The sequence below is a fragment of the Mucilaginibacter terrigena genome, from assembly GCF_004168255.1.
Taxonomy (GTDB): Bacteria; Bacteroidota; Bacteroidia; order Sphingobacteriales; family Sphingobacteriaceae; genus Mucilaginibacter; species Mucilaginibacter terrigena.
Window position 1 is genome coordinate 576,715 of sequence record NZ_SEWG01000001.1, and the last position, 115,343, is coordinate 692,057.

General features: G+C 44.6%; 107 protein-coding genes and 2 riboswitches (1 of these 109 running past the window's edge). Of the genes, 52 read left to right on the forward strand and 55 right to left on the reverse strand.

Features of this window, described 5'->3' with window-relative positions:
* Positions 1-174 precede the first annotated feature (174 nt).
* The 4 genes from EWM62_RS02515 to EWM62_RS02530 all read right to left on the reverse strand — a co-directional run bounded on the left by EWM62_RS02515 (position 175) and on the right by EWM62_RS02530 (position 3,499).
* A complete protein-coding gene (locus EWM62_RS02515) occupies positions 175-918 on the reverse strand; it encodes a menaquinone biosynthetic enzyme MqnA/MqnD family protein (protein ID WP_129875056.1) in 744 nt (247 codons plus the stop codon).
* A 12-nt stretch (positions 919-930) separates the two neighbouring features.
* Positions 931-1,551, reverse strand: coding sequence for a histidine phosphatase family protein (locus tag EWM62_RS02520; protein ID WP_203234965.1), 621 nt, complete (start codon positions 1,549-1,551; stop codon positions 931-933).
* A 90-nt stretch (positions 1,552-1,641) separates the two neighbouring features.
* Complete coding sequence (gene mqnE, locus EWM62_RS02525; protein WP_129875057.1) at positions 1,642-2,835, reverse strand: aminofutalosine synthase MqnE; 1,194 nt, start codon at positions 2,833-2,835, stop codon at positions 1,642-1,644.
* A 118-nt stretch (positions 2,836-2,953) separates the two neighbouring features.
* Complete coding sequence (locus tag EWM62_RS02530; RefSeq protein WP_129875058.1) at positions 2,954-3,499, reverse strand: hypothetical protein; 546 nt, start codon at positions 3,497-3,499, stop codon at positions 2,954-2,956.
* A gap of 163 nt (positions 3,500-3,662) precedes the next feature.
* Here EWM62_RS02530 and EWM62_RS02535 point away from each other — a divergent pair, with 163 nt between their 5' ends.
* The 7 genes from EWM62_RS02535 (at position 3,663) to EWM62_RS02560 (ending at position 10,952) form a co-directional block, all read left to right on the forward strand.
* Positions 3,663-4,781, forward strand: coding sequence for a trans-sulfuration enzyme family protein (locus EWM62_RS02535; RefSeq protein ID WP_129875059.1), 1,119 nt, complete (start codon positions 3,663-3,665; stop codon positions 4,779-4,781).
* 105 nt (positions 4,782-4,886) lie between these two features.
* Positions 4,887-5,021 carry a transposase gene (locus tag EWM62_RS19770; protein ID WP_394342842.1) on the forward strand — a complete coding sequence of 45 codons (135 nt, stop codon included), beginning with the start codon at positions 4,887-4,889 and terminating at the stop codon, positions 5,019-5,021.
* Between the two features lies 1 nt (position 5,022).
* Positions 5,023-5,349, forward strand: coding sequence for a transposase (locus EWM62_RS02540; protein WP_238989262.1), 327 nt, complete (start codon positions 5,023-5,025; stop codon positions 5,347-5,349).
* Positions 5,350-5,585: 236 nt separating this feature from the next.
* Positions 5,586-5,697, forward strand: a riboswitch (SAM riboswitch).
* 234 nt (positions 5,698-5,931) lie between these two features.
* A complete protein-coding gene (locus EWM62_RS02545) occupies positions 5,932-7,242 on the forward strand; it encodes an O-acetylhomoserine aminocarboxypropyltransferase/cysteine synthase family protein (RefSeq protein WP_129875060.1) in 1,311 nt (436 codons plus the stop codon).
* A 90-nt stretch (positions 7,243-7,332) separates the two neighbouring features.
* Positions 7,333-8,388 (forward strand): homoserine O-acetyltransferase family protein, encoded by a 1,056-nt coding sequence (locus EWM62_RS02550; RefSeq protein WP_129875061.1) that lies wholly within the window; start codon positions 7,333-7,335, stop codon positions 8,386-8,388.
* Positions 8,388-9,620 carry a homoserine dehydrogenase gene (locus EWM62_RS02555; RefSeq protein ID WP_129875062.1) on the forward strand — a complete coding sequence of 411 codons (1,233 nt, stop codon included), beginning with the start codon at positions 8,388-8,390 and terminating at the stop codon, positions 9,618-9,620. Before EWM62_RS02550 ends, EWM62_RS02555 begins: the two co-directional genes overlap by 1 nt.
* Positions 9,621-9,746: 126 nt before the next feature.
* Complete coding sequence (locus tag EWM62_RS02560; RefSeq protein WP_129875063.1) at positions 9,747-10,952, forward strand: glycosyltransferase family 87 protein; 1,206 nt, start codon at positions 9,747-9,749, stop codon at positions 10,950-10,952.
* A gap of 74 nt (positions 10,953-11,026) precedes the next feature.
* On the opposite strand, the gene EWM62_RS02565 is transcribed toward EWM62_RS02560, so the two are convergent.
* Genes EWM62_RS02565 through EWM62_RS02575 form a run of 3 tightly spaced genes read right to left on the reverse strand, consistent with a single transcriptional unit; the run spans position 11,027 to position 16,570 of the window.
* Positions 11,027-12,589 carry a dihydrolipoamide acetyltransferase family protein gene (locus EWM62_RS02565; protein WP_129875064.1) on the reverse strand — a complete coding sequence of 521 codons (1,563 nt, stop codon included), beginning with the start codon at positions 12,587-12,589 and terminating at the stop codon, positions 11,027-11,029.
* 44 nt (positions 12,590-12,633) lie between these two features.
* Positions 12,634-13,881 (reverse strand): competence/damage-inducible protein A, encoded by a 1,248-nt coding sequence (locus tag EWM62_RS02570; protein ID WP_129875065.1) that lies wholly within the window; start codon positions 13,879-13,881, stop codon positions 12,634-12,636.
* Between the two features lies 1 nt (position 13,882).
* A complete protein-coding gene (locus EWM62_RS02575; RefSeq protein WP_129875066.1) occupies positions 13,883-16,570 on the reverse strand; it encodes a putative LPS assembly protein LptD in 2,688 nt (895 codons plus the stop codon).
* A 103-nt stretch (positions 16,571-16,673) separates the two neighbouring features.
* Here EWM62_RS02575 and EWM62_RS02580 point away from each other — a divergent pair, with 103 nt between their 5' ends.
* The 3 genes from EWM62_RS02580 to EWM62_RS02590 all read left to right on the forward strand — a co-directional run bounded on the left by EWM62_RS02580 (position 16,674) and on the right by EWM62_RS02590 (position 19,338).
* Positions 16,674-17,594, forward strand: a complete 921-nt coding sequence (locus EWM62_RS02580; protein WP_129875067.1) for an N-acetylmuramoyl-L-alanine amidase family protein — start codon at positions 16,674-16,676, stop codon at positions 17,592-17,594.
* A 33-nt stretch (positions 17,595-17,627) separates the two neighbouring features.
* Positions 17,628-18,572 (forward strand): MlaD family protein, encoded by a 945-nt coding sequence (locus EWM62_RS02585; protein WP_129875068.1) that lies wholly within the window; start codon positions 17,628-17,630, stop codon positions 18,570-18,572.
* A 94-nt stretch (positions 18,573-18,666) separates the two neighbouring features.
* The gene (locus EWM62_RS02590; protein ID WP_129875069.1) at positions 18,667-19,338 is read left to right on the forward strand and encodes a MarC family protein; all 672 of its coding nucleotides are present in this window, start codon (positions 18,667-18,669) and stop codon (positions 19,336-19,338) included.
* 86 nt (positions 19,339-19,424) lie between these two features.
* On the opposite strand, the gene EWM62_RS02595 is transcribed toward EWM62_RS02590, so the two are convergent.
* From EWM62_RS02595 to EWM62_RS02610, 4 genes are all read right to left on the reverse strand, one after another.
* Complete coding sequence (locus tag EWM62_RS02595; protein ID WP_129875070.1) at positions 19,425-20,342, reverse strand: ribonuclease Z; 918 nt, start codon at positions 20,340-20,342, stop codon at positions 19,425-19,427.
* An 18-nt stretch (positions 20,343-20,360) separates the two neighbouring features.
* On the reverse strand, positions 20,361-20,738 hold the full coding sequence (locus tag EWM62_RS02600) for an STAS domain-containing protein (RefSeq protein ID WP_129875071.1): 378 nt from the start codon (positions 20,736-20,738) through the stop codon (positions 20,361-20,363).
* A gap of 52 nt (positions 20,739-20,790) precedes the next feature.
* Entirely contained in the window at positions 20,791-21,735 is a 945-nt protein-coding gene (locus EWM62_RS02605) for a phosphoribosylaminoimidazolesuccinocarboxamide synthase (protein WP_129875072.1), read from the reverse strand.
* Between the two features lie 80 nt (positions 21,736-21,815).
* Positions 21,816-22,781, reverse strand: a complete 966-nt coding sequence (locus EWM62_RS02610; protein WP_129875073.1) for a PhoH family protein — start codon at positions 22,779-22,781, stop codon at positions 21,816-21,818.
* Positions 22,782-22,883: 102 nt separating this feature from the next.
* Here EWM62_RS02610 and EWM62_RS02615 point away from each other — a divergent pair, with 102 nt between their 5' ends.
* The 4 genes from EWM62_RS02615 to EWM62_RS02630 all read left to right on the forward strand — a co-directional run bounded on the left by EWM62_RS02615 (position 22,884) and on the right by EWM62_RS02630 (position 27,885).
* Positions 22,884-23,660, forward strand: a complete 777-nt coding sequence (locus EWM62_RS02615) for an SAM hydrolase/SAM-dependent halogenase family protein (RefSeq protein ID WP_129875074.1) — start codon at positions 22,884-22,886, stop codon at positions 23,658-23,660.
* A 13-nt stretch (positions 23,661-23,673) separates the two neighbouring features.
* Positions 23,674-24,213, forward strand: coding sequence for a hypothetical protein (locus EWM62_RS02620; protein WP_129875075.1), 540 nt, complete (start codon positions 23,674-23,676; stop codon positions 24,211-24,213).
* 39 nt (positions 24,214-24,252) lie between these two features.
* Positions 24,253-26,085: an ABC transporter ATP-binding protein gene (locus tag EWM62_RS02625; protein WP_129875076.1), complete on the forward strand. Its 1,833-nt coding sequence runs from the start codon at positions 24,253-24,255 to the stop codon at positions 26,083-26,085.
* Between the two features lie 399 nt (positions 26,086-26,484).
* The gene (locus tag EWM62_RS02630) at positions 26,485-27,885 is read left to right on the forward strand and encodes an MBL fold metallo-hydrolase (protein WP_129875077.1); all 1,401 of its coding nucleotides are present in this window, start codon (positions 26,485-26,487) and stop codon (positions 27,883-27,885) included.
* A gap of 814 nt (positions 27,886-28,699) precedes the next feature.
* On the opposite strand, the gene EWM62_RS02635 is transcribed toward EWM62_RS02630, so the two are convergent.
* The 5 genes from EWM62_RS02635 to EWM62_RS02655 all read right to left on the reverse strand — a co-directional run bounded on the left by EWM62_RS02635 (position 28,700) and on the right by EWM62_RS02655 (position 32,813).
* Positions 28,700-29,011 carry a hypothetical protein gene (locus tag EWM62_RS02635; protein ID WP_129875078.1) on the reverse strand — a complete coding sequence of 104 codons (312 nt, stop codon included), beginning with the start codon at positions 29,009-29,011 and terminating at the stop codon, positions 28,700-28,702.
* Between the two features lie 164 nt (positions 29,012-29,175).
* The gene (locus EWM62_RS02640) at positions 29,176-29,760 is read right to left on the reverse strand and encodes a hypothetical protein (protein ID WP_129875079.1); all 585 of its coding nucleotides are present in this window, start codon (positions 29,758-29,760) and stop codon (positions 29,176-29,178) included.
* A 232-nt stretch (positions 29,761-29,992) separates the two neighbouring features.
* The gene (locus tag EWM62_RS02645; RefSeq protein WP_129875080.1) at positions 29,993-30,721 is read right to left on the reverse strand and encodes a (Fe-S)-binding protein; all 729 of its coding nucleotides are present in this window, start codon (positions 30,719-30,721) and stop codon (positions 29,993-29,995) included.
* A 15-nt stretch (positions 30,722-30,736) separates the two neighbouring features.
* Positions 30,737-32,059: an MFS transporter gene (locus tag EWM62_RS02650; protein WP_129875081.1), complete on the reverse strand. Its 1,323-nt coding sequence runs from the start codon at positions 32,057-32,059 to the stop codon at positions 30,737-30,739.
* A gap of 64 nt (positions 32,060-32,123) precedes the next feature.
* Positions 32,124-32,813 (reverse strand): aspartate/glutamate racemase family protein, encoded by a 690-nt coding sequence (locus EWM62_RS02655; protein ID WP_129875082.1) that lies wholly within the window; start codon positions 32,811-32,813, stop codon positions 32,124-32,126.
* A 162-nt stretch (positions 32,814-32,975) separates the two neighbouring features.
* On the opposite strand from EWM62_RS02655, the gene rnr reads away from it, so the two are divergent.
* The 4 genes from rnr (at position 32,976) to EWM62_RS02675 (ending at position 38,438) form a co-directional block, all read left to right on the forward strand.
* The gene (gene rnr, locus EWM62_RS02660) at positions 32,976-35,114 is read left to right on the forward strand and encodes a ribonuclease R (protein ID WP_129875083.1); all 2,139 of its coding nucleotides are present in this window, start codon (positions 32,976-32,978) and stop codon (positions 35,112-35,114) included.
* Positions 35,115-35,191: 77 nt separating this feature from the next.
* Positions 35,192-36,166 (forward strand): polyprenyl synthetase family protein, encoded by a 975-nt coding sequence (locus EWM62_RS02665; RefSeq protein WP_129875084.1) that lies wholly within the window; start codon positions 35,192-35,194, stop codon positions 36,164-36,166.
* Positions 36,167-36,395: 229 nt separating this feature from the next.
* Entirely contained in the window at positions 36,396-37,994 is a 1,599-nt protein-coding gene (locus EWM62_RS02670) for a M1 family metallopeptidase (protein ID WP_129875085.1), read from the forward strand.
* A 3-nt stretch (positions 37,995-37,997) separates the two neighbouring features.
* A complete protein-coding gene (locus EWM62_RS02675; RefSeq protein WP_129875086.1) occupies positions 37,998-38,438 on the forward strand; it encodes an energy transducer TonB in 441 nt (146 codons plus the stop codon).
* Between the two features lie 247 nt (positions 38,439-38,685).
* Here EWM62_RS02675 and rpmA read toward each other — a convergent pair whose 3' ends face one another.
* The 5 genes from rpmA to EWM62_RS02700 form a co-directional block, all read right to left on the reverse strand.
* The gene (rpmA, locus tag EWM62_RS02680; RefSeq protein WP_129875087.1) at positions 38,686-39,129 is read right to left on the reverse strand and encodes a 50S ribosomal protein L27; all 444 of its coding nucleotides are present in this window, start codon (positions 39,127-39,129) and stop codon (positions 38,686-38,688) included.
* Positions 39,130-39,178: 49 nt separating this feature from the next.
* Complete coding sequence (gene rplU, locus EWM62_RS02685) at positions 39,179-39,487, reverse strand: 50S ribosomal protein L21 (protein WP_129875088.1); 309 nt, start codon at positions 39,485-39,487, stop codon at positions 39,179-39,181.
* A 75-nt stretch (positions 39,488-39,562) separates the two neighbouring features.
* The gene (locus tag EWM62_RS02690; RefSeq protein WP_129875089.1) at positions 39,563-40,060 is read right to left on the reverse strand and encodes a hypothetical protein; all 498 of its coding nucleotides are present in this window, start codon (positions 40,058-40,060) and stop codon (positions 39,563-39,565) included.
* 18 nt (positions 40,061-40,078) lie between these two features.
* Positions 40,079-40,483 (reverse strand): four helix bundle protein, encoded by a 405-nt coding sequence (locus EWM62_RS02695; protein ID WP_129875090.1) that lies wholly within the window; start codon positions 40,481-40,483, stop codon positions 40,079-40,081.
* An 88-nt stretch (positions 40,484-40,571) separates the two neighbouring features.
* On the reverse strand, positions 40,572-41,954 hold the full coding sequence (locus EWM62_RS02700) for a dicarboxylate/amino acid:cation symporter (protein WP_129875091.1): 1,383 nt from the start codon (positions 41,952-41,954) through the stop codon (positions 40,572-40,574).
* A gap of 50 nt (positions 41,955-42,004) precedes the next feature.
* Between EWM62_RS02700 and EWM62_RS02705 the strand changes: the two genes are divergently transcribed.
* From EWM62_RS02705 to EWM62_RS02720, 4 genes are read left to right on the forward strand one after another with little or no spacing between them, the layout of a single operon-like run.
* Positions 42,005-42,532 (forward strand): hypothetical protein, encoded by a 528-nt coding sequence (locus tag EWM62_RS02705; RefSeq protein ID WP_129875092.1) that lies wholly within the window; start codon positions 42,005-42,007, stop codon positions 42,530-42,532.
* A 43-nt stretch (positions 42,533-42,575) separates the two neighbouring features.
* Positions 42,576-43,073 (forward strand): RNA polymerase sigma factor, encoded by a 498-nt coding sequence (locus tag EWM62_RS02710; protein ID WP_129875093.1) that lies wholly within the window; start codon positions 42,576-42,578, stop codon positions 43,071-43,073.
* Complete coding sequence (locus EWM62_RS02715) at positions 43,060-43,650, forward strand: hypothetical protein (RefSeq protein ID WP_129875094.1); 591 nt, start codon at positions 43,060-43,062, stop codon at positions 43,648-43,650. The genes EWM62_RS02710 and EWM62_RS02715 overlap by 14 nt, the downstream gene beginning before the upstream one ends.
* A gap of 3 nt (positions 43,651-43,653) precedes the next feature.
* The gene (locus EWM62_RS02720) at positions 43,654-44,184 is read left to right on the forward strand and encodes a GNAT family N-acetyltransferase (RefSeq protein WP_129875095.1); all 531 of its coding nucleotides are present in this window, start codon (positions 43,654-43,656) and stop codon (positions 44,182-44,184) included.
* 156 nt (positions 44,185-44,340) lie between these two features.
* Here EWM62_RS02720 and dinB read toward each other — a convergent pair whose 3' ends face one another.
* Positions 44,341-45,525: a DNA polymerase IV gene (dinB, locus tag EWM62_RS02725; protein ID WP_129875096.1), complete on the reverse strand. Its 1,185-nt coding sequence runs from the start codon at positions 45,523-45,525 to the stop codon at positions 44,341-44,343.
* A 72-nt stretch (positions 45,526-45,597) separates the two neighbouring features.
* On the opposite strand from dinB, the gene EWM62_RS02730 reads away from it, so the two are divergent.
* Positions 45,598-46,212 (forward strand): 2'-5' RNA ligase family protein, encoded by a 615-nt coding sequence (locus EWM62_RS02730; RefSeq protein WP_129875097.1) that lies wholly within the window; start codon positions 45,598-45,600, stop codon positions 46,210-46,212.
* A gap of 19 nt (positions 46,213-46,231) precedes the next feature.
* Here the strand turns inward: EWM62_RS02730 and xerD are convergent, their stop codons facing one another.
* Positions 46,232-47,131 carry a site-specific tyrosine recombinase XerD gene (xerD, locus tag EWM62_RS02735; RefSeq protein ID WP_129875098.1) on the reverse strand — a complete coding sequence of 300 codons (900 nt, stop codon included), beginning with the start codon at positions 47,129-47,131 and terminating at the stop codon, positions 46,232-46,234.
* 40 nt (positions 47,132-47,171) lie between these two features.
* Here xerD and aroQ point away from each other — a divergent pair, with 40 nt between their 5' ends.
* Positions 47,172-47,594, forward strand: a complete 423-nt coding sequence (gene aroQ / locus EWM62_RS02740) for a type II 3-dehydroquinate dehydratase (RefSeq protein ID WP_129875099.1) — start codon at positions 47,172-47,174, stop codon at positions 47,592-47,594.
* 111 nt (positions 47,595-47,705) lie between these two features.
* Positions 47,706-50,270, forward strand: coding sequence for a mechanosensitive ion channel family protein (locus tag EWM62_RS02745; protein ID WP_129875100.1), 2,565 nt, complete (start codon positions 47,706-47,708; stop codon positions 50,268-50,270).
* An 83-nt stretch (positions 50,271-50,353) separates the two neighbouring features.
* Here EWM62_RS02745 and EWM62_RS02750 read toward each other — a convergent pair whose 3' ends face one another.
* Together EWM62_RS02750 and EWM62_RS02755 are read right to left on the reverse strand one after the other, a co-directional pair.
* Complete coding sequence (locus EWM62_RS02750) at positions 50,354-51,424, reverse strand: glycosyltransferase family 2 protein (protein WP_129875305.1); 1,071 nt, start codon at positions 51,422-51,424, stop codon at positions 50,354-50,356.
* On the reverse strand, positions 51,424-52,308 hold the full coding sequence (locus tag EWM62_RS02755) for a lysophospholipid acyltransferase family protein (protein ID WP_129875101.1): 885 nt from the start codon (positions 52,306-52,308) through the stop codon (positions 51,424-51,426). The genes EWM62_RS02750 and EWM62_RS02755 overlap by 1 nt, the downstream gene beginning before the upstream one ends.
* 35 nt (positions 52,309-52,343) lie before the next feature.
* Here EWM62_RS02755 and EWM62_RS02760 point away from each other — a divergent pair, with 35 nt between their 5' ends.
* Both EWM62_RS02760 and corA read left to right on the forward strand, forming a co-directional pair.
* Entirely contained in the window at positions 52,344-52,955 is a 612-nt protein-coding gene (locus EWM62_RS02760) for a WbqC family protein (protein ID WP_129875102.1), read from the forward strand.
* On the forward strand, positions 52,955-54,076 hold the full coding sequence (gene corA, locus EWM62_RS02765) for a magnesium/cobalt transporter CorA (RefSeq protein ID WP_129875103.1): 1,122 nt from the start codon (positions 52,955-52,957) through the stop codon (positions 54,074-54,076). The genes EWM62_RS02760 and corA overlap by 1 nt, the downstream gene beginning before the upstream one ends.
* Before the next feature lies 1 nt (position 54,077).
* Here corA and EWM62_RS02770 read toward each other — a convergent pair whose 3' ends face one another.
* Positions 54,078-54,356: a helix-turn-helix domain-containing protein gene (locus EWM62_RS02770; protein WP_129875104.1), complete on the reverse strand. Its 279-nt coding sequence runs from the start codon at positions 54,354-54,356 to the stop codon at positions 54,078-54,080.
* A 119-nt stretch (positions 54,357-54,475) separates the two neighbouring features.
* Positions 54,476-55,600, reverse strand: a complete 1,125-nt coding sequence (locus EWM62_RS02775; RefSeq protein WP_129875105.1) for an acyltransferase family protein — start codon at positions 55,598-55,600, stop codon at positions 54,476-54,478.
* A gap of 505 nt (positions 55,601-56,105) precedes the next feature.
* Between EWM62_RS02775 and EWM62_RS02780 the strand changes: the two genes are divergently transcribed.
* From EWM62_RS02780 to EWM62_RS02820, 9 genes are all read left to right on the forward strand, one after another.
* On the forward strand, positions 56,106-56,759 hold the full coding sequence (locus EWM62_RS02780) for a GNAT family N-acetyltransferase (RefSeq protein WP_129875106.1): 654 nt from the start codon (positions 56,106-56,108) through the stop codon (positions 56,757-56,759).
* Between the two features lie 26 nt (positions 56,760-56,785).
* Entirely contained in the window at positions 56,786-57,148 is a 363-nt protein-coding gene (locus tag EWM62_RS02785) for a four helix bundle protein (RefSeq protein WP_129875107.1), read from the forward strand.
* A 30-nt stretch (positions 57,149-57,178) separates the two neighbouring features.
* Positions 57,179-58,396 carry an argininosuccinate synthase gene (gene argG, locus EWM62_RS02790; RefSeq protein ID WP_129875108.1) on the forward strand — a complete coding sequence of 406 codons (1,218 nt, stop codon included), beginning with the start codon at positions 57,179-57,181 and terminating at the stop codon, positions 58,394-58,396.
* A gap of 44 nt (positions 58,397-58,440) precedes the next feature.
* Complete coding sequence (locus EWM62_RS02795; RefSeq protein WP_129875109.1) at positions 58,441-58,848, forward strand: cupin domain-containing protein; 408 nt, start codon at positions 58,441-58,443, stop codon at positions 58,846-58,848.
* A 174-nt stretch (positions 58,849-59,022) separates the two neighbouring features.
* Entirely contained in the window at positions 59,023-59,970 is a 948-nt protein-coding gene (argC, locus tag EWM62_RS02800; RefSeq protein WP_238989263.1) for an N-acetyl-gamma-glutamyl-phosphate reductase, read from the forward strand.
* A 42-nt stretch (positions 59,971-60,012) separates the two neighbouring features.
* Entirely contained in the window at positions 60,013-60,366 is a 354-nt protein-coding gene (locus EWM62_RS02805; protein WP_129875111.1) for a four helix bundle protein, read from the forward strand.
* Positions 60,367-60,411: 45 nt separating this feature from the next.
* A complete protein-coding gene (locus EWM62_RS02810; RefSeq protein ID WP_129875112.1) occupies positions 60,412-61,542 on the forward strand; it encodes an aspartate aminotransferase family protein in 1,131 nt (376 codons plus the stop codon).
* A 124-nt stretch (positions 61,543-61,666) separates the two neighbouring features.
* The gene (locus EWM62_RS02815) at positions 61,667-62,617 is read left to right on the forward strand and encodes a Rossmann-fold NAD(P)-binding domain-containing protein (RefSeq protein ID WP_129875113.1); all 951 of its coding nucleotides are present in this window, start codon (positions 61,667-61,669) and stop codon (positions 62,615-62,617) included.
* Between the two features lie 51 nt (positions 62,618-62,668).
* Positions 62,669-63,286, forward strand: a complete 618-nt coding sequence (locus EWM62_RS02820; RefSeq protein ID WP_129875114.1) for an FMN-binding negative transcriptional regulator — start codon at positions 62,669-62,671, stop codon at positions 63,284-63,286.
* A gap of 61 nt (positions 63,287-63,347) precedes the next feature.
* Here the strand turns inward: EWM62_RS02820 and EWM62_RS02825 are convergent, their stop codons facing one another.
* Entirely contained in the window at positions 63,348-64,598 is a 1,251-nt protein-coding gene (locus EWM62_RS02825) for a cation:proton antiporter (RefSeq protein ID WP_129875115.1), read from the reverse strand.
* 36 nt (positions 64,599-64,634) lie between these two features.
* Positions 64,635-65,933, reverse strand: coding sequence for an NAD(P)/FAD-dependent oxidoreductase (locus tag EWM62_RS02830; RefSeq protein ID WP_129875116.1), 1,299 nt, complete (start codon positions 65,931-65,933; stop codon positions 64,635-64,637).
* Between the two features lie 237 nt (positions 65,934-66,170).
* On the opposite strand from EWM62_RS02830, the gene argB reads away from it, so the two are divergent.
* The 3 genes from argB to EWM62_RS02845 are packed head-to-tail and all read left to right on the forward strand — an operon-like array spanning position 66,171 to position 68,608.
* Positions 66,171-66,962 carry an acetylglutamate kinase gene (gene argB / locus EWM62_RS02835; protein WP_129875117.1) on the forward strand — a complete coding sequence of 264 codons (792 nt, stop codon included), beginning with the start codon at positions 66,171-66,173 and terminating at the stop codon, positions 66,960-66,962.
* 3 nt (positions 66,963-66,965) lie between these two features.
* Entirely contained in the window at positions 66,966-67,781 is an 816-nt protein-coding gene (gene proC / locus EWM62_RS02840) for a pyrroline-5-carboxylate reductase (protein ID WP_129875118.1), read from the forward strand.
* A gap of 53 nt (positions 67,782-67,834) precedes the next feature.
* A complete protein-coding gene (locus EWM62_RS02845; RefSeq protein ID WP_238989264.1) occupies positions 67,835-68,608 on the forward strand; it encodes a GDSL-type esterase/lipase family protein in 774 nt (257 codons plus the stop codon).
* 5 nt (positions 68,609-68,613) lie between these two features.
* Here the strand turns inward: EWM62_RS02845 and EWM62_RS02850 are convergent, their stop codons facing one another.
* Complete coding sequence (locus EWM62_RS02850; RefSeq protein WP_129875119.1) at positions 68,614-68,814, reverse strand: hypothetical protein; 201 nt, start codon at positions 68,812-68,814, stop codon at positions 68,614-68,616.
* A 349-nt stretch (positions 68,815-69,163) separates the two neighbouring features.
* Between EWM62_RS02850 and EWM62_RS19655 the strand changes: the two genes are divergently transcribed.
* Together EWM62_RS19655 and EWM62_RS02855 are read left to right on the forward strand one after the other, a co-directional pair.
* A complete protein-coding gene (locus EWM62_RS19655) occupies positions 69,164-69,286 on the forward strand; it encodes a hypothetical protein (RefSeq protein WP_256474428.1) in 123 nt (40 codons plus the stop codon).
* 8 nt (positions 69,287-69,294) lie between these two features.
* Positions 69,295-69,618, forward strand: coding sequence for a hypothetical protein (locus EWM62_RS02855; RefSeq protein WP_129875120.1), 324 nt, complete (start codon positions 69,295-69,297; stop codon positions 69,616-69,618).
* A 129-nt stretch (positions 69,619-69,747) separates the two neighbouring features.
* Here the strand turns inward: EWM62_RS02855 and EWM62_RS02860 are convergent, their stop codons facing one another.
* Together EWM62_RS02860 and EWM62_RS02865 are read right to left on the reverse strand one after the other, a co-directional pair.
* Positions 69,748-71,118: a PhoH family protein gene (locus tag EWM62_RS02860; RefSeq protein ID WP_238989265.1), complete on the reverse strand. Its 1,371-nt coding sequence runs from the start codon at positions 71,116-71,118 to the stop codon at positions 69,748-69,750.
* Positions 71,119-71,240: 122 nt separating this feature from the next.
* Positions 71,241-72,875: an ABC-F family ATP-binding cassette domain-containing protein gene (locus tag EWM62_RS02865; protein ID WP_129875121.1), complete on the reverse strand. Its 1,635-nt coding sequence runs from the start codon at positions 72,873-72,875 to the stop codon at positions 71,241-71,243.
* A gap of 186 nt (positions 72,876-73,061) precedes the next feature.
* Between EWM62_RS02865 and EWM62_RS02870 the strand changes: the two genes are divergently transcribed.
* Positions 73,062-73,655: a dihydrofolate reductase family protein gene (locus tag EWM62_RS02870; RefSeq protein WP_129875122.1), complete on the forward strand. Its 594-nt coding sequence runs from the start codon at positions 73,062-73,064 to the stop codon at positions 73,653-73,655.
* 74 nt (positions 73,656-73,729) lie between these two features.
* Here EWM62_RS02870 and EWM62_RS19435 read toward each other — a convergent pair whose 3' ends face one another.
* From EWM62_RS19435 to EWM62_RS02885, 3 genes are all read right to left on the reverse strand, one after another.
* A complete protein-coding gene (locus EWM62_RS19435) occupies positions 73,730-75,151 on the reverse strand; it encodes a TlpA family protein disulfide reductase (RefSeq protein ID WP_203234966.1) in 1,422 nt (473 codons plus the stop codon).
* Between the two features lie 903 nt (positions 75,152-76,054).
* The gene (locus EWM62_RS02880; protein ID WP_129875123.1) at positions 76,055-76,813 is read right to left on the reverse strand and encodes a TIGR03915 family putative DNA repair protein; all 759 of its coding nucleotides are present in this window, start codon (positions 76,811-76,813) and stop codon (positions 76,055-76,057) included.
* A 3-nt stretch (positions 76,814-76,816) separates the two neighbouring features.
* Complete coding sequence (locus tag EWM62_RS02885) at positions 76,817-78,073, reverse strand: putative DNA modification/repair radical SAM protein (RefSeq protein ID WP_129875124.1); 1,257 nt, start codon at positions 78,071-78,073, stop codon at positions 76,817-76,819.
* A gap of 107 nt (positions 78,074-78,180) precedes the next feature.
* Between EWM62_RS02885 and EWM62_RS02890 the strand changes: the two genes are divergently transcribed.
* Complete coding sequence (locus tag EWM62_RS02890; RefSeq protein ID WP_129875125.1) at positions 78,181-78,459, forward strand: UBP-type zinc finger domain-containing protein; 279 nt, start codon at positions 78,181-78,183, stop codon at positions 78,457-78,459.
* Here EWM62_RS02890 and EWM62_RS02895 read toward each other — a convergent pair.
* The 4 genes from EWM62_RS02895 to EWM62_RS02910 form a co-directional block, all read right to left on the reverse strand.
* Positions 78,456-79,136: an SIR2 family NAD-dependent protein deacylase gene (locus tag EWM62_RS02895; protein WP_129875126.1), complete on the reverse strand. Its 681-nt coding sequence runs from the start codon at positions 79,134-79,136 to the stop codon at positions 78,456-78,458. The two genes, EWM62_RS02890 and EWM62_RS02895, sit on opposite strands and share 4 nt — an antisense overlap.
* A gap of 121 nt (positions 79,137-79,257) precedes the next feature.
* The gene (locus tag EWM62_RS02900; protein ID WP_129875127.1) at positions 79,258-79,836 is read right to left on the reverse strand and encodes a DUF6580 family putative transport protein; all 579 of its coding nucleotides are present in this window, start codon (positions 79,834-79,836) and stop codon (positions 79,258-79,260) included.
* A gap of 50 nt (positions 79,837-79,886) precedes the next feature.
* The gene (locus EWM62_RS02905; protein ID WP_129875128.1) at positions 79,887-80,972 is read right to left on the reverse strand and encodes a DUF5074 domain-containing protein; all 1,086 of its coding nucleotides are present in this window, start codon (positions 80,970-80,972) and stop codon (positions 79,887-79,889) included.
* A gap of 11 nt (positions 80,973-80,983) precedes the next feature.
* Entirely contained in the window at positions 80,984-83,017 is a 2,034-nt protein-coding gene (locus EWM62_RS02910) for a TonB-dependent receptor plug domain-containing protein (RefSeq protein WP_129875129.1), read from the reverse strand.
* Between the two features lie 97 nt (positions 83,018-83,114).
* A riboswitch (cobalamin riboswitch) is annotated at positions 83,115-83,317 on the reverse strand.
* Between the two features lie 111 nt (positions 83,318-83,428).
* On the opposite strand from EWM62_RS02910, the gene EWM62_RS02915 reads away from it, so the two are divergent.
* Positions 83,429-84,331: an SRPBCC family protein gene (locus EWM62_RS02915; RefSeq protein WP_129875130.1), complete on the forward strand. Its 903-nt coding sequence runs from the start codon at positions 83,429-83,431 to the stop codon at positions 84,329-84,331.
* Positions 84,332-84,430: 99 nt separating this feature from the next.
* Here the strand turns inward: EWM62_RS02915 and EWM62_RS02920 are convergent, their stop codons facing one another.
* Positions 84,431-84,817 carry a hypothetical protein gene (locus tag EWM62_RS02920; RefSeq protein WP_129875131.1) on the reverse strand — a complete coding sequence of 129 codons (387 nt, stop codon included), beginning with the start codon at positions 84,815-84,817 and terminating at the stop codon, positions 84,431-84,433.
* A gap of 91 nt (positions 84,818-84,908) precedes the next feature.
* Positions 84,909-87,101, reverse strand: coding sequence for a DNA helicase RecQ (gene recQ, locus EWM62_RS02925; RefSeq protein WP_129875309.1), 2,193 nt, complete (start codon positions 87,099-87,101; stop codon positions 84,909-84,911).
* 242 nt (positions 87,102-87,343) lie between these two features.
* Here recQ and EWM62_RS02930 point away from each other — a divergent pair, with 242 nt between their 5' ends.
* On the forward strand, positions 87,344-88,429 hold the full coding sequence (locus tag EWM62_RS02930) for a mannose-1-phosphate guanylyltransferase (RefSeq protein ID WP_129875132.1): 1,086 nt from the start codon (positions 87,344-87,346) through the stop codon (positions 88,427-88,429).
* A gap of 63 nt (positions 88,430-88,492) precedes the next feature.
* On the opposite strand, the gene rlmB is transcribed toward EWM62_RS02930, so the two are convergent.
* Entirely contained in the window at positions 88,493-89,269 is a 777-nt protein-coding gene (gene rlmB / locus EWM62_RS02935) for a 23S rRNA (guanosine(2251)-2'-O)-methyltransferase RlmB (protein WP_238989266.1), read from the reverse strand.
* A gap of 282 nt (positions 89,270-89,551) precedes the next feature.
* Between rlmB and dnaB the strand changes: the two genes are divergently transcribed.
* Entirely contained in the window at positions 89,552-91,114 is a 1,563-nt protein-coding gene (gene dnaB / locus EWM62_RS02940) for a replicative DNA helicase (RefSeq protein WP_129875133.1), read from the forward strand.
* A 118-nt stretch (positions 91,115-91,232) separates the two neighbouring features.
* Here dnaB and EWM62_RS02945 read toward each other — a convergent pair whose 3' ends face one another.
* The gene (locus EWM62_RS02945) at positions 91,233-91,577 is read right to left on the reverse strand and encodes a tetratricopeptide repeat protein (RefSeq protein ID WP_129875134.1); all 345 of its coding nucleotides are present in this window, start codon (positions 91,575-91,577) and stop codon (positions 91,233-91,235) included.
* Between the two features lie 75 nt (positions 91,578-91,652).
* Between EWM62_RS02945 and EWM62_RS02950 the strand changes: the two genes are divergently transcribed.
* From EWM62_RS02950 to EWM62_RS02975, 6 genes are all read left to right on the forward strand, one after another.
* Positions 91,653-92,393, forward strand: coding sequence for an electron transfer flavoprotein subunit beta/FixA family protein (locus tag EWM62_RS02950; protein WP_129875135.1), 741 nt, complete (start codon positions 91,653-91,655; stop codon positions 92,391-92,393).
* Between the two features lie 120 nt (positions 92,394-92,513).
* Positions 92,514-93,491, forward strand: a complete 978-nt coding sequence (locus EWM62_RS02955) for an electron transfer flavoprotein subunit alpha/FixB family protein (RefSeq protein WP_129875136.1) — start codon at positions 92,514-92,516, stop codon at positions 93,489-93,491.
* A gap of 28 nt (positions 93,492-93,519) precedes the next feature.
* Positions 93,520-94,119 carry a bifunctional nuclease family protein gene (locus EWM62_RS02960; RefSeq protein WP_129875137.1) on the forward strand — a complete coding sequence of 200 codons (600 nt, stop codon included), beginning with the start codon at positions 93,520-93,522 and terminating at the stop codon, positions 94,117-94,119.
* A 182-nt stretch (positions 94,120-94,301) separates the two neighbouring features.
* Positions 94,302-94,673 carry a hypothetical protein gene (locus tag EWM62_RS02965; protein WP_129875138.1) on the forward strand — a complete coding sequence of 124 codons (372 nt, stop codon included), beginning with the start codon at positions 94,302-94,304 and terminating at the stop codon, positions 94,671-94,673.
* A gap of 242 nt (positions 94,674-94,915) precedes the next feature.
* Positions 94,916-96,175 (forward strand): nucleoside permease, encoded by a 1,260-nt coding sequence (locus EWM62_RS02970; RefSeq protein ID WP_129875139.1) that lies wholly within the window; start codon positions 94,916-94,918, stop codon positions 96,173-96,175.
* 3 nt (positions 96,176-96,178) lie between these two features.
* Entirely contained in the window at positions 96,179-97,249 is a 1,071-nt protein-coding gene (locus EWM62_RS02975; protein WP_129875140.1) for a DUF3667 domain-containing protein, read from the forward strand.
* Between the two features lie 55 nt (positions 97,250-97,304).
* Here the strand turns inward: EWM62_RS02975 and EWM62_RS02980 are convergent, their stop codons facing one another.
* From EWM62_RS02980 to trpD, 12 genes are all read right to left on the reverse strand, one after another.
* Entirely contained in the window at positions 97,305-97,907 is a 603-nt protein-coding gene (locus tag EWM62_RS02980; protein WP_129875141.1) for an outer membrane beta-barrel protein, read from the reverse strand.
* A gap of 111 nt (positions 97,908-98,018) precedes the next feature.
* A complete protein-coding gene (locus EWM62_RS02985) occupies positions 98,019-99,356 on the reverse strand; it encodes a TolC family protein (protein ID WP_129875142.1) in 1,338 nt (445 codons plus the stop codon).
* Positions 99,357-99,369: 13 nt separating this feature from the next.
* Positions 99,370-100,047 carry an ABC transporter ATP-binding protein gene (locus EWM62_RS02990; protein ID WP_129875143.1) on the reverse strand — a complete coding sequence of 226 codons (678 nt, stop codon included), beginning with the start codon at positions 100,045-100,047 and terminating at the stop codon, positions 99,370-99,372.
* 284 nt (positions 100,048-100,331) lie between these two features.
* The gene (locus EWM62_RS02995) at positions 100,332-102,746 is read right to left on the reverse strand and encodes an ABC transporter permease (RefSeq protein ID WP_129875144.1); all 2,415 of its coding nucleotides are present in this window, start codon (positions 102,744-102,746) and stop codon (positions 100,332-100,334) included.
* Positions 102,747-102,828: 82 nt separating this feature from the next.
* Entirely contained in the window at positions 102,829-105,243 is a 2,415-nt protein-coding gene (locus EWM62_RS03000) for an ABC transporter permease (protein ID WP_238989267.1), read from the reverse strand.
* 129 nt (positions 105,244-105,372) lie between these two features.
* Complete coding sequence (locus EWM62_RS19440; RefSeq protein WP_203234967.1) at positions 105,373-106,767, reverse strand: ABC transporter permease; 1,395 nt, start codon at positions 106,765-106,767, stop codon at positions 105,373-105,375.
* Positions 106,710-107,768 (reverse strand): ABC transporter permease, encoded by a 1,059-nt coding sequence (locus EWM62_RS19445; RefSeq protein ID WP_203234968.1) that lies wholly within the window; start codon positions 107,766-107,768, stop codon positions 106,710-106,712. The genes EWM62_RS19440 and EWM62_RS19445 overlap by 58 nt, the downstream gene beginning before the upstream one ends.
* Positions 107,769-107,847: 79 nt before the next feature.
* On the reverse strand, positions 107,848-110,262 hold the full coding sequence (locus EWM62_RS03010) for an ABC transporter permease (protein ID WP_129875146.1): 2,415 nt from the start codon (positions 110,260-110,262) through the stop codon (positions 107,848-107,850).
* A gap of 81 nt (positions 110,263-110,343) precedes the next feature.
* Complete coding sequence (locus tag EWM62_RS03015) at positions 110,344-112,770, reverse strand: ABC transporter permease (RefSeq protein WP_129875147.1); 2,427 nt, start codon at positions 112,768-112,770, stop codon at positions 110,344-110,346.
* A gap of 218 nt (positions 112,771-112,988) precedes the next feature.
* A complete protein-coding gene (trpB, locus tag EWM62_RS03020) occupies positions 112,989-114,170 on the reverse strand; it encodes a tryptophan synthase subunit beta (RefSeq protein ID WP_203234969.1) in 1,182 nt (393 codons plus the stop codon).
* 69 nt (positions 114,171-114,239) lie between these two features.
* Complete coding sequence (locus tag EWM62_RS03025; RefSeq protein WP_129875148.1) at positions 114,240-114,863, reverse strand: phosphoribosylanthranilate isomerase; 624 nt, start codon at positions 114,861-114,863, stop codon at positions 114,240-114,242.
* 1 nt (position 114,864) lies between these two features.
* Positions 114,865-115,343, reverse strand: partial view of an anthranilate phosphoribosyltransferase gene (gene trpD / locus EWM62_RS03030; protein WP_129875149.1) — the 3' portion only. Its footprint extends 511 nt past the window's final position; 479 of the gene's 990 nt are visible here — the last part of the coding sequence; its start codon lies off the right edge, out of view — the gene reads right to left on this strand; its stop codon occupies positions 114,865-114,867.

A 115,343-nucleotide genomic window follows, 5' to 3' on the forward strand; every position in this document is an offset into this window, starting at 1 on the left:
AAAAAAATAGACCGATAGATAGTGTACTTTTAACAATATGTCAATAAAGATTGTATACATTTATTGTAAAAAGTACACTAAGTTAATTTAGTGTTAAGCCGGGCCTTGTTTGTGACGTTTTAATGACATTTGAAAGGTTTTTGGCGGTGTATGTGTAGATAAGCTACATGGCTTCTACAACGCTTTTATATAATCCAAAAATAAATACAATGCTTTCCTCTTATCCTCTGTGAGGTCAAAATCAAGGCGGTGCATCAGGTAATCTTCCAGGTCGAAATCGGCGCGCTGGGGCAACTCTTTTAAAAGTTCGGCGCGGTGCGCCAGGCCATAACGTAAGGCCTTGTCAAAATCCTTTATAAAATTGGCGGGGATGGGTTTGTTGGCTATCCAGGCGGCAAATACAAAGGGCAGCCCGGTAAATTTTTGCCATTCTTCGGCCAGGTCGTAAACGTACCTGTATTGTTCGGTTTTGCCAAAGGTACGATCGCCAATTTGTACAAAGGCGGTATTGATATCTGCAGATGCCGCATAAGCGGGCGCATTTTCAATTAATTCGGGCTGTACCTTCCAATAGTTTTTGAGCAGTACACGCGCAAGATTGTTTGAGCTGCGCGACTCGGGATCCAACTGTACCCGCTTTACGTCCTTTATATCGCAATTGCTGAAGATGAAAACCGAATTTACCGCACCCGAAGCACCGATGCAGTAAGCAGATACTATTTCCCAATGCGGCAAATTTAAGGCAGCTGCTACGGGTATCAGGCCGATATCAACAACGTTATCTATCAGTTTTTGGGCACAGTCTGATGGCATATCAAGGCTAAGGTCTATTCTATCCTTAATTGCTGAATGTTGCAGGCCGTATAAAAATGGTTTGGTGTTAGTGTAGCTAACTGCAGAAATTTTTATCTTATTCACGTATCGTTCGCTCTAATCGTTTTTTAAATGTTTGGCGTTGTTGGCTTCAACAATTTTAAACCGGCTGCCATCGTAAGTTACTTTATAAAGCACCAGGTTTTGGTGCGGAAAGGTGTCCATTTGCGTAAGCGGCTGGTTGGTTAGTATACACATCAGCAAACGCAGGGCGCGGCCATGCATGCATACCAATACCGTTTTTTCTTCGGGATGGGACATAATAGTTTCCATGGCCTGCAGCTGCCGTTCTTTTACCTCGTTGGGGCTTTCGCCGCCTTCAAATTTTTCATCAAGCTTACCGTCGAGCCAGTCGCGCATTAATTGCAGGAACGCGGCCTTGGTTCCGGGTGTAGCGGGCTGCCCCTCGTGCACTCCCCATGCCAGCTCGTCAAGCCCGGCCAGTTTCTGGTAAGGGATGCCCAGGTCAATAAACGGCTGGATGCTTTGCTGCGTACGCTTTAATTCGGATATATAGATCTTATCAAATGGAACATCTTTGTAAGCCTGGTAAAACTGGCTGGCCTGGCGGCGGCCTTCATCGTTCAGGTCGGTATCGCGGCCGCGGCCCTGCACAATGCCTTGTTTATTAAGGTCTGTCTGGCCGTGGCGTACTATATATAGTGTCTTTTGTATCATGAGTCATTGGGTCATTGAGTCATTGGGTCATTTGCCATTAGTCATTGATAACGAAATGACTCAATGACAGCGAAGCGAATGACTCAATGACTAATTAATAACCGGCAGCTTATAAAAGCGCGGTTTTTCTTCGTCTGCAAACTGGTATTCGTTATAATCGGTAACTACATTATAAAGGGTATCGCGCTCTATAGGGTAGCGTCCCGCGTGTTTTATCAGGTCAACCAGTTCTTTGGTGCTCATGGCCGGTTTTTGCTCCTCTGCACCTGCCATCGAATAAATTTTGGTGGTATCGTCAAGCGTACCATCTATATCATCCACCCCAAAGTTTAGGGATAGCTGCGCTGTGGTGCGGCTTATCATTGCCCAGTATGCTTTTATGTGGTCGAAGTTATCCAGGTAGATGCGTGCTATGGCATAGTTCCGTAAATCCTCAACCACGGTAGATTCGGGCACATCGCTCATCTGGTTATCGCGGTTACGGAATTTTAGGGGGATAAACGTTTGGAATCCGCCCGTCCTGTCCTGCAGTTCGCGCAGGCGTTCCATATGATCAACCCGGTGATGAAATTTTTCGATATGGCCGTAAAGCATGGTAGCGTTTGATCGCATGCCCAGTTTATGCCATTCCTCGTGGATGGCCAGCCACTGTTCGCCGGTACATTTATCTTTAGCTATCAGGTCGCGCACCTCGGGATGGAAGATCTCCGCCCCTCCTCCGGGTATCGATTCAAGGCCTGCTTCTTTCATCAACCGCATGCCGGTGGCATAATCTATCTTGGCTTTCTTAAAGATGTAGTGATATTCAACAGGTGTCAATGCTTTTACATGCAGATGGGGCCGGTGTGCCTTTATCCTGCTGAACAATTCGCTGTAAAAAGCAACATCGTATTGCGGTAAAACGCCGCCTACAATGTGCACTTCGGTAACGGGCTGGCCGTCGTATTTTTTTACAATGTCCAGCATCTCTTCCATGGTGTACTCCCACCCGTCGGCACGTTGTTTTAACAGGCGCGAGTACGAACAAAACTTGCAATCGTAAACGCAAAGGTTGGTTGGCTCGATATGAAAATTACGGTTAAAATAGGTTTTGTCACCGTGTTTTTGTTCGCGTATGTAGTTGGCAAGTACTCCCAGGTAGCCTAATTCAGCTTTTTCGTAAAGCAGAACGCCCTCATCAAAAGTGATGCGCTGGTTATGGAGTACCTTCTCAGCAATGTCTTTTAGTTCGGGTAAAAGCCGGGGGTTATCCAGCAAAACCCTGAAATTATCTGATACTTCCATTTAGAAAAATATTTGAGCAAATGTAGCAATTTGCATTAGTTTTAAAACCAAAGCATCAACTTACTATGTGTTTAAACACACAAGTATGACAAAGGACTTACAGAGCGAAACGGGAAAGCTACAATGCGGTAACCGAAGTAATGTTTATACCAAAGAAACAATCGTCGGCGCAGCCTTTAAGCGTGTACCCGGCGGTAGATAAGATGCCATTATTTTTAGCCTCAAAAAAGATATCGTTGGTTTTTGTATCGGCTTTTAGCCATACGTTTTTGGCTTTGTCGTAAACCTCATCAAGGGTAAGTATGGCCGCTCCTTCGTCTGTATGCGATCCCAGGTTGGCAGGGGTTTCGTGCCATTCTTTTAATATTATCCGGTCGTGGGTACTGCTTGCCCCGTCGTATTGGAAGTTAACGTAATCGCGCTTAGTTACTTCGCCGTTTATAACAGTTAACTGTGTTTCGGAATTATTGCTGCTGAAAGATTGCCTTAGCGTTGTGTAGGTATATGAATTATTAACGCTTGTTTTATACGCCGCCCATACCTTAAGGCTTTTATCAAAATCTTTGGCGCTATAGGTGCCGGTGGTTGTTATATCGTCTTTACTGCAGGAATTTAGGCTCCCTGCAACAAGTAACACAAGCAAAATTGTGTAAAGCTTTTTCATGAATGGTGAAGGTTATAACTAAACAAGCATATAACTCCTGCTTCGCAAAAAAATTGTATCTCTTGTTACCAGCTGCAGGGTTTTACATTTAATTACGCTGCTAATAAATAAAATGCGACAAAATTATGCTTTAAAAAGTATCAATTTATAATTTAGCGGCATCATGAAAATAGAGACCATAGCCATACACGCCGGTAACCATACCGACGCCTCGTCAAAAGCAGTTGTACAGCCCATAGTGATGTCGACCACGTTTGAGCGCGACGAGGATGGCGGTTTTTCATCGGGATACTCTTATAGCCGCGCGGCCAACCCAAACCGCACATCATTAGAAAATGTATTGGCAAAGTTAGAGGGCGGAGCCGAAGCGGCGGCCTTTTCATCGGGTAATGCCGCCGGGATGTCGGTATTTCAATCGCTTGCCCCCGGTACACATATAATTTGCCCCGATGATATGTACCATGGCCTGCGCAACCAGCTTAAAATGCTTTTTGAGGGTATTTTAGAGTTCGATTTTATTGATGTGAACAATAGCGATGTTTTAACGGAACATATTAAACCTAATACCGGCGTAATATGGATAGAAACACCATCGAACCCTTTACTGAAAATTACGGATATCAAAAAAGTAGTAAGTGTTGCCCGCCAACATCATATTAAAGTAGTTTGCGATAATACCTTTGCCACTCCCCTTTGCCAGCAGCCATTGGCTTTGGGTGCTGATATGGTGATGCACTCCTCCACAAAATACTTTGGCGGCCACAGCGACCTGATGGGCGGCGCTTTAATTACCACCGAAAAAAGCGACTGGTGGGAAAAGATCCGCAATGTGCAAACCATGGGCGGCGCGGTGCCCTCCCCTATGGACTGCTACTACCTTGTCCGCAGTATAAAAACGCTGCCCTATCGTGTACGTGGCCACGTTAGCAACGCGCAGCTGTTAGCGCAGTTCCTGGAAAGCCACCCGCGTGTAGAGAGCGTGATGTACCCCGGCTTATCATCGCACCCGCAGCATGCCATAGCAAGGGCGCAAATGAGCGGTTTCGGGGCCATGCTATCCTTCACCCTAAAAGGCGGCGAAGACGAGGCCAAAAAAGTGGTTAACGCCATTAGGGTTTTTGCCCGAGCCACCAGCCTGGGCGGCGTAGAAAGCCTGATGGAACACCGCGCAACTGTTGAAGGCCCGGATACCAAAACACCGTTTAACCTGCTAAGGGTGTCTGTTGGGTTAGAGCATATCGATGATTTGATAGCTGATCTGGAACAGGCGATGGCTAAATAGACTTATAAATTAGTTTTGTTCCGTAGGAACATTTGGTTGGTAGGAATAATAGCAAGTATTTCGTTCCGTAGGAACGATTGATGTAAGCTTATGCAAAAGTGAATTATGGCAAATACATATACTCAACTTCATATCCAATTTGTTTTTGCGGTGAAATACCGAGGTACACTTATTGGCAGTGAGTGGAAAGAACGTTTGCATCAATATATTACCGGGATATTTCAAAAAGAATGGTCATAAAATGCTTCAGATAAACAGCATGCCCGATCACATCCATATTTTCATTGGTATGAGACCGGAGCAATCGGTATCATCCTTAGTTCAAAATGTAAAAACTGAAAGCAGTAAATGGATAAAAGAACAAAAGTTTTGTCCATCTCCATTTGCATGGCAGGAAGGTTATGGTGCTTTTTCTTATTCAAAAAGTCAGGTACCGAACGTGGTTAATTATATTAAAAATCAAGAGGCACATCATAAAAAAGAATCATTTTTGGATGAGTACCGAAAATCCCTGACGGCTTTTGATGTTGATTGGGAGGAAAATTATATTTTTAAGGAGCTTGAATAGCACCAGGCGTTCCGATGGAACGCTTAATTTTCATTTTGTTTTTCTACCAACCAAATGTTCCTACGGAACAAATTGCATACTTAACAGGCATTCAAAAGTGAATGCAGTATTGTCGATTGAAACTCATAAATGATAATAAATTGAAAATTTAATTTGGATTGTAAATCCTTATTACCCTATATTTGGAACATTATTTGGTAGCAATACCACGATCAATTTTCCCTCACACGGATTTTGGTTTATAAAGAAGCGGCGAGAGATCAGGCTCAGAGAACCGCTGGCAACCCTACAAGGTGTAGAAGGTGCCAATTCCTGTCCCGGAGAATAGTTAACCGGGGGATATAAATTTTTAATCATGAAAAGTCTGATTTATTTAGCCCAACAAAACACACCACAAACCCAAACGGGTCCATCTTCTGTACACGCCATTTCTGCAGGCTGTATTTGCATGTGTTGCTGCTGCTGTTGATCGCAGTACACGTTCCCTTTTTCTGTTTCCTGAAAAATACGTGATGACCGCTTAGGATAGCTTTATCCTGTCGTAATTGTAACATTTTATAAGTACCCCTTAATCTACAGAACATGTCTAATTTAAAATTCGAAACACTACAACTGCATGCCGGCCACGAAATTGATGCTACCGGTTCGCGCGCGGTTCCTTTATTTCAAACTTCATCATACGTATTTAATAATGCCGAGCATGGTGCAAACCTGTTTGCCTTAAAAGAGTTTGGCAATATTTATACCCGTATCATGAACCCCACTACCGATGTTTTTGAAAAGCGCATTGCCGCCCTTGAAGGTGGTGTGGCGGCTTTGGCAGTTGCATCGGGCCAGGCGGCGCAGTTCATCGCGCTCAACAATATTTTACAGGCCGGCGATAACTTTGTTACTTCCCCTTTCCTGTATGGCGGCACCTACAACCAGTTTAAGGTAGCATTTAAGCGCCTGGGTATCGAGGTGCGTTTTGCCGAGGACGATACCGCCGAAAATATTGAAAAACACATCGACGATAAAACAAAAGCCATATACACCGAAACAATTGGTAACCCAGGTTTCAGCATCCCCGATTTTGACGAACTGGCGGCACTGGCTAAAAAGCACGACCTGCCGCTGATAGTAGATAACACTTTCGCCGCAGGCGGATACCTTTTTCGCCCGCTGCAGCATGGCGCGAACGTGGTTGTAGAATCGACAACCAAATGGATAAATGGCCACGGCACCAGTATTGGCGGCGTTATAGTCGACGGTGGCAATTACAACTGGGGTAACGGCAAATTTCCGCAGTTTACCGAGCCAAGCGAAGGGTACCACGGTTTGATATTTAATGATGTATTTGGCATTAACGGCCCGTTTGGCAATATCAATTTTATTATACGCGCCCGTGTAGAAGGTTTAAGGGATTTTGGGCCGGCACAATCGCCGTTCAATTCGTGGTTGAACATACAGGGTTTGGAAACCTTATCCCTGCGTGTGCAGCGCCATGTAGATAATACGCTTGAACTTGCCAAATGGCTGGAGCAGCACCCGCAGGTGGCATCGGTTAACTACCCGGGGCTTGAATCATCGCCTTACCATGCGCTTGCCAAAAAGTATTTAAAAAATGGCTTTGGCGCGGTATTAACTTTCGAGATAAAAGGCGGCAAAGAAGCAGCCAATAGCGTAATTGATAATTTAAAACTGGTAAGCCACCTGGCCAACATGGGCGATGCCAAAACGCTTATTATACAGCCATCGGCTACAACGCATCAGCAGCTATCGGGCCTGGAGCAGATACTGGCCGGCGTTACACCCGTCCAGTTACGAGTGGCGGTTGGTATTGAACATATTGATGATATTAAAGCAGATTTTGAACAAGCATTTGCTAAAATAAAACAGCTTGAATTAGTATAAGATTTTTTTAGTTTTTTTTAGTTTTTTAAGTGATGTTATCAAGGGGGCAGTTATTAAGCCAGCTGCCCCCAAAATAACAAAGAATAACAAATGAGCACACAAACTTTTACATATACAGGAACATTTGAGCTGGAATCCGGCCAAAAATTACAAGGACTTGAGATCGGCTTTAATACCTATGGAAGCCTCAATAAAAACCGGGATAATGTAGTGTGGGTATGCCATGCCCTCACTGCAAATTCCGATGTTTTTGACTGGTGGAAAGGGCTCTTCGGCCCCGAAGATCACTTTAACCCTGACGAGCATTTTATCGTTTGCGCCAATGTATTAGGCTCGCCGTATGGTACGGTTAGTCCGTTAAGTATCAATCCCGCAACCGGGCAGCCTTATTACCTGGCCTTCCCTGAGTTTACCATAAGGGATATTGTAAAGGCGCATAAGCTACTGGCCGACCATTTGGAGATCGAGCACATCGAGATACTGTTGGGCGGCTCGCTGGGTGGCCAGCAGGCTATCGAATGGAGCATTATCGAGCCGGACCGGATCAAAAATCTGATATTGATAGCTACCAACTCCAATCACTCGCCCTGGGGTGTTGCCTTTAACGAGTCGCAGCGCCTGGCCATAACTGCCGACCGTACCTTTTACGCGGGATCGCCGGATGGTGGCAGCAAAGGGTTAAAGGCAGCGCGCAGCATAGCGCTCCTATCCTACCGCAGCTATAAAACCTACGCCATTACACAGCGCGAAGACGATGATAACGGCACCGATAACTTTAAGGCATCAACCTACCAGAACTACCAGGGGCAAAAACTGGTGAACAGGTTTAACGCCTACAGCTACTGGTATCTTTCAAAAGCGATGGACTCGCATAATATTGGCCGCGGCAGGCATGGTGTAGAAAAAGCTTTAAGCCTTATTAAGGCCCGCACGCTGGTTATCGGTATAAAGTCCGACGTGTTGTTCCCTATCGAGGAGCAGCAATACCTGTTCAGGCATATCCCGAAATCGGCCTTTGCCGAACTGGATTCGTTTTACGGGCACGACGGCTTTTTAATTGAAACAGAAGATCTTACAAATATCATCACATCGTTTTTTAAAACCGATGTAAAAGGAAAAATAATAGAATTACAAAAAATAGCTTAATGAGCAAGAAACTGAATATAGGCCTCTTCGGATTTGGAGTTGTGGGCCAGGGATTGTACGATATCATCAAAACAAAGAACCTGAATCTCGAAATTGTTAAAATAGCGATCAAAAACCCTGAAAAAGAGCGGTCGCTGCCGCAGGAAATTTTTACTACCGACCGGGACGAGATACTGAACAACCCCGAAATTAATACCGTGGTTGAACTGATAAACGATACCGAGGCCGCTTTCGAGATCGTATCGCGGGCGTTAAGCTCGGGCAAAAACGTGGTATCGGCCAGTAAAAAAATGATAGCCACCTACCTGGATGAACTGATAGCGCTGCAGCATCAGCATGGTACTTCGTTATTATACGAGGGTGCGGTTTGTGGCAGTATCCCTATCATCCGTAACCTGGAAGAATATTACGATAACGAGTTATTGCACTCCATCAGCGGCATCTTCAACGGTTCATCAAATTACATATTATCAAAAGGTTATTTAGAGAACCTTGATTACGATACCGCCCTTAAACAAGCGCAGGACCTTGGCTTTGCCGAAACCGACCCCACCATGGATGTTGGCGGTTACGATGCCAAGTATAAGCTGATCATTGCGGCGGCACACGCTTACGGCGTGGTTATCGACCCGGTAGAGGTGCTGAACATCGGCATCCAAAACCTGTCGCCCAATGACCTGCAATACGCGCGCGAGAAAAAGCTGAAGATAAAACTGGTGCCCGTTGCCAAGGAACTTGATGACAGGCACGTTACCCTGTTTGTGTTACCAAAGTTTGTTAACGAAACCGAATTTTTATACAATGTTGAATATGAGTATAACGGCGTAACCGTGCAGGCAGCATTTGCCGATCAGCAATTCTTTTTTGGGAAAGGTGCCGGCGGCCATCCTACAGGCTCGGCTGTACTGTCGGATATCGCCGCGTTGCGCTACAACTACCAGTACGAATACAAAAAAGCCAAAGCAGAAAATTATTTGCAGTTCACCAATAATGTTGAGGTGAACATTTACCTGCGTTACGATGACGAGGCACTGGTTGAGGCACTGGAGTTTGAGCACATCCACGAGCGTTTTTACTCGGGCAGCTATAAGTTTGTTATAGGTAAGATAAACCTGCAAAAACTGATAGATAACCAGCAAGCCATAGCAGATAACAAAGCCTTTGTTGCCTTTGCAGATCAACTGACCGGCGTTACCTTAGCTGCCGAAAAACAATACGAAGCGGTAGTGTAGTAACATATATCTGCTAAAAATAAAACAGATCGCCTGGTTAACGGGCGGTCTGTTTTTATTTAGGGTATTGCCGTAATTTCGGTATGTTAAGGCCATTATGTAATATTGCACACCTTTAGCAATGTTATGCAAACACTTAAAAAGATCATCTTCAACAAACCCCTTATTCTTTGGCTTTGGTTTGGCCTCAGTTTTTTTGCAGTGGCAAAAGATGTTGTTGTTCATTTTTCGAATAAGGAAACTACGCATAACAACTATATCATTTACAAGCACAACTTTTTAAACCTTAAAAATCAGCATACCCTTTACGGCCCCGAGCCGCAGTATTATAAGGATTTAAATCACTACGGCCCTGTATTTGGATTGGTGATAGCGCCCTTTGCCTTATTACCCAACCAGGCAGGTGTTATACTTTGGGTAATGTTCCTGGCTTTTGTTTTGTATTACGCGGTTACCCAACTGCCTTTAAACAACTCGCAAAAGCTGGTGATATTGCTGCTGAATGTTAATAGTATGATGGGTTCATCGGGCAACGTGCAGGTTAACTCGTTAATTGCGGCGCTGGTTATGTTCAGCTTTATATTTATTCGTAAAAAGCAGGATTTCTGGGCCGCGCTCATGATCATTTTAGGGACCGCAATAAAGCTTTACGGTATTGTGGGGCTGGCATTCTTCTTCTTTTCAGATAATAAAATCAAATTTATATTAAGCCTCGTTTTTTGGTCGGTAGTGTTATTTGCGTTACCAATGCTGATATCTTCTCCTGCCTTTATTATTCAAACCTATCGCGACTGGTACACCGATCTGCTGGCAAAAAACATGGAAAACCTGGCCTCCACCAGGACCAACGTAAGCGTTATGGGGATGATAAAAAAGATATTTTTGGTAGATAACCTGTCAAATATGCTGGTATTGGTGCCGGGCATGATAGTATTTGGCGTGAGTATGTTCCGCATAAAATACTGGCGTAACCTTAAATACCAATTGCTTGGCTTGGCCTCGGTAATGATATTCAGCAATATATTCAGCACCGGTTCCGAGCCGCCAACCTATGTAATTGCCTTTATAGGCGTAAGTGTGTGGTATGTTGTTTTAGACAGGCCAATTACCGGGTACGAGCGTTTCCTGCTCATATTTGCATTGGTGCTCACAAACTTTTCACCGTCGGATCTTTTCCCAAGGTACCTGCGCGATAAGTATGTGATACCTTACGCCCTTATAGCACTGCCATGTTTGCTGATATGGTTAAAAATAGTGTATGAAATGCTGACACGCGATTTTGACAGGAAAGCCGAAGTTTTAGAATTGGCGGTTTTACAAAATAAAGCATAAAACAAAAGGCTTCCGTTTAAGGAAGCCTTTGCTTTTGTAGAACTCACAAATTAAATTAACTATATATTCCTGAACTATAAACTCCTTTTAATGTCCCAATTTTCCAGGTAATGGGCTACCCTGCTTACAAACTGCCCGCCTAAAGCGCCGTCAACCACACGATGATCGTAAGATAACGACAGGAACATCATGTGCCTTATGGCTATAGCATCGCCCTTGGGCGTTTCAATTACGGCAGGTTTCTTTTTAATTGCCCCCACGGCCAGTATTGCTACCTGCGGCTGGTTAATAATGGGCGTACCCATTACGTTACCAAACGACCCAACATTGGTAATGGTAAACGTACCATCGCGTACATCATCGGGCTGTAGTTTGTTGTTGCGGGCGCGGTTAGCCAGGTCATTAACGGCTTTGGTGATGCCGATAAGGCTAAGCTGATCGGCTTTTTTAATAACAGGTACAATAAGGTTACCGCTTGGCAGCGCGGTTGCCATGCTGATATTGATATCTTTTTTCTTGATGATCTGCGTACCGTTAACAGATACATTGATCATCGGGAAATCTTTAATGGCTTTTACAACGGCCTCTATAAATATCGGCGTAAAGGTTATTTTCTCACCCTCGCGTTTCTCAAACGAGCTTTTTATTTTCTCGCGCCAGTTTACCAGTTCGGTTACATCAGCCTCAACAAACGATGTTACGTGCGGCGACGTATGCTTGCTGTAAACCATATGTTCGGCAATAAGCTTACGCATACGGTCCATCTCGATGATCTCGTGCCCGCCCGAAACAGAAGTTGCGGCGGGTTGCGGTTCGGATTTAGGCGCTTCGGCAGCTGGTGCCTGTGCAGCTTCGGGCTGCGGCGCGGCATATGCAGGGGCAGGTGTTGGCTGCGGTGCCGTATATGCAGTTGCGGCTGCCGGCTGTGGTACAGCATTGGCCGGTGCGGGTGTTGGCTGGGCCTGGGCTGCAGGTAACGGAGCCTCCTGTTGCTGAGGGGCAGCGTAACTTTGCGCTGCAGCAGCCTTTGAGCCGCCACGTTTCTGGATATAATCCAGCAGGTCATCTTTTGTTAAACGGCCTTCGGCACCGGTACCCGGTATCTGGTCAAGCTCGTTATTGCCGATACCTTCCTGGTTGGCTATGTTTTTAACTAAAGGCGAGTAAAAACGGTTCTCGTATTTAACGCCGTCTATTGGTGTGCTTTCTCTCTGCTCAATTTGGTCGATGCCGGGTATATTGGCCACCGGTGCGGCTTGTTCAACAGGCTGCGGGCTTGGCTGGGCAACAAATTGTGGTGCTTGTTCTGCAACCGGTTGTGGTGCAGGTGCAGCTACAGGCGCAGGTTCGGCAACCGGCTGGGTAGTGGCCTCTGGCTCATCATTGCTGCCGGCTTCTTCAGTTTCGATGATGGCAATTACAGAACCTACCTGTACTACCTCATCCTCCTTGCAAAGCTGTTCTACTAATTTCCCGGATACTGGTGATGGAACTTCAGAATCGACCTTATCGGTCGCAATTTCCATAACTGCCTCATCTGCTTCTATATAATCGCCAGGTTTTTTATTCCATTTGATTATTGTTGCTTCTGCAACACTCTCACCCATTTTTGGCAGTAATAATTGGTATTTGGCCATACGCAAAACTATAGTTCGTTGGTCAAAATTATACAATTACAACGTCACATTTCAGTTTCTTTTAGTAAAGTAATCAACATAAAAAAGGCCGCTATGGCACTCCTTTCGATGTTTTGAGCGCGCTTATTGCTAAATGTGAATTTCTTTGTAACGGTTTTATTTGTATTTGCCACCGCAATCCATACAGTACCTGCCGGCTTATCTTCCGTCCCCCCTCCGGGGCCGGCAATCCCGGTAATTGCTACCGCATAATCCGATCCGAATTGCCTTAACGCGCCCTCAACCATCTCAGTCGCTGTTTCCTGGCTAACTGCGCCAAACTGGTATAAAGTCTCGTTCTTTACCCCTAAAATATTTTCTTTCAAATCGTTAGAGTAGGTTACCGCCCCACCCAAAAATACCTGTGACGACCCCGCATGCTGGGTTATTAAATGCGAAATGTATCCACCCGTGCAGCTTTCGGCTGCCGACAGGGTAAGGCCTTTATCGGCCATGTGGTTTAGTATCACTTTTTCAAGCGGGGTATCTTCCTGCGCAACCACATTGGTGCCTACCCTGTCCACAATGCGGGCGGCAAAGGCTTCCAGATCATCATTCAGGGATGTTTCGCCGTTACCGTAAGCGCTTAATCTCAAACGCACCTGCCCCATTTTTGGCAAATAGGCAAGTTTAATGTTATCCGGCAGGTCATTTTCTATATCTGCTATCTTTTCGGCCAGGAATGATTCGCCCTCGCCTACTGTAAGTATGGTTTTATGAATGATGACCGGCAGTTTTAATACCTGTTTCAGTTTAGGTATAACGGCTTCCTCCATCATGTACATCATCTCGAAGGGAACCCCCGGCATCGATACATAGATCTTGCCATCGGCATTAAACCACATGCCGGGCGCCGTGCCGTTATTGTTCAGTATTATCTCACAGTTTTCGGGTACTTCGGCCTGTTTGCGGTTCACCTCAAGCAAAGGCCTGTTATAGCGCTTAAAAATGCTGAGCACATTATTTAAAGCATCGTTGTTTAAAACAAGCTTTACGTTAAAATACTCGGCAAGGGTTTGTTTGGTAATATCATCTTTAGTGGGGCCAAGCCCACCGGTTATAAAAATAATATCGGCGCGTTCTTTAGCTTCGGCCAGGGCGTTAAGAATGTGCTGCCTGTCGTCAGATACCGATGAGATCTGCTTCACCCTGATGCCTTCGCTGTTTAATTTTCGCGCCATCCAGGCAGAGTTGGTGTCAACTATCTGCCCAATCAATATTTCGTCCCCAATGGTTATAATTTCTGCCAGCATATCAATAAAAGCCTGCGTTGTTTGTATAATCGCTGCGTTTGCTCAGCTTCAGGTCCTGCAAAATTGATGCCTTCACCTTAAGGGTAACATTATAGGATTTATAAAACCCGAAAGGCAGCCATTGAATAGAAAGGTCCCAGCAATGCAGATCGCGGTATATGGCAAATGATGTGGCATCAGATAGTTTCCCTGCTTTAAGATCGTAGTTGGTGTTGTATTGTATCTTCCATTTATTGGTTATGCTTACATCGCCGCTTAACATTACCGTGTTGGCCGTAGAAGTATTTACAATGTTATTGCTGTAGTTAAAGCTGTAGTTTATTGATATGTTCCAGGGGATATTAAAATCGATGTATGCCCCAGGGTCGCTGTTTATCATGGCAAGCCTTGCCGCCTGGTTGGGGTCCATAGTTTGCAGGGTATTACTTACAGGCACTGCCGGTTTGGGATGAAAGGTTGCCGGGTTTAAGCTGCCGCTCATAGAAAAACTGAAGGATTGCAGCATCGGGAACTTCCCGTCCTGCCACGTAAAGCGATTGATGGGCCGTAAATAATTTTGTAAGCGCCCGTTGGAGATAGAATCACGAACAAGGGTAACGTACGGATTGAATGTGCCGCTGAAGTTGATATTTACCTTTTGATTTAAAACTGATGTATGCCCCGAAAAATTGATATTGGAAAGTTTTAACGAATCGGCCGCGAAGTTATAAAAGGTTGAAAAAGTTAAGCCCTGTAAAATAGGAACCTTTTTGCCCAAACCGGATGTATCGGTGCTTTTGGGTTTAAGCTTGGCTTCGATGGTATTATCGAGCGAAAAACCTATACCGGCCTGTTTGCCCGGCGACGGCCCGCCATAAACAGATTGCTCAAAAATGGAGTATCGCTGTGCATAATAAGGATAAGGCACGGTGGCCGCGCTCACGGCAGTGCGGTAATAGCCGTAACTTGGGTCGCCAAAATCGGGGCGGTAATTAAAACTGATGGACGGAGTTGATACGTGCCTGATGGCTGTTATGTTGCCCTTTTTAAACCTTAGTGTACCATATAATTTTGTTGAAAAGCCGGCATTAAGGCTATATTCACCTGCCCTGGCAAAACCTGCAACAGTATCAACTATTGCATCGCGCGTGCCCCTGTCAAACCTTTTACGGATGCTTTGCAGGTACCAGCGCTCGGTGTAGTTTGCACCTGTATTAAACTGGAAAAACCCAAGGGTAGCATTAAAAGCAACAGGTACCTGGTGCTGCAAGCCACTTTGCAGGCGCTTGGTAAAAGTGTTCGATTTAAAAAGTTCGGCTTCGGGTATGTTGTTCAGTTTATTTGTACCTACCAAACTATAACCAACGGTTATGCGCTGATACCATTTTTGCTCGCCAACACGGTCCTTTGTATCAAAGGGGCTTAAAGTTGCCATGTTAAAACTGAATGTTGGCAGTTCGAGCGTTACGGTTTTTTGGGTAAGGTCCTGGCTGTGGCCAATGCTCACGTTTAAGTTGAACGGTGTACCTGTCCAAACCCTGCCGTATGATATGCTCGACCTTAAGTTGTTTTGCGTAAGGGCCTGCAAGTCGTAACTGTTTTGGTTACGGCTATTGATGTAATTGGTTGATGTGCCCGCGTTAACAGATGCGCTGAACGTTGTACCCGGGTTTGCATTAGGGTCCTGCGAGTGTGTCCACGCGATGTTAAAATCCTTTACGGCCGGATCGCCTGCAAGGCCGTAATTATGCGAGCCGTAGCTTAGTGTTAAATTACCGCCATACTTATAGCGTTTTAAATAGCGTGAGTTAGCGCTTAACTCGTACGACCCTTTGGAGTATAAGCTCGACATAAAGGTAACATCAATATTATCGTTTATACCAATATAATAACCCAGGTTACGCAGGTAAAACCCAAGCTTTTGGTCTTCGCCAAAAGTAGGCAGTATAACGCCTGATGTACGCGAATCGGGCTTTGGGAAAAAACCGAACGGAATAGCAAGCGGTAAAGGCACACCCGCAATTTCCAGGTACGCCGGGCCGGAAATAATACGGTTTTTTTGACCGATACCTTTTGTAATTACTATACCAAAGTGCGTATCGGGCATAGGCAGGTCGCAGGTGCTGAACAATACGTTACGGTAGGCTACTTCTGTTTCGTTTAGCCTTTTAGCCTGCCCTCCTGATATGAAGTTCCCCTCCTGTTCTGATGCGGGGTTCCATATTTTACCTTTTTTTGTTTTGTAATCAAACAGCAGCGAATCGGAAGCGACGGGTTTTTCCTGGCCCGATTTTGATAACGGCCTACCAATGTAACGCTTTGTTTTAGGGTCGATGGCGCCGCTGGCAAATATCAGGTGCCTTTTTTCGTCAATACGGATATATTCGGCATCAAGTTCAAAATCCTCGTAAGTAACCCGCGCCTTACCGTACAGGTACTTCATCTTATTATCGTTATCAACAAACGACGAGTCTTCGGCTACGGCCTTAATTATTGATTTGAGGCCGCCGGCGCTTGGGGTAGTATCTTGTTTGGTGTTAAGTACCGCGGATGGGTTTGGGGCTGTAAAACCACGGCCATTATCTTTAGGAGGAGTGGTTTTGGTGTCCGGTTTAACTTTAAGGAGTTTCTTATCCCTAACAGAATCAAGTTTTATAATAGTATCTTTAACAGTTATATAATGATACCCCCTTTTTGCAGAGGCCATCATGTTAACCATTAATATAAATGCAAGTAGAAAAAAAAGCCTAACTAATTTCAAAATTGATTATGAATAGTATTTTTGCAGGTACAGTTAACAGCGTTCAAACATAATGAAAAATAAAATATTGAACAGATTGAAAAGAGCGATTTGTGGTGTTGGTGCGATAATAATTTGCTTTTCATTGTTTTCGTTCAAATCGACAGATCATCCAAAAAATGATACGGTTGTAAATAATAGTTTCAGGCTGCGCACCGTAATAATAGATGCAGGCCATGGCGTTAAGCCCGAAAACGCCCCTCCCGGCCATTATTCCCGTGGCGCCAATGGCTCATTTTCTTCCGAAAGAAATGTAACGCTTGCTATTGCACTTAAATTGCAGAAAGCTGTTGAAAAAGATTTGGGTGGCGTTAAGGCTGTTTTAACACGCACAACCGAAGAGGATGTATCGTGGGAAAAACGGGCGCAAATTGCTAACGATAATAAAGGGAACCTGTTTATATCGATACACTGCAACTCGCTGGCCGACAGGGTTGTGCGCGAGCGTGTTGGCACAAGGCGCGGCAAGGCCGTGTACCGGTCGGTACGCCGGCCCGACAGATCTGGCAAAGGCGCCCTGATGCTGGTTTATGGTTTGCACCGCTCGCGCGAGGAGCAAAACGCCATAAAGAATAACAAAATAGAGGATGAATCGGACCTTGACGGCGATGGCCTGGACCCTAACGACCCGGTGGTAATTATACTCACCGATGCCTATATGCGTAAATTTCGAAAACAAAGTGTAAAAATTGCAAACTTAATTAGCACTGAAATTGTTCAGACAGACGGCAGGCGTAGCGAAGGGCTACGTGAGCAGGGCGTTTATGTGCTTTGCCACGCCGCGATGCCATCGGTACTGGTAGAGACCGGTTACATTAACAACCCCGAAGAGGAAGAGTATTTAAACTCGGAAGACGGGCAAAATGAAATTGTAAATTCGATATTACGGGCTATAAAAACATATAAAACAGAGGTAGAACAAATAACGCAATAACACAGCTTATACCCTACACCTACACGCACATCTATGAAAATATCTAACGAGACAAAGATCGGGGCACTTACCGCGGTAGCAATAACAATATTAATATTAGGGTACAGCTTTTTAAAAGGCAACGATGTTTTTTCAAGCTCAAATAAATTTTACGCTATTTATCGCAGCGTAGAGGGCTTAACCGTATCGAAACCTGTTTTAGTGAACGGTTTTCAGATAGGCCGGGTATCCAAAATGGAGTTGAAGGGCGATGGCCGCACCACAGTTGAATTTAAGGTAGATAAACAGTATAACGTGCCTGATAATACTTTGGCTAAATTAGAAAGCACCGACCTTTTAGGCGGCAAGGCCATAGTTTTTGAATTGGGTAACAGCACAAAATATGCCGAAGATCAGGATACCCTGCGGGCTGATATACAGGGCAGCCTTGCAGAAAGCCTGCAACCTATTCAAAAGAAAGCCGAAGTACTGATCACCAAGGTAGACTCGGCCCTGGGCGCTATCAACAAGATCATGAACCCCAGGTTCCAGGCCAATGTTGACCGCAGCTTTACAAGTATTGCCAACTCGTTGCAAACTTTAGAAAGCACCACCAAAAAAATAGATGCCATTGTAGGCGCGCAAACCACCCATATCAACGGCATAATGGCTAACGCCGAAGCCGCATCGGCCAATTTAAAGAATAGCAGTTCGCACCTAACAGGGATATCAACAAACTTTGAAAGGTTTAGTACCGATCTGGCCAACTCAAACATAAAAGGCACGCTTGATAATGCCAACAAAGCCGTTGCCGACCTGCAAGCCACCATGGCCAAGATCAACAGTACGCAAGGTTCGCTTGGGTTACTGATGAACGACACCAAAATGTACGATAACCTTAACTCGGCATCCAGCAATTTAAACAACCTGTTTATCGATATCAAGGCACACCCAAGCCGTTACGTACACTTCTCGGTATTTGGTAAAAAGGGAGATTAAGAAATTATCTCCTAATTGATTTGACTGATGTTAAAGGGTTTAAAATGTACTTAATTGGAATAGAAAATATGATCAATTAACATAAAGCCCTGCAATGCCCAAATTTTACGAATCGTTTTTACATGATGTTTTTATAGCTATAATAGCGCTTTTCCCGGTGGTGAACCCTATTGGATCGGCTTTTATGGTTAGCCCGTATTTTGAAAACCTTACAGGTGTCGAAAAGCGCAGGGCGGTAACCCAGATAACTTTGTATGCTTTTTTAATTTGTATAATTGCTTTGTTTGCGGGGCAATGGATACTAAGGCTTTTTGGGATATCAATACCTGTAGTGCAGTTAGCCGGGGGGATCATGATCTGCAAAATGGGCTGGGAATTTTTATCGTCAGATCAGAAAAAAACATCCGCAGAAGACCTGGAAGACAACCCCGAAATTTCGGCATATAAACATATTGCCAATAAACTTTTTTACCCCATTACCTTTCCGGCCACCACAGGCGCCGGTACCATATCGGTACTGTTTACTTTAAGTGCTCACAGTACAGCATTTGGTAGCCCGGCTTATTATCTTAATACGGGCGCTATTATAGTGGCTATATTAGTAATGTGTGTGATGATCTATATTTTTTACCTCAACACAAAAACCATTATCCATTATTTAGGCCCAAATGGAGAAAATATTGTTAACCGGGTATCTGCATTCCTGGTGTTTTGCGTTGGGTTGCAAATAGGAATAGGTGGTTTAAAAGCTATTTTTAAGTTATGAAGGTGGCTGTTACAATTTAATAATAACGAGTATTATCCGCTCCCGCAAGCGTTGGGATTTGTAGCAAAAACTAATCTCTAATCTCTCTACTCACTAATCACAAACGTCTTCCCCTCTACGGCAAGTTCGGTGTTTGGGAAAACGCTTTGGGCTTCATCAAGCAACTCATTTAAGGTTTTGTAGCGGGCCGAGAAATGGCCGATGACCAGTTTGCCCGCGTTTACCTTCATTGCAGCTTCACCGGCCTGTAACGCCGTAGTGTGGTGGGTTTGGTTGGCCCTGTCCAGCATATCGTTCAAAAAGGTAGCTTCGTGGTAAAGCATCGACACCGAGTTTATTTGCCCGGTGTATTTGTCGCTGTAAAGCGTATCAGATACATAAGCGTATGACTTAGGCTCGTCGGACTCTATTGTAAGCGTGTTGTTCTTATGTATAGTGCCATCAGGGGCTTCGTAGTCAGCGCCACGTTTTAGCGCGGTGTAATATGGTATCGGGATATGCAGCTCCTCTATCCTTTCCTTTATCAGCTTTTTCAGTCGCTTTTTTTGCCTGAATAAAAAGCCGGTGCATGGTATGCGGTGGTCAAGCGGTATTGTTTCTACAAAAACATCCTGGTTCTCCAGTATAATGCCACGGGTAACCGCATCTGTAAAAATGAACTCTACGGGATAATTAAGGGTAGTTTCCGAGTATTTTAACTGCAGGTCTACTATTTCTTTCAGCGGCGGCGGGCAAAATATCTTTAACGTTTTTTTGCGCCCGTTAAGGTGCATGGACGATAGCAGGCCAACCAGGCCAAGGTAATGGTCGCCATGCAGGTGGCTTATAAAAATGTACTCGATACGGCTGGCCTTGATATCAAAACGCAGCATTTGCTGCTGGGTTCCTTCGGCGCAGTCAACCAGGTAAAGCTTATCGTTTATGTTAAGTACCTGTGCTGTTGGGTTCCTGTTAAAAATAGGGGTTGCAGAGCTGCTGCCCAGTATAGTAACTTCAAATTTCATACCGGGGGTAACAGGTTATTATCTAACTTCCTTCTTCAGTTCTTTTTCTATTTCCTCCATGAAGATCAGGTCGATACCTTCTTCGCAGGTTGGAACAATAGAAAGCACATTATCTAATTGCGATATGGTAATTAAACGCGCTACGGCCTCGTTCAATCCGCACAGGATAAATGTACCGGTTGCATTTTTGCATAGGCGATGGCCTACCAGTAAGCTGCTTAAGCCTGATGAATCTGCAAACTTCACCTGCGAAAGATCCAGAATAATATTGCGCTGGCCTTCGGTGTTGATCAGGATCAGCTCGGATTTTAGCTGAGGCGTAACCAGTGAGTTTAACTTTGATTCGTTAAGCTTGATAAGGATATATTTCTCGTGCTTGTCAACCGTAAATTTCATTTTGTTCTAATTAAAAAGCTAAGATATAATTAATTTATCTTTAAATAAAGAATTACAAACCGGCCAAAGCCGCATTTATTGAGTTTTCTACACGTTTTACTACATCAGCAGCATCGGGTTTAACAAAGGTTTCGCCCGTAATTTGCTCATATAGTTCGATATACCTTTCAGATATCGACTGTACAATTTCTTTGGTCATTTCCGGAACTTTTTGCCCGTCCTTACCCTGAAAACCGTTCTCGATAAGCCATTTTCTAACAAACTCCTTTGAGAGTTGTTTTTGCGCCTCACCACTTTTTTGGCGTTCGGCATAACCCTCGCTGTAAAAGTACCTGGATGAGTCGGGCGTGTGGATCTCGTCTATCAGGTAAATGGTACCCCCTGCCTTGCCAAACTCGTACTTGGTATCAACTAAGATCAGGCCTTGTTTGGCGGCAATTTCGGAACCGCGTTTAAATAGTTGGCGGGTATAATTTTCCAGCTGAACGTAATCAGCCTCGCTAACAATACCTTGTTTCAGGATTTCCCCGCGCGAAATATCTTCATCGTGCCCTACCGATGCTTTGGTGGTTGGGGTAATGATGGGTTCGGGCAGTATGTCGTTCTCTTTTAAGCCTTCGGGCAGGGTAACACCGCAAACCTGGCGTTTGCCCAGCGCGTATTCGCGGGCAGCATGGCCGGCAAGGTAACCGCGTATCACCATTTCTACCTTAAAGGGCTCGCAAATGCGGCCGATGGTAACAGATGGGTCGGGCACGGTAACTACCCAGTTGGGCACAATATCGGCAGTGGCCTGTAAAAACTTGGCGGCAATCTGGTTAAGTACCTGCCCTTTATATGGGATAGGCTCGGGCAGCACCACATCAAATGCCGAGATCCTATCTGTAACTACCATGGCCAGGTATTTATTATCAATCGTATAAACATCCCTAACCTTACCCTTGTAATAATTGGTTTGCCCTTTAAAATTAAAATGTGTTTCTTTTATTGCGTCCATTTGTGTTAAGTCTTAAGTCGTTAGTTAAGTCTAAAGTCAAAAAGCATACGGCTAAGGACTAAAGACTTTAGACTACGTACTTACTGAATATCCCCGTAAGCTTCCAGGATACGTTTTACCAACTTGTGGCGTACAACGTCTTCCCCGCTCAGGTAAACAATGTCAATTCCTTTTATATCGGTTAATATGCGCAGGGCGGTGTACAAGCCCGACTGCTGTTTCTTCGGCAGATCTATCTGTGTAACATCTCCCGTAACAATAAACTTGGCTGATGGCCCCATACGTGTCAAAAACATCTTTAGCTGCATATCTGTAGCATTCTGCGCCTCATCCAATATTACAAAGCAATTATCCAGCGTACGGCCACGCATAAATGCAAGCGGGGCTATCTCAATGGTGCGGTTCTCCAGGTAAAGCTTCAGCTTTTCGGCCGGGATCATATCATCAAGCGCATCGTATAAGGGGCGCAGGTATGGGTCTATCTTTTCTTTCAGGTCGCCCGGTAAAAAGCCAAGGTTCTCCCCCGCCTCTACTGCGGGGCGGGTAAGGATGATCCGTTTTATCTCTTTGTTTTTTAAAGCCCGTACGGCTAAAGCTACCGCGGTATAGGTTTTACCCGTACCTGCAGGGCCAATAGCAAACAGTATGTCGTTTTTGCTCAGGCTATCTACCATGCGGTGCTGGTTTGGCGTGCGCGCCCTCACCATAATGCCATTTGGGCCAAATACCAATACCTCGCCGCTGGCAAATTTATCCGCCGTGCTTTCACCGGCTGCCGCGGGTTTGGCCGAGGGCTTGGCGCCCAGTATCCGCTCTACATCTATTACGTTTAAACTTTCAAACTTTTCTACATGCTGCACCAACAGGTCAAACTTATCCTGAAAAATGTTTAGCTCGTGCTCGTCGCCTAAAACTTTTACTTCGCTGCCCCGTGCAACTAATTTAAGCTTAGGGAATTGCTTTTTGATGATCTCGAAATGATCGTTATTCGGTCCCCATAAAACTGCGGGGTTAATCTGCTCAATTGTTAACTTTAGCTCGTTCAATAGGAATTGATTTTTGTCAGTTTGCGAATTTTTATGAATTAAAAATTGAATATTTGCACCTTTAATACTCTACAAGATTAGCAATAAATATTTACAAAATTAATGGCAATTATAACTTTAACTACTGACCTGGGCGATAAAGATATTTATCAGGCTGCCCTTAAAGGTAGTATTTATAAATTGCTCCCAACAGTAAATATTGTTGATATTACTAACAATGTGGCGGCCTTTAATGTACAGCAGGCAGCCTTTATTTTAAAGAATAGTTTTTACTATTTCCCCGACGATACAGTACACCTGATAGGCATTGATACTGTGTACAATACGCAAACCCGCTACCTTGCTGTACGGTACAAAAACCACTACTTTGTTGGGGCCGATAACGGCATATTTTCGCTGATGTTTGACCAGGACCCTGAAGAGATTGTGGAAATAAATATTATGCAGGATTTGAAGTTCCTGCACTTCCCGCTGGCAGATATTTTTGTGAAGGCCGCATGCCACCTTGCCAACGGCGGTACCCTTGCCCAGATAGGCCTGCCGGTAACCAGTGTTGAAAATAAAATGAACCTGCACCCCGTGATAGAAAAAAACCTGATCAAAGGCGCGGTGATCTATATAGACTCGTTCCAGAACGTGATAACCAACGTTACCAAAGAGTTTTTTAACCGCGTACAACAAGGCCGCAGGTTTGTATTGTACTTTAAACGTAACGAAACCATAAACCAGCTTAGCTGGCATTATAACGAAGTACCCGAAGGCGAAAAGCTTTGCCTTTTTGGGATTAGCGACCACCTGGAGATTGCCATAAACAAGGGCAACGCCAGCGGACTTTTAGGCCTAAACCTTGGCGATAGTGTAATTATTGATTTTCAATAACCCGTTAAGGCTAATGAAACATTTATTCCTTTTTGCGTTCATCGTGCTTTTTGGCGCGGATGCTTTTGCGCAAATTAAAACAGATTCGGTAGCGTACAGCAAACAGCGCGCTAAAATAAACGCCATGCTTGCCGCCCGTAAAGTAAAGTTTGGCCAGTACGATACCAGCCTTACCAAACGCAGCGGCATTTTTCACCTGCAAACCAAAAACGATATCCGCCGCAGTAACCAGATACTGATGGATATTGTAGATACCGACGATGAGATCTTTATCGAACTGAAAAAATTATTTGATTACCGTACCAGCCAGCTCAACTACACCACTTACCAAAAAAAACAGGTTGAAAGCAACGCGAAGGAGATCGAGAAAACCCGCCTTAGCTACATGGGCACCATTAACAGCTTCCGCGCGCAAAACGACGATTTGAAAGCGCAGCTGGCCAAACAAAAAGAGCGTTACGAAAGCAGGCAACGGATGTTTATTATTGCTATAGTCCTCATGCTAACGTCAATTTTAGCATTGCTGCTGATAAAACGGAAAAGAAAGGCTTAGTTTTGCACGTTTGTAACAATAAATACACAGCGCATATAAATGGCACGAGGACGATTAAACAGTGGCAGCAAGTCGGAAGCAGAACTACCAAAAGCTAAGATAAACAGGCAGAGCATACAAAATATCCGTAAGCTTGTTTCCTATATAAGGCCTTACAGGGGCAAGTTCATTGCAGGTATGTTATGCCTTTTTTTATCAAGCTTAGTTGCCCTGGCCTTCCCTACCTTTTTAGGCGCTTTGGTTGATACCGCGCAAGGCAAGCATTCAAATAAACTGTTACCTGCTACATTGCAGGGGATCGGTGCGCTTGCCTTTATAGTTTTATTTTGCCAGGCCTTTGTTTCCTTTTTCCGTATCCTCTGGTTTGTACAGGTGGCCGAAAGATCTTTGGCCGATATCAGGCGCGATACCTATTTTAAACTGATAACCCTGCCGATGAACTTTTTTGCCAATCGGCGGGTTGGCGAGCTTAATAGCCGTATATCTGCCGATCTTTCGCAAATACAGGATACTTTAACAACAACCCTTGCCGAAATAATACGGCAGTTTGTGTTACTGGTTGGCGGTATTGTTTTCCTGGCCATAGTATCTATTAAATTAACGTTTGCCTTGTTATTGATGTTACCTGTTTTAATTGTGGTAGCTGTATTTTTTGGGCGTTTTATCAGAAAAATATCACGGGAGGCACAGGATAAGCTTGCCGAATCGAATACCATTGTTGAGGAAACCCTGCAAGGGATAGCCAATGTTAAGGCATTTGTTAAAGAGGCTTACGAAGCAACCCGGTACGACAAAATATTACGTGATGTAGTTAACATTGCTGTTAAGGGCGCTAAATTCAGGGGTATATTTGCTTCGTTTATTGTGTTTTGCTTTTTTGGTGCAGTTGTGGCCGTTATATGGTATGGTTCGGTATTGGTAAGCCACGGCGACCTTACCATTGGGGCGTTATTTAAATTTACTTTATATGCCGTATTTGTTGGTGCGGCTATGGGCAGCTTCCCCGAGTTGTATGCCAACCTGCAAAAAGCCGTTGGCGCCAGCGAGCGCGTTTTAGAGATACTGGACGAGCATGGCGAAGATGTTTCTATAAATGCAGAAGATAACCTTATCAAACAAAAAATTTACGGCAACCTGGCGTTCAATAACGTGGTGTTTGCCTATCCCTCCCGGTCGGAACTTACTGTTTTAAAAAACATCTCTTTTACCGCCGATGCAGGCCAGCGCGTAGCTATTGTGGGGCCAAGCGGTTCGGGTAAATCAACCATGGCGGCGCTGATACTGCAGTTTTACCATCCGCAAAGCGGCAGTATTTACTTTGACGGATTAGACGCTGAAGAGTATTCGTTAACCGATATCCGCAACCAGGTAGCCATCGTTCCGCAGGATGTATTGCTGTTTGGCGGCACCATATTAGAGAATATTGCCTACGGTAAACTGGGCGCCGATAAGGACGAGATCATCGCCGCAGCCAAAAAGGCCAACGCCGACCAGTTCATCACCTCCTTCCCCGAAGGTTACGATACCGTTGTGGGCGAGCGCGGCGTAAAACTATCCGGCGGGCAGCGCCAGCGCATTGCCATTGCAAGGGCATTGCTTAAAAACCCGGCTATCCTGATCCTTGACGAGGCCACCTCCTCGCTGGATTCGGAATCTGAACGTTTGGTGCAGGAAGCCCTGGAAGTATTGATGAAAGGCCGTACGTCCATCATCATCGCCCACCGTTTATCAACCATCCGCGAGGCAGATAAGATCATCGTACTGGAAAAAGGGAACATCATCGAAACCGGTAACCACCAGGAACTGATAGCCAATGAGCAGGGCTTATACCGTTATTTAAGCCAACTGCAATTTGAAACCGCGCAGAGCTAATTTACCAGGTGTCCCACTAAATATTATACAACGCGGGACACTCCTGCAAAACACTAATAATCAATTATTTACCATTTATAAAATTTTAATTTTACCTCAACTAAAACTTCACCATTTTTATATTAACTATTTGTAAATAAATATTTTATAATTTTTTTAAAGGGTGTCCCACTCGTTTCTGAATGGGACGGAATGGGACACCCCCTGATTCAATTTTGGATTTACGAATTACGATTTCGGATTTTAATAGCCTGTTATATCTCGATCCATCCTGAAATAAGTTTGCGGTTTTGAATCTTAGTACTCGGGTTGATTTGCACTTTTTTCGCCCCGAAACCAACTTTAAATCGTTATTATTGCAATAGGCCCGACACCTTGCCGGGCCTGCGAACTATATACATGAAACTAACTATACACGGCGCTGCCCGCCAGGTTACGGGCAGTATGCACCTGCTGCAGGCAGGGCAATATAAGATACTGATAGACTGCGGACTCGATTACGAAAAAGACCACAACGTACAGGTTAACGAAGATTTTGGCTTCCGCCCCGAAGAGATAGATGTAGTTATCCTCACCCATGCCCATATCGACCACTCGGGCAACCTGCCCACGCTGGTACGCATGGGTTTTAACGGCCAGATCCTCTGCACGCCCCCTACCGCCGATCTAACGGAACTGTTACTGATGGATTCGGTAAACATATTTTTGCAAAAGGCGCAAAAGGGTAATCACCGCAACCGGCGCAAACACAAACATAGCAGCGGCGGGCCGCAACCCCTTTACCTGCAAAAGCACGTTATGGATACGGTAGAGCGCTTTGTAACCATTGGTTACAATAAACCTTTCCGCATTACGGGTGATATTGAGCTAACGTTCGTCCCGGCCGGTCACCTGCTTGGCGCTGCTGCCGCAGTGCTAAAAATAAACGACGAAGGCGTAGAAAAAACCATAGCCTTTACCGGCGATATTGGCCGCAAGAACTACCCGGTACTCAACGACCCTGAACCCCTGCCCCCGGTCGATTATATCGTATCAGAATCTACTTACGGAGGCAGGATGCACACCAAAGGCAAATCGGTACAGGAAACGCTGATAGAAACCATCGAGAAGGTTTGCATTATGGAACAGGGCCGGTTAATTATCCCCGCTTTTAGCATTGGCCGCACGCAGTCGCTGGTATTTGCGCTTAATAAGATCTTTAATGCAGGTTTGCTCCCTCCTGTTAAGGTTTTTGTGGATAGCCCTATGGCTGCCCGTGCAACCAGCCTGTACCGCAAGCACCACAACCTGGTAAATGCCGAAGCGCAGGAATTTTACAATAAACAAGGCGACGAGTTTGAATTTGAGCACCTTACCTATGTAGAGAGTTTAAAGGATAGCCGGCAGGTATCCAATTATTACGAGCCCTGTATCATCATCTCATCCGCAGGGATGCTGGAAGGTGGCCGCATCCAGGACCACCTGTTCTATAATATTCAAAATTACTACTGCACCATCTTATTCATAGGCTACTGCGCCAAAGGTACGCTGGGTTACCGCCTGCTTCGCGGCGACCCTATTGTGCATATCAAAGACCGCGATCTGTCCGTTTACGCCACCATCAAGCAAACAGATGTTTTAAGCGCCCACGGCGATCATGAGGACCTGCTGAATAACATTAAGGGACAGGACGTAAACAGCCTTAAAGGGGTTTATCTGGTGCATGGCGAGGCCACCAGTATGCAGGCCATGGCCGAGGCGTTGGAGGAGGATGGTTATAAGGTTGTGATTCCCGAAAAAGCGATGGCATACGAGTTGTAAATGGCTTTATCTATTCCACGCGCGTCATTGCGAGGTACGAAGACAACCGACCGTAGGGAGCTCATTAATTCCTTAAAAAAAAATCAAACTCCTTAATAATCTCTTGCTGTATAGGGCCATAGATTAGTTCTCTGTTAGGAATGGGTGAAGTATATTAATCGTCAGTGGATGTTCATTTTTTCGTATTGTGCTAATTTTGTTTTGGCACTCAAGAGGGCTACGCCGTTCTTTTTTGTCGCAAAAAAGAAACGAACCAAAGAAAAAACACGCGGCTGTACCGCGTCGCTGTCAAAGGGTGTGGAAAGGCAGTGCCAGTGCTATCCGCAACGCGCTAAGGCCGCATTAGAAGGGCTTATGTCAGGTTCTTCAGGCTCATATTTTTTACTATTTGTCATGCTGAGCGATAGCGAAGCATCTAATAGCAGACATGCTTATTCCAGAGAATAGTTCAACAATAAATCCTTCGCTATCGCTCAGGATAACAAAAATTAGATTTCTTTTTCTTACGAGCGTTGGCCCAAATGTAAAAGCGGGCGGGCCGGTCCAAAGGACTCCTTCGGAGGATATGGCGGGAATGGCGGTTTAGCGTCGAAGTCCGCGCATGCGGCGAGAAAGCGTTAAGAACCGGCAGGGCGGGCGGAAGCGTCGCTTTGACTTGGCCTTTTCTTTTGGTTCGTTTTCTTTGCGGCTAAGGCAAAGAAAATGAACATCCACAGGCCTGACGCTACTCACTACCCAATCCTAACGAAGAACTAACTGGCAAATTGTTTGATAGAGATTGCTTATCGTCCTCTCAAAAACGAGTGGGAAAGTATTATTTATAAAACTCCTCCGTCGCTGCCACTAAGGTAACATGCTCTAATACCGGGTCTGTTTCCAGGCCGCTTGCCCAAAGCTCTTCGTCAAATTTTTTAAAGGATGCCAATGAGGTTAAAATATCATGCGCCTCCTCATTTTCAAATTGGTCGAAGTGCATAAAGGATTTGCCATCGGGCAGCAGCCAGGTGCTGCATTTGATGCCGGGATGGTTGAGTTCTTTTAGTTCTTTAGCAATGCCGGCTATGTTAGCCTGGTTTATCGGTGCAAATGCTGCTGTGGTAGTGTATTGTACCCGTGTTGCTCTCATGTTTGGTAATTTGATAATTCAAATTTAGGTTTGATAACGGTAAGTTGTGAGGCGAATTAAGACGACTTGAGGGGTGTATTGCGGCAGGATGTATTCAAAGGCTTCAAACCTGCTTGTCATGCTGAGCGAGAGCGAAGAATCTAATCGCCGGATGCTTCCCTTCGTTAATGAACATTATTCTTATTTACCTTATCAGCCGCTCGTTTACAGGCTTTCACCATACTGGGGTTCCCTTTTAAAAGAATTAAAGTCCGATTGTAGGTGTCCTTATTGAAGTGAGGCCCATCTAAAAAGAAATACCAGAACCTGTCTATTTCGTTTTGGCTTTTAGCTTTCAAAAGGGGTATGAGCAAGGATGAATGGCCGAAGAAGTAATTTCTTAAATCGCTTTGAAAGTAATTTTCAGCATCGGCTTCCCACGTGCCGTTTTTGGTGATGGAAAGCAATTTTTGAGCGAATACTTTTTCGTCTACCGATTTGGCTGTTTTGAAAAAGTAATTGATATGGCCCAAGGCCTGTCTATAGTATATTGCTCCGCCTTTTGCTTCATCGTATCCATACATTCTCTGGAAGTCGGTAAATGTATCGGGGAAAAGGTTAAAGAATGCCCTTTCGTACTGCTTTGTATTTCCTTTTAATGATGCCGAATAGATATCGCCAAGGTTTGCTTTAGTATTCACCTGCGCATGTAAAATGGATGGCATAGCAATCGCCATCAGGATAATAATATATTTAAGAGAGCTTCTCATTTTAATTATAGGTGATATAAAATAAGGAGGCTCTGCTGGAGCCGTTTAATACATTGTTATTTCTATAAACAGGATGCTCCTATGGAGCTAAAGATATATACTATTTGTATAAACATGATGCTCCTGTAGGCCCTTGCCTTGAAAACTCCGTTAGGAGTTCCCTGTTAATAGAAGGAAAGCTAAAAGAATCCTGGCTCCTTAGGAGCCTCCTCTTGCCTCTGCTCAATCCCGGTTACACATTCCCCCACCCATTCGCCAATACATCGGCTATGTGGATAGTTTTGATAGGCAGGTTGTTTTTATCGATATAGCCCTGCAGGTGCAGCAGGCACGATGCATCGGTAGAAATAATATAGTCGGCTTTAGCGGCTAAGGCGTTATCTACTTTTTGCTGGGCCATGGCGGTTGCTATGGCATCAAACTTAACGGCAAAGGTACCACCGAAACCGCAGCAGGTTTCGTTATTCTTCAGGTCTACCATCTCCAGGCCCAGTACTTTGGAGAGCAGCTGGCGGGGTTCGTCCTTTATTTTGCATTCGCGCAGGCCGGCGCAGCTATCGTGGTAAACGGCGCGGCCTTCCAGCTCGGCGCCAAAATAATCAACCTGTAATATGTTCACTAAAAAATCGCTCAGCTCGTAAATATTGCTTTGGATGTTGCGGCATTTATTATGCGATGTGGTGTTGGTGAACAGGTCGTTATAATAATTGCGCACCATGCCCGTGCAGGATGCCGACGGCGATACAATTACGCTGTCCTCATGAAAATCGTTCAGGAACTTGCTGCCCACGGTTTTGGCATCGTCCCAAAAACCGGCATTAAAGGCGGGCTGGCCGCAGCAGGTTTGCTCGGGGTTATAATTAACCGTACAGCCGGCCTTTTCAAGTACCTTAACAGTATTAAAAGCGGTGGCGGGATACAACTGATCTAAAAAACACGGAATAAACAATTCAATTGTCATCTGTACAGGTAAATGTTAAAGGGGGCTAAATTCGGTATTTTTCTGAACTTTCTGCTCTGTTCTTAATAAAGAAAACAATAAGATGATCCCGATAACAAAGAATAAGCCTAAAACCAATGTAGAGTTGCGCATGCTCCCGGTCAGTTCTTCTATCAACCCAAAACTGAATAAACCGCCCACTATCGCCAGCTTTTCGGTAACGTCGTAAAAACTGAAGAAGGATGCCGTATCAGGGATATTCTGCGGTAAAAATTTTGAGTAGGTAGACCGTGAAAGCGACTGGATGCCGCCCATTACCAAACCTACCACAACGGCAATGATATAAAACTCGGTAGAAGTAGTGGTAAAATATGCAGCGATACAAACCCCTATCCAGATGAAAACCACAAATATAAGGATGCGCACGTTACCGTATTTATCAGACAGGCGCGACATTAGTGTAGCGCCCACTATGGCAACTATTTGGATGATAAGGATAATGGTGATCAGCTCGGGCGTTTTCATGCCCAGTTCTTTTGCCGCGAAACCGGTTGCAACCAGCATAATGGTTTGCACCCCCATCGAGTAGAAAAAGAAGGATGGCAAAAACTTTTTCACCAGCGGCATCGATTTTATTTTAACCCAAACGTTGCCCAGCTCGATAAAGCCGCCTTTGATGATGTTATGCTGGTGCGTTTGCGCGTTGGGGCTTCCCTTAGGCAATACCGAGAACGGGATCATGGCAAAGCCTATCCACCAGATACCCACCAGCAGGAAGGAGATCTGCGCGGGTAAAGATTTATCTGTTATGCCAAAAGTACCCGGCGATAATACAAACGCGAAACATATCATTTGCAGTAATACACTGCCAATATAGCCGTAAGTGAAACCTTTTGCGCTTACCTTATCCTGCATATCAAGCGTGGCAATTTCGGGCAGGTACGAGTTGTAAAAAACAAAGCCGCCGCTGTAGCCAATGGCAGCAAGCGCAAAGCAGATAACGCCAAATTCAAGCCGGTCGGTGTTAAAAAAGAACAGGCCGCAGCAGGCGGCCGAACCCAGCAGCGTAAAAAACTGCATGAAGATCTTTTTATTACCGCGATAATCGGCAATGGAAGTTAATATGGGTAACAGCAGCACCATAACCATATAAGCAGCGGCCAATGCGTAATCTGTAAGGGCGGTGTTTATAAAACTAAGCCCAAAGAAACTTACGCGGTTCCCATTATTGGGGTTAGCGGTTATGGCTACATAGTAAGCCGGGAAAACTGTTGTTGTGATAACAAGGTTGTACGCGGAGTTGGCCCAATCGAACATGGCCCAGGCGCGTATGGTTTTAGGGTTATTTTTTGCTTCCATTGCACACTAAAAGTATGCAATTTTTGGAGTATAAGAAAAATTTGAAAAAATGAACCATTACCAGCTATCCCAAAGCAAACTCCACTGCCGCTGCCGAGTGGATCTGCGTGGTATCAAACTGTATCACATCGGTATCTTCGGGCATTATTAGTAATGGGATCTCGGTGCAGCCCAGTATAATTCCCTGCGCGCCCTGTTGTATCAAACTGTTAATTATTTGCAGGTAGCGGGCTTTGGTTTCCGCTAAAAAAATGCCTTTGCCCAGTTCGTCCATTAAGGTTTGGTGGATAAAATCGCGGTCGGCCGGGTTGGGTGTGATGGGTTGGATACCAGCGGCGGATAACCTATCAGTAAAAAACGCGCGCTCCATGGTAAACTTTGTACCCAATAAGCCAACTTTGGTTAGTCCATACTTGTTGATCACTTTAGCAGTTGCTGTCGCGATGTTGATCACCGGCAGCCCTATACCCTGCTCCGCTTCATCGGCAATTAAATGCAAAGTATTCGCGCACAGGATGATGGCTTCGGCGCCGGCGTTGCGCAAGCCTATGCCCGAATCTATTACCATTTTCGTGGTTTTGGCCCAATCGTTAGCGGCGTGGTTTTTGGCGATATCGGCGTAATTAAACGAGTGCAGCAGTAACTGCGCTGCATTTACACCGCCCAGTTTATCATTTATACCCTGGTTAATAAAGCGGTAATAATCAATCGTAGATATCCAACTGGTACCGCCGATAAGCCCTAAAGTTTTCATGTGGTAAAACTATCAATATTTGCAAATCCCCGAACCTGTTTTGAAGCAAAACCCAACAAAATGCCCGCTTTTTACATTATGCTTACGCAGTGCGCTAATGTTTAGCGATCTGTACCCTATAAAACAAGTACCATTTCGTACCTTAGCAACAAACATCTATAAATGTCAAAAAAGAATAAACATAACGCTACCATAGACCAGGTTCTCACGCAAATGGTACTGGATATATTTGAACAAAACGGCAATACGCCATTAAATCATAAACAAGTTTCGGCCAAATTAAACGTACGCGACCCTGACGCCCGCGGCGTGATCCTGGATATATTAAAGAATGAGGCCTTTAAAGGCGTGATGAAAGAATTATCGCCGGGTAAATTCCAACTGCTGGAACTGAAAACCTTTGTGGAAGGCAAGGTTGACCTCACCAACGATGGCTCCGCCTTTATTGTTACCGACGACCCTACCGAAACTGATATTTTTGTGGCCCCGCGTAAGCTGCGCAACGCTTTAAACGGCGACCGTGTAAAGGTCTACGTGTATGCCAAAAGTCGCGGTAAACGCCAGGAAGGCGAAGTGATAGATATATTGCAGCGCAACAAAATGGAGTTTACCGGTGTGGTAAAACTATCCGAACGTTTCGCGTTCTTCATCCCCGACGACCGCAAGATGATGCACGATATTTTTATCCCCATCAGCGACCTGAATGGTGCGAAGAACGGGATAAAGGCCGTTGCCGAAATTACCGACTGGCCCGCCGGCGCTAAGAACCCCATAGGCCGCATCAAGCATGTTTTGGGCGAACAGGGCGAGAACGATACCGAAATGAACGCCATCCTGGCCGAGTACGGGTTCCCCCTATCCTTCCCTGCCGAGGTTGAACGCGAGGCGGAAGAAATTCCAAGTGATATTACCGCAGATGAAATTGCAAAACGCCGCGATTTTCGCAACGTGCTTACCATAACCATCGACCCGTTTGATGCCAAGGATTTTGATGATGCCATCTCTTACAAAAAGCTGGATAACGGCAACTACGAAGTGGGTGTGCACATTGCCGATGTATCGCATTACATCATCCCCGATTCGGCTTTGGATAAGGAGGCTTACGAGCGCGGTACATCCGTTTACCTGGTTGACAGGGTGATACCCATGCTGCCCGAAAGGTTATCCAACGGCCTTTGCTCGCTTCGCCCTAAAGAAGATAAGCTTTGCTTTGCCGCTGTTTTTGAACTGGACGAGAACGCCAATGTTGTTGACCAGTGGTTCGGCAAAACGGTTATCCACTCCGACAGGCGCTTTACTTACGAGGAAGTGCAGGATGTAATTGAAACAAAAACCGGCGACTATGTTGAAGAAATAGAAAAACTAAACGCACTGGCCTACAAACTTCGCGACCGTAAATTTAAAGCGGGTGCCATCAGCTTTGAAACTACCGAGGTGAAATTTAAGCTGGATGAAAACGGCAAGCCCATCGGCGTTTATGTTAAGGAACGTAAGGACGCCCACAAGCTGATAGAAGACTTTATGCTGCTTGCCAACCGCAAGGTTGCCGAACATGTAAGTAAAATGGGCAAGGGCAAGCATAAATACACTTTTGTTTACCGTGCGCACGATACCCCCAAGCCCGACGCGCTGGCCAACTTCGCGCAGTTTGCGGCAAGGTTTGGGTACAAGATCAACACAAAATCTGACAAGGAAACCGCCCGCTCCCTTAATTTTTTAATGGAGGACGTGGAAGGAAAAAAAGAACAGAACGTACTTACCCAACTGGCTATCCGCTCGATGGCTAAGGCTATTTACACTACCAAAACCAGCAGCCATTACGGCCTGGCGTTTGATCACTACACGCACTTTACCTCGCCTATCCGCCGTTACCCGGATGTGATGGTGCACCGTTTGCTGCAGCACTACCTTAACGGCGGCCAAAGCGCCAATGCCGACCATTACGAGGAACTGTGCAAACACAGTTCGCAGATGGAGAAAAAAGCTGCCGATGCCGAGCGCTCTTCAGTTAAATACAAACAGGCCGAATACCTTAAAGACCAGGTGGGCAACATATTTACCGGCATTATTTCGGGGGTTACCGAGTGGGGTATGTATGTAGAAATTGTGGAGAACAAATGCGAGGGCATGATACGCCTGCGCGATATCAGCGACGATTTTTATACTTTAGACGAGAAGAATTACGCCATCATCGGTCAGCGCAAAAAGAAGGTTTACCAACTTGGCGATGAGGTACAAATAAGGGTGAAAAACGTTGACCTGACCAAAAAGCAGATTGATTTTTCATTAGTAAATAATTAGTATTTGTTGCGGGTTGCCGGTGCAAGGTGCGTTTATTTGCCCTTCGTATTCCCCACCCCGCACCCCGCACTCAAAGTATGAGAAAACTTGAAGAACTGCAGTCGCTGATTGCAAGCTCCGTAGCCGAACTGAAATTTCCCGAACAGCCTGCAGACCTGTACGAACCCATCAGGTACATACTTGCTTTGGGGGGTAAGCGCATGCGCCCTGCCCTGCTGCTAATGGCCTGCGACCTCTTCGGCGGTGATGTAGAGGCTGCCCTGCCCCCTGCGCTGGCCATAGAGGTGTTCCATAACTTTACGCTGATGCACGATGATATTATGGATAACGCCCCAAAAAGGCGCGGCAAAACCACCGTTCACGAAAAGTGGAACAGCAGCGTGGCTATATTATCGGGCGATGTAATGCTGATCGAGGGCTATAAGCTGATGATGCAGGTGCCTGATGATAAATTGCGTACGGTGCTTGATATCTTCAACACAACCGCTGCCGGTGTTTGCGAAGGCCAGCAATGGGATATGACCTTTGAGACCAGCACTAACATCAGCATTGAGGAATACATCAGCATGATCCGCCTTAAAACGGCTGTGGTGTTGGGCGGCGCTTTAAAAATAGGCGCGCTTATTGGCAATGCCGATATGCAGGATGCCGAACTGTTATGCAGCTTTGGCGAGTACCTGGGCATCGCGTTCCAACTGCAGGATGATATTTTAGATGTGTATGGCAATCCCGAAAAATTTGGTAAGCAGGTTGGCGGGGATATCCTCTCCAACAAAAAAACCTACCTGCTGATAAAAGCGCTTGAACTGGTTAAAGGCACAGATGCCGAAGAATTGGGCCGCTGGATAACTTTCGCCACCTTTGACCCGGCCGAGAAAGTTGCCGCTGTTACCCAGATCTACAACAGCGTAAACATCCGCCAGCATGCCGAAACCGAAATGCAGGCTTACGCCGAAAAAGCCTTTACAGCGCTGGATAATATCAACCTACCCGAAGAAAGTAAGCAATACCTGCGCAATTTTGCGGATGGGTTATTGGTGAGGGAATATTAAGCCATTCACACCCTGTCATTTCGATGAGCATGGGCGGGAAATAGCGTTGGAGCGAAGAGAAATCTTATACGCTACGCATGTCGACATCTTACTGCTTGTATAAGATTTCTCCTCGTACCTCGTTCGAAATGACAACCTTTAAGTTATTATCTCTATAAATTTTACAATGCTAATCATCGCAATATAAATACACATTCTTACCTTTAAGCACACAATCATTCCTTATCTGATGAAGATCCTTTCAAAAATAACCACCCTCGCAATTTTGCTTGCAGGTATGGGTGCGCAAGTCCAAGCCCAAACTTCGGGCGGTAAGCTAAAGCCCGAGCAGGCCATTATGGATGTTCGGCACTATACCATCGCTTTAAATTGTAATTTCGCCACAAAAACGGTGGATGGCTCAACCGTTGTGGATGTGATCATGGCGCAGCCTACCAAAGTTTTGATGCTGGACCTGCTGGATTCCCTGCACGTGAGCGCGGTATCAGTCAACGGTAAAAAAGAAGCCTTTACGCATAAAAACAATATCATAACCATAAACACGGCTAAGCAATTGCCGGCAGGCAAAGCCAGCATTAGGGTGGTGTACGCCGGTCAGCCACGCATAGCTAAAAACCCGCCATGGGACGATGGCTTCACCTGGACACAAGACTCTACCGGCCACCAATGGTTAGCCGTAACCGCCGAAGGCACGGGAGGGAAGATATTTTATCCCTGTAAAGACCACCCCAGCGATGAACCTAACGAGGGCACCGATATGATCATAACCGTGCCTAAGGACCTGGTTGTTGCCGGCCCGGGCCTGTTAAAAGGCGTAAGTAAAAAAGGTGCAACAGCTACCTATCACTGGCAAACCAAATATAGTATAAACAACTACAATATTGTTTTTAACGCGGGCGATTACCAGGTTGCAAAAGGCAGCTATACATCGGTAGCGGGTAATACGGTGCCGGTGCAGTTTTATGTATTAAAATACCACGCTAAAAACGCGCCGCACTTTATTGATATGGTGATAAAAGCCGCGCAGGCTAAAGAAAAATATTTCGGCGAGTTTCCGTGGGCCAAAGAGAAACTGGGCATGGTGGAAACCCCGCACCTGGGTATGGAGCACCAAAGCATGATAGCGTATGGTAATAAATTCAGGTATTCTAAAATTGGAGGGCAGGATTTCGACTGGCTGATGTTCCACGAGTTTGGGCACGAATGGTGGGGCAATAAGGTTACCGCCCGCGACTGGGCCGATTACTGGATCCACGAGGGTATTGATACCTATGCCGATGCATTGCCGATACTTGATCTGGAAGGCAAAGAAGCTTATATCAAACATTTTAAACAGACTGCGTTTAGCATCCAGAATAAACAGCCACTTGTATTAGGGATAGATATTGACGAGGAATCGGCCTATAACAATGATATTTACACCAAAGGTGGTTTCTTTATGCATACGCTGCAGTATGTTATGGGCGATACGCTTTTCTTTCCAACCATAAAAGGCTTTGTAACTGACCCTAATTACACTTACGACCATCAGAATGTTACGGATGATGTGGAGCAATATTTTAGCAAGGCGTACGGCAAATCGTTAAAGCCGCTGTTCGATTTTTACCTGCGCACCACCAACAAGCTGGAAATAAGCGTAAAGGCAAGGCCGAAGGATAAATACCTTATTACGCTAACAAACATTGGCACCGATCTGCCCATTGATATAACTACCGATACCGGTACCAAACGCATGATAGTAACCCCCAAAGGCATAACTATCGAAAGTAAAATCATACCTGTTATTGATGCCGATGGCTGGTATTTAAAAAAGGTGATATTAGAATAAAAAATGAGATCATTATTAATACTAACTGCACTGTGCTTTAGCATTGCGGTAAAAGCACAAACAGCCGATACTACCATTAAAAATGTAAAGTTAATAGCGGCAGATTCGTTAGAAAAGAAAATGAAGCAGCCAGGGGCTTTCACAGATTTCGAGCATCCGCCGCAGTTCCCGGGTGGCCATCAGGAGTTTGCAAAATACCTGATGGCAAACTTGCGTTACCCGGCAGAATCATACAGCAAGAGGATCCAGGGGCGGGTTATTCTTTCGATGATAGTTGAAAAGGATGGTACCGTAGATGAAGTAAAAATAGTTAAGGGCGTAGCCGATGATATTGACCGGGAAGCGATACGTGTACTAAGTAATTCGCCCAAATGGTTGCCGGGTGTCCAAAAAGGCCAACCGGTAAGGGTACGGTACGCTGTACCGTTAAATTTTGCTTTGTAAGATTTACAAAAATAGCGATGGGAATAAAACCCATCGCTATTTTTGTATCCACCCTGTCATGCTTATCCGTTAGCCAACGGAGCATCTATTCGTCGCCATGCATTTACACGATTCCACAGTTTACTAATACATCCTTCACTACGTTCAGTATGACAAAACGTTAAAGAAATTTTATAGAAATTACCCTACAAAAAAAGCCCTTATCAATTTGATAAGGGCTTTTTATATAATTTAAGCTTGTTGCTGATTACTCGGCAGCAGGGGCTTCTTCAGCATCAGGTGCTGCTTCTTTTTTTGCTTTTGGCGCTGCCGCTTTTTTTGCTTTAGGAGCTTCTTCAGCTACTTCTGCCACTGCAACAGGTGCTTCAACTTTCTTTGCTTTTGGCTCAGCCTTAACTGCTGGTGCGGGTGCTGCGTCTTCTGCAACCGGTGCAACTTCAAAAGGGATAACAGAAACGTACGAACGGTTGTCTGCTTTCTTCTTGAAAATTACCTGGCCTGCAGCTAATGCAAATAAAGTATGGTCTTTACCGATACCTACGTTAAGGCCCGGGTTGTGTTTGGTACCACGCTGGCGGACAATGATGTTACCTGCGATTGCTGGCTGACCACCGAAAATTTTGATACCTAAACGTTTGCTATGTGATTCGCGGCCGTTTCTTGAACTACCGGCCCCTTTTTTGTGTGCCATTTTCTAATTTCTTTTGTGACCCTGTTTGATCGAGTCGGTTAAAATTTAATTATAATGTTATACCGGTGATCTCGATCTTGGTAAATTGCTGACGGTGACCATTTTTCTTCTGGTAACCTTTTCTGCGTTTCTTTTTGAAGATAATTACTTTATCACCTTTTAAATGAGACACGATCTTAGCTGATACTTTAGCGCTTTTCAAATCAGAACCTAATTTGAATTTACCTTCGTTCTCGGCTAACAACACATTGTCAAATTCAATATTAGCGCCTTCATCCCCTTGTAAACGGTGTACAAAGATCTGCTGGTCTTTCGCAACTTTAAACTGTTGCCCGGCTATACTTACTATTGCGTACATTGTTGATTAATTATTGTTTTAAATTTTGAGGTGCAAATATATGGATTAATAAATTAATATCCAATTAGCTATTTGTTATTTCTTTTGGCGTGCTTCGGCCTCGTTCAACACTTTCTGAAATTCTTTGATCAGGCGTTCGTTAGCATCAACCAGGCTTTCGGGGCCATCGTACGATGCATCGTAAACAACCTTTTTGCTTTTATGCTGATAATTAAACTGTGTTACAAAACGGGGCACCCTGCCTTTTACTTTGGGGTTAAGTTCATTTGCCGGGAAATCCCAAAAGCCCAGGTCGGCCGCCTTGCGGTGCAGGTACAGCAGTTCGTTCTTGCTTAGTATCAGTTTCATTTTAATAAGCGAATCGCGCTTATTAACGTACTGGTAATCGCCGGTCCTCGAGTCGTACTTATTACGCAGCGTATCGCCATACCCATATTGAAACTGGATAGATTCAAACTCCGAAAACTTATAAGGGGCGTTTTTAAGTATCATGCCATAATAGTAAATGCAGTATAACAAAAACGGCACTACAACACACGCGAAAAGGAATATTTTTTTGGAACGGATAGTCATTTATATTTATTTAATAAATTAGTGAATTAGTGATTTAGTGAATTTAAGATGGTTTATTTTTTGAAACGGTTTCCGTGATGCGGATGTGATGCGAAGTATTTGGTTTGCTTCATCAAGTAAAAAACCAAGATCTGTTTTGTTTACAACTTCGGCCTCAATCAATACTTCCATCCAAAATGCAGATTCGTCTGCTTCTTCAACTACGGTTAATAGTTTAGCATTGAACTCCGCCTGTGACCTTGCCCTGCAAGCTGCACGGTAATTAGCTCCAACTGAGGATGATGATCTGGGTAATTGCCTTCCGATAATTTTTGCTTCCTCTGTTTTGGGTAGCGTACGATAGAACCTGATGTTATCTACAACAAACTTTTTAGTACGGTTTCTAAAGGTTTCTGCAAAATTAGTTTTGTCAGCATCAATCATTATAAATGTTTTTTTGGGTTTGCAAAAGTAAGCACCAAATACCATTTAAAAAATCAGTAAATCACTCACTCACTAATTCACTAATTCATTAATCATCCCCAGGCTCCAACTCTCCCTCCCATTTACTTACCACTACTGTTGCCATTGCATTACCCAGTACGTTGGTTGCAGAACGGCCCATATCCAGCAATGGGTCGATACCGATTAGGAGGGCCAAACCGGCCTCGGGTATGTTGAACATTGCTATAGTGCCGGCTATAACTACCAGTGATGCACGCGGAACGCCCGCTATGCCCTTGCTGGTAAGCATCAGGATAAGCAGCATGGATAGTTGGTGCTCGAATGAAAGATGGATACCGTAGGATTGCGCCAGGAACAGCGACGCGAAGGTCATGTACATCATAGAACCATCCAGGTTAAACGAATAACCCAGGGGCAATACAAAGCTTACAATTTTATTATTGCAGCCAAAGCGCTCAAGCTCCAGCAATACCTTGGGGTATGCCGCCTCGCTTGTTGAGGTGCCAAAAGCGATTAGCATGGCATCTTTAATACGGCCAACCAGTTTAAAGGCACGGCCTTTTATTACCGCGGCACCTGCCAGTATAATTACCAGCCACAATATCACCAGCGAAAAATAAAACTCGCCGATAAATATGGCATAGGTAGACAGGATACCTAATCCTTGTTTGGCAACAATAGCCGTTATTGCGCCAAATACCGCTAAAGGCGCCAGTTGCATAACATAGCCGGTTATTTTTAAAATAACGTGGGCTATTGCATCCATAGCTTTTATAACAATTACGCCTTTTTCGCCAATTGCGGCCGTACCCACGCCAAAAAACAGCGAGAATACAACTATCTGTAAGATCTCGTTAGTGGCCATGGCCTCTACAAAGCTTGTAGGGAAAACGTGGCCTATAAACTCGCGCAGCGATAAGGTTGTTTTTTGGATCCCGGTAGATAAGTGGCTGTCAGGCAATGGCAAATGCATGGCTTCGCCAGGTTTAAAAAAGTTAACCAGCACCATCCCCAATAATAACGATACAAGCGTTGCGCTTAAAAACCACAGGAGCGTTTTGCCCCCGATGCGCCCAACGGCCTTAATATCCCCAACCTTGGCTACACCTACCACAAGCGTGGTAAATACCAGCGGGGCCACTATCATTTTAATCAGCTTCAAAAATATGTCGCTTAGTATGGTAAAGCCAACCAGCTTGTCCTCGCGGGTGGTGCTGCCGGCTTTACGGATGGCGGCCTGCTTGCTGCGCTCTGCCTTTAGCTCCTGGTAAATTACCGTTGTGGTGTCTTTACTGGCTAATAATTGCCCGTCTAAAGTTTTTATATTTACCTCGGCGGTATTTATTTTGGTATTAATATTGTTTATAACTGTAGCATTGTAAATATAGCCGGCAATTACGCCTAATATTAATGCTAAAAAAATGTACAGGGTCAGTTTGCTCTTCTGCATGTGTTTAATTGGTGCCGCAAAACTACAAAATTAAAGCTTTATATATACCGATGAGTATAACTACCTACAGCCTGCAGCAAATAAAAAAGGAATTACAGCATTTACCACAGGAGCAGCTGGCCGAATTATGCCTGCGGCTGATAAGGTATAAAAAGGAAAACAAGGAGTTGCTGGCCTACCTGCTGTTTGAATCGCACAACGAGCATGATTTTACAGAAAGTATTAAAGCCGAGGCCGGGTTTATGTTTAGTCAGCTGCCATCGCAAAGCTATTTTACGGCTAAGGGCTTGCGCAAAATATTAAAGATGCTTACCAAATACACCAAGTTTATGGGTAGTAAACCGGCTGAGATAGAGCTGCTTTTAAATTTTTGCCAAAACTATTTGCAGTATGTGATAAGGCAAACATCGCACAAACCCATAAGGTTGATACTGATAAGGCAGGTAGAGAAAGTGCGCGTTGCAATAGGCAAGCTGCACGAGGACCTGCAATTTGATTACAGCCAGGATTATAACAAGCTGCTGGACGATGCCGAAGGCAAGTTACCCTGGTTTAACAAAAAAAGTTACCTGTTGTAACATTAAAGCCGTTAATTTGTCAAACTAAAAATTAACTAATCAGGTGGCAGACAGAGAAGACGCTTTCAGGAAAATTTACGAAGCCAATTCAAAGAAAATTTACCATTTGTGCTATGGTTATACCGGCGATGATGACGCCGCTAACGATCTGTTGCAGGAAACCTTTTTAAAAGTTTGGCAAAACCTCCACAAGTTTCGTAACCAGGCGCTTATATCTACCTGGATCTATCGCATAGCGGTAAACACCTGCCTAACTTATTTACGATCGGAAAAACGACAGGCCAAGGACGAGCTTACGCCTGCTATTGCCGAAAACAAACCGGAGGTATTTTCGGAAAAGAACGAGCAGGTTGCCTTACTGTATAAATGTATATCAAAACTGGAAGAATCGGAAAGAATTATCATAACACTGGTGCTCGACGAAGTGCCTTACCCCGAAATCGCAGAAGTATCGGGGATATCAGAGGGGAATTTGAGGGTGAAAATATATCGCATTAAACAAAAATTGACAGAGTTATACAATCAGCATGAAAGACTTTGATCATTTAATGTCGGTTTGGCAGGGACAGCCAAAGCAGGAAAAGCTTTCAGTAGATGAAGTGCTTAAGCAGGTTAAAAAAGGGATACGCGGTTTAACAAGCCGTATATACTGGAGTATTGTGGCCATGGCGGTTATCATCGCCTTTGCCTTTATTATTATGCTGTTTGGGGCTTTCAGCTCGTGGGTTACCACTGTGGGCATATTAATTGTACTGGTTACCATGCTAATGTACTTAACCCTTATTGTAAGGCATTACCACATTTTAAGCAAGCGCGATGCCACCCTTAACCCATCCGAGTACCTGGACAGTTTGAAAGAATACCAAAAAAACCGCACCAAAGTTATCGGCTGGTTCTATTACATCTATACCCTGCTCATCAGCGCGGGGCTTGCGCTGTACTTTGTAGAAGTGCTGCAAAACGCCTCGGGTGTTTTTAAAGGGGTTACTTATGCATCCATCATTATTTGGTTCCTGTTCACCACCTTTTACCTGAAACCGAGGATGTTTAAGAACGAGGAAGAAAAATTAAACCTGATGATAGACCGCCTGGTGCGCCTGCAGGACCAATTCGATTAAGCGATGGCCCTGCCTGTTCAAATAAAAAGGGTAGCCGCTTCCGATGCCGGTACCCTGCTCCTGCTCAGTCGCCAAACCTTTTACGATGCCTTTTTGCACCGCAACAAGCGTGAAGATATGGACGCCTACGCCGCAACCGCGTTCATCACAAGCCGCTTTGAACAGGAACTCAATAACCCTGATTCTGAGTTTTATTATGCCATGGTTGATGATGCTATCGCCGGCTACATCAAACTCAATTATCGCAACGCCCAAACCGATCTGCAAGATCCAAACGCCCTGGAAGTAGAACGTATATACGTTTTACAACAATACCAGGGGCAGCAAATTGGCAAACACCTGCTCAACTTCGCCATCCAAACCGCTACTGAAAATAACCTTAAATACATATGGCTTGGCGTATGGGACCAAAACACCAGGGCTATCAGCTTTTACCAACGCAACGGCTTTATCCAGTTTGGCAGCCACCCATTTGTATTGGGTAAGGATAAGCAGACGGATGTGTTGATGAAAAAAGTTCTGAACCGGGATTAAATAGATTTTTGCGATTACCCGAATTTACCAATCATGTCATTGCTGTAAGGGTTAGCGTGGCAATCTCAGCATATCCGTATGTCCTATAAGATTTCTTCGTACCTTATAATGACGTAATTTTAAGTCTCCCCTTTTGGGGGTGATTTAGAGGGGGCTTCACCCCTTCATAAACGGGTTAAACGTCCTGGCCCCTATTTCCATCCCTGCCGCGCGGCAAACCGTTTTATCGCCAAACCTAAAGTTAATGTTATCCATAGCCTGGTAAAGCTTTATGCGTTCCTCGTTATCCTCAAAAAGATTTATCTGGTAACTGCCGGTGCAAAGGTTGCTTAGCCGTACACCTATCAGGCGGATGGGCCGGTGCTGGTTCCAGGCGCTTTTAAGCAGGTTTTTTATTCCGGGTATCAGGATGTGTTCGGCAGCAGTGAGGGATATTTTTTGCTGCTGGGTGTGGGTTTCAAAGTTAGCGTAACGGATCTTTATAGCCAGGCACGATGATACCTTCTTCTCTCGCCTTAGCTTGCCCGCCAGTTCTTCGGTCATGCTTACCAATACATTTTCCAGTGTGCGTTTGTCGTTTACATCGCTATGGAAGGTGGTTTCGGTAGAGATGGATTTGCGGTCGCCATGCGGGATGATCTCGCTATCATCGATACCGTTGGCACGATTATAAATATAAGTGCCGGCTTTGCCAAAAACCGCCTCTAAAAATTTAAGGTTCACCCGCTGCAGGTCGCCTATCTTTTCGATGCCGTATTGGTAAAGTTTTTGGCAGGTGCTTTCGCCAAGTCCGGGGATCTTACCTATGTTAAGCGGCGCCAGGAAAGCCTTTTCCTCGCCATGTTTTATCCAAAGCTGCCCGTTGGGTTTGGCCTGGTTAGTGGCCATTTTAGCTACTGTTTTTCCGGATGCCATCCCGAAGGAAATAGGCAGCCCGGTCTCGCGGATCACCTTCTGCCGTAAGTCGCAGGCCAGTTTAAATGGGTCATGGAAACGCTCCATACCACTCAGATCGATATAAAACTCATCTACCGACGATTTCTGGTACAGCGGCACCATGTTATGGATGATCTGTGTAACCTCGCGCGAGGCCTCCGAATAGCGCCCGTGCGTGCCATGGATCACAATAGCATGCGGACAAAGCTTTAGGGCCTGCCGTGTGGGCATGGCCGAATGTACGCCAAACTTACGCGCTTCGTAACTGCACGATGCCACCACGCCCCTATCGGCCGAGCCGCCTATGATAACCGCTTTACCAATAAGCGATGGGTTGAATTTACGCTCCACAGATACGAAGAATGAATCCAGGTCGATATGTACAATATGCCGCTTAGCATCCATGCACAAATATGAAAATATAATTTGAATTGCTAAAATTATTAGTAAGATTTGTATCGATAATTCACAGATAATATGACCAGCTATGCCGACTACCTTTTCCTGCTTTCGCCGCCCGAACCTGTTAAAGAGCTTATCGGCAAATACAAAAAAGCATCGGTAAAACATATCGGTATGTTTAAAAGCATGGATGCCCCGGCGCATATTTCTGTGGTACACCTGGAGCGGCAAAAACCCTTCTTTGCCGACCAAACACTTACCCGTGTAGAACAAGCTGTCGCCATTATGCCGCCGGTTTTGCTGCATCTTGACGGGTTTAAGTTTTTTACCCACCTGCACAGCCAGTACACCATTTACGGCCATATCCGCATTACCCCTGCTGTTGATGCCTGGTTTGGCCTGTTAAGGAAAAACCTCGGCATCAAAAAAATGCTGGTACCGCATATTACCGTGGTTAGGAATGTGCCCGAGGCTGATTTTAACACCCTGTGGCCGCACTTTCGCCATAAAAAAGTTGTAGAGCCTTTCTGGATAAAGGAGTTGAAAATAGTGCGGCGCGAAACATTTGGCAGTTACCCTAAATGGGAACCGTTTAAAACCATACGGTTTAGGGGGATTAAAGGATTAGAATACGAAACCGGGCCGGATAAGGAACCGGAGGAAGTAATAAAACAGATAAACCTGTTTTAGCCGCAGTTTTTTGTTCGCGTTAATTCCTCGGGTGGAAATCGATAATGGTGCTCTTCAAATACTCCCGGTCCAGGTGGGTGTAGATCTCGGTAGTGGTGATGCTTTCGTGGCCCAGCATTTCTTGTACGGCACGCAGGTCGGCGCCGCCTTCTACCAGGTGGGTGGCAAAGGAATGGCGAAAAGTATGCGGACTGATCGTTTTTCTTAATCCCGTTAGTTCTGCCAGTTGTTTCACCAGCAAAAAAATGTACACCCGGCTTAGCCTGCTGCCGCGGCGGTTTAAAAACACCAGGTCTTCCTCCCCCTTTTTTATGTCGATGTGCACACGTACCTGTTCCGTCCAGATCTTTAGGGCTTTCAGCGCTTCGCCGCCTATGGGTATAAGGCGTTCTTTGCTGCCTTTGCCGGTTACCTTAATAAATTCAATTTCGGGATGGATGTTGGACAGCCGTAGCTCAGTTACCTCAGATACCCGCAGGCCGCAGCCATACATTACCTCTAAAATGGCCTTGTTGCGTGCGCCCTCGGGTTTGCTCAGGTCAATGGCGGCTATCATCTTATCAATATCGTGAATGCTAAGGGTATCGGGCAGTTTGCGCTGGATCTTGGGGGTTTCCAACAGTTCCGACGGGTCGGCGGCTATCAGGTCTTCCATCAACAGGTATTTGTAAAAAGCTTTGATACCCGACAGGATGCGCGATTGTGTGGATGGTATCATCCCCAGTTCGTTTACCCAATTGATAAAATTGCGCAGATCGGTAAGAGTGAATTTCGTTGGTGAGGGTTTACCGGTCAGTGTTTCGGCATACTGGTATAGTTTCTCCAGGTCGCGGCTGTAAGCTTCGATGGAGTTTGCCGCAAGCGACCTTTCCAGTTTTAAGTATGTTTTAAAGCCTTTTATTGCCCGTGGCCAGTCCAATTGATTTTAGTTTTAATGTTTTATAGTTAAGTTTGAGCAAATGAATATACAAATTATAAACGGGCCAAATTTAAACCTGCTTGGCGTACGCGAAAAATCTATTTATGGCAGCGCCGATTTTGAAAGCTACCTTGCCCAATTGCAAAAACATTTTACAAACATCACCATTAATTATTACCAAAGTAATGTTGAAGGCGAAATTATAAATAAACTGCACGAGGTTGGCTTTACCTGCGATGGTATTGTACTAAACGCGGGCGCTTACACCCATACGTCGGTGGCTATTGCCGATGCCATTGCGGCCATTAAAACCCCGACCATCGAGGTGCACATTTCTAATGTATACAAGCGCGAGGAGTTTAGGCACCACTCTATGCTGGCGGCAAGTTGCAAAGGTGTTATCGCGGGTTTTGGCATGCACTCGTACAGGCTGGCGATTGAAAGCTTATTGTTGAAAGACTAAGCCTAAACTTTAAATCCTAAATTCTAAGCTCTAAATCCTAAAGGAGGGTTTTAAGTTTTAAATGGATTAGTTAAATCCGAAATCGAAAATCCGAAATCCGAAATCAAGATAATGAATAAAGTATTTAAAATAGTCCCCCTGCTCCTTTTCGTACTTGCTTTATTTGTGGGGGATGCTTCGGCGCAAAAACGTAAGCCGCAGTCCGTTCGCGATTCGTTGCGCCGGGCCATACTGCGCCGCGATTCGATGATGCGGACGTTCAAAAAATCGGATACCTCCATTAACAACCTGCTGCAAAAGGTTGAGTATTATACATCTGCCTTTAACCAGATAAAAACCAGTTTGTCGCGCAATATCGATACGGTTGATATCAGCCAAAAGCTGCCTTCGTTCGAGCGGCGGATCAGCCTCATAAAAAACCTGATAGACGACGACCGCTCCAGCACCCTGCGTTACCTGTACGCCATCCGCGATATACTTACCCGCAGCGACGATCAGCTTGACCTGTGGCAGGAACGCCTGTCGGACATTAACGGTAAACTGGTACAAAACCAGAACGAGCTGGCATCGATGGATAAGGACCCGGCCCTGAAAATTGTACCTGCCGATAGCAGCCTGCGCACTACCTACCTTATCCAAAAGATAGCTATAGAAAGCAAGCATAAACGGCTTGATACCACCAACAAAAAACTGTTACTTAAGATTGGCCTGCTGCAAAATCGTATCTCGTCGGTATATATTTCCCTGCTCGATCTTAAAGACCAGATAGATATCAAGATCCGCGAGTTTAGCGTGCAGGCGCTAAGCGACGAGAATAACAGTATCTGGCAAATGGATACCAATACCGAAAGCACCTTTAAATCGGCGCTTACCAAAACGGTAAGTATGAACACCAAACTGCTTACGTTTTTTATTGGCCGCGACCCGCTTATCCATTTTACAGGCCTGTTGGTGCTGGTATTGTTTTTTAGCTGGATATATACCAACAGGCGCAAGGTTATCAGGATAAAGGAGTCGCCGCAATCGGTATTTAGCCATGCCAAATATGTATCACTCTACCCTGTTACCTCGGCGGTTATCGTAGCCTTTGCTATAGTGCCCAACTTTTACGATCACCCGCCGGTTGTTGTGCTCGAATTGTTTTTTACCGTGCTGATACTGGCCATACTTTACCTTGTAAAAAAAACCTGCCCTCGTCAATTATTTAAATACCTGCATATCCTGTTTTGGCTTACCCTGTTTTACAGCTTTTGCAACCTGTTTGTTGAAGTATCAAACACCGATAGGGTAATTGTATTATTGTTATCGCTTGGCGCTACCATTGCAAGCATCTGGTTTTTTATCCAGGTTAAAAAAACGCCCGAAGATTACCTGCCCTACACCATAACCATACTCAAAATTTTTATAGGCTTACAGGGCATAGCCTTTTTGTTTAATGTGTTTGGCCGCGTAACGCTGTCAAAAATTGTGGGTGTTACGGCTATATACAACCTTTGGCTGGCTTTAGGTATGTACTATTTGGTGCAGATAATTATGCAAAGCCTGTTTTTACAGTTAGAGGCAAACAAAAACAGCAACGGTTTAAGCTCGTTCATCGATTTCAAAATGCTGCAAAACAAGTTCAGGAGCATTTTAACCATACTGGCAAGCGTGCTTTGGCTGATAATGCTTACGCAAAACCTGAGCGTTGAAGATGCTGTGTTCACCTGGCTCGAAAAATTCCTGACCACAAGCCGCAGCCTGGGCGGTACCAATACAAGTTTTACCTTCCAAAGCATTATCATATTTATTGCTGTTATATGGTTATCATCGGTAGCGGCACGGATCATCAGCTACCTGTATGAAGTAGCGGGCAAGCATGCCAATGATATTGATGTGGCCAAGAAGAAGAACCGCACATCTACCCTGCTGATAAAGCTGGCGGTGTTTGCAGTAGGCTTTTTATTAGCTGTAACCGCTTCGGGTTTCCCGCTGGATAAGATCACCATTATCATCAGTGCCTTTGGTATAGGCATTGGTTTTGGCCTGCAGAACATTGTAAACAACCTGGTATCGGGTTTGATACTGGCTTTTGAGAAACCGATACAGATAGGCGATATCATCGAAGTGGATAACCGCAGCGGAACCATTATGGAAATTGGCATCCGTTCAAGCAAACTGGCTACCAGCGATGGCGCGGAAGTAATTATACCAAACGGCGACCTGATATCGCACCACGTGATCAACTGGACGCTAAGCAACAACAACCGCCGTATCGAGCTGATCATTAGCGTGGCCTATGGGTCGGATATTGATAAGGTGAAAACAATGCTTACTGACTTGCTTAGCAACCGCGACGAGATCATGGACAACCCCGCGCCCCTGGTGTTTCTGCATAATTTAAACGAGAATTCCGTTGATTTCAGGCTGTTGTTTTGGGCGGCGGATATCGGCACCTGGCTCTCGCTAAAAAGCAACGTACTAACAGATATTTACGCCACCTTCGCCAAAGAAGGTATCGAGATCCCCTTCCCGCAGCGCGACCTTCATTTAAGGCTGACCAGCGAACAACAGGAACTGTTTAAAAAGAAGAAGAAAAAGGCAGTGCATGAAGTAGAAACTGACACACCGCTTACCGATACCAGTGATACCGACCTGCCGGATGCCGGCACGGGGCCAATTGCACCGGATCAGTAAAAAGCCGTTTGTCAGTCTGAGTCTATCGAAGACTTGTACGAGCGGCTAATGGTTCGACAGGCTCACCATGACATCGTCGTCGATTAATGCAAATCGCTCTTTTCCAGGTCAGTAAATTTCGTCTTTTTACCAACAAAAAAATCCCAAACCAAACTACGCGAATATGTACCGGTAAGATGATGTGCCTTCCGGCTTGAAACCACCTCCCTGTACTCTTTTGACCCGATAGCTATCGGGTTTAGACTTTTAACTTTCGACTTAAACAGCCTTCTTATAAAGTTCTGGTGCGCCCTGCTGATAGCCCAGGCATCCTTGCGCTTCCCTTCCATCAGGAAACGGGCCAGCGCCATTAGGTCCATCCAAAAGCGCAGGCTGATCACCCACAGCGCCTTCCAAAACGGCAGGTTGTTTTTAAGCAGCAATAGGTTATTACGGAAGTTAAGGTATGTTTTAAAAGGGTTTTCGGCATTAAGCGTACCCCCGCCAACGTGGTACACCTGCGATTGCGGACAGTACATCACTTTATAACCCATGTTTTTCAATCGCCAGCAAAGGTCAATCTCCTCCATATGCGCGAAGAAGGTTTCATCAAAGCCGCCTGCCAGGTCCCAGCAATGTTTTTTAATGAACATGGCCGCGCCCGATGCCCAGAAGATCTCGCCCGGTTGCTCGTACTGGCCCCTGTCCTCCTCTATCTCGTAGAATATTCGCCCGCGGCAAAACGGGTAACCAAATTTATCTATAAAGCCACCTGCGGCACCCGCATGCTCAAAAAATTTTTTTTGATGAAACGACCGTATTTTGGGGGCGGCTGCGGCAATCTGCGCGTCGCCTTCCATTAATTCGATAACCGGCTGGATCCAGTTAGGCTCCACTTCTACATCGGAGTTTAGCAGTATATAGTAATCGGCCTCTACCTGTGCCAGCACCCGGTTATATCCGCCTGTAAAACCATAGTTCTCTTTATTTTCGATGATGCGGATGGATGGATACCTGCCTCGCAAAAACTCAAGCGATTCATCCGACGAGCCGTTATCGCCAACCACAATATCCAAATTAGGGTAAGTGGATGCCAGTACAGAGGGCAGGAAATCGCGGAGGTACTTGATGCCATTCCAGTTCAGGATTACTATGGCAACTTTTGGTGTGTTCATCATTTGCTTAGGTCCTCCGGCATATATTTCCACCGGCGATGGCTCCAGAGCCAGTACTGCGGTTTTTCCTGTATCAGTTTTTCAAGGTAACGCACATGCGCCTCGGTTATTTCGTGGTCGGTAGTTAGTTTGGGTTGCTCTATTAAGGGCACTAAGGTATAAGTATAATAACCCCGGCTTACGCGATCGATCCGGTAAAATATCACGGCGGCATCAATCAGTTTGGCCAGCTTTTCAATCCCCAAAAAAACCGCTGTGGGCTGGTTTAAAAAAGTGGTGAAATAATTTATTTCGTGCATGTTGGGCGTTTGGTCGCTTACCAATACGCTAAAGGTAAGCTGGTTTTTCAAAGCTATCATGGTGCGCAGGGTTTGGCGCATGGCAACCAGCATGGCCCCAAAACGCGCCCTCACACGGTTAAACATCGCATCAAACACCTCGTTGGTTAAAGGTTTATAAACAATGATGCGTTTTTCGGTAGTTAACAGGCCAAAGGCCAGCGCGGCCATTTCCCAGTTGCAGTAATGCCCTGCGGCGGCTATAATACTGCGGTTTTGTTTAAAATAATGTTCAACCAATTCGGGGTTTGTGGGTTTCATCCGCTTGCGTAACGACTTTTCTGAAACAGTTATCATTTTAATGGTTTCCACCATCAGGTCGGCCATGTAGCGGTAGTAACGGCGTTCAATTTTATGCCGTTCGGCTTCGGTACGTTCGGGGAACGAATTGGTAAGGTTCAGCTTCACCACATCCCTGCGGTAGCGGATTACGTAGTAAAGGACGAGGAAGATAACATCGGCTACGCCGTATAAAAACCAAAACGGCAGTAACGATACCAGGTACAAAAAAAATATACCCGTATTTAAAGCCGCTTTTCTTAACATTTTTACCAATTTTGCCACAAACATAAAAAATATATATGATTGAGAACGGTGCTGTTTTACCGATGTTTTACCTGCCCCCGGTCGATTATTTCACAAAACTGGTAGACATTAAGCCGGACGTGGTGTTTGAACGCGAAGAACATTTCCCCAAGCAAACCTACCGTAACCGGGCAAACATCTACTCGCCCGACGGGCGGCAAACGCTTACCGTGCCCGTTATAAAAGGTTCAAAAAATCATACCAAAACAAAGGATGTGCGCATCAGCTACGATTTTAGGTGGCAGCGCTCGCACTGGATGGGCATGCAAACCTGTTACCGCAGCTCGGCTTATTTTGAATATTACGAGGATGATTTCGCGCCGTTCTATGAAAAGCAAACCACCTTTCTGATTGATTATAATAGCGAGCTGATGGCCTTATTGCTGCGCCTGCTAAAAATAAAGCTCGACATAAACTTTGCCGATACCTACGAAGCCACCTACCCCAACCTTACCGACCTGCGCAGCGCATTTAGTGCTAAATATACGCCCGATACTGAACAAAAGCCTTACTTTCAGGTTTTTGAAGAGCGGCAGGGGTTTTTGAAAAACCTCAGCATCATCGACCTTTTGTTTAACCAGGGCCCGCAGGCCTTAAATTATTTGTAATGGCTTATACCAGGCGCGTACGCTATAAAAACAAAAAACGGAACATTAACGTAGGTGCACGCCCCGGTACGGTTATCATCCCCGAGGATGCCCTGCCGCCAAAGATCACCATCTACTCTTTTAACCAGGACGACCTGCAGGTGAGTAATGGCACCGATATGGAAACCATTACCCGCCAGATAGCCAAATGCAACGACCATACCCACTGGATAAAGATCAATGGCCTGGGCGATGCCAAGCTGATGGAGGATATCGGTACCTTTTTGGGGATAAATCAATTGGTTTTAGAGGATATAGTAAATACCCACCAGCGCCCCAAGTTTGACGAGTACGAAGGCTATGTGTTTGGCACCAGCCGCGTTATTTATTTTAATAAGGAAAACGAGTTGGTGAACTGCCAATTTAGCGGCATCGTAAAGGACAACATAGTTATCAGCTTTGAAGAGAGCCACCTGGATTATTTTGAGGTAATTACCACCCGCCTGAAAGCCGGCAAAGGCATTATCCGCACCGGCGGGCCGGGTTATATATTTTACGCGCTGACGGATACCATCCTGGATAATTACTTTGTGATGCTATCCAAAATTGGCGATATGATAGACCAAACCGAGGATAAGCTGTACCAAAGCCCCGATAAAAGCATCATGTTTGATGCGCAGCAGTTAAAGCGAACGCTCATCATCATCCGCCGCGCCTGCTGGCCCGAACGCGACAAGATCAACGACATGATCCGCAGTGAAAGCCCCGAAATAACCCAGGAAACCAAGCTATACCTGCGCGATGCCTACGACCATTGCATACAGGCCATGGATATGGTAGAGAGCTACAAAGAGGTGACCAGCAGTATCATCGACCTGTACCTGAGCATGGTGAGCAACCGCATGAACGAGATCATGAAAGTGCTAACCATCATCTCGGTTATCTTTATCCCGCTAACCTTTATCGCCGGTATCTACGGTATGAACTTTAGTCGCGAAGACACCCACGGGCATGTAATACGAGACAATATGCCCGAACTGTATGTACAGCACGGTTATGTTTATGCGTTGATAGGCATGTTTTTGATAGGCGCGTTCCAGGTGCTTATATTTTGGCGTAAGGGCTGGTTTAATAAGTTGTAACTTAACGCCGCAACTTATAGGCAGGGTTATACACCAGGCGGTATGGGGCCCTGGGCTTGTTTGGATAAATAACATCTATTACGCTTATTTCAAGCACTTCGCAAATTTCCAGCAGTTTGGCAACGGTTAATTTGGAGTACCCTAACTCCATTTTTGAATAAGAATTTTGCGATGAACTCATCTTCATGGCCAGATAATCCTGGCTGTAATTTTTACGCTCCCTGATAACCCGTATATTGTTTACTATCTCGTCAACTTTTTTTTGAAAATCGGTTTTCATTTAAAATTTAGCATTATGTATACAGCTATTTACGATAACACTCTCCCGTTGGATTTTATAAATTATCGTTATAATTAAAAAAAATAAAATAAACCGCTTAGTATTACGCTAAAGGTTAATTAAACAGACTGCCTGAATTTTAAAAATCTTTGCTTAAGCCTCTCTCTTACCGGCTCGTCGTACAGTTTAAGCGCGGCATAGGCCAGCAACATGAAAAACACGAAAAGGCCGCATGCAACCGGGATTACCGTTGACGGCGCGGGTTTTTCTTTGATGATCCAGAAGGTGTAAATATAAATGAACGGGTAATGGACGATATAAATAGGATACGAGATATCGCCCGAAAATTTACAAAGCTTAGCCCACCTGCCGCTTACGTGCCCGCCTGCCCCTGCCGCCAATATAAGCGGGAACGCTACGATGATACAAACCGCATCGAAATAACCGTTCCAGCTGTACCACGGGAAAAAGTAAAGCGCCGCTAACGCCAGCGAACAAACCGTGTATGCCATTGGTACACGGATAAGCTTACCCGCGCGGAACAGCAACAAACCAGCAAAGAAAGGGAACATCATGCGCACCGGCGCTACCCAGATATTCGGGTACCCCTCGGCCCCTGGTCCGTAAAACCAGCCCGCAATAAATTCAGATTTTATTTTGCCAAAGCCCCAGCCGGTACCCAGGTCGCCGTGGTCAACAGATACCACGGTAAGCACCACGCCGCTTAATATAACTACTATCCACAAAACGGTTTTAGTCATTTTACGGCCAAAAACGGCGTAAATGATATTGGCAATATATTCCTGCATCAGGCTCCAGCACGGTCCGTCAAGTGGGTGTGTTTCGCCCCAGCCGCGCACATCAACCGGCGTTGGCAGCATGGTAAAGCCAATCAGGGCAACCACTACCAGCTTCCATACATCAAAGTGCAGGTTATCCTTAAATGGGTCGAACCAGAAAGCGATGGCCCCTATTACGGTACCCAAAATAACCAGCGGGTGCAGACGCACCAGGCGGATCTTCAGGAATTGCTTAATCGTCATGCCCTTTGCCCACCGGTCGTCATAAGCGTAACCCACCACAAAGCCCGATAGCATATAAAAAAAGTCGACCGCCAGGTAACCGTGGTGCATGGGATGTTTAGGCAACTCGGGGAAATAGCCTTCAAACAAATGGAATATTACTACTAATAGGGCGGCTGTGCCACGCAATCCGTCTAAAATGGGGTAATGCGGTTTCGACATATAAGGCTTATGATTTGGGTTATAAGGTTTTTAAAGGTAATGGATTGAAATAGGATGTGCAAAAAGATTTATGTACAATAATAATATACCAAGAACCAAACCGGTCATTTCGCTAAAAATTGCTTGCCTGCATGTTATATTAATATTTCTTAAATGTAATGTTTTATGCGTGCAGGCAAATTATAACAGTTTTTTCTTGCATAAGTAAAATTTAATGTAATAATTTGCACAAAATTAAAAAGTACACACACTTTACATAAAATGATCAAACAAAACATAAACAGAACGGATATCAGTGCATTTTTTGCCCCGGTTGCCGCTGCTTTAGTTTCTTTTGTTTTGTTGTTCCCTCCCAGCCGACGACGGGTGTTCATCCCACGGGTTTGAATTAGGTTTTAATCTCCACCCAAATAAGGACGTTGCTCTTTAAACCTCCTTAAACATTGTCCCTCTAATTATTATGGCCTTACAAAGCCAATAATTTAACGGTAATTTTTCTATACTAATGACCATACAAGATTTTGACATAACCGTAGCAACTGCACAACATGCAGATTTTGCCACTATTATATGTGATGAAATGGCGGAATCGGCAAAGGCGCGCGGTACGGGTATTGCGCAGCGGTCGCCGGAGTATGTAGCCAATAAGATGCTGGAAGGCAAGGCGGTTATAGCCCTGCATAAAGATGGCACCTGGGCAGGTTTTTGTTATATCGAGACCTGGAGCCACGGTGATTTTGTGGCCAATTCGGGTTTGATCGTAAACCCTATCTATCGCAAAGCAGGACTTGCCAAGGCAATCAAGCATAAAATATTCGAACTCTCGCGCAGCAAATACCCAAAAGCTAAACTGTTTGGCTTAACCACAGGCCTTGCCGTAATGAAGATAAACTCGGAGATAGGCTACGAACCGGTAACCTATTCAGAACTTACGCAGGACGAAGACTTTTGGAAAGGATGCCGCAGCTGTGTTAATTACGACATATTGATGAGCAAAGACCGCAAGAACTGCATGTGCACCGCCATGCTTTTCGACCCAGAGGCAATTCAGAAAGAATATGAAGAGAAAATGAAGAAGATCACTCATAAAGCGACATTGCTGGAGCGCATTGAAAAAGCGATAAAGAAGCGGATGGAGAAGATAATAGCATTAGGTTAAAGGTAAAAGGCGAAAGGTAAAAGGTAATGAGAGATTATAAAAAACTTGATATTTGGAAAAAAGCCCATTCTTTTACAAAACTCGTGTATCGGGAAATATTACCTGTTATGCCACCTGAAGAAAAATTTGCCCTAACCAATCAATTGCGACGTTCGGCGTACTCCATTCCGATGAATATCGTTGAAGGATGTGGAAAGAATACTGATAAAGATTTTACGCATTATCTCGATAATGCCTTAGGTTCGGCTCTTGAAGTGGAATATACATGTTTATTGATTTTTGACTTAGAATATATTTCACAAGATAAATACGATTTAGTTTACCAACCCATAAACGAGATAAAAGCGATGCTTATCTCATTCATTAAATTTTTAAGAGATGGAAAATAACCTTTCACCTTTTACCTTTTACCTTTTACCATGAAAAAGAAAGTAGTACTGGCATACAGCGGCGGATTAGATACCTCATTTTGCTGTATTTATTTAACACGCGACCTGGGTTACGAGGTTCACTCGGTAATTGTAAATACGGGTGGTTTTAGTGATGAAGAGCTTAAGGGCGTTGAAGAACGCGCTTACCAGATGGGCGTAACATCGCACCACGTGGTTGACGAAACCGAAAACTTCTACAACACCTGCGTACGCTTTTTGATATATGGCAACGTGTTAAAAAATAACACCTACCCGCTATCGGTAAGTGCCGAACGTGTTAGCCAGGCTACGGCTATTGCCAATTACGCTAAAGAAATAGGCGCCGAGTCGGTTGCCCACGGCAGTACAGGCGCCGGTAACGACCAGGTGCGTTTTGATATGATATTTAACATATTGGTGCCAGAGGTGCAGATCATCACCCCTATCCGCGACCTTAAATTAAGCCGCGAGGCCGAAATTGAATACCTGAAAAAACACGGCGTTGAAATGAACTTCGAGAAAGCGAAGTACTCCATTAACAAAGGTATCTGGGGTACATCTGTAGGCGGTAAAGAAACCCTGACCTCCAACTTAGGCCTTCCTGAAGAAGCATGGCCTACACAGGTTACCGCGTCTGAGCCAAAAACATTAGAACTGGTATTTGAGCAAGGCGAATTGGTTGGTATCGATAATGAAAAATACGACCATCCAACAAAAGCGATACAGGCATTGCAAGCCATAGCACAGCCTTACGGCATTGGCCGCGATATCCACGTGGGCGATACCATCATCGGTATAAAAGGCCGCGTTGGTTTTGAGGCTGCCGCGCCAATGGTGATCATTAAAGCGCACCATACTTTAGAAAAACATGTGCTTACCAAATGGCAGCTATCATGGAAGGATCAATTATCATCATTCTATGGCAACTGGCTGCACGAAGGGCAATTCCACGACCCTATTATGCGTAATATGGAGGCGTTTTTGACCGATACTCAAAAAAATGTGAGCGGCAAAGTATTTGTTGAGTTGCACCCGTACCGTTTCCAGGTGGTGGGTATCGAGTCGGAGCACGACCTGATGAGCAACAAATTTGGCAGCTACGGCGAAATGAACAACTCGTGGAGCGGCGAAGATGTGAAAGGTTTCTCTAAGATCTTCGGTAACCAGGTAATGATATATCACAAAGTAAATGCTGTCCCCCAGCCCCCTGAAGGGGGAGCTGAATAGAGCGAAGCCCCCTAACCCCCTAAAGGGGGAACTAAATTTGTAATATGACTGAAACTAATAAAGCTGATCTTCAAAAACTCCCCTTTCAGGGGGCTGGGGGGCCTCGTGTTTTTTCACGCAGCGAATGCTTAAGCACCTATAAGTGGGGCGATGATTGCTACGGCTGGAACTATGTTGACACCGATGCATTATCCATAAAACAAGAATTAATGCCGCCCGATACTGCCGAGCAATTACATTATCACGAAAAGGCCTCACAGTTTTTCTTCATCCTGAAAGGCAGGGCAACTTTTACTATCGACGGGGAGATAAGCGTTTTAAAACCAGAGCAAGGGATAGAAATTAAACCCGGTCAAAAGCATTTTATAAGCAATAAAGAAAGCAGCGACCTGGAATTTATCCTCTACTCATCACCATCTACAAAAAATGATCGGGTAAATGTAGCCCCCTAACCTCCGTTGGATAACGGAGAAACTAAATTTGATAATATGACTGAAACTAATAAAGATATTCAAAAACTCCCCCTTCAGGGGGCCGGGGGCCAAACTCCCCCTTCAGGGGGTTGGGGGGCTGGGGCTAAAGTTCGTGTCGGCATTCTTGGCGGCGCGGGTTATACCGCTGGCGAGATGCTAAGGATACTGATCAACCATCCCAATGTTGAGATCGTGTTTGTGCATAGCAATAGTAACGCGGGCAACCATGTTTACGATGTACATACCGACCTTTTTGGCGATACTGAACTTCAGTTTGCATCGGAACTGGCTTTTAATATCGATGTTTTGTTTTTATGTGTGGGCCATGGTGATGCTAAGAAGTTTTTAGAGGCGAATGAGATCCCTGATCATATTAAAATAATTGACCTAAGCCAGGATTTTCGATTAAGTCAGAATGCGGCCATCGGTAATAAAAGCTTTGTTTACGGTTTACCTGAATTAAACCGCGAAGCCATTAAAACGGCCGATAATATAGCTAATCCGGGTTGTTTTGCTACCTGCCTGCAATTAGGCTTGTTACCGCTTGCGAGCAAAGGCTTATTGAAAAGCGAGGTTCATATTACCTCAACTACAGGCTCTACAGGTGCCGGGCAAAGCCTTTCCCCTACTTCGCACTTTACCTGGCGGAATGATAACCTATCTGTTTATAAAGTATTTAACCACCAGCATTTGAATGAGATTAATCAATCTCTAAGTCAGGCTGCAAGTGCTTTTACTCCACCTTCAGGGGGCTGGGGGGCTTTGAATTTTGTGCCTTACCGTGGTGGCTTTACCCGTGGTATCATCGCCTCAATTTATACGGAGAGCGACCTGAGCGAAGCTGAGGCATTAAAGCTTTACCAGGAGTATTATGCCGGGCACCCATTTACACATGTCACCAATAAAGATATCGACCTGAAACAGATCGTGAACACCAACAAATGCTTTGTTCAGGTTAAGAAACACGAGGATAAGATATTTATAATCAGCATAATGGATAACTTACTTAAAGGCGCGAGCGGACAGGCAGTACAGAACATGAACCTCATGTTCGGCCTGGATGAACGCGCAGGGTTACGACTTAAGGCGACCGGTTTTTAATAAAGTTGAAGGTTTAAAGTTGAAAGTATAAAGTTTTAAGAAATGCAGGATTATAAAGAGTTGTTAGTTTGGCAAAAATCACATGCTTTTGTGCTAAGTATTTATAAATCTTTGCTCACCTTTCCAAAAGACGAAGCATTCAATTTAATAAGCCAGCTTAAAAGAGCATCAACTTCTATTCCTACTAATATTGCAGAAGGAACAGGCAGATTTACTCAAAAGGATTTTGCCAGCTATCTACAAATCGCCTTAGGATCATCCCATGAAGTGGAGTATTTGATTTTATTATCTAAAGATCTTGGCTTCATGAATCCCGAGCCTTACCAACTCCATTGGCAGCATATCAATGAGATTAAAGCAATGTTGATCTCATTAATTAAAAAAGTCAGGAACTAATATGTCTTCTCACTTTCAACTTTTAACTTTCTACTTTGAACTCTTATGAAGTTATTCGACGTATATCCAATCAATCCAATTAACATAGTAAAAGGCCAAGGCAGCCTTGTTTATGATGATAAGGGCACCGAATACCTCGACCTTTATGGCGGGCATGCTGTTATCTCTATCGGGCATACCAACCCGCATTACGTAAAACGGCTGGAAGACCAGCTGCACCAGATAGGTTTTTATTCCAACTCCATCGAGATCCCGCTACAAACACAACTGGCCGAAAAGCTTGGCCATGTTTCGGGCAAGGAAGATTACCAGCTATTCCTTTGTAACTCGGGTGCCGAGGCTAACGAGAACGCTTTGAAACTGGCATCGTTTTACAATGGCAAAAAGAAGATCATCGCCTTTAAAAAGGCTTTTCACGGTCGTACATCGCTTGCAGTTGCAGCTACGGACAACCCCAAAATCGTAGCTCCGGTTAACGAAACTGATAACGTAATTTTCCTGCCGTGGGATGACGAAGCGGCTTTAGAAGATGCATTCAAAAACAATGAGGTGTCTTCGGTAATTATCGAGGGTATCCAGGGTGTTGGTGGCATACAGGTTGCCCCTGTTAGTTTCCTGCGAAAAATAAGGTCGCTTTGTGACGAGTACAATGCCGTTTTTATTGCCGATTCGGTACAATGCGGTTATGGGCGTACAGGCAAATTCTTCTCGCACGATTATGCGAATATCAACGCTGATATCTACTCCATGGCTAAAGGTATGGGCAACGGCTTCCCTATTGGTGGTATTATTATATCGCCGAAAATTGCCCCTGCTTATGGTATGCTGGGCACTACGTTTGGTGGCAACCATTTGGCTTGTGCTGCAGGTTTGGCCGTGCTGGAAGTTATCGAGCAGGAAAACCTGATGCAAAATGCAGCTGAAATTGGCGGCTACCTGATAGATGAGCTAAAGAAATTCGATAAGGTGAAAGAAGTACGTGGTCGTGGCCTGATGATAGGTATAGACCTGCCCGAAGAACTAAGTAACGTTAAGAAAGATCTGCTGTTTAAGCACCAGATATTCACTGGCGAGGCAAAACCCAACGTGGTAAGGTTATTGCCCGCCCTTAATTTGACAAAAGCGCATGCCGACAGATTTTTAGAGGCGTTCAGCACAACAATGCGCGCCCTCTAAATCTCCCCCGGTTGGGGAGACTTAATAATGAAGTGGTTTAAAATTTAATTATATTTTTACAGAATTAACAAACAAATCCCTCTCCTTTGGAGAGGGATTTAGGGTGAGGCTTAACGGGCTAAAAATGAAACTATTCTCTTCGGTAAATGATGTTAAGGATGTGCCGGCACTGGTTGCCCGGGCATTGCAATTGAAACAAAACCCATACGCGCACCAGCATTTGGGTAAGAATAAAACCCTGAGCCTTGTTTTCCTGAACCCAAGCCTGCGTACCCGTATGAGCACCCAAAAAGCTGCCTTGAACCTGGGTATGAACGTAATTGTGCTGAACATTGATAAAGAAGGCTGGGCGCTCGAACTGCGCGATAACGTAATTATGAATGGCACCACCGTAGAGCATATCCGCGAAGCAGCCGGCGTAATGGGCGAATATTCGGATATTATAGGGGTACGCTCCTTCCCGGGTTTAAAAGACCGCGAGGAGGATTATAGCGAATCCATTTTTAACAAGTTTGTAGAGTTTTGCAAGGTGCCCGTCGTGAGTTTGGAATCGGCTACGCGCCACCCGCTGCAAAGCCTTGCCGACCTGGTTACCATCGAAGAACTAAAAACAAAAGCCCGCCCTAAAGTGGTACTAACCTGGGCACCGCATATAAAGGCCCTGCCGCAGGCCGTACCCAACTCTTTTGCCGAATGGATGTGCAAGGCTGATGTAGATTTCACCATCGCCCACCCCGCGGGTTACGAGCTTTGTGCAGATTTTACAAACGGCGCAACCATTACCCACAACCAGGATGAAGCGATAAAGGACGCTGATTTTATCTATGTGAAAAATTGGTCCGCTTATGAGCCTTACGGCGCGGTAACCGGTGGCAACGAAGGCTGGATGCTGACCAATGCCAAACTGGATGCAGTTGCGCCAAACGCTAAAGTAATGCATTGCCTGCCCGTACGCCGCGATCTTGAATTATCATCAGAGATACTGGACGGGCCAAAGTCTGTGGTGATCCATGAAGCCGGTAACCGTGTTTGGGCTGCACAGGCGGTGTTAAAACAGATGTTGGAAACGTTGTAATAAAACCTCAAATGGTCTTGTTTCTTGACTCTTATATCTTGACTCTTTCCCATGTATACGCCTAAGCACTTTCAAATAACCGACCATCAGGAAGCCATCAGCTTTATGCAAAGGTATAGCTTCGCGACGATAGTTACCATGATGAATGGTGTACCCGAAGCCACCCACCTGCCCTTTCTGGTTGAGCAGCGCGGCGGGCAATTGGTTTTGATATCGCACTTTGCCAGGGCAAATCCGCAGGCAGGCGCTGTATTTAACGAAACATCGCTGGTGATATTTACCGAGCCGCATGCCTACATCTCTCCCACTAATTATGAGAAGGAACAAAGCGTACCCACCTGGAATTACCTCTCGGTTCATGCTTACGGCAAGGCCACGTTAATTGAGGGTAAAGCGCAGGTTGCGCAACTGCTCGAAAAAATGATCGGTTTTTACGAGGCCGCTTACCGCAAGCAGTGGGATAACTTGCCCGCCGACTACAAGTTTAAAATGATGAACGGTATCACCGCTTTTGAAATTGTGGTTACCGACCTGCAAGCCAAAAAGAAATTAAGCCAGAACCGCACAGAGGTAGAACGCGAAAACATCATCGCATTGTTCAGTAAATCAACAGATCAAAACGAACTGGAAATAGCGGCGTACATGGCAACCCCTAAAAAAGACAATTAAAAATCTCACGCCGTCGCTCGGCTCCAGCCGAGTGACCGATATTATAAGGCCTCCGGCCGCACTAATCTTTTTCATTTTCCCTGTAAGAAGCGTTGATCACCCTGTTCAAGGTAAGCCCCTGCACAATTATCGAAAATATCACGATAAAATAGGTGCCTGCCAGTATAAAATGCCGGTAATTTGAGGCCGGCAATGCCAGCGCAAGAGCAATAGAGATGCCGCCCCGCAAACCAGCCCAGGTTAAAATATTGATGCTGCTGTAATTAACATTTAACGATCGCCTCAGGAAAGTTAAAGGCAGCATAATGCTTAGCCACCTTGCCCCCAACAATATAACGATGCCAATTATACCTGTTATCCAATAATTTTGGATGAACGGAAAATTTACCATCTGCAAACCTATCATCACAAAAAGCATGGTGTTCAGCATCTCGTCTATCAGTGTCCAGAATTTTTCGAGCGCCTGGTGCGAGTGGTCTTTATTATCGATGTTGATTGACCTGCCGCCTGCAAATAAACCGGCGGTTACCACAGCAAGCGGGATCGATAAATGCAATAGCGTAGCCGCCAATGAATTGAACATCACCAGCGATAACGATACCAATACGATTGTCTGGAAATCGTTAATGGATTTCATTAGCCTGAAGGCTATAAAGCCGGTTACCGCACCCATTGCTATACCGCCGAATACCTCCTGTACAAATAAGAGGGCTGCTTTTGCAAAATCTATATTATCTGTACCCGATTGTGTGATCTCCAGCAACGTAATAAACAAAACCAACCCTATACCGTCGTTAAATAAAGATTCACCTGAGATGATGGTTTCCAGGTTATTGGGTAGCTTAGAACCCTTAATAATGGCCCCTACCGCCACAGGATCTGTCGGCGAGATCAACGCGCCGAACAATAAACAGTAGATGTAAGGGATCTTAATATCTATCAACCCTGTAACCCAATAAAGCAGCGTGCCGAAAATTGCCGTTGATACAATTACACCGAGGGTGCTCAACACAAAAACTGACCGCATCTCGCGCTTTAATTTTCGGGTATCTAAATTAAAGGCACTCGCGAAAAGCAGGAACCCAAGCATGATATTTAATACCGTGGTAGAAAAATTGATGTTTGTAGCCAGTATGGTTAGCTTATCGGCGATTTTTGGGTTTAGGCGGTCCACAATAATGGTTAGCACCGAACCGGCGATGGCCAGCGTCATGATACCGATAGTACCGGGCAGCTTCAGCCATCGCGCGTTGATGTAGGAGTAAATGGCGCTGACTATTACAAGCAGCGCGATGATTAAAAACAGGTGCATTTTATATGTTAAAGCTATTAGTTTACCTGCCCATGGCTACCTCGCCACCGGGTCGGTCATCATGGTATCTGTTTTAAAATAATGAATAATAAGGCGGTTATCGCTGTTGCGGGTAAGGTAATTTACCGCCCAGTTAAAAAACACGATGGCCTTATTGCTAAAACCCGCCAGCGACATCAGGTGAACAAACATCCACAACACCCAGGCAAAAAATCCCTGGAAACGCAGCTTGTGCAGGTCGGCAACGGCTTTGTTACGGCCAATGGTGGCCATGGTACCCAGATCGTTATAGGTAAAAGGTGTTGTAGGTTTGCCATTGATAATGTTGACGATATTTTTTGCAAGGTGCTTACCCTGCTGCAGCGCCACCTGCGCCACACCTGGAAAGCCCAAAGGATTAGCCTCGGTAATAACCGCCGAAACATCGCCAATGGCGAATACATTGGTAAAACCTTTTACGCAGTTTATGCCGTCGGTTTGTAAACGCCCGCCTTTCATCACCGCTTCTTCGGGCATACCGTCGGGTACCTCGCCCCTAACGCCTGCCGCCCAAAACACATTGCGGGTGTTAATGGTGGTGCCATCATCTATTTTTAGTAATGTGCCGTTGTAGCTTTCTACGTGCACGCTGTTATAGATGGTGATATCCATATCGGTTAAAAACTTTTTGGCCTTTACCGATGCCGGGGTCGACATGGCCGCCAGCAACTCATCCTTGCCCTCTACCAAAAACACCTTCATGTCGGCATTGCACAGGCCGGGGTAATCCTTGCATAAAATAAATTCGCGCAGTTCGGATATGGCCCCTGCAAGTTCTACCCCTGTGGGGCCGCCGCCTACAATAACAAACGTTAGTAAGGCATCGCGTTCGGCTTTATCCGCGGTAACCAGGGCTCTCTCCAGGTTTTGCAGCAAAAGGCTGCGGATGTTTAAGGCCTCGGCAATGTTTTTCATGGGCATGGTGTTGCGTTCCAGCTCTTTGTTACCAAAAAAATTGGTGTTGGCCCCGGTTGCTATCACCAGATAATCGTAACGCAACTCGCCTATGCTGGCAGTAATGGTATTGGTTTCGGTGTTGATACTTTGCACCTCGGCCAGATGAAAGGTGAAATTCTTTTGCTTGTTAAATATCCGCCTGATGGGGAACCCTATCGAATCGCCCTCGATGGCGCCGGTAGCCACCTGGTATAACAGCGGCTGAAAAGTATGGTAATTATGTTTATCCAGCAGCAGTACCTCTACCGGTGCGTTCTTCAGTTTTTTTGCCAGTTGTACCCCGCCAAAACCGCCGCCAATGATCACCACGCGGGGTATGGCGTTCTTTTGTTTATCCATATGATGTATAACCGGCTGCAAATTAATGAATAAACAACCGCTGGTTTAATAGTTAACAGGATAAAACGGATATGTGTTTTAACAAACAATATTTTTTGACAAATTGGTTGTTAAACCACAAGGTTTATTAATGACTTTGCGCTCTTTGTAAAAAACTCCGTGCCCTTTATGGTTAAAAAAACTACGGCATCCCCAAAAAATAACTATAATTGCCATCGAACTTATATATAATACACCATGCAAGCCCTGCACATCATTAAAATTGGCGGTAATGTAATTGATAACTCGGAGAATCTGCACCGTTTTCTGAAGGATTTTACCGCGCTTGATGGGTACAAAATACTGGTGCATGGCGGCGGCAAAGTGGCCACCCAGATCTCGGAAAGTATGGGTATCGAAGCCAAACTGGTTGACGGCAGGCGGATAACCGATATTGATACCCTGCGCATTGTTACGATGGTTTACGGCGGTTTGATCAACAAGAATGTTGTTGCCCAGCTGCAGCGTTACGGTACCAACGCCATTGGCCTTACCGGTGCCGACGGCGATTTTATCCGCGCCAAAAAACGCCCGGTTAAAACGATAGATTATGGCTTTGCTGGCGACCTGTTCGAGGGGTCTATCAACCCGGATAATATCAGTAAATTATTGGATAGCGGCTTTACCCCTGTTTTTTGCGCCCTTACGCACGATGGCGATGGCCAGCTGTTGAACACCAATGCCGATACCATTGCCTCGGCGCTGGCGGTTGCGCTTTCAAAATCATACGAAACCACATTGGTGTATTGCTTTGAAAAGAAAGGCGTTTTGCAGGATATTGATGATGAAGATTCATTGATCAGGGAGATAAACCCCGAGCGTTACGAGAAATTGAAGACAGACGAAATTATCCATAGCGGAATGCTCCCCAAAATGGACAATGCCTTTACAGCGATATCATTCGGGGTTAAGGCCGTTATCATTGGGCATTCAGACGATCTGGGGCAATTAAAAAACAAAGCGGGTTTTGGTACCCGTTTAAGTAAATAGAAAATGGAAACACAGCAACATATAGCCATATTGGGCAGCGGTAACATAGGGCTTGCATTAGCCAAAGGATTAGTAAAAGCAGGGATATTTACACCGCAGCAAATTACCCTTACCCGCCGTAATGTGGCGGCATTAGCAAGCTTAGCAGCCGAAGGCTATAACGTAACCGCCAACAATGCCGATGCGGTTACCAAGGCGGATATTGTGGTACTGGCCATACTACCGCAGCAGTTGAACAAACTGCTTGACGAGATAAAGCCCGCTGCCAACCAAACCAAGCACCTCCTTATCTCGGTAGTATCAGGCGTTAGCTGCCAGGATATCCGTAGCCAGCTGGATTTGGACGTGCAGGTGATCCGCGCTATGCCCAACACCGCTATTGCCATTGGCCACAGCATGACCTGTATTGCTACCGATAATGCGTCGGCGGCCAATGTTAGCCTGGTATTGTCGTTATTTGATACGGTTGGGGTAAGTATCCAGATAAACGAAGAACTGATGACATCGGCTACGGCGCTTTGTGCTTGTGGCATCGCGTTCTTCCTGCGTTCTATCCGCGCGGCATCGCAAGGTGGTACCGAAATTGGTTTCCATGCGCACGATGCGCTTAAAATGGCTGCCCAAACCGCCAAAGGAGCCGCCGACCTGCTGCTTCAACTGGCATCGCATCCCGAACAGGAAATTGACAAGGTTACCTCGCCAAAAGGCTGTACCATTGCCGGCCTTAACGAGATGGAGCACAATGGCTTTAGCTCGGCCCTTATAAAGGGTATTAAAGTTTCGGCCGAGAAAGCCGGGGCACTTTATAAGAGTGAGTAGACGGCCTCCCAACCCCCTGAAGGGGGAGTTTTCATTTATTTAATAGTTCTGTTATGAAACCAATGAATAGCCGGATAACGAAAAATACATTGCTGATAGGTGTAATTATCCTGTTAAGTGCTTTTCAATTAACTGCGCCAAAAAAGGTAAACATTGTATTCATCGGCGATAGCATTACCTATGGCGAGCATAGCGATAAGCTGCAACCCTCTGTTTACGCGCTCGAGTATTTAAAGAAGAAAACAGGTATCAACCTAAACCAAAGCAATCAGGGCGTAAGCGGCCGCACAACTTTAGATTTTTTGCCCGGCGAAAGCGATTTTAATAATACCGTTAAAGCCGCCGATGCATTTTATGCTGATGCCGACGCGCAATTGCTATTCTCCATCATGCTGGGGACTAATGACAGCGCTATGAAGGGTACGCATGGTGCGCCGGTATCGCCCCAGCAATACCGCGATAACCTTACAACTATTGTAAACGAGCTGTTAAAGCGCTATCCTAACAGTAAGGTAATCATAAACGATCCTATCTATTACAGCCCTAATACCTATAATGGGGCCATGTATTTGCAGGAAGGTTTAGATCGTTTACAAACCTATTTCCCCGAAATTGAAACTTTGGTAAAAGGATACGAAGCAACACACCCCGGCCATGTTTTTATGGGGGACACCGAAGCTTTTGATGATTTTAGGAAAGACTACAAATTTGCCCTGCGACCTGAACAAGGCCGGCAGGGGACTTTTTATCTGCACCCTAATGAAATAGGTGCCAAATACCTTGGTATGAAATGGAGCGAAGCCATTTACAAGGTTCTGGCTAAATAAGCAGGTTAATCGGGTTCGTTTGTTTTTTTCTCGGGCGGGGTTGATACGATCTCGCCAAACTCGTTTACATAAGCCATCATGCCGTCTAAGTCGCCGCCTGATGAGTTTTCCTGGCGCTCCTGTTTACGCATCGCTTTTTCTTCTTTCTTTTTTTGCCTGTTTTTTTCAAGCTGTTTTTTCATGAATGTTGCCTGGGATTTAGCCATATTTTTATTGGGGTTAGTGAATAAAAAAAGCACCCGCTTTAAAAGCGGATGCTTTGTAAGCGTACAATATAGGTATTTTAAACGGATTTTCCTTTAAATAAAATCCTTTAAGCTTTGTTTAAACGGGCATTGGCCTGTAAATCAGCAGATAGCAATTCTCACATCCGTGTAATTTATTGCAACGGTTTATTTAAAATCCAAAACCTGCTGATTTTCAATAAATAAAGGTTAGCTTTAAGAAATTCCACCCCCCATACACAATCATTTTAAAAAGGCATTGCCGGCACACAACATTGCATTAGCTAATGCACTATTGCCGGATTTGTTAAACATCAAATAATACAACACCATGAGTAAAGACAGAAAAACGGTTAAGGAAGTTAAAAAGCAGCCTACCGTAAACGTAAACAAAAAGCAATCGGCGTATCAATCAGGTAAAGGTTCGGCTTCTTCCGACTTAGGTAAGAAATAAACAAAAAAATGAGTGAACAAACTATAGAGATCCAAACCAAAATGTACCTGTACGACCTTACTAACCTTGCCAAAGAGCATGGTTTTAAGGCCGATGATAACTGGGAGTTTAGTATGGCAAGCAACGCCGACAGGATAAAGATCCAAAGGAACTTCTTCCCTACTGCCGCTACAAAAATGGGCCCCGAGATATTATTGCAGGTATTAAACTCGGTTAAGGCCGGGCTTAAGCAATCGTACACCCGCGATGATAGCCAGGTGGATAAACGCACTATCATAGCCGATGAATTGGACTACCTGGTTGCGTTTAACCCAAAAAGGCCGAGGACGTAAGATTTAAATCAATTGAGTTGTCATACTGTCCAAAGGACTCCTTCGGAGAACGTATGTGAAGCATCTAATCGCCGGCTTGCATGTCGCACATTAGATCCTTCGCTATCGCTCGGGATGACAATTGTGTTTTTACAACCTTTCCGTGGCCAAATTAGCCAGTTCGCTTCTTTCGCCCTTTTGCAGAGTGATATGGGCGTAAAGCGGGTGCCCTTTTGCCTTATCTATAAGGTACGATAGGCCGTTGCTTTCGGCATCAAGGTATGGGGTATCTATCTGGTAAATATCACCCGTGAACACAAATTTGCTGTTTTCGCCTGCGCGGGATATAATGGTCTTTACCTCGTGGGGCGTTAAATTCTGCGCTTCATCCACAATAAAAAAGATCTTGCTTAAAGTACGCCCGCGGATGAATGCCAGCGGTGTGATAGAGATCTTATCGTTTGCCACCAACTCGTCCAGTTTGGCCTGCATCTTCTCATCCTCGGCAAACTGATCTTTAATAAACTTCAGGTTATCCCATATCGGGGCCATGTATGGGTCTATCTTTGATTTGATATCGCCGGGCAAAAAACCAATATCCTTATTGCTTAGGGGCACTATAGGGCGGGTTACAAAGATCTGGCGGTAATGCTTACGCTGCTCCAGCGCGCTGGCAAGTGCCAGCAAAGTTTTACCGGTGCCGGCGTTACCCTGTATGGTTACCAGTTTAATATCGGGGTGCAGCAAGGCGTGTATGGCGAATGCCTGCTCGGTGTTGCGGGGGTAAATATTAAGCACAGGCTGTTCGGTCACTTTTTCCAGCTGCCTGCTTTGCGCGTTATAAAAACCCGATGCCGCACCCGTTTTACTGTTTAATATATAAAACTGGTTACCTGCTTCAACAGGTATTTCCAAACTATCGGCCGGCAGGCTATCGTTTTTGTTGAGTTTGCCCAACAGCTTTTCGGTTACTTTATTCAGCGTGGTTTTGCCGGTGTAAAGCTCCTCCAGGTTTTTTACCTTGCCTGTTTCGTAATCCTCGGCATACAGGTTCAAGGCTTTTGCCTTTAAACGCAGGCAAATATCTTTCGATACCAGTATCACCTTTTTATCGGGGTTCTCAAACTGCAGGCCCAGGGCGGCGTTCAGTATGCGGTGGTCTATCTTGTCAGATCCAAAAACAATTTCGGCGTCGGCGCTGGTATTGGTGGCGTCCATTATCACCTTAAACGATCCCTTGCTTTTGCCGTTAAGCGGCAGCCATTGGTTTATAAGCCTGCTGCGCGACATGTCGTCCATCAGCCTGATGAAGCTTCGGGCTTCAAAATTGCGGGTATCATTACCGCTTTTCATATTGTCCAGCTCTTCCAGTACCTGTATGGGTATGGCCACATCGTGTTCGTGGAAATTTTCGAAGGCGTTGTGGTCATACAATATCACCGATGTATCCAGTACAAATATTTTTCTCTTTCCGTCGGGCTTGCCTGTCGCTTCCTTGTTCATCAATGCTAAATTAGGCATTTTGGTTGGTGACTTGCAGCAGATGTTGAAAATGTTATGATTGTGGGGAAAGGAAATACCGCAATACTCGTTTAAGCGTACATGTTGGAATTGGCGGAATTTTAAATATTGTTAGCCACTTTTTAGTTCTGTTCGATCTCTTTTAAGCTATCCATTTTTTTGTAAGCCAGGAATCCTTTAATGTCCTCAAAATGTTCCCTTACGCGTTTTTTACCAAACTCGAATACTTTTTGTGCCAGCCCGTCCAAAAAGTCGCGGTCGTGAGATACCAGGATCAAAGTACCATCAAAATCTTTAAGGGCATCTTTAATAATGTCTTTGGTTTTCATATCCAGGTGGTTGGTCGGCTCATCCAGTATCAACACGTTTACGGGTTCTAACAATAGCTTTATCATGGCTAAGCGGGTTCTCTCGCCACCCGAAAGCACTTTAACCTTTTTAGTGGTATCGTCGCCGCTAAACATAAAGGCACCTAAAAGGTCTTTAATTTTTAGGGTATTATCACTTAACGGGATCTGGTCAATAGTTTCAAATACGGTTAGCTTTTCATCAAGCAGGGCCGCCTGATTTTGAGCAAAGTAGCCGATCCTGGCATTGTGGCCAACTTTTAAACCTCCTTCAAAATCGATCTCGCCCATAATAGCCTTGATCATGGTGGATTTACCCTCACCATTTTTCCCTACAAAAGCTACCTTTTCGCCCCGTTCGATAACCATCGATGCTTTTTCGAATACCACGTGGTCGCCATACGCTTTGGTCAGCTCTTCTACAATTACCGGGTACTGTCCCGAGCGCAGAGATGGCGGAAACTTAAGGCGCAATGCCGAAGTATCTACTTCATCAATTTCTATCACCTCCAGCTTTTCGAGCATTTTCACCCTCGACTGAACCTGCAATGTTTTTGAGTAAGTACCTCTAAAGCGGTCAATAAATTCCTGGTTATCGGCAATAAAGCGCTGTTGTTCTTCGTATGCTTTTAATTGATGCACACGGCGGTCGGCACGTAATTGCAGATAGTGGCTGTATTTGGCTTTGTAATCGTAGATGCGGCCCATCGTAACTTCAATTGTACGATTGGTGATATTATCAACAAAAGCACGATCGTGAGAGATTACCATAACCGCTTTCGCCGAGTTGATCAAAAAGTCTTCTAACCATTGAATACTATCAATATCCATGTGGTTGGTGGGCTCATCCAGCAAAATAAGGTCAGGTTTTTTTAATAAAATTTTGGCAAGCTCGATGCGCATGCGCCACCCGCCCGAAAATTCAGAAGTTTGGCGGGTAAAATCTTTGCGCTCAAAGCCCAGGCCTTTTAATACTTTTTCTACCTCTGCATCGTAATTAACCTCCTCTACCGTGTAAACTTTCTCGCTTAGTTCCGATACTCTTTCGATAAGCTTCATGTACTCATCACTTTCGTAATCTGTACGGATGTTAAGCTGCTCGTTTACCTCATCCAATTCCTTTTGCATTTGGTTGGCCTCTGCAAAAGCTTTCATGGTTTCTTCAAAAACCGTAACCTTATCGTGCGTAAGCAAATGCTGTGGTAAATAAGCAATTACGGCGTCTTTTGGGCCGGTTACGTTGCCGGTAGTAGCCTTGGCTTCGCCGGCAATAATTTTGAGGATGGTAGATTTTCCTGCGCCATTTTTACCCATCAGGGCTATTTTGTCATTCTCGTTGATAGAGAAGGTTACGTCACTGAATAAGACAGTTCCTCCAAACGAAACGGAGATATTATTTACATTAATCACGAAACGGGGGTGTTAAAATGAGCGGCAAAGATAATTGAATTTGGTACATTGTCGAAAACATAACCAATGTTGTTATACCTCGCCTGCTCAAGCGTCAATAGTCGCTAATTACCCTCATATTGACGCGTTTCCCCCTTATTCAAGTGCCTCATTGACTATAACTTTGTTTAAACTAATTTAACAATTATGAGAAAGATAAGGATCATGGAACATATGTCGCTTGACGGTGTCATCGAGTCGCCCGGCGGCAAAGAGGACGGGGATTTTAAATATGCCGGCTGGTCGATGCAGTATGTTGATAAAGTTATTGGCGATGGTATTGTGGCAGCGCATGGTACCGGCTACGACCTGCTGCTTGGCCGCCGCACTTACGATGGCTTTGCCGCCTACTGGCCCAAGGCCGAAAGCGGCGCGATAGCCGATGGCTTTAACGCCGCGACTAAATACGTGGCGACCCACCGGCCCGAAAGCCTGGAATGGGGACCGGCGAAGGATTTGGGTACAGATATTATAGCGGGTGTTCGCGCCCTGAAGGCACAGGACGGCCCCGAACTGATCATATGGGGAAGCCCGTCGATCACCTCCCTGCTGCTGGAACAAGGGCTGGTAGATGAGGTTGTGCTGATCGTTTACCCGGTGTTATTGGGCAATGGCAAACGCTTCTTTTCGGACAACGTTGACGCGAGCGAACTTGCCCTTGCTGACACGAAGGCCGGGGAATCGGGTGCGATGATCAATACTTATAAGTATGTTGGGGCGCTGAGCAAAGCGAAAAATTAGCCAAGAGGAACGGCTTTATATGGAAAGGGAAGCTGCTTCAAAAGACTTGGCTTCCCTTATTTCGTTTATGATGATCAATGCCCTATCAGTTCCTTCAATCTGTTCATCAGATCTTCGCTGCGGAGGTTAAATGCGATGATCCTACCGGACGGGTCGATCAGGTAATTTGTTGGGAAGGACTGCACATGGCCGTATCCCGATATTTCAGCATCCTTACTGTTCATACCCACGGTTGGCCAGGTAACTTTATTTGCTTCAAATATTTTTTTGGTTAAACCGGGTGCGCGTTCATCAAATACACCCACAATTTCAAATACATCCCGTTTGTATTTATCGTAAGCCGCCTTTAAATAGGGTAATTCCTCGATACAGGGAGCGCAATAGGTGCTCCAGAAATCAACAAAGATATATTTGCCCTTAAGGCCGGCCGTTGAAACCTGGCCGCCTTTTTTCATCAGCGGGTTCATGTTTTTACCTTGTATAAGCGGGGCTTTGAAGCCCACCTGGTCAGAAACTATCGTATCGGCAGCCGAGGTAGTAACGGTTTTTTCTGTGCCGGCCAATGGTGCTTGTATTTGCGAAAAGCCATCGAGCGGGCCCTGGAGCAGAACGATGCGTCCGGCGTAGTTATTGGCAATAAGTTTAAACTTGTCGCCGCCGATGCTTGCAAAGTGGTTCAGTGTAACCATATCCCCACGATCGATCGACATAAAACGGGCCCTTTCGGGTAGTACGCATATGAAATTTTGCCCCATCCCCGATCTATCAGCACACAGGAAATACAGCACCCCTTTGTAAACAAACCTTGTATAATTAAATTCGGGGAAGGTGAACGACAGCGCCAGTTTCTCGGGATTATGGGCGCGTTGCAAAAAAACACTCACTTTATACTGGTTAACAACACCGCGTGAAAAATAATCCATTTGCACGCTCACCGTGTTCTTTACCATCAGCGCTTCGCTGTACACATTCTTAAAAAGTGGTTTTATAATATCATCAGCATAGTCGTTGTTATTATTCGCATCTACGATAATTACCTCGTTTTTGGCCGAATTGATTCCCGCAAGTACAGCAAAAGCGCTCTTTATCGGTTTTTTAGACAGGCTTACCGTATCGGCGAGGTTCCAATGCATCGAGTTTGCCTTCTCCAGGAAAAAGGCTTTTGAATAAGCGCCGGACACATAGTTTTGATAAAAAAATTGAAAGTTATCAATGATAAATAAATATTGAACCACACCGGACAGGTTTCCGGGTTGGTTTTTAATGGTAGGGTAAGCCTTAATTTCCGCTGTATTTTTTAACGCTTCGTAAGATGCTATACCAAATGAACTATTGCCGTTTGGCCCAAGGCCAAGTACTTTTTCCAGTGAGAAGACGATGGTGTCTCTACCTATAAGAACCGGGTTGGTTTGAGATTTGGCGATATTGATGTAAAACAGGAACAGTAGCAGGAATGAAATTTTCAGAAAATTCCGGAGCATTTTAAACTGGGACATATGTAGATATAAGGTTAAACCAGGCAATTATAATGCGATAGCCTGCCTTATAAAGATATAAAAAATCCCCCTAAAATAGGAAAACGGAAGCCTCTTCTTTCGAAATGACTTCCGTTTTTCCCGACCTCATGAATGACCGTGGCCGTCATGAAGCACCAAGTTTTGTGTAAATTAACCGACCTGATCTCCTCTTTGTTGCTGCGAACGCCGATGTCTCTTTATTCTGTACGAATGCCGATGTCTCAATTGTTAACACGTATGCAAACTTTGTCTGTCTCCTTGCGGAGGGCGACGCCTTCAAATCCGTTCCGCATGTGTCCTTCGTTCCTCTTGCGAGTGCGGATGGGTCATTACATCTGCGAATATTGCTCTTGTCACTTCTCCCGAGGGGAAGTCGACTCTGTCGTTATTCGTGCAACGCTGATACTTCTTTATTCGTTCGAATGCCGATGTCTCTTTGTTACGCTAACGCCGATTGCTTCAAGGTCATTACTTTGTTTGCTGCTGTCCGTAAACTCTCGCAAAACCCATAATACCTCTTTAATCATTTCCGGGGTAAATTACTTTCGTATCCTATTCCCTTCATATGATTCAGGCACTTCACTTATCTTTAGTTCGCCCGAAGGGTCACCCGATTAAGTTTCTGTATTCCTGTAAGGCTGTCAAAGTACGTCGTTCTTGATGATTACAATATAGGTGCATAAAAGGCTTTTTGTCAAATTTTTTTTGTTTTTCTTTTTAACACGTTGTTAACACCAAATACCAGGTTATCCACACCATATCCGCCGTGATATATAGGTCTTTTAAGTTTTATAAGCGGGTTTATAAACAGCGCTGTTATCAACACAAACACATTAAAACTTAACGATGATCGAAATTAAAAAAGCGTAAAATCGGAAAATATCAGATCTTTTCGGTCAAATGCTTCCAATATCTTTTGGGGATATGGCGCACATGCAGCTTAGTGTTTTTCCTCGAGGGAATATTCACGCTGCTAAAATAGTTTTTCCAAAGATGCTGGTAAATACCCTCATCCTCAGTAAAAGCGGCAATTACATCGCCCGGTTTGTTTACACTGGCAAAATCAAGCGAGATATATTGTGTATCGTGCAAGTCGTAATAGATGCCGTATTTGCGTTTGATATCATAAATTATCCATTTTTGGTCGGCATAGCGGCTTTTAAAATGGCGGATGAGTAAGGGCAATACATTAAAATCGGGCTCAACAGCGGCATAGTAGGTTTCGTCCTTTAGCTTTTGGAAACGAACAAAAGCCTCCATCCTATGTTTTTCGCGCCTAACCATACGCACCATCTCTGATACGCGCATCACAAATTTATTTCCGTAATCTTCTTCAATGTTTTGTCCCGCATCAAAGGCATAACGGATATAACCCAGCAGGCTATTCTCTTCCCCGTCCATTTCGGCAAGGTGCGCGGCATATAAACGCTGTATCCCCATCGAAGAAACCTTTTGCTTTAATCCTTTCAACACCCTGTTGGCGCGTACATAGTCGGTTATTACCTGCAGTTTATCTTCAAATAAGGCATTACTATTTAACCCGGTTTTCTGCAGGTTAACACGATCCAGCCGGCGGTCGTAAACTTCAAATACAGAGGTAAGCAGGCCTTCAAAGGTGCCATCGTAAATAAGTGTTGTCATTAGTTAAAACAGGTTTAGTTGTACTTGCGTGTTCTTTAAAAATTTGCTTTGCGATGTGGCCAGTATAAATTGCTTAATGTTATTTCCGGTAAGGTCGCGGCGTTCAAATTCCGTACTGTTACATATCACAAAATATTTGGCGCGGTTTAAGGCCACTCCCATCTTCTTTAGTTGATCCCAGTTGAGTTTGCCAAACTTGCGGGCGCTCACAATTTTTTGTGCCGATAATAAACCTATGCCCGGCACCCGCAGGATCATCTGCAGATCGGCTTTATTGATATTTACGGGGAAAGCCTGCATATTGCGGATAGCCCAGCTTAGTTTAGGGTCGATATCCAGGTCGAGGTGTGGCTGGGCATCGTTCACTATCTCATTTACCTTAAAGCCATAAAAGCGCATCAGCCAGTCGGCCTGGTAAAGGCGGTTCTCGCGCACCATGGGTACGCTGGTGTTTAATGCGGGCAGCCTGCTATCGGCCAATACCGGTACGTAGCCCGAATAATAAACCCGCTTTAAATTAAAATTCTTGTAAAAGTAATTGGCCGACCGCAGCACCTCGCTGTCGTTTTCGGGCGTGGCGCCGATGATCACCTGGGTGCTTTGGCCCGCGGGTGCAAATATGGGCGCTTTTTTAAACAGCTTTTTTTCTTCGGTACGCTGGATAATGGCGTTTTTAAGGTAGCCCATCGGCTTGATCATATCCGCCTGGTTTTTATCAGGCGCTAATAGCTTAAGGCCTGCCTCGGTTGGCATTTCCAGATTAACGCTCAGGCGGTCGGCGTACAGGCCGGCTTCGTTCATTAGTTCATCGCTGGCGCCGGGGATGGATTTGAGGTGGATATAACCATTGAAATTATGCTCGGTACGCAGCTTTTTGGCTATGCGCACCAACCGCTCCATGGTAAAATCGGCATCCTTAAAAATTCCCGAACTAAGGAACAAACCCTCGATATAATTGCGGCGGTAAAAGTTGATGGTAAGGTCAACCACTTCCTGCACCGTAAATGCAGCGCGTTGAATATCGTTGCTTTTGCGCGATACACAATAGGCGCAATCAAATATGCAATGGTTGGTTAACAGGATCTTCAGTAGTGAAACGCAGCGCCCATCCTCGGTGTATGAATGGCAAATGCCATTACTGGCATTACCCAGCCCCTTGTTCTCGTTCTTACGTTTGCTGCCGCTGCTGGCGCACGATACATCGTACTTGGCCGCGTCTGCCAAAATATTCAACTTCTCTGTTATCCTGTCTGCGTTCATATCATCTCAAAATTACTAATAATATTAGCAATTAGTATGCCGATATAAATATTATTCAGTTGTTTTAGGAGTAGAAATAGCTTTGCTATCTTTAAATAAAAAAGACAATGCCAGATTTAGATCCATCATTTTGCCAGCACCTGCAAGCCATTACCGAAGTTAAGCTGAGCGATGAGCACGTATGCGAAGAATGTATAAAACAAGGCACCGTGTGGTTTCACCTGCGTACCTGCCAAACCTGCGGAGTTACACTATGCTGCGACCAAAGTGACGAGCAGCACATGACCAAACATTACCATGCGCAGCAGCACCCGGTTATAGCGTCGGCCCAGCCCGGCGAGCGCTGGCTTTGGTGCTACCCGGACGAACAGTTTGCAGAATATTAAACCAGCAGATCATTTACCAGCATAGGCACCCCTATTGTAGCCTTATATGGCATCTCGATAATATGTTTATTGCTCGCGGTAGGTATGTTTGGGTCGACGATGTATTTGGTTACTTCCCGGGGAACATAATTGATCAGCCCGGCGGCAGGGTACACTGCCAGTGATGTGCCGATCAATATAAACAGGTCTGCTTTGCTGCAAAGCCTGGCCGCTGTTTCTATCATGGGCACAGCCTCGCCAAACCATACTACATGCGCTCGCAGCTGCGAGCCCAGTTCGCACTTCTCTCCCATTTTAATTTCCCAGCCGTCAATAGGGTAAGTGAGGCTTGCCTTTACGCTCGATTGCGAACGCGTGATAATACCGTGCAGGTGCACCACATTAGCAGAGCCGGCCCTTTCGTGCAGGTCATCAATGTTTTGGGTGATGATGGTAACGTCGTATTTATCCTGTAGCTTTGCCAGCGCGTAATGGGCGGCGTTAGGCACAGCTTCTAAAACCGATTTGCGGCGCTGGTTATAAAAGTTCTGCACCAGTTCCGGGTTGCGCTCCCAGGCTTCGGGCGTGGCAACATCTTCAATGTTGTAACCTTCCCACAATCCATCGCTGTCCCTGAAGGTTTTTAAGCCGCTCTCGGCGCTTATCCCTGCGCCGGTAAGCACTATTACTCGTTTCATTTTTAATTAGTGATTTAGAACCAATAATTCCCAAATTCGTCAATCCGACAAATCGGGTTCAGACAAACAAAAAAGCGGTTAAACCGTTTGGCCAACCGCTTTTAAATATTGTATGATCAGCTTATAAGGCCAGTTGCCTTTTGCCTTCCAAAGCGGTGTATTTGCTCTTGGCAAGTTCGAACCCGCCAAAAAGGATGGCGCCGAATACCAGGTCGCCTAAAAGCATGTTTTTTTCGAACGGAATAGCGGCAATTAATGCGCTGCCATAACCTGTTAGTGTTTTAGGGTATAAACCAAGCGCATCGTTTATCCACGGCAGATCCATAATCAGCCAGTGTACCAGTACCGGCGCAAGTAAAATGATAAGGCCCGATGTGATATTTAGTTTTTTGATCTTTGAACCGATGAACACCATTATCGAAAAGCAAACGCAGTTCCAAAAAGTATCACCGCTAAAAAACGTCCATTTAGCAGAATACAAGTAGTTGATCACCACATCACTTAAAAAAAGAGAAAGCAAAATCACTAAATAGGCTTTCCACTTATCAGTAAAATAAACGCCCCCAAACATAGCTATTGCCCCTACCGGGGTAAAATTGCTTAAAAACTGATATTTGTAGCTTACAAAACGCATTGCTGTGGCAGCAAGTATAATTAATATAAGAACTACATTGCGGGTGTTAATTTTTTGTAATAACATGGGTTTAATTAAAGTTCAAATTTATTGATAATACACTGTAATTTAAAATACTATTTATTAACCAAAACTATAGCGCCCGGGTTAATGCCTGTTGCAATTGTATATTCAAATTTGCCTGTTTTGTCAAAAGCGAACAGTTTACCATTATTTCTGTAGTCTACTGCATCGGTTACAAAAACTTCACCGGTAAGCGGGTCAACAGCTATGGCGTAAGGTACAACAATAGTGGCACCACCTGTAATAAAGCTTTCGGTTGCAACTACATCTGTTTTTACATTATATACTTTAACCTTGCCGGCATCAGTAAGGTAGTAAGCCATGTCGCCGTTTATAACAAATGAGGTCCCATACCCTGCATCTATATCTGTAGTTTTCTTTACTACATCAGTCGTATTATTAATTATAGTAAGTTTTGGGTGAGAGGGGAAATCGGTACCGTAAGATATCACATAAACGTCGCCGTAAGCATCAGCGGCGATATCAATAGGATTAGTATCAACGATATCAATTTTTTTAATTTCGGTGCCGGTAGCTAAGTTGATAACAGACACCGTATGGTCGATGTTAGAAAAATCTAACCCACCAGAGTTGGCCACATATAATTTACCGTTTGATACTACCATTTGCTCGGGGTTACGGCCTACGGTAATGTATTTGTCTATAGTTAAGGTGGCGGTATCCAATACTGCAACCGTACCATCATATGATGATATATAAGCCTTATTTTTATTAAACACTACAAAGCGCGGCTGGCGTTTATTTGCGCCCTCGCCCATTTTTATCTGTTTAATAGATTTCGCAGTTTTAGCCTCTACTACCTCTATAGTGCTCGAATAATTTACAGTGATGTACATTTTTGAACCATATATCTTAGCATCATTACCGGTATCGCCAAGGCCGCGGCTGTTTGCTGCCGCGAAGATATCGGCAGTGGTGGTTTTGGTTGCATAGTTGTAAAAGCTAAGCGTACTGTTGTTGAGGGTAATACCGCCCTGGCTAAGCACATATACGCCGGCTCTGTCGGTAGTTTGTACAGGGTCTATCGGGTTTGGGGTTACTTTGTCTTTGTTACAGGCCGATAGCAAAGATAATGCAATAACGGCGGCTAATAAACTTTTAAGTTGGAAGTGTTTCATGGCTGTGTTTGTTAAATTGTTATTTGAATTGATAAACGGTACGAGCGGCCCGGCATTGGGTAGCTCCTGATGATGGAATAATTTGTATTGAAAAGATTATTTACTTCGATGGAAGCCTGCAACGGCGTTTTACCGTTCAGGAATTTATACACCGCGGATGCATCGCTTACAGAATAGCCCGGCACCAGGTAATCGGACAGGTTATTGCCGGTATAATACCTGCCTGATGACAGTACCTGGTTTAAATAAACGCCAAGCTGTTTGTAATTTAAGCCCGCATTTAAGGCAAGCGTGTGTTTAGGTGTGTAAGGGATCTGTTCTAAGTAGGTTGCGGCAACCTGGTCGCTTACATCTATGGCTTGCTGGTAAGTGTAGTTGGCGTTTAATGAAGCCGCCCAGCCGTTTTGTTGCCTGGTTTGGGTTTTAATGCCAAGGTCTATCCCTTTAATATCAACCCGCCCCAGATTACTGAACGAAAACACGGCCGGGTTACGGTTGGGGATGGCAAGGATCTTATTCCTTACGTTGTTGTAATAAACATCAGTAGTAAATGTAATGTACTCTAAAAAGCCATTCAGGTTTTTAGAATAAGTGGCACCCAAATCGTACTGATTTACAAACTCCGGCTTTATAACACGCTGAACAAAAGCGAAATAGTATAGTTCATCTAAAGTTGGTGCGCGGAATACGTTTTTGTAAAAAGCTCTTATCTTTAGGTTGGGATTTACGAATGGCTGCACTGTAACCACCAGCGTTGGCGACAAAACAGCCGACTGCTGCAACGCCGAACCTTTCTTAACCGTTTCGTGGATGTTTGTTTGTAACAGGCTGCCCTGCAGTTGCCACCTGCTAAACGATAGATTACTGCCAATTACATTGAAAATAGTGAACCTTGACGGGTGGGCATATTTATTTATATCTGCATCAACTTTTGTAAACGATGCATCCGCCGCGTACGACACCTGCCAGTTACTTGTTAAATGGTAAGCCAGGGCTACAGACTGGTAAGCTTCGCGTTGCTTGTAGTTTTCAAGTATATATCCCTGTGTGTTTAAATACGGAGAATCAAGGTAGCGGGTCTTCAGTTGCGAAAGCTTGCTGTTTAGTAACAATTGCAAGCCGCTCTTCCAGGTGTGCTCATACCCTGCCTGTAAAAATATATCGGTGTTGTTTAAACGCTGGCCATAGCTCTCTGTATAAAGTATCACCGCGCCCGGTAATCCCCGTTCCGAGTCGTAATAGTTAAAATGAATGTTAAACTTACTGCTGTCTTTTTTATTATAATATAGTGCAGCATCGGTTTGTATGGATCGTACATCGCCGTGCCGGCGTGTAAATACAGTATCAGATCCATCATTATCAACCTTGTATTTATACCGGCCATTGGCTTTCATATAATTACCATTTATAACAAATTGCCAGTTATTACCGATGCGTTGCTGCAATTGCAGGTAAGGGTTTATTAACCCAAAACTACCGCCCTTTACCCCTGCCTGCAATTGGTATGGTTTTGCCGCTGTTAATGCCGGGCGAAGCGTTGTAATACTCAGCACACTGGCTGATGCAAACGACCGGGCGGGCTGCAGCAGGTTTTCGGGCTGCCCGTTATACAAGGTTATTTCCTGTACATTGTTAAGGTTAAATTTACTGAGGTCTATTTGCCCGGTTTGGGCATCGTTTATACGTACGCCATCAAACAAAACCGTGGTATGGTTACTGCCCAGGCTGCGTACCGATACTGTTTTTAAGCCGCCAATGCCACCATAATCCTTAATATTTACGCCCGCAAAATTACGGATGGCATCGGCGACGTTAAAGGCGCTGTAGCGTACAAAATCTTTATTGCTGATCTGTTGCGCGGGTAATAAGGTATGAACATTAGGTGCCGGCGCGGCAGTTATGGGTACTTCTTTCAAGTGCCTTGTGGTATCGCCCTGCGCAAGAACCGCGCTTGAAGCAAGCAATTGTAATGCAGCCAGCAACATCATCTTCACCCTTAACGGAAAATGCTTTATGCTGCAAATAATTGAATTACGGTACCTCATGCTGATCTTAAAAGATCATAGCCAAAGGAAAATAAAGGAATGGAAATACACTGCAATGAAGAGCATTCACACCCAAGCTTCAATCCCCGAAAGCTATGAATAATATAATGCTGAGGCAGGTATTCTGACTTACTCCCCTTTGCCCTGCCTTCCCATCCGTTAAATAACAGACAGTGACTTTTTGATTGGACATTGGTATTGGAGCTTACAGCTGCGGGACAGTTACAGATTTACACTGTATTCCCTTTTAATTCCATCGGGGATATTCCCCCGGCAGAAACCTAAAGCAGTGCAAATGTAGTATTACAATTGCTAACCGCAAAGGCTAAATATCAGCACCGGTTAAATTAATTTCAATAAAAGAAAACCTGCTGTTTATTAAGATGTTTAACATGTATACAACAGCACATTATGACAACAGCAACATTAGAAAATAGATGGCGGGCAACATCTGCTTCAGAGGCAGAAAAGGGTTCGCAAAGCACCAATTTATCGCAAACAGAGCGCACCCTATCCATCGCAGGCGGTGTAAAGCTTGCCTTATCAGGTTTTAAGGGATTGTTTAAAAGTCCCTTTTCCAGCATTATCAAGATAGGCGCAGGCGGTTACCTGTTAACACGTGGGGTTACCGGTCATTGCGAGCTTTACTCGCGCATGGGCCGCAATAGTACCGAACCGGTTAATGTAAACATCCGCTCATCCTACCTTATTAACAAGCCAAGGCAAGAAGTTTACGATTTTTGGCGAAAGCTGGATAACCTGCCCCTGTTTATGAAACACCTGGAAAGCGTGGAGCAGATCGACGAAAAACGTTCGCACTGGGTTTTAAAGCTGCCAACGGGCGTTGCCAGGGTAAGCTGGGATGCCGAAATTGTAAGCGATGAACCAGGTTACAGTATTGGCTGGAGTTCGTTACCCGATTCGCTGATCGACAATGCCGGTAAAGTGCGTTTCCAGGACAGCCCCGACGGCGAAGGCACATTGGTTGATGTAGTTATCTCGTACCGCCCGCCTGCAGGTGGTTTTGGCGGCGGCATAGCCCATATATTAAACCCCGTATTCAAAAGTATGGTTGACAGCGATGTACGCAATTTTAAACAATATATGGATATTGATGGCGGCATAGCATCAGATACAACCCATACTAATGATAACGATATTGCTGAACCCGTAGCCTTTGTAATTGAAGAAACGGTTGTGGAGGATATTACAATGGCAGACCCCGAAAAAGACAACACAACACCGCGTTTCCAGTCGCATATCGATCCATTTCATGACAGGGAAAAGCCCGGGAACGAGAATCAAGGCTTGTAACTACTTGTCGCAGAACGTTTTTTTACTGTTATAAATGTGTAGAAGCGCTGATTGACAAGATAACAATACGACAGAAAGCCCCGGTTCGGGGCTTTCCATTTACTGTGGCGGACTGATATCTACGATCTTGTAATATCTAAAAACCCTTGCCGGAGCAGGATTGCCTTTTGTGGGGTGATATTTTTTGGGATAGCCTTTTTCATTATAAAAACGACCTGTTATTTTTATTTTTATAATGTGGCTGCCATCTACCATATTATCGGCGTTAGGTAATTTATCGTTTGCGGGCTCCAGGAAAATATGCTCCCTCTCTGGTGTATGCATACGCCTGTCGTTAATAGCCCATTGCGCACTTGGGCAACCAATATAAGCATAGGTAACCACAATTGTAGATTGCTTTTTATCGAGAGTGGTTTGCGCGTGTGCAGCCTTATCAGTGGTGCATATGGTTAAAAGCACAAGTAATAATATCCGTAAAAGTTTCATAACTGTAATTTAGATACAAGGTAAATATATCCCTATAATAAAACAGGCCCGAATTAATCGGGCCTGCTCTGTTATATAATGTATTGTATATTTAGTTACCTACTTCTGAAAGGAACTTAATGCGCATCAATTGCACTTCCTCGCGGGTATAATCGTCAGAACCAAGCTCTACCAGGGCATCATCGATAGAATCTATCTCGGCCGATTTAAAATAGTCGTAAACCTCTTCCTGCTTATCCTCATCAATCATTTCATCGATGTAGTAGTTAAGGTTAAGCTTAGTGCCCGAGTTTACAATGGTTTCAACCTCTTTCAGTATCTCCTCGTATGTTAAGCCTTTTGATGCGGCTATGTCATCCAGGTTTAAATGGCGGTCGATATTTTGAATAATGAAAACCTTTAGCGCCGATTTATTCGCAGCGCTTTTGATCACCATATCAACCGGGCGGTCAATATCGTTATCTTCCACATATTTGCTGATCAGATCTATAAACGGCGCGCCAAATTTAAGTGCTTTACCGGCTCCCACGCCAGATATTTGTTTTAACTCTTCGGTGTTAACAGGGTAATGCGTGCACATTTCCTCTAACGATGGGTCCTGGAAAATAACAAACGGTGGCAGGCCTTTTTGTTTGGCCAGCTTTTTCCGCAGGTCTTTAAGCATTTGCAATAGCTCGGTATCTAAAGCGCCACCACCCTGTTTAGGGCCATCATCTGCTTCATCATCATCTGTCGGGCCCATTTCCTGGTTCAGCAGGAAACGGATACTGTAAGGGTTATCTATAAAAGCGTTACCGGCTTTTGTTAAATGTAATACGCCGTATTGGTCAATATCCTTAGAAAGGAAGTTGTTCAGCAAAGCCTGGCGCATCAGCGAGTTCCAAAGGTTCTCGCCCTGTTCCCTGCCCGATCCAAAATAATCCAGTTTATCGTGTTCGTAGTTTTTTACCTGCGCGTCGTCCTTACCCATCAAAATATTAATGATGTGGCAATCGTCAAACTTCTCGCCTATCAACTTTATCAGGCTTAGCGCCCTGTGCAGGTGCTCTTCGCCGTCAAAATGTACTTTAGGTCCGCAGCAGTTATCACACATGTTGTTGCAGCCCGCTTCGTTAAAATTTTCGCCAAAGTAATGCAGCAGCTGTTTACGGCGGCAAACAGACGATTCGGCATAATCGATCACCTCTTTCAGGATCTGCGTGCCTATCTCCCGCTCTGCAACGGGCTTATCCTTCATAAACTTCTGCAGTTTATCAATATCCTTTCCCGAGTAAAATGCTACGCACACACCCTCGCCACCATCGCGGCCGGCACGGCCTGTTTCCTGGTAGTAACCTTCCATGCTTTTTGGCATATCGTGGTGTATCACATAGCGCACATCGGGTTTATCTATACCCATACCAAAAGCAATGGTAGCCACAATTACATCCACATCCTCCATCAGGAACTTGTCCTGCGTATCGGCTCGTACTTTAGGGTCTAAACCGGCATGGTATGGCAAAGCTTTTACACCGTTCAGGTTCAGCGCCTCAGCCACTTCCTCAACCTTTTTACGGCTAAGGCAATAGATGATGCCCGATTTCCCCTGGTTCTGCTTTACAAACTTTACGATCTCTTTTATAGCGTTGCGCTTTGCCCTAACCTCGTAAAACAGGTTATTACGGTTAAACGATGATTTGTACACCGTTGCGTTATTCATTTGCAGGTTTTTTTGGATATCCTGCTGTACCTTTGGCGTTGCGGTAGCTGTAAGCGCGATAATTGGGATATCATCGCCTATGTTACTGATCACCTGGCGGATCTTGCGGTACTCGGGGCGGAAATCGTGCCCCCACTCAGAGATACAGTGCGCTTCGTCAACCGCTACGAACGATACCTGGTTAAGCCTTAAAAAATCAACGTTTTCCTGTTTGGTCAATGATTCGGGCGCAACATAAAGCAGCTTTGTTTTGCCGCTCAGTACATCGTCTTTAACCCTTAAAATATCTGCTTTTGTTAGTGATGAATTTAAAAAATGAGCTATGCTGTCCGAGCCTCCGAAGGCCCTTAACTGGTCAACCTGGTTTTTCATTAGCGCGATAAGCGGGGATATCACGATCGCTGTGCCCTCGCTCATTAACGCCGGTAACTGGTAACACATGGATTTGCCCCCGCCCGTAGGCATAATTACAAAGGTGTCGTTACCGGCTAAAATATTAGTTATGATCGCTTCTTGTTCCCCTTTAAAGTTATCAAACCCGAAAAAATTTTGCAGGTTATCAAAAAGCGACTTCTTAGTCTCTATCATTATTTACTTGTGCGTTTGGAAATTATGGTTCAAAATAACAAAAATTTATAAATAAACGGTTGGTTTTGTTAAAAATTTTATATTAAAATGATTATTTGATTAAAAACAATTTGTTTATTTATCGCTTTTAGAAATGGTAAAATTCACAATGAAATATTTAGTTTTACCTGGTAATGAATTTACAAATTAATGCACATATTTAGCATCGGTTTGCCAAATTAAAATCTACAACTTTTACAATGAATAAAAACTATTACGCCATTATTATGGCTGGCGGCATCGGCAGCAGGTTTTGGCCCATCAGCAGAACATCGCATCCAAAACAATTTATAGATATACTGGGCACAGGCAAAACGCTTATCCAAAACACTTACGAACGTTTTTTGAAAGTATGCCCTAAAGAAAATATATATGTTGTAACCAACGAAAATTATACCGGCCTTGTTAAAAAGCAATTGCCGGATATGGCCGATCAGCAGATCCTGACCGAGCCTGTGATGCGCAACACCGCCCCCTGCGTTGCCTATGGCTGCTTTAAAATAGAAAGTATGAACCCTGATGCCGCCATTGTCGTAGCGCCCTCAGATCACCTGATACTTGATGAGTCCGCGTTTATTGCCACCATCGAAAAATCGTTAGAGACCGCATCACAAAACGATTGCCTGATAACCCTTGGTATCAAGCCATCGCGCCCCGATACCGGCTACGGCTATATCCAGTACACCGATCAGACATTGAATGAAGATTTTTATAAGGTAAAGACCTTTACCGAGAAACCAACGGTTGATATTGCCAAAACCTTTATCCAAAGCGGCGACTTTTTGTGGAACGCGGGAATCTTTGTATGGTCGGCAAAGGCTATTGTGGCTGCATTTGACAGCTACCTGCCCGAAATGCACGAGATATTTGCCGAGGCGCGTTCGGTTTACAATACCGACGAGGAAAAAGCATTTGTACACAAGGTTTACCAGCGCTGTATTAATATCTCTATCGATTATGGCATTATGGAGAAGGCATCAAACGTTTACGTACTGCCATCTGAATTTGGCTGGAGCGATCTGGGTACCTGGGCATCTATCTACCAACTGGCCGATAAGGATTATGTGGGTAACGCCGTTATCCCCTCAGAAAAGGTAATTATGTACGATAGCAGCAACTGCATGGTAAACGTACCCGGCGAAAAGCTGGTAATATTACAGGGCCTGCACGATTATATTGTAGTTGAAGCCAACAATACCCTGCTGATATGCCCCCGCGAACAGGAGCAGAACATCAAACAAGTTGTTGCGGATGTGAAGAATAAGTTTGGGACGAAATACATTTAGAGGTTATAGATTTGTGATTAGAGATTAGTCAATCAGTAAAAACTAATCTCTAATCACTATTCACTAATTAACTGCAGCAGCGCTGCGCTGCCTGATCGCTTCATACAATATCACGGCTGTTGATACCGATACGTTCAGTGATTCAATCTCGCCGAACATGGGGATCTTTGCCAGATGGTCGCTGATGCGGATGATATCGTTACGGATACCGTCTTCTTCCGAGCCCATGATGATGGCCGTTGGCGCGGTGTAATCGGGCGTATAGATGTAATCGTTTGTTTTTTCGGTACAGCAAACCAGCTGCAAACCCGATTCCTGCAAAAATTTCACTGTCTGCATAAAGTTATCGTGGCGGCACACGGGGATCTTATACAATGCTCCTGCCGATGTTTTGATGGCATCGGGGTTTATCTGGGCCGAGCCTTTAGCCGGGATAACAATGGCATGCACGCCTGCGCACTCCGCCGTACGGGCAATGGCACCCATGTTGCGCACATCGGTAATACTATCCAGCACCAGTATCAGCGGTACCTCGCCCCTTTCAAAAACATCGGGTATTATGTTCTCTATCTTTTGGTAGATGATAGGCGAGATGAACGCGATAGCGCCCTGGTGGTTCTTCATGGTGATGCGGTTCAGCTTTTCAACCGGTACCTGCTGGGCCGTTATGTGGTACTCGTTCATCACGTCCTTAAGCTCGTTAAGCAGGCCGCCGCCAAGGCCGCGCTGCAGGTACAAAGCCTCAATTTCTTTACCTGCCAGTATCGCCTCAATTACAGCCCTTATGCCAAAAACCATCTGGTTGCCTTCGCGCGGCGGAGGTTTAGAATTATATGCCATTTTAATAAAATTATTTTCGCCAAAAGTACCTAAATTAACTGATTTAACGGTTATTGAACTTGCCGGGGTTACAGTATTGTTGATAATACTTAACAACTCTTAATACTTATAAACATATATGGTAATGAGGTACTTATAGTGTTATTAACACGTTATGAACACGTGGTGTTAATTACCGCCCCCGAAATTTATAGCGCTGATAATGTTTTTGTTATGTTAATAACTCTGTTGTTAGCGAATTAAAAACAGGCAAGAACATTTTTTGTATATTTTTGTTTCATCATGACATTTGAGAACGATACCCCTAATTACAAGCCCAATTCTACCGATCGCAGAAGCAGGATAACCACCCCTGCTCCGTATGCCGGATTAGGCAAATTGCCCCCCCAGGCGATAGATCTTGAAGAGGCAGTTTTGGGTGCTTTAATGCTTGAAAAAGACGCCCTTTCATCCGTAATCGACGTACTAAAACCCGAAGTTTTTTACGATGTAAGGCACCAAAAGATATTCAGTACCATAGCTGTCCTTTTTGAAAAAACATCGCCTGTAGATATCCTAACCGTAACCGCGCAGCTACGCCAGCAGGGCGAGCTGGAAATGATAGGTGGCGCATATTATATCACCGAACTGACCAATCGCGTAGCATCTGCCGCCAACATCGAGTACCACTCGCGTATCATTATCCAGAAATACATCCAGCGCGAGCTGATCCGTATCTCTACGGATGTGATCAGTATGGCTTACGAGGATACCAGCGATGTACTGGAAATGCTTGACAAGGCCGAAAAAAACCTTTTTGAGATAGCACAAAACAACCTTCGCCGCGATTCGCGCAAGATGGACGACCTGATGCACGAGGCATTAAAGGATATCGAAGCCCTTAAAGATAAAAAGGACGGCCTCACGGGTGTTGCATCGGGCTTTACAGATCTTGACCGCATGACCTCGGGCTGGCAAAAATCCGACCTGGTAATTATAGCTGCCCGCCCGGCAATGGGTAAAACAGCCTTTGTGTTAAGCTGCGCCCGTAACGCCGCTGTTGATTTCGACAAGCCTGTTGTGGTATTCTCGCTTGAGATGTCGTCCGTTCAGTTGGTTAACCGTTTAATATCCGGCGAAACCGAAATTGAGCAGGAAAAGATCCGTAAGGGTACGCTGGAAGAATGGGAATGGCAGCAGATCCACTCTAAAATTGGCCGCCTGGAAGCAGCGCCATTAATTATCGACGATACCCCATCACTAAATATATTTGAGTTCCGTGCCAAGTGCCGCCGTTTAAAATCGCAGCACGATATCCAGCTCATCATTATCGATTACCTGCAGCTGATGCAGGGCAAGGCAGATGGTAAAGGCGGCGGTAACCGCGAGCAGGAAATTGGTAGCATCTCGCGTGCGCTTAAAACCGTAGCCAAGGAATTGAATGTACCGGTAATAGCACTTTCGCAGTTGAGCCGCGCGGTTGAGAACAGGCCGGGTGGCTCAAAACGACCGATGCTATCGGATCTGCGTGAATCGGGCTCTATTGAGCAGGATGCGGATATGGTGTTGTTCCTGTACCGTCCTGAGTATTATGGCTTGGATGTAGACGAAGATAACAACCCTACGCAAGGCGTCGGCGAGATCATTATAGCCAAGCACCGTAACGGCGAAACCGGTAAAGTAAGACTGAAATTTGTGGGTAAATACGTTAAGTTCCAGGATTTGGATCAAGGCATGGACAGTTTCCCACCTTCGGGCAATGCATTTGCCGGCCTAAATCCATCGCAGGATTTTGACAGTAAACCAAGCAACTTCATCATCCGCCCATCACGCATGGATGATATTGATGATGAGCCACCGTTCTAAGAGATTTTAGAGTCAAGATGTAAGAATCAAGACAGCTACACATACGAAAGCCCGTTTATTTAAACGGGCTTTCTCTTTATAAAGTCTTGGCTCTTGATTCTAACATCTTGACTCTCCACTAATAATCGTCGTCATCATCTTCCTCAAACCCTTTAGCCGAGCGATAAACCGCCTGCAATTCCGAGAATGCATGCATATCGCGTTTGGCTTTTGTTAACGCCATACCTTGTTCATAAGTGCGTATTGCGTCGTCGGTGCGGTTAAGGGCTTCGTATAATTTGCCCAGGTGGTAGTAGGTACCGGTATAGTTGGGGTGGTTATTTACCAGGTCTTCGTAATAGCTTAGGGCTTTTTCGGTATCGTTAAGTCGCAGGTATTCAGTGGCCAGCGCGTATTTTAAAAATTCATCTTCGGGTTCGTTCTGTATAAACGCCAACAGCTTATCTAATCTGCTTATCTCCATTTTAAACTCTCTCTTTTTTAACTAAATTTGCAGCACCCTAATTACAAATACCTGTAAAAATATAAACCAATTATAATGAGTAAAATACTGGTATGTATCAGCAATGTTCCGGATACGACGACAAAAATAACCTTTACTGATAACAACACCCAATTTAATACAAACGGTGTTCAGTTTATATTAAACCCTTACGATGAAATTGCCCTTGCTCGCGCTATCGAGTTAACCGATGGCGGAAAAGGCAGCGTAACGGTTATAAACGTGGGCGAAGCCAATACCGATGCCACCATCCGTAAAGCGCTGGCCATTGGCGCTACCGATGCTGTACGCATCAACGCCAAACCACAGGATGCATGGTACGTGGCTTACCAGATAGCAGAGTATGTTAAAGCAAACCCATTCGACCTGATCCTTACCGGCCGCGAGTCTATCGACTACAACGGCTCTAAAGTAGCCGGTATGCTGGGCGAACTGCTGGATATCCCATCGGTATCTATCATTAAAAAGCTTGATGCTACCGATAGCGAAGCTACTGTTGAGCGCGAGATAGAAGGCGGTAAAGAAGTGCTTACCATCCCCTTCCCGTTTGTAGCGGGCTGCGCCGAGGGTGTTGCCGAACCAAAGATCCCGAACATGCGCGGTATCATGAGCGCGCGTACCAAGCCGTTAACCGTGGTTGAGGCTGTTGATGTGCAAACTTTATCGCAAATCATCAGTTATGAAACTCCTGCCCCACGCGGACAGGTCAATTTGGTTCCGGCAGATGACGCGGCCAAATTGGTAGATTTGCTGCACACACAGGCAAGGGTTATATAATTACTATTTATTAAAATTAGAGTCAGGATTATAAGACATAAGAACCAGGACAAAAATACTATTGCTATTACGATCTTGATTCCTGAATCTAACAATCCTGATTCTCTTAAAACAAAAGCTATGTCAGTTTTAATATACGCGGAAAATGCAGCCGGAAAGTTCAAAAAATCAACTTTCGAAGCGGTATCATACGCTAAAGCAATTGCTGCTCAAAATAACACAAACCTTATCGCCATATCCATCGGCGATGTTGCTAATGACGAATTAGCCGCGTTAGGGAAATATGGTGCCGAGAAGGTTTTAAACGTATCTAACGATAAATTAAAGAATTTTGTAAACCAGGCTTATGCATCGGTTATTGCCGAAGCTGCGAAAGCCAACGGTGCCGATATAGTGGTACTTTCAAACTCGTTCAGCGGCCGCGGCCTTGCCCCCCGTTTGGGTGTAAAGCTGCAAGCCGGTGTAGCCGATGGCGCTGTTGCGCTACCTGAGCAAAATGGTGGCAAATTCACTGTAAAGAAAACAGCATTTTCGGGCAAAGCGTTTGCCGTAGTCGAATTAACATCTGCTAATAAGGTTATCGCGCTTACGCCAAACTCTTATAAGGTTGTAGAAGATGGTTCGGCTGCTAAAGTGGAAGATTTTAATATAGAGGCCAAAGCGTCCGACTTTAAAGAAATGATCAAGGATATCGTAAGGTCTACTGACAAGATATCATTGCCGGATGCGGAGATCGTGGTATCGGCCGGCCGCGGCATGAAAGGCCCCGAGAACTGGGGGATGATAGAAGAATTGGCCGACCTGCTTGGCGCGGCTACAGCCTGCTCAAAACCGGTATCAGACGCCGGGTGGCGCCCGCATGAAGAACATGTTGGGCAAACCGGCATTGCTGTCAGTCCAAATTTGTATATTGCCATAGGTATTTCGGGCGCAATACAGCACCTTGCCGGAGTAAGTTCATCAAAAGTTATTGTTGTTATCAACAAAGATGCCGAAGCTCCATTTTTTAAAGTAGCTGATTTTGGCATAGTTGGCGACGCGTTTGAAGTACTGCCTAAATTAATTGCTGCAGTTAAAGAATATAAAGCATCAGCTTAAATTAGATATCGCTGTGATGGGTAACGACATGAAAAAGATTAAGCTGGATATTGTAGGGCTATCCTACAGCCAAACCCAGTCGGGCGCGTATGCATTGGTTTTAGGCGAAGTAAGCGGCCGTAGAAGGCTGCCTATCATCATCGGCAGTTTTGAGGCACAGGCCATTGCTATTGAGATAGAAAAAATGACCCCGAGCCGCCCTTTAACGCACGATCTGTTTAAAAGCTTAGGCCAGGCATTTAATATTACTGTTCAGGAAATCATTATTTATAATCTGGTTGATGGGATCTTTTATTCAAAACTCATTTGCAGCGACGGCAAGAAGACGATAGAGATAGATGCGCGTACCTCTGATGCCATCGCCGTATCGGTAAGGTTTGAGTGCCCTATTTATACTTATGAGTTTATCCTTTCTACCGCGGGTATTGTTATCGAGGGTAACGACTTTGTTTACCTGGAAAACATCAGCGAAACGCCCGAAGAAAAAACACATGCTACTGCAGCCGGCACCTATACATCATTAAGCGAGGATGAGCTAAAAACGCGCCTGCAACAGGCGCTGGCCGAAGAACAGTATGAAAAAGCTGCTAAAATCCGCGATGAACTGAATAAACGAAAGTCTTCATAACCAACCCCACTTGAAAGGTTGCCATTGTATAATTTATCGCGGCAACCTTTTTCTTTTTTAATTCCCGCATATCATCCATAGTTATGCAGTAAAATAATTTCTGTTCATTTTAACCAGTATTTAAATCTATTGATTTGAAAGTACATGATATTTAATTTAGTGTTAACCAAAATTAAATAATCATGAAAAAGATCTTACTCGTGTTGTTGGCGATGATGATATTTGCCGGCACAAATGATTTTAGCCACGCTAAAGGAACTAAACCTTCAGTTAAACATGTTATAGCGGCAAAAAAGGTTGCAAAGCCAATTTTTATTCTTCATTGCGATAACTGTACTTTCCCCTACAGTTATGCAGTATACATACAATATAATCCAACCCCGCATACTATCCTGAATGCAGACGTTTATGATAGTTCTGGTACCTTAATCGCCAGCCATGCTTACAATACCTTTACATCTGTCACTCAAACGGCAAATGGTTACACTTTTTCCAATTTTTATGTTCAGGTAGGTAGTATAATGATAAATTCTTCAGGAGAGTATATCCGTTAGATAACCTTTAACCAAAACCGGTTTCGCTTTTAAACCGGTTTTGGCTTATACTGCAGCCGTATATGGCAGTGTTTACTGCGTAACTCGTTTTTTACCCTCCCCCCTATATTTAAGTTTGAAGCCAATTTCTGTTTTATTTATCTAATTTCTTTTTAGATAATTGTCGCGTTTTATAACTTTTCAGTTTCGCTTAATTTCAGTACTTTCCGCCTTTAATTTAAACACTGAACAACCCGTGCTGTATGAATATTAAGTTCCGCTTAATACTGATGAATTTTATGCAATTTTTTATCTGGGGAGCCTGGCTGCTCACCATAGGGGCATATTGGTTTCAAAACAAACACTGGTCGGGCGCTCAGTTTGGGGCTATCTTTTCCACCATGGGCATAGCCTCTATTTTCATGCCTACCCTTACCGGCATCCTATCAGACAGGTTTATTAACGCCGAAAAGCTTTACGGTATAATGCACCTGCTTGGTGCGGCTACTTTGTGCGCGTTGCCAATGGTAACCAACCCAACCACTTTTTTTTGGGTAATGTTACTAAATATGGCCTTTTATATGCCCACCCTGTCGTTATCAATAACGGTAGCTTACTCGGCACTTAAAAATCAAAACATTGATGTTGTTAAGGATTATCCCCCTATCCGTACCTGGGGAACCGTTGGATTTATTGTAGCCTTATGGACAGTAAGCTTAACAAATAACGAAACCTCGGCAAATCAATTTTATATATCAGCGGCTGTATCTGCGGCATTAGGCTTTTATTCGTTTACGCTGCCTAAGTGCCTGCCTATGTTAAACAAGGCGGCCACAAAATCATTTGCTACTACTTTTGGCTTAAATGCATTCGCTTTATTTAAATCATCAAGGTTTGCCATATTTTTCGCGTTCTCGCTTTTATTAGGTGCTGCTTTGCAACTTACAAACGCATACGGCGATACTTACATCCACGATTTTAAAAATGTAGCTGCCTACAAAGATACCATCGCGGTAAAAGTACCTGCTATCATCATGTCGATATCGCAGATCTCCGAAACTTTGTTTATACTGGCAATCCCCTTCTTCCTGCGTAAGTTTGGTATAAAATACGTGATGCTGTTCAGTATGATAGCATGGGTATTAAGGTTTGGCCTTTTCGCGTTTGGCAACCCGGCCGATGGTTTATGGATGATCATCCTGTCGTGCATTGTTTATGGTCTGGCGTTCGATTTCTTTAATATCTCGGGTTCGTTGTTTGTGGAGACACAGGCAGCACCTGAGATTCGTGGACGCGCGCAAGGATTATTTATGATGATGGTGAACGGCTTCGGTGCTTTCTTTGGCAGCAACATTAGTGGCTGGCTTATAGATAAGTACTTTATTTTGGCAAATGGCGAAAAGAACTGGCATGGCATATGGCTGAGCTTCGCAGCTTACGCCCTTGTTATTGCTATCATATTCCCGTTAGTATTCAGGTATAAACATAATGCGGCGCTTAAACACGCTATCGAAAACGCTTAAACCATGAAAAAGCATTACCGGAAAGGGAACGATTGCCTAAACTGCGGCACCATTTTAGAAGGTAAATTCTGCCACAACTGCGGACAGGAAAACCTGGAGATGAAGGAGAGCTTTGGCCACATGATAACGCATGCCGTGAGCGACTACTTCCATTTCGACGATCAGTTTTTTCATACCATGAGGCCGCTGTTTTTTAAGCCCGGCCATTTAACCAACGAGTATACCGCCGGCCATAGGGCGCAGTACCTGCACCCGGTTAAAATGTACATTTTTATAAGCCTTTTATTTTTTGTACTGGCATTTGGAGGTAAGCACCAGGTTAAAGATGTTAAACAAACCGCGGCCACCAAGCATACGGCAGATAGCGTAAAGCGGGCGGTAATTGATAGCGTTGCCAACACCAGGCATTTTAACGCCAAACAAAAAGCAGAGCTTGTAAACAAGATTAGTGTTACACCCGAAAGCGAGGATGGCCATATAAAATACAATATCGATTATAACATAGGAGATAACATTGATATATTTGGTTTAAAGGTAAACAAGAAAAGCAACTACGAAGACTATTTAAAGGAACAGGAAAAATTAAGCCCGGCTGATCGTGATAATATAGTTGAACGCTTTATTGTACGTAAAAGCTACGATTGGACGAGCCAGGGCAAGGATGCCCAGAAGATGTTCACCGAGGCGCTAAAGCATAATGCGCCAAAAGTGATGTTCCTGATATTGCCGCTGTTTGCGCTGATACTTAAGATCGCATTTAGCAAAAACCGTAAATTTTATGTAGAGCATATAATTTACGCGATCCATTTGCATTGTTTTATATTCCTGTTTTTAATTGCCGTTATGCTCATAAACAGGTTGCTGCCCCATAACTGGCAAGGTGTTGCCAATTGGGTTTCAACATTAGCTACGCTTACAGTTATATGGTATATTTACCGGTCGTTAAGAGTAGTGTACAACCGTAGCCGCTGGCGAACAGTTAGTAAAATGCTTGGTGTTTCGGTAATGTACTTTATGGTATTTACCCTCAGTTTCCTTATCATATTAATTGTAACCGCAGTTACAACGGTATAAAACAAAAAAGGCCTGTGCAATGCACAAGCCCTATTAAAAACTCTATGTTATTATATTACAAAAACGCGTATGCTAAGCTTAAATTAAATAAGCTTACACGGGTTTTGTAGTTGGTAGATCCGTCAAAATAATTTTGTTTGGTAAGGCCAGCTTCATAACGCAAATCTATCGAGATCTTACTGATATCAATCCCCGCACCTGCCGTAATAGCAAAGTTTGAGCTTTTATAATCAAACCTGGTTGCGCTGCCTACAGCCGACCCTAAATTATTATCCTTGTTTATAGCAAATGACAGTAACGGGCCTGCATAAAACCTGCCGCCCAAACCAAACGCGCCAATTTTACCGCCTAAAAGCAAAGGCACATCTATACTGGTGAATTTTGCACTGCTTGCAGCGCCATTGCTGTTATTGATATCCACATTTTTGCTGGTTATGTAAAGTTCGGGTTGAAAATTGAAGCCTAACGCGCCAAACCTGGCCCATATACCGCCTAAGTAACCCGCGCGGTTCTCGCTGCTGAATGTGCTGCCCGAGTTTGACAAACTTGATAAGTTTACCCCGCCCTTTATCCCAAACTGAACTTTTGGTAATAGCTGGGCTTTTGATACAGCTGTTACAGCTAAAAATATCCCTAATGTGAGTAATAATTTTTTCATGGTTTTTGTTGATTTTAAGGTTAACAGGGTAAATATACGTTTTGTTTTAAATGAAAATATCCGGCTACATTATGTAAGCCGGATATTTTAATAGTGATATATTAATTAGGTTTATAATGATAAATTGCCCTGGTAATAATCTAATATTTTATTGTAGATAAAGCAATCGTAACGGGCATTGATAAGGCTTAGGTTTGCCCTGTCCAGGTAGTTTTTGGCCAATACAAACTCCACAGAGTTTAGCACACCATTGTTAAAACGGATCTCGGCGATCCTGAACGATTCGGCGTAAGCTTTAACCTGCTCCTGTAGTGTTGTATAACGTTCGTATGCGTTGGCCATGTTAAGGTAAGCCTGCTCTACATTTTGGCGTAACTGCACCCTGGTGTTTTCTTCCATGTATTTGTAGCTTAGCAAGTCAATTTTTGCTAACGCAACCTTGTTACGGTTTTGGAAATAGTTAAGAATTGGGATACTTACCCTGATGCCAACCTGCGTGTTATAGTTGTTTTTAAACTGATCCCAATAAGGTATCGACTGGTTGTTGATTTGTGCCGTGCTTGAATAAAGTGTATTTAAGCCTCCAAATAACGATACGGTTGGGTATAAACCGCCCTTGGCCGCGGTAACGCCTTTTTCCGCGCTTTCGCGCCTTAGTATAGCTGCTTTAACAGATGGCAGCTGATTTAGGGCTGTCTGATAAATTTCCTCGGAAGTTTGAGCCGGCGCCGACAAATTAGCGCCCTCAATTTTTTCGAAACGTATTCCCGGCCTGTAGGGTATGTTCAGTATCTGCAGTAAATTAAGCTTTGATGTTTGCAGCGTAGCCTTTGTATTTACGTAGTTAACCTGGTTATCGGCGTATGTTCCCTTCAGGTCGTAATAATCATTTGGCTGTTTATTGGCGCCTTGTTTTTCAAGCACCTCTAACCTATCCAACTGCTGTTTAGATACCTTCACCTGGTTCTCTACCTGTGCTAAAAGCTCGGTATTATCAAGTACCTGCAGGTATGCAGTAATGGTGTTTATGGTAACCAGGTCTTTTGCCTGCTGTAAATCCATCTGCCCGGCTTTATAGGCCAGGGATGCTTGTTTTATTTCGTTAAGATTTTTAAGGCCGTTAAATAAAGTAAGCTGCCCGTTTAGGTTATAATTAGCAAATTTTAGCGATTGATCTACATAGTTACTGGTAGATGGGTCAAGGTTACGGCCGTTGTTAATACCGTGGTCAACCTGGGCACCAATGTAGGGCAGCAGGTTTTCTTTTGCCTGGTTTTTATCAACCTTTGAGGTTAGCAGTTGTATCTCGCTTTTCTTGATGTCGAGGTTGTTCCTTACGGCAATATCAATACATTGCTGCAGGGTTAGTACGCTATCTACAGCCTGGCTGTGCGCCAGCGCCGGTGCCAGTGTTATTAAGCTAAAAAGTATAAATTTAAAGTATCGCATTTTGTGTTATAGTTCAGAATTTTCTGGAAGATTCTACCTTTCCATCCAACAGGTTAATAATACGCGTTCCATATTCGGCGTTTTTTTCGGAGTGGGTTACCTGGATGATAGTAACGCCATCTTCTTTGTTCAGTTTACGAAAAAGCTCCATGATCTCCTCGCCTTGTTTAGAGTTAAGGTTGCCTGTGGGCTCATCAGCTAATAGTAGTTTGGGTTTGGCAATAAGCGCGCGGGCAATGCCCACAAGCTGCTGCTGCCCGCCGGAAAGTTGCGCCGGGAACAGGTCTTTTTTACCAACGATGTTAAAACGATCAAGCATATCGGCCACCATGGCCTTACGTTCCGATCCTTTTACATCCTGGTAAATTAACGGGGTTTCGATGTTTTCATAAACGGTAAGCTCGTCTATCAAATGGTAAGCCTGGAAAACAAAACCGATGTATTGTTTATACAGGGCCGAACGTTGCCTTTCTTTAAGCTGGTGTACGGCCTGGTCTACAAAGTAATGGTAACCATCTGATGGTTCGTCAAGCATCCCTATAATATTCAGCAGGGTTGATTTGCCCGAACCCGAGGGGCCCATGATGGAAACAAACTCGCCCTCGTCAACATCAAGGCTGATGTCGTTTATAACGAAATTTTTGTTTCCGCCTACCTGGTAATACTTTGAAATATGCTGAAGTGATAACATTTTTAATTATTGTGTTTAATGAATTAGTGAGTTATTTATTGCAATTTCTTAAACTGATTTTGGTATTCAGGTATGAATAATATACCAAATTTATAAATAGCTTATTATCAGTTAATTATATTGAATGTTAAATGCTAAAACTGTACGCTTATGTACAGCGTGCGTTCGGTTATGATACAGTTAGGGTTAGAGATTAGTGGCTGGAGATTAGAGATTAGGAAAGGCCCAACAAATAGAGGTCAGGCTTTCCAGCCTAACCTCTAATCTCTAACCTCTAATTAACTTTATTCCGATCGCAAACTCTTCACCGGGTTTGATAACGCTGCTTTTACAGATTGGTAGCTCACCGTTAAAAACGCTATAAGCGCGGCCATACCGCCTGCAAGGGCAAAAACCCACCACTGTATATTTACACGGAAAGCGAAGTCCTGCAGCCATGTGTGCATGGCATACCAGGCCAGTGGCGATGAAATGATGATAGCTATAAGTACAAGTTTGATAAAATCGAACGATATAAGGCCCACTATGCTGGCCACACCTGCCCCTAACACCTTGCGGATACCTATCTCTTTTACGCGTTGGCGGGTTGAGAATACCGCCAGCCCAAATAAACCAAGGCACGATATAAATATGGTAACGGCTGTAAACGCGGTTAGTATAGACCCGGTACGCTGGTCGGTTTTATATAATTCTTCAAATTCCTGGTCAAGAAAATGGTACTCGAAAGGTTTAGTTGGGTAAAATGCTTTCCACTTAGCCTGTATAGCGGCAATGGTGCCGGCTGTATTTTTGCCCGATGTTTTGATAAGTAATTTCCCAAACCACTCATACTCGGGGAACATGGCAATGGGTGTTATCTCCTGGTGCAGCGAAGCGAAGTTGAAATCTTTTGCAACCGCCTTTATCTCGCCCATTCTGCCATTTATGCCTATTTTTTTACCTATTGCTTCATCCGGTTTCCAACCGAGGGCCTTTACCGCCATTTCGTTTAAAATAAAGCTGTAATGGCGTTTTTCATTGTCCTTAATTAAAACCTGTTGCTCGTCGCCCAGGTCAAGGTCGGTACCTGCAACCAGTTTAATGCCCAATGTTTTCACAAAGCTCTTTTCGATAGGTATAGCGGTAACAGATAAGCTATAATCTGCCGGTTTCCCTTCGGCGCTGTTAATTGAATACCCGCCGCGAACGTTTACCGGCGAATCGTAACTGGCTGTTGAGGCCAATACCCCGTTTTGCTGCTTTATTTCGTTTTTAAATGCTTCGATATTGTTATACGGTATGCCGCCGATATCAAGCACTAAAACCTGGTCGCGGTTGATACCGGTATTTAAAGTTTGCATGTACCTTAACTGGTTGCCCGCTATTAACGTGCTGATGATAAAGAATACCGATACCACAAATTGAAACACCACCAACGATTTACGCAGCATATTACCCCCGGCTTGCATAGATGAATTGCCTTTAAGGGTAATGATGGGCTTAAACGCCGATAAGTACAACGACGGGTAAGTACCGGCCATAAAGGTTACCACTATAAACAAAACAGCCAAAGCACCAACCAGCCACGAAGTGTTCCAGGTAGCAAACCCTAATTGCTGCCCGGTAAATACACTAAAGGTGGGGAAGAATACGGAAAGCAGTAACACTCCTACCAGCAACGAAAACAAGGTGATGATACCTGCTTCGATAATAAACTGGGTGAACAACTGGCCGCGTACGGCACCCATTACCTTGCGTACGCCTATCTCGCGGCCGCGCTCGGCAGAGCGTGCGGTAACCAGGTTAAGAAAGTTTACGCATGCCAGTAATAACAATACTACAGCAACAATACCTAAGATGTAAATGTATTTGATATCGCCGGGGGCCTCTAAGCTAAACAGGGCTTTTGATTGCAAGTGTACGCTGGTTAAAGGCTCTAAAGTGTAATTGGTTGTAACGCCAGGCCTGTTCTGGCCTTTTAAAATATTAGCGATATAGGCATCCATTTTCTTCTCTAAAGCTTTAATATCGGCACCCGGTTTTAGCAGCAGGTACGAGTAATTACTCGCTGCGTTCCATTTCAAAACCTTTGTACCAGGGTCAAGGGCTGCGTTAGCCATTAGATCAAACTTTATCTGCGAGTATGCGGGCACATCTTCTATAACACCTGTCACCATCAGGTTATTGGTATCATCTGCCTTCAGTATTTTACCCATAGGGTTATCATTACCAAAGTATTTTTTTGCTGTTGATGCTGTAATAACTACCGATGATGGGTCGGCAAGCGCGTTAACCGGGTTGCCCTGCAAAAATTTAAAGGTAAAGATCTTAAAGAACGCATCATCAGCCAGCAGCATATTTTTTTCTGAAAAAAGTTTATCACCATATTTAATGGCTACAGGCCCCTGGCCCGAAAGGTTAAATACGCGCACGCCATCTTCTATCTCAGAAAACTCCTGTTTGTAAACAGGCACAACCGCAGTTTGTGTAACGCTTATAAACCGGGCTTCCTTATCATCGGGCGACTTGTAGTTATAGGCTACCCGCACTATCCTGTCGGCTTTAACGTGGAAACGGTCGTAACGCAGTTCGTTGATCAAATAAGTTGTCAGAAGCAGGAAACAGCAAATACCTACTGCCAGCCCTGCCATACTAATGAGCGATGTGGTTTTGTTTTGAACCAGGTTACGCCATGCGGTTTTTAAATAATTTCTGATCATATTTTTTATTCATTGAGCCATTGGGTCATTTAGTCATTGTTGGCCTAAAACGACCTAATGACTAATGACCCAATGACGGGGTTTATTCCGAACGCAAACTCTTCACCGGGTTAGCCAACGCGGCTTTAATGGCCTGCGAACCTATGGTGATTAGGCCGATTATGATGGCGATAGTTGCGGTATAAGCAAATATTGTCCAGTCGATATCTTTGCGGTAAGCAAATGCCTGTAGCCACTTATTCATAACCCACCATGCAATTGGCGAAGCGATGATAACTGAGATGATGATGAGTTTTAAAAAGTCGACAGATAAAAGTGACACGATGGTTTTTACACTTGCGCCTAATACCTTGCGTACACCAATTTCTTTGGTACGCTGTTCGGCGCTAAAGGCTGCTAAGCCAAATAAGCCAAGGCACGATATCAGGATGGCTACAACTGTAAAATAGCCTACTATACCCGCCAGCCTTGTATCGGCCTGGTAATTTTTCTGAAAATCATCATCAAGGAATGTGTAATCGAACGGGTCATTTGGGTCATATTTTTTCCAACCGGCCTCAATGGTTTTTAACATGGCGGTCATGTTACCCGGTTTGGCATGTATAACCATGTAGTTATAGCCACTGGTGTTAAGCAAAAATCCGTAAGGGGTTACCGGCAGGTGCAGGTCTTCGTAATGAAAATCTTTAACCACACCAACAATGGTAAACGCGGTTGTATTGCCCCTAAAATTATTCATTACCTTTTTACTTATGGCTGCCTGTGCATTTGCAAAACCAAATTCCTGTACAGCTTTCTCGTTAATAATAATACTTGTATTGGTGTCTGAACCAAACTCGGGCGAGAATAACCGGCCGGCTACCGGCTTGATATCCAATGTCTGTAAAAAGTTATCATCCACGTAGTTCAGCCGTGTACGCCTGCCTTCGGCGTTGGTTTTTCCTTCGGGATATAACAGGTTATCGCTTGGGTTAAATATACCCGGGTAATATGCTGATGCGCCTATTGCTGTTACCTGTGTATTCTGCTGCAGGTCGGCTTTCAGGGCCGCGTAAGCGGCTTTGGCGCCCGCAGTACGTAAAGGCAGCACTATCTGCTGGTCTTTAGCAAAACCCAGGTCGGCAGTGCGCATAAAATTCATTTGCCTTGCTATAACTACCGATGCCACAATAAGAACTACGGAAATAATAAACTGAAAAACAACCAGGCCTTTACGCACGGCTACCACAGCCAGCGAGTTGGTTAACTTACCCTTTAATACTTTAACCGGGTTAAATGATGACAGGTAGAACGCGGGGTAGCTGCCCGCAAGCACGCCGGTGATAAGTGCCATCAGCAAAAATTCAAAAAACATCAGAATATCCCCACTAAAAGACAGTGTGATGTTTTTGTCGGCCAATTGGTTAAACAACGGTAGCAATATCAGGGTAATAGCAATGGCAAAGAAAAAGGCTATCAGCGTCATCAGGATAGATTCGCCCAGGAACTGCCTGATAAGGGTAGATTTCTCGGCACCCAAAACCTTGCGCACTCCAACCTCTGACGAGCGCTTTGACGAACGCGCGGTAGAAAGGTTCATGAAGTTGATACAGGCGATAATAAGTGTGAATACCGCTATCGAAAACAGTACGTATAAATATGTTTTACTTGCAGGGGCGGTTACATTGCTTTCCACTTCGCCACTCAGGTGAATATCGTGCAGTGCAAGCAGCGATTGTTCCTTCTGGAAACCCATTGCCTTTAGGTCCTTACTTGCATACTTATTCATAAAGGCAGGTAACTTTGCCTGCAGTTTGGCAGCATCTGTACCAGGTTTAAGCAGCAGGTAGGTATAAAACATATTATTGCTGGCAAAATCGGTTTGCCTGTTTATAAAGTCTTCCATGGCACCGCCTTTAACCGAAAGGAAAAAATTGGCGTTGATGTGTGATGGTACATTGCCTGTATCAAAAACCCCTGTTACCGTATAATCCTGCTCGCCATTGGTATTGCTGTTAACACGTAAAACCTTGTTTAACGCGGCTTGGTTGCCAAATATTTTTCCGGCCAGCTTTTTTGATAAAACAATTGTACGTGGGTTGGTTAAAGCATTTGCCGGGCTACCCTCGGTAAAATTGTAAGTAAATATTTTAAAGAAGGATTGATCGGCCAGGAAACCGTTCTGCTCCAGCAGCGATTTACGTTCGCCATTTGCGGGATTGTATTGTATAATGGTTTTATCGTCAACAAAAAGTTTTAGCAGCCGGGCGCTTTCAACCACTTCGGGGTACTCCTGTTTTAGCGCCCCGGCCATAGGTGCCGGCGTGTTTGGCATCTTCATTCTGGTACTGCCGTTTTGCATAAAGGCGGTTATTACCTGATAAATATTAGGCGCGTTTTTGTGTTGGATATCGTAACTGGTCTCGTACTTAAGATAAAGCGCTATAAGCATGCAGCATGCCAGCCCTACAGATAAGCCAAATATGTTAATGAATGAGAAGAATTTGTTCTTCATCATATTACGCCAACCTATTTTAAAATAATTTTTTATCATGATAATTGTTATTAAACGCTAATTCCCTAAACTCAAAACTGTATTAATAAGACAGTGAAAACAAAACAAAGGTTACAACAATACACTATGCTATTATTCACTTCGTAAACTTTTTACCGGGTTGGCAATAGCTGCCCTTATAGATTGGAAACTAATGGTTACCAGTGCAATTAATACCGATATCAGGGCTACCAATACAAATGTGCCCAGGGTTATATCGATATGATAAGCAAAATCCTGTAGCCTCCTGCTTATAAAATACCAGGCAAGCGGCCACGCAAGCAGGTTGGATATTAAAACCAGTTTTATAAAATGACCGGATAAAAGCAGCACAATGTTTTGTACCGATGCCCCTAACACTTTGCGCACCCCTATTTCTTTGATCCGTTTCTCGGCCGAAAAGGATGCAAGCCCAAACAGGCCAAGGCACGATATCAGGATGGCTAAGCCTGCAAGTATGCCTGTTATTTTACTCACCTGGTTATCTGCGCGGTAAACTTCGGCGAAGTGATCATCTAAAAACTGGTACTCGAAAGGATATCCGGGAATCAATCTTTCCCAGGTGGCCTTTATAAATTCAACGGCTTGTTTTGATTTGCCGGTTTTTATTTTTACCGAAACGGTGCTAAAGCCCCACTCGTCCTGGTTTACTATAAACAGGTTCTCTACCTTGTAATGCAGCGAATTAAAGTTGAAATTTTTGGCGATGCCGGTAATTACGCCCAGTGAATCGTACCCAAACCGCTGGCCTATCAACGACTCTTGCGTGGCTTTAGGGTGATCTTTTAAAAGTTCTTTCGCCATCGCTTCGTTGATAATATACTCGCGGCCGTTTGCCGACTTTTCGGGAGAAAAATTCTTACCCTTAGCCATTTTAATATCGTAAACCTTAAGGTAATCATCATCAACAATAAGCTGTGTGGCAGCCAGGTTCCTTATAGGCGAATCATTATATTTAAAATCAACCCCCGACTGATCCAAGTGGCTGCCCAACTGATCTTGCGAGGCGGTAACACCTGCAACCAGCGTATTACCAAGTAACGCTTGTTTAAACACCTGGTATTTTTGGCCCGAGATCCTGTCGAGCGGGATAGTTACCACCTGGTCGCGGGTAAAGCCGGGGTCTTTTTCCTGCATAAATTTCAATTGCTTCACTACAAAAACAGTGGCTATCATTAAAAATACCGCGCTGGTAAACTGCCCAACAACCAATATATTGCGTAGTGTGCCTTTATTTTTACCGGTATCTACCGATCCTTTTAAAACCTTCACAGGCTGAAACGATGACAGGAACAACGCCGGGTAAATGCCCGATATGACACCCACCATTACCGTACTTGCCAAAATAATCAGCAGGAACGATGGCTTGCTAAATACCGGCAGCGATATATCGCGCAGGCTCAGGTTATTTACATAGGGCAAGGCCAGCTCTACCAAAACAATGGCAAGCACCAGCGCCAGCAGCGAGAGTAGTATGGTTTCGCCCAAAACTGGAAAGCCAGCTGCGGCCTGTTGGCCCCGATAGATTTGCGGATGCCTACCTCCTTTGCCCTATCGGCGGAACGTGCGGTAGATAAGTTCATGAAGTTGATGCAGGCAATAACCAGCACAATTAATGCTATGATGGCAAAAAGGTTGGTTGATTTTTGATCGAATTTCTGGAAGTTAAGGTAATCAAGCCCGATATCGGTAGCGTTGGCGTGTACATCTTTAAGCGGCAGGTAAAACAGCTCGTAGAATTTCCAGCCTTCGCCATTCATGTGTTTTTTAAGGAAAGCCGGCATCTTTGCTTCAAAAGATTTCAGATCTGTGCCGGGGGTTACTTTAAGATAGGTATTTAACCAGTTGCCGCCCCAGTTGTCCATCCATTTCTGGTGGATGCCGGGTAAGGAATATAAGGCATCAAACTGTAGCTGCGAATTTTTGGGGCTGTTTGCCATTACGGCTGTTACCGTAAATTTTACGGTATCGCCGCCATAGTGGTTTATCACTTTGCCTATCGGGTCTTCGTTGCCAAAAAGTTTTTCGGCGGTTTCCTGGGTAAGGGCTATGCTGTTTGGTTTTTCAATAGCATCTTTCGCATTACCTTTTATCACCCTAAAATTAAAAATATCCAAAAAGGCAGAATCAACCGCGAACACCTGCGGCAGGAACACCCTTTTTTCGTTATAGGTCATTTGGTATTTGCGGTCCCATTTTATACGCGTATAGCTTTTTATTTCAGGGTATTCGGCTTTTAGGGCCGGTGCCATAGGATACATTGACAGGCCCACCTTTTGCGATGCCGCCATACCCGGGAACTTCTGTACCTCGTTAAGCCTGATGATATTATCGCCGTGAAAGCTGTCGAAACTCCGCTCGTACGATACAAATAGCAGGATAACTATACACGCGGCCATACCAATGGCAAGGCCAACAATGTTAATAGTAGATGAAACCTTGTTTTTCCAAAGGTTGCGCCAGGCGATCTTAAAATAATTTTTTATCATGATTTATGTCATTGGGTCATTAGATCATTGAGTCATTGCTGGTCTAAAATGACCTAATGACTCAATGACCTATGACGGATTATTCGCTTTTTAAACTTTTTACCGGGTTAACCAGCGCGGCCTGTATGGCCTTGTAGCCAACCGTTGCCCACGCTATAATAATGGATAAAGTAATTGACAAGGCAAATACGCCAACGCCAGGATATATCCGGTATGTGAACCCTTGCAGCCACTGCTGCATAAAGTACCATGCAACAGGTGCCGAAATAACAAATGATACCAGAATAAGCATGGTAAATTCTTTCGAGAACAGGTACACAATATTCGCTACCGAAGCGCCCAGTGTTTTACGGATGCCTACCTCTTTGGTGCGCTGCACCGCCATAAACGATACCATACCGTACAGGCCCAGGCACGATATGAAAATGGCCATACCTGCGAATATTTTGTACAGGTAAGATAGCTGGCTTTCCTTCCTGTAAAAATTAGCTATTTTTTGATCAAGGAACCTGTACTCGTAAACATTATCCGGGAAGGTTTTAGTCCAAAGCTTTTCAATTGATGCCAGCGTGGGTTGCATATTGGCAGGTGTAAGCTTTATGTTGGCTATGCTATATTGATCTGTCCAGGCGGCCATAACCACCGGCGGTATCTGTTCACGTAATGATGTTACATTAAAATCCTTTACCACCCCAACAATTTTTTGAGTCAGTTTTTTATCGCCCCATATGTTAAGGTTTTTGCCAACGGCATCTTTAGGGTTTGCTACCCCAAGATTTTTTAACAGGGTCTCGTTAACTACGTAAGCATTTACGGTATCACTCTTAGCATATGGCCCGCCTGCAACAAATTTTAAATTATACAGCTTAAAGTAATCGGCATCCGCCCATTTCAAATTGACACTAAATTCGGTTTCGACCGCGGCATTATCATAGGTTATTGAGGAACCCCAGTTTGCATTATCAGACGGGCTTGCAAAGCTGTAGCTTACACTTTTAACATTTGGCTGCTGCAGTATTTCGTTTTGTAAAGCTTTCATCCTAAGGCGGCTAAGGCTGTCGCCGGGCAGGTTAACCGTAATTACCGCATCCTTATCAAAGCCTAACGGCGAATTTTTAAAATGATTTAACTGGCTGATGATCACTATAGTGCCTATTACCAGCACCTGCGCTATGCCAAACTGTACAACAACAAGGCTCCGCCTTAAAGTTATGCCGTTGCTCCTTACGCCGGTGATTTTGTTTTTAAGCGCGGCTATGGGATTAAAGCCCGATAACACCATTGACGGGTACAAACCGGATAACAATGTAACAACCACAAGTACTGCCGCTAAAAATGCCACAATAACAGGGTCGGTAATAAAGCCTGAATTTAATTTTATTTCGAGCAGGCTGTTTAATGCGGGCAAAGCCGCTTCGCTTAAAGCCATTGCAAGCACTACCGAAAATAAAGTTATAATAAAAGTTTCGCTTAAAAACTGCAGGACAAGCTGCTGGCGTTTACTGCCTAAAACCTTACGGATACCTACTTCTTTTGAACGGTTAACCGCTTGAGCTGTAGCAAGGTTTATAAAGTTAACACAGGCAATCACCAACAGAAATATACCAATAAGGCTCAAAGTTCTGATCATGTCTTTACTAAAAACCTGCCCGCTGAACAAATTGGTGCGTGTATCAAAATGCATTTGGGTTAAGGGCTGTAATAAAAACTCTTCTCTTTTGGCTTCGTCCGGGCGGTGTTTTTTTATAAAGGGTACCAATTCTCTGTTAAATTGGGCTTCGCTTACGTTATCGGGCAGCACAACAAAACAATTATGCGACCCAAAGTTACTGCCCCAGTCTTCAAGGTTATTCTTATAATCGGTACTGGTAATGGTTGGGTATGATATAGCTATTTGAACAGGCAAATCGGTGGTTGCCGGCAAATCCTGTAATATTCCGGTAACTTTAAGATCTATTTTGTTTTCATAGGTGATGGTTTTTCCCATCGAGTTTTCCCAATCGCCAAAAAACTTCTTTGCCATACGTTGTGTAAGCACAACTGTATTAGGCTCGCTTAAAGCGGCTTTTTTATCGCCGGCTACCCAGGTAAAATCAAAAATATTAAAAAACTGCGTGTCGGTAATATACAGGTCTTCCTCTTTAAATCTTTTGATCTGCCCCGCATTATCCTTAACGCTTAGCTGTTTATTATCGTCGTTAATAACAGATGTTATTAACGGCAATTGCGGAAAATCTATCCGCAGGCCTTTTGCCATGGTCAGCGGCAAACCGGCCCTTACTTTAACCCCTTCGGACGAAGTGCGCTTATTAAGCACACGGTAAATGTGGTCCTTTTTAGCATGATAGGCATCAAAGCCGGTTTCAAAATGGATCACCAAAAATATAAGCAAACAAGCGGCTATGCCAATGGCAAGCCCTGTAATGTTTATAATAGTGTAGCTTTTGTTACGAAGCAAACTGCGCCAGGCGGTTTTAAAATAATTTTTTATCATGTTTTATATCATTGGGTCATCAGGTCATTGGGGTCATTGCCGGCCTAAATGCCCTAATGACTCAATTACCCTATGACAGATTTATTCGCTCCTTAAACTTTTAACCGGGTTTACCAGCGCGGCCCTTAATGCCTTGTACCCTACCGTTACCCATGCAATGGCCATTGACGATACAATAGCAAGTATAAATACCCCGGCTGTTAGCGGGATACGGTACGCAAAATTTTGCAGCCAGCCCGACATTACATACCACGCCAAAGGCATTGCTATTACAAATGCTACGGATATCAGTATCATAAACTCTTTCGAGAACAGGAACACGATATTAAATACCGAAGCGCCCAACACCTTGCGTACACCAACTTCTTTGGTGCGTTGTACCGCCATAAACGATACCAGGCCGTATAAACCAAGGCATGATATGAATATGGCTATGGCCGCGAAGATCTTGTAAACCAAAGCCAGCTGGTTTTCCTGCCTGTAAAACTGCGCTATGCTCTCGTCAAAAAAATAACCGTTGTAGGCATATTCGGGATAGGTGTTTTCCCAAAGGGTTTGTACTGCTTTTGCCGTTTTGGTTAAGTTTTTGGTTTGGATCTTAACCGCCACCTGCGACTCGTAATTTTTTATCGGCGTAATATACATTGGCCTTACCGTTTCGCGCAGCGAGTTTGTTTTAAAATCCTTCACCACCCCAATGATAGGTAACCAGCGTTTGCCGCTGCCTAACTTAACCGTTTTGCCAAGGGCATCTTCAGCTTTTTGTATGCCCAGTTTATGGATAAATGTTTCGTTAACAACTACCTGGCGGGCAGTATCGCTAACGTCATAGGCTTTACCGGCAGCAAACTGCAGGCCGTAAGTTTTAAAATAATCGGCATCGGCAAACTTCAAAAAGGTAGAGAAGTTTAGGTCTTTTGTAGAATTATTGAAGTAGAAGTTTGCCCCCCAGTTATTATCAGATGATGGCGCGTCCGAAGCAAAGCTTACTGATCTAACATCGGGGTTTTGCAGCAACTGTTGCTTAAACGATTGCATTTTGCTCAGGCTGATGCTATCGGTATAACCCGGAACTATCAGTACCGCGTTTTTGTTGAAACCCAGATCGGCCTCGTTCACAAAATTCATTTGGTTTACCGCTACAATGGTACCTATTATTAATAGCTGTGCAATAGTAAATTGTGCTACTACCAACGCCCTGCGCAGCGGTATCCCACCTATTGATGCAGCGGTTATTTTATTTTTTAACGCGGCAACCGGCTTAAAGCCCGATATAACCAGCGCCGGGTAAATACCCGATAATAATATTACCGCCAGCATAGTGCACAAAAGGAATATAACGGTATCGGTGTTTAACAAACTGATATCATCGGGTACGTTGGAAATATTTTTAAGGTATGGTAAAGCTATTTTTGCTATTACTACGGCCAATATTATCGAAAACATGATCACCATAGTGGTTTCGCCTATTACCTGCGATACCAGCTGTTTACGGGTGCTGCCCAATACCTTGCGGATGCCAACCTCTTTTGAGCGCCCAACCGATTGCGCGGTTGAAAGGTTGATGAAGTTGATTGATGCCATCAGGATGATCAAAACAGCTATGAATGTTAAAGTGTTTATGGTTGCCTTGCTGGTAGAGTGGTCGCCCAGGGTGTTGCCTATTTTGGTATCAAAGTGCATTTCGCTAAGCGGCTGTGCCAAATGCCAGCGTGCTGTACGTTTTGGATCTGTTAAAACCTTTTTGGTAAAGCCTACCAACTGGCTTTCAAATTTTTCGCGACTTAAGTTTTGAGGTAATTGCAAAAATATCTGGTGGTTGCTGCTGATAGAGCCCCAATCGTTGTTATAATTATAAGTGTTACCGCTTTGTTTCCAGGTAATATACGATACCATCAGCTTCAACGGGATATCGCTGTTACTTGGCGAATCTTCTACCACACCGGCAACCCTTAACGTTAAGGTATTATCCATTTTTATGGTTTTACCGGTTGCTTTATTCCAGTCGCCAAAGTATTTGGTGGCAATTGTTTTGCTGATGACAACCATATTGGGCTGAGACAGTACATCCTTTGTTCCGCTAAGCCATTTGGTGTGGAAGATCTCAAAAAACTGTGGCTCGGTAAATATCACGCCAATTGGCTCGATAAATTTCTTATCACCCGTAGCATCATCAGAACCGGCGGCGGGTACAATCATCTGGCTGCCATAGCTTGAAGTTAACGCCGCGAATTTTACCTGCGGAAAATCTATGCGTAACGCATCAAGCGCGGGTACAGATACCCCGGGGTTAAAGTTGATACCATCCTCGGCGGTTTGTTTGGTAACCAGGTGATAGATATCCTTGAAATTACTGTTGAATTTATTGAAGCTAAGCTCGAACCGCAGGATAACGAATATCAATAAACAAGCGCCAATGCCCACGCTTAGGCCCGAGATATTTATAATAGAATGTGCCTTATGACGGATAATGTTCCTCCAGGCAATTTTGAAGTAATTTTTTAACATAATTATGGCAATATGTTTTACAATAGTTAAAACATATACCAAAGTGATAATTAGTTAATTATCAGGTGTTTAATTATATCAAAAAGCGTACGATATGTACGTAAGCGTAACAGTGTGTGTTCGGTAATGATACAGTCTGATAAGTTAAAAGTCGAAAGTCTTTAGTCTTGAGTGTGCATAATGACTTTAGACTAAAGACTTGCGACTAAAGGCTTAACTCAGAACCCAAAATGCCTGATATAAGTATCCAGGTCCTTATCTCCCCTGCCCGAAAGGCAAACCACCACGTTATCCGTTTTTTGGAAGGTCATTTTTTCCAGGTAAGCAAGCGCGTGGGCGGTCTCGATAGCCGGGATAATGCCCTCCATTTGCGAGCACAACAAGCCCGCATCTAACGCCTCATCATCGGTGATGCTTACGTATTTTGCGCGGTTTATTTTATAAAGATGCGCGTGCTGTGGGCCTATGCCCGGATAATCCAGCCCGGCAGAGATAGAATATGGTTCCTCTACCTGGCCGTCGGCGGTTTGCATCAGGATGGTACGGCTGCCGTGCAGTACACCTTCTTTGCCCAAAAAGGTGGTAGCTGCCGAGTGGCCGCTATCAACACCTTTGCCCGCAGCTTCAACGGCCACCAGTTTCACATCTTCATCATCTAAAAAATGGTAGAACATACCCATGGCATTGCTGCCGCCGCCAACACAGGCCAGGGCATACTGCGGCAACTCGCTGCCGGTTTGCTCTAAAAGTTGCTTTTTAGTTTCTGCGGATATTACCGACTGGAACCTGGCTACCATATCCGGGTATGGGTAAGGCCCCACTACCGAGCCAATGATGTAATGCGTATCAACCGGGTTGCCTATCCAGTCGCGCAGGGCCTCATTAGTAGCATCCTTAAGCGTTTTACTGCCCGATGTTGCCGGCACTACCTTTGCGCCCAGCATCTTCATACGGGCCACGTTTGGTGCCTGGCGTTCCATATCGATTTCGCCCATGTACACAATGCATTCAATGCCCTTTAAGGCGCATACGGTAGCGGTAGCCACGCCATGCTGACCCGCTCCTGTTTCGGCGATGATGCGTTTTTTGCCAAGGCGCTGTGCAAGCAGGATCTGCCCAATGGCATTATTTATTTTATGCGAACCGGTATGGTTAAGGTCTTCGCGTTTAAAAAAGATGTTTGCGCCGTATTTTTCCGAGTATCTTTTGGCATGGTACAAAGGCGATGGCCTGCCCACGTAATCTTTCAACAGTTGGTCAAACTCGGCAATAAAGCGGGGGTCGTTCATTATTTTAATGTACTCCTGTTTCAGTTCCTCCACATTAGGGTACAGCATTTCGGGTATGTATGCACCGCCAAAATCTCCGTAATAGCCATTCTCGTTAACTCCGTACTTCATTATTTTATTTAGTGATTTATTGATTGAGTGTCCCGATAGCAATCGGGATAGTGATTGAGCTCGCAGGATTTACCCTTTACCCTTCACTTTATTAAATGCTTTTGTTAATTTATCTATATCCTTTAATCCCGGCGATACCTCAAACTTACTGTTCAGATCGACGCCGTAAAACGCCGGGTGCTTTATTTGTTTTACCTCTTCCAGGTTATCAAGGCTTAATCCTCCCGACAGGAAAAAAGGAACGTCCAATTGATATTTGTCCAAAATATGCCAGTCAAATGTTTTGCCCGACCCACCATGCGCGGCTGTTTTTGTATCGAACAGGAAATAATCTACATTGTTCTTATACGCGTTCAGTTTACCAAAATCAAACTCCTCGTCCACGCCGAAGGCTTTTATCACCTGCACTTCGTGCTTAAACATATCGCAAAACTCCGGGCTTTCGGCCCCGTGCAGTTGTATAGCATCGAACTTATACTTGTATATCAGCTTACTGATGCTATCGGCATCCTCATCCACAAAAACACCAACTTTGATAATATCTGTCGAAATATTTACCAACTCATCATCATCCATCCCGCCAATAAAGCGCGGCGACTTATTGTAGCAGATAAAACCCATATAACCGGGGCTTAAAGCTTCAATTGCTTTAATATTATCAGAATCGCGCAAGCCGCAAACCTTAATTTTCATTTTAATTAGCTATAAGGGTTTTAAAGCTGTTTAACGCCTTTTTGCTTACCAGCGATTCTTCGGCCTCGTAAAAGCAATCGGCAAAGCTTTTTTCGGGGTGGATGGTTTTAATGGCCATTGCCGCGTTGCTTAATATCACGCTAATTTGTGCAAGAGTAGCCTCATCGTTCAGCACCTTCATAAATATCTCCGCCGAGTCGCTTACGGTATGCCCGCCGGTTATTTCGTCCTCATTCAGTTTATTAAAACCAAGGCTTTCAATACTATTTATTTTTTCGCCATCGGCAGAGAATGTTTTAAAATCGCAGGTAAGCGAGATCTCGTCGTAACCATCCAACGCGTTCAGGATAGTATATTTTACATCCGATTTTTGGTACAGGTACGCATATATCCGCGCAAGTTCCAGGTTAAACACACCAACCATCTGGTTTTGCGGTTTGGCCGGGTTTACCAGCGGGCCAAGCATGTTAAAAAAGGTTT

Bases quoted from the DNA above. Each gene is read 5' to 3' on its own strand.
- EWM62_RS02520 (WP_203234965.1), bottom strand. From the start codon at position 1,551: ATGATACAAAAGACACTATATATAGTACGCCACGGCCAGACAGACCTT.
- mqnE (WP_129875057.1), bottom strand. From the start codon at position 2,835: ATGGAAGTATCAGATAATTTCAGGGTTTTGCTGGATAACCCCCGGCTT.
- EWM62_RS02530 (WP_129875058.1), bottom strand. From the start codon at position 3,499: ATGAAAAAGCTTTACACAATTTTGCTTGTGTTACTTGTTGCAGGGAGC.
- EWM62_RS02535 (WP_129875059.1), top strand. From the start codon at position 3,663: ATGAAAATAGAGACCATAGCCATACACGCCGGTAACCATACCGACGCC.
- EWM62_RS19770 (WP_394342842.1), top strand. From the start codon at position 4,887: ATGGCAAATACATATACTCAACTTCATATCCAATTTGTTTTTGCGGTG.
- EWM62_RS02540 (WP_238989262.1), top strand. From the start codon at position 5,023: ATGCTTCAGATAAACAGCATGCCCGATCACATCCATATTTTCATTGGT.
- EWM62_RS02545 (WP_129875060.1), top strand. From the start codon at position 5,932: ATGTCTAATTTAAAATTCGAAACACTACAACTGCATGCCGGCCACGAA.
- EWM62_RS02550 (WP_129875061.1), top strand. From the start codon at position 7,333: ATGAGCACACAAACTTTTACATATACAGGAACATTTGAGCTGGAATCC.
- EWM62_RS02555 (WP_129875062.1), top strand. From the start codon at position 8,388: ATGAGCAAGAAACTGAATATAGGCCTCTTCGGATTTGGAGTTGTGGGC.
- EWM62_RS02560 (WP_129875063.1), top strand. From the start codon at position 9,747: ATGCAAACACTTAAAAAGATCATCTTCAACAAACCCCTTATTCTTTGG.
- EWM62_RS02565 (WP_129875064.1), bottom strand. From the start codon at position 12,589: ATGGCCAAATACCAATTATTACTGCCAAAAATGGGTGAGAGTGTTGCA.
- EWM62_RS02570 (WP_129875065.1), bottom strand. From the start codon at position 13,881: ATGCTGGCAGAAATTATAACCATTGGGGACGAAATATTGATTGGGCAG.
- EWM62_RS02575 (WP_129875066.1), bottom strand. From the start codon at position 16,570: ATGATGGCCTCTGCAAAAAGGGGGTATCATTATATAACTGTTAAAGAT.
- EWM62_RS02580 (WP_129875067.1), top strand. From the start codon at position 16,674: ATGAAAAATAAAATATTGAACAGATTGAAAAGAGCGATTTGTGGTGTT.
- EWM62_RS02585 (WP_129875068.1), top strand. From the start codon at position 17,628: ATGAAAATATCTAACGAGACAAAGATCGGGGCACTTACCGCGGTAGCA.
- EWM62_RS02590 (WP_129875069.1), top strand. From the start codon at position 18,667: ATGCCCAAATTTTACGAATCGTTTTTACATGATGTTTTTATAGCTATA.
- EWM62_RS02595 (WP_129875070.1), bottom strand. From the start codon at position 20,342: ATGAAATTTGAAGTTACTATACTGGGCAGCAGCTCTGCAACCCCTATT.
- EWM62_RS02600 (WP_129875071.1), bottom strand. From the start codon at position 20,738: ATGAAATTTACGGTTGACAAGCACGAGAAATATATCCTTATCAAGCTT.
- EWM62_RS02605 (WP_129875072.1), bottom strand. From the start codon at position 21,735: ATGGACGCAATAAAAGAAACACATTTTAATTTTAAAGGGCAAACCAAT.
- EWM62_RS02615 (WP_129875074.1), top strand. From the start codon at position 22,884: ATGGCAATTATAACTTTAACTACTGACCTGGGCGATAAAGATATTTAT.
- EWM62_RS02620 (WP_129875075.1), top strand. From the start codon at position 23,674: ATGAAACATTTATTCCTTTTTGCGTTCATCGTGCTTTTTGGCGCGGAT.
- EWM62_RS02625 (WP_129875076.1), top strand. From the start codon at position 24,253: ATGGCACGAGGACGATTAAACAGTGGCAGCAAGTCGGAAGCAGAACTA.
- EWM62_RS02630 (WP_129875077.1), top strand. From the start codon at position 26,485: ATGAAACTAACTATACACGGCGCTGCCCGCCAGGTTACGGGCAGTATG.
- EWM62_RS02635 (WP_129875078.1), bottom strand. From the start codon at position 29,011: ATGAGAGCAACACGGGTACAATACACTACCACAGCAGCATTTGCACCG.
- EWM62_RS02640 (WP_129875079.1), bottom strand. From the start codon at position 29,760: ATGAGAAGCTCTCTTAAATATATTATTATCCTGATGGCGATTGCTATG.
- EWM62_RS02645 (WP_129875080.1), bottom strand. From the start codon at position 30,721: ATGACAATTGAATTGTTTATTCCGTGTTTTTTAGATCAGTTGTATCCC.
- EWM62_RS02650 (WP_129875081.1), bottom strand. From the start codon at position 32,059: ATGGAAGCAAAAAATAACCCTAAAACCATACGCGCCTGGGCCATGTTC.
- EWM62_RS02655 (WP_129875082.1), bottom strand. From the start codon at position 32,813: ATGAAAACTTTAGGGCTTATCGGCGGTACCAGTTGGATATCTACGATT.
- rnr (WP_129875083.1), top strand. From the start codon at position 32,976: ATGTCAAAAAAGAATAAACATAACGCTACCATAGACCAGGTTCTCACG.
- EWM62_RS02665 (WP_129875084.1), top strand. From the start codon at position 35,192: ATGAGAAAACTTGAAGAACTGCAGTCGCTGATTGCAAGCTCCGTAGCC.
- EWM62_RS02670 (WP_129875085.1), top strand. From the start codon at position 36,396: ATGAAGATCCTTTCAAAAATAACCACCCTCGCAATTTTGCTTGCAGGT.
- EWM62_RS02675 (WP_129875086.1), top strand. From the start codon at position 37,998: ATGAGATCATTATTAATACTAACTGCACTGTGCTTTAGCATTGCGGTA.
- rpmA (WP_129875087.1), bottom strand. From the start codon at position 39,129: ATGGCACACAAAAAAGGGGCCGGTAGTTCAAGAAACGGCCGCGAATCA.
- rplU (WP_129875088.1), bottom strand. From the start codon at position 39,487: ATGTACGCAATAGTAAGTATAGCCGGGCAACAGTTTAAAGTTGCGAAA.
- EWM62_RS02690 (WP_129875089.1), bottom strand. From the start codon at position 40,060: ATGACTATCCGTTCCAAAAAAATATTCCTTTTCGCGTGTGTTGTAGTG.
- EWM62_RS02695 (WP_129875090.1), bottom strand. From the start codon at position 40,483: ATGATTGATGCTGACAAAACTAATTTTGCAGAAACCTTTAGAAACCGT.
- EWM62_RS02700 (WP_129875091.1), bottom strand. From the start codon at position 41,954: ATGCAGAAGAGCAAACTGACCCTGTACATTTTTTTAGCATTAATATTA.
- EWM62_RS02705 (WP_129875092.1), top strand. From the start codon at position 42,005: ATGAGTATAACTACCTACAGCCTGCAGCAAATAAAAAAGGAATTACAG.
- EWM62_RS02715 (WP_129875094.1), top strand. From the start codon at position 43,060: ATGAAAGACTTTGATCATTTAATGTCGGTTTGGCAGGGACAGCCAAAG.
- EWM62_RS02720 (WP_129875095.1), top strand. From the start codon at position 43,654: ATGGCCCTGCCTGTTCAAATAAAAAGGGTAGCCGCTTCCGATGCCGGT.
- dinB (WP_129875096.1), bottom strand. From the start codon at position 45,525: ATGGATGCTAAGCGGCATATTGTACATATCGACCTGGATTCATTCTTC.
- EWM62_RS02730 (WP_129875097.1), top strand. From the start codon at position 45,598: ATGACCAGCTATGCCGACTACCTTTTCCTGCTTTCGCCGCCCGAACCT.
- aroQ (WP_129875099.1), top strand. From the start codon at position 47,172: ATGAATATACAAATTATAAACGGGCCAAATTTAAACCTGCTTGGCGTA.
- EWM62_RS02745 (WP_129875100.1), top strand. From the start codon at position 47,706: ATGAATAAAGTATTTAAAATAGTCCCCCTGCTCCTTTTCGTACTTGCT.
- EWM62_RS02750 (WP_129875305.1), bottom strand. From the start codon at position 51,424: ATGAACACACCAAAAGTTGCCATAGTAATCCTGAACTGGAATGGCATC.
- EWM62_RS02755 (WP_129875101.1), bottom strand. From the start codon at position 52,308: ATGTTAAGAAAAGCGGCTTTAAATACGGGTATATTTTTTTTGTACCTG.
- EWM62_RS02760 (WP_129875102.1), top strand. From the start codon at position 52,344: ATGATTGAGAACGGTGCTGTTTTACCGATGTTTTACCTGCCCCCGGTC.
- corA (WP_129875103.1), top strand. From the start codon at position 52,955: ATGGCTTATACCAGGCGCGTACGCTATAAAAACAAAAAACGGAACATT.
- EWM62_RS02770 (WP_129875104.1), bottom strand. From the start codon at position 54,356: ATGAAAACCGATTTTCAAAAAAAAGTTGACGAGATAGTAAACAATATA.
- EWM62_RS02775 (WP_129875105.1), bottom strand. From the start codon at position 55,600: ATGTCGAAACCGCATTACCCCATTTTAGACGGATTGCGTGGCACAGCC.
- EWM62_RS02780 (WP_129875106.1), top strand. From the start codon at position 56,106: ATGACCATACAAGATTTTGACATAACCGTAGCAACTGCACAACATGCA.
- EWM62_RS02785 (WP_129875107.1), top strand. From the start codon at position 56,786: ATGAGAGATTATAAAAAACTTGATATTTGGAAAAAAGCCCATTCTTTT.
- argG (WP_129875108.1), top strand. From the start codon at position 57,179: ATGAAAAAGAAAGTAGTACTGGCATACAGCGGCGGATTAGATACCTCA.
- EWM62_RS02795 (WP_129875109.1), top strand. From the start codon at position 58,441: ATGACTGAAACTAATAAAGCTGATCTTCAAAAACTCCCCTTTCAGGGG.
- argC (WP_238989263.1), top strand. From the start codon at position 59,023: ATGCTAAGGATACTGATCAACCATCCCAATGTTGAGATCGTGTTTGTG.
- EWM62_RS02805 (WP_129875111.1), top strand. From the start codon at position 60,013: ATGCAGGATTATAAAGAGTTGTTAGTTTGGCAAAAATCACATGCTTTT.
- EWM62_RS02810 (WP_129875112.1), top strand. From the start codon at position 60,412: ATGAAGTTATTCGACGTATATCCAATCAATCCAATTAACATAGTAAAA.
- EWM62_RS02815 (WP_129875113.1), top strand. From the start codon at position 61,667: ATGAAACTATTCTCTTCGGTAAATGATGTTAAGGATGTGCCGGCACTG.
- EWM62_RS02820 (WP_129875114.1), top strand. From the start codon at position 62,669: ATGTATACGCCTAAGCACTTTCAAATAACCGACCATCAGGAAGCCATC.
- EWM62_RS02825 (WP_129875115.1), bottom strand. From the start codon at position 64,598: ATGCACCTGTTTTTAATCATCGCGCTGCTTGTAATAGTCAGCGCCATT.
- EWM62_RS02830 (WP_129875116.1), bottom strand. From the start codon at position 65,933: ATGGATAAACAAAAGAACGCCATACCCCGCGTGGTGATCATTGGCGGC.
- argB (WP_129875117.1), top strand. From the start codon at position 66,171: ATGCAAGCCCTGCACATCATTAAAATTGGCGGTAATGTAATTGATAAC.
- proC (WP_129875118.1), top strand. From the start codon at position 66,966: ATGGAAACACAGCAACATATAGCCATATTGGGCAGCGGTAACATAGGG.
- EWM62_RS02845 (WP_238989264.1), top strand. From the start codon at position 67,835: ATGAAACCAATGAATAGCCGGATAACGAAAAATACATTGCTGATAGGT.
- EWM62_RS02850 (WP_129875119.1), bottom strand. From the start codon at position 68,814: ATGGCTAAATCCCAGGCAACATTCATGAAAAAACAGCTTGAAAAAAAC.
- EWM62_RS19655 (WP_256474428.1), top strand. From the start codon at position 69,164: ATGAGTAAAGACAGAAAAACGGTTAAGGAAGTTAAAAAGCAGCCTACC.
- EWM62_RS02855 (WP_129875120.1), top strand. From the start codon at position 69,295: ATGAGTGAACAAACTATAGAGATCCAAACCAAAATGTACCTGTACGAC.
- EWM62_RS02860 (WP_238989265.1), bottom strand. From the start codon at position 71,118: ATGCCTAATTTAGCATTGATGAACAAGGAAGCGACAGGCAAGCCCGAC.
- EWM62_RS02870 (WP_129875122.1), top strand. From the start codon at position 73,062: ATGAGAAAGATAAGGATCATGGAACATATGTCGCTTGACGGTGTCATC.
- EWM62_RS19435 (WP_203234966.1), bottom strand. From the start codon at position 75,151: ATGTCCCAGTTTAAAATGCTCCGGAATTTTCTGAAAATTTCATTCCTG.
- EWM62_RS02880 (WP_129875123.1), bottom strand. From the start codon at position 76,813: ATGACAACACTTATTTACGATGGCACCTTTGAAGGCCTGCTTACCTCT.
- EWM62_RS02885 (WP_129875124.1), bottom strand. From the start codon at position 78,073: ATGAACGCAGACAGGATAACAGAGAAGTTGAATATTTTGGCAGACGCG.
- EWM62_RS02890 (WP_129875125.1), top strand. From the start codon at position 78,181: ATGCCAGATTTAGATCCATCATTTTGCCAGCACCTGCAAGCCATTACC.
- EWM62_RS02895 (WP_129875126.1), bottom strand. From the start codon at position 79,136: ATGAAACGAGTAATAGTGCTTACCGGCGCAGGGATAAGCGCCGAGAGC.
- EWM62_RS02900 (WP_129875127.1), bottom strand. From the start codon at position 79,836: ATGTTATTACAAAAAATTAACACCCGCAATGTAGTTCTTATATTAATT.
- EWM62_RS02905 (WP_129875128.1), bottom strand. From the start codon at position 80,972: ATGAAACACTTCCAACTTAAAAGTTTATTAGCCGCCGTTATTGCATTA.
- EWM62_RS02910 (WP_129875129.1), bottom strand. From the start codon at position 83,017: ATGAGGTACCGTAATTCAATTATTTGCAGCATAAAGCATTTTCCGTTA.
- EWM62_RS02915 (WP_129875130.1), top strand. From the start codon at position 83,429: ATGACAACAGCAACATTAGAAAATAGATGGCGGGCAACATCTGCTTCA.
- EWM62_RS02920 (WP_129875131.1), bottom strand. From the start codon at position 84,817: ATGAAACTTTTACGGATATTATTACTTGTGCTTTTAACCATATGCACC.
- EWM62_RS02930 (WP_129875132.1), top strand. From the start codon at position 87,344: ATGAATAAAAACTATTACGCCATTATTATGGCTGGCGGCATCGGCAGC.
- rlmB (WP_238989266.1), bottom strand. From the start codon at position 89,269: ATGGCATATAATTCTAAACCTCCGCCGCGCGAAGGCAACCAGATGGTT.
- dnaB (WP_129875133.1), top strand. From the start codon at position 89,552: ATGACATTTGAGAACGATACCCCTAATTACAAGCCCAATTCTACCGAT.
- EWM62_RS02945 (WP_129875134.1), bottom strand. From the start codon at position 91,577: ATGGAGATAAGCAGATTAGATAAGCTGTTGGCGTTTATACAGAACGAA.
- EWM62_RS02950 (WP_129875135.1), top strand. From the start codon at position 91,653: ATGAGTAAAATACTGGTATGTATCAGCAATGTTCCGGATACGACGACA.
- EWM62_RS02955 (WP_129875136.1), top strand. From the start codon at position 92,514: ATGTCAGTTTTAATATACGCGGAAAATGCAGCCGGAAAGTTCAAAAAA.
- EWM62_RS02960 (WP_129875137.1), top strand. From the start codon at position 93,520: ATGAAAAAGATTAAGCTGGATATTGTAGGGCTATCCTACAGCCAAACC.
- EWM62_RS02965 (WP_129875138.1), top strand. From the start codon at position 94,302: ATGAAAAAGATCTTACTCGTGTTGTTGGCGATGATGATATTTGCCGGC.
- EWM62_RS02970 (WP_129875139.1), top strand. From the start codon at position 94,916: ATGAATATTAAGTTCCGCTTAATACTGATGAATTTTATGCAATTTTTT.
- EWM62_RS02975 (WP_129875140.1), top strand. From the start codon at position 96,179: ATGAAAAAGCATTACCGGAAAGGGAACGATTGCCTAAACTGCGGCACC.
- EWM62_RS02980 (WP_129875141.1), bottom strand. From the start codon at position 97,907: ATGAAAAAATTATTACTCACATTAGGGATATTTTTAGCTGTAACAGCT.
- EWM62_RS02985 (WP_129875142.1), bottom strand. From the start codon at position 99,356: ATGCGATACTTTAAATTTATACTTTTTAGCTTAATAACACTGGCACCG.
- EWM62_RS02990 (WP_129875143.1), bottom strand. From the start codon at position 100,047: ATGTTATCACTTCAGCATATTTCAAAGTATTACCAGGTAGGCGGAAAC.
- EWM62_RS02995 (WP_129875144.1), bottom strand. From the start codon at position 102,746: ATGATCAGAAATTATTTAAAAACCGCATGGCGTAACCTGGTTCAAAAC.
- EWM62_RS03000 (WP_238989267.1), bottom strand. From the start codon at position 105,243: ATGATGAAGAACAAATTCTTCTCATTCATTAACATATTTGGCTTATCT.
- EWM62_RS19445 (WP_203234968.1), bottom strand. From the start codon at position 107,768: ATGATAAAAAATTATTTTAAGATCGCCTGGCGCAACCTTTGGAAAAAC.
- EWM62_RS03010 (WP_129875146.1), bottom strand. From the start codon at position 110,262: ATGATAAAAAATTATTTTAAAACCGCCTGGCGCAGTTTGCTTCGTAAC.
- EWM62_RS03015 (WP_129875147.1), bottom strand. From the start codon at position 112,770: ATGTTAAAAAATTACTTCAAAATTGCCTGGAGGAACATTATCCGTCAT.
- trpB (WP_203234969.1), bottom strand. From the start codon at position 114,170: ATGAAGTACGGAGTTAACGAGAATGGCTATTACGGAGATTTTGGCGGT.
- EWM62_RS03025 (WP_129875148.1), bottom strand. From the start codon at position 114,863: ATGAAAATTAAGGTTTGCGGCTTGCGCGATTCTGATAATATTAAAGCA.